The following is a 90,866-nucleotide window of genomic DNA, read 5'->3' as shown; positions in this document are numbered from 1 at the left end:
GGTGGGCACTTTCAGAGGTACGGCTGGTGGTGGTTGGCCTCTGGCTTGTGCGGCTCAAAGCTGCGTGGTGCGTACAGAGGCACGGTTAGAAGCCTGTGTTTATTGGCAGGCGCGCCATCAGGTTTGCGTGACCAGGGCGTGGCATGGGCAGGTACGGCAAGACTTGCCCGGGGGCGCCCTGCTCCCGCAAACCTGGCCTTCGGCGAGCGCGCGCGGTGACGACTCCCGCCCGTTGGGCGGACGTGAGTCGCTGTGTCTGGGTCTAGGGATCTAAAAGCCCGCGTGGCTGGGTTTACTGCGTGCGTGCTGGGTCGGGACTTGCTCCCTAACGCCGAGGGAGGCGCCGTAAGGCCTTCAGTCCGGCGGTCATGGTCTTGGTCCAGAGGGGCTGCGGGATGGCGCGTGGTGGGCGCAGTTTGAGGGGGCCGCGCTGGATGGCGATGGACTGGGACTCCGTGTACTTCAGGAGGCCTTCGGAGCCGTTGCGCCTGCCGACGCCGGATTCCTTCATGCCGCCCATGGGGAGCGCGACACTGCCGAAGGTGGCGGCGTAGCCCTCGTTGACGTTCACGGTGCCCGCCTTGAGGCGTGCGGCGACTTCCCAGCCCGCGCGGCCGTTGCGCGACCAGACACTGGCGTTGAGGCCGAACGAGGTGTCGTTGGCGCGGTCGATCGCGTCGGTGACGTCGGTGTAGCCGTAGATGGACACGACCGGGCCGAAGGTCTCCTCGGCGAAGAGGGCGACGTCTTCGGTGACGCCGGTGAGCACTGTGGGTTCGTAGAACAGCGGGCCGATGTCCGGCCGTGCGCGGCCACCGGTGAGGACGGTCGCGCCTTTCGCGCGGGCGTCTTCTACGTGCGCGGTGACGTTCGCGAGCTGGTCGGCCGAGGTCAGTGAGCCCATTTCGGCGGTGTAGTCGAGGGCGCCGCCGAGTTTCAACGCGGCGGCGCGGGTCACGAACGCCTTGGTGAACTCGTCCTTGATCGACTCGTGGACGTAGATCCGCTCGACCGACACACACAGCTGGCCCGCGGAGGAGAAGCAAGCCGTGACGGCTCCAGCGGCGGCCTTGGCCACATGGGCGTCCGGCAGGACGATCATCGGGTTCTTGCCGCCGAGTTCCAGCGAGTAGCTGGTGAGCCGCTGCGCGACCTGCGCGGCGAGCGCCTTGCCGGTCGGCGTCGAGCCGGTGAAGCAGAGGTAGTCGGACTCCTCGACCAGCGCGGCGCCGATCGCGGAGCCCCGGCCGAGCATGATCTGCCAGACTCCCGCCGGAAGACCGGCTTCCTCGGCGAGTTCGTGCAGCCACAACGCCGACAGCGCGGTCTGGTTGTCGGGCTTCTGTACGACGGCGTTGCCCGCGGCGAGGGCGGGCAGGACGTCCATCGCGGTCAGCGCGAGCGGGTAGTTCCACGGCGAGATGATCCCGACGACACCCTTGGGGTGGCGGAGTTCACCCGCGCGGGTGAGCAAGGGGAGCACGCCCGCGTGGCGTTTGGGTGCGAGGATCTTGGCGCTGTGCTTGCCGTAGTAGGCGGCGACGAGCGCGACGGAGCTGACCTCGTCGAAGGCGTCCATCCGCGACTTCCCGGCTTCGACCTGGACGAGGTCGAGCACTTCGGCCTGCCGTTCGAGCACGAGGTCGTGCAGCCGGATCAGGACCCGCTGCCGCTCCGCGACGGGCCGCGCGGCCCAGGCGTGCTGGGCGGCGCGGGCGTCGGCGAAGATCGCGCGGGCGTCGGTGTCGGTGGCCTGGGGAAGCGTGGTGATCTGCAGTCCGGTGAACGGCGCGTAGGTCTCGATCGGCGCGGTGTCATGGCCGCCGACGACCCGCTCGACCAGCTCCGCGGCCCGAGCGGACGAAGGCGCGCCCGCGACACCGCCGATCGTGCCCGGCTGGATGCTGTCGTGGTCCGTGCCGGTCGGCGTCGTGCTGGTCATTGCGTCTCCGCTTCCTAGCCGTCATTTGTTACCGACGAGTAGAGCATACCGGAGGTATGTCCAGCGAGACGTGAATGCGATTCACTTATTAAGCGGTGACCCCGGGATCTCGGCGACCTGGGGTGCCTGCGGTGCCTGCGGCTGGACCTGGCCCGGTTGCGGCATCGGGATGCCCATCGGCGGCGTGGCCATGTCCGCCTCGGAGTCCTCGGTCGTCGGCAACAAGGCGAGCACCGCGGCGCCGATGGCCAGCAAGGCGACGATCAGGAAGCCCCAGACCCCGGGGCCGCTTTCGTAGATGATCCCGGTCTCCTTGGCGGATTCCGCCTCGCCGAGGCCCACGAAAGCGACGGTCTCCGCCGCCACCATGGCGAACATGGCCAAGGTGGCTGTCGCGCCCGCCGTGATGGTCAGCCGCGCGATCCGGCGGCCCTTGGCCCCGGCGGCCCCGAGCAGGAGCCCCGCACTCACCAGCAGGACCACGGCCGCCAGGCTGTACGGGATGCCGTAAAGCGCAGTGCCGCCTTCGTTCGCCGAGATCGGTGGTGTCGGGGAAATAATCCGCTGCCACGACGTCGATTTCACGGTGAAACCCGAACCGTTGGGTCCGGTGTCGAGTGCTTCGTAGGGGAGCAGGGTGCTGACGACGGTCGCGACCGCCGCCAAGACGGCCAAGATCGCCGCGGTGACATCGCGAGCTTTCGAGGCGGCTCGCGGAGCCGGCGGACCGGCGGGTTCCCTCTCGGACGGATCACCGAGGGGGACGACCCCGGAATAGTTGCTCTCGGGGCCGGAGGTGAAGTTCGGCGGATTGGTGGTCAAGAGGAGCTCCCCCGGATGGTGTGGACCAATGCTCCTCGAAGTCTTCCGCTAAAGGACCGCGTTTACCACTCTTGGGGTGAATCATCCCTTTTGGTAGAACTCGACCGCGATCCGCTTCCACTCGTCCAGCAGGAGCTTTCGGCGCTGCGGATCGCCACCGAGTTCGGCGTCGAGGGCGAGTCCGCGGTTGAGGTTCACCGTGAGCCAGAACAACGTCTCCGCGCGGTCTCGCGGCAGGTCCCCGGCCACCGAGGTGATGTGCTCCATCGTCGAGCGGCCCAGCGCGCGGTCGACTGGCCGGATGGCGGCACGCAGGTCCGGGTCGGTCCGTGCGGCGACCCACAGTTCGGTCACCGCGGTGGACAGCGTGCCCGAGTAACCCTCCCAGAGCAGGTCGATCGCCGCCGGGATGCCGTCCGGGCCGCCGGGGAGCAGGGCCATCGACTCGGCGAGCTGGCTCTTCAGCTTGATGGTCAGATGCTCGACGGCGGCGGCCATGAGTTCGGCTTTCGCGGAGAAATGGTGCTGTACGGCGCCTTTCGACACGCCTGCCCGCGCGCAGATCTCCTGGACCGACGTGCGGGCGTAGCCGATTTCGACCAGGCAGTCGATGGTCGCGTCCAGCAGTGCCGTCTTGGTCTGCTCACGCCGCTCGGCCTGGGTCCGGTGTGCCCGGGCGCGGAGGCCACGTGTTGTCTCGGTCACAGCGGGACCTCCTCGGGTGGGCTTTACGTGCCGTCCTGCACGGATGTACATTCCGTGTAGAACTTACATTCCGCTCGTCATGTTTACCAGGTGTGCGACCAGGAGGCCCCGCCGTGCCACTGCAGATTCAGAAGAGCTCGTGGAGCAGCACCGACCTCGAGGATTTCCGGGACCTCGTCCGGAGCTTCTTCCAGAAGGAGCTCGTGCCGCACCAGGAACGCTGGGCGAAGGAAAAGCAGATCGACCGCGAGGTCTGGACGAAGGCCGGCGAGATCGGCCTGCTGGCCGTGTCCATCCCCGAGGAGTACGGCGGTGGCGGCGGGACGTTCGCGCACGAGACCGTGCTCTACGAAGAGCAGGCGCGGTCCGGCGACAGCGCGTGGGGCGTCTCCGTCCACAATGGAATCGTGGCGCACTACCTGCTCAACTACGCCGCCGAGGCGAAGAAGCGGGAATGGCTGCCGAAGTTCGCCAGCGGCGAGTTCGTCGGCGCGGTGGCGATGACCGAGCCCGGCACTGGGTCGGACCTTCAGGGCATCAAGACCCGCGTGGTCCGCGAGGGCGACGAGTACGTCATCAACGGCGCGAAAACCTTTATCACCAACGGCTTCCACGCCGATCTCGTGGTCGTCGCGGTCAAGACCGACCCGGACGCCGGCGCGCAGGGCATCTCGCTGATCGCCGTCGAGACGACCACACCGGGCTTCCGCCGCGGGCGCGTGCTGGACAAGATCGGCCTCAAGGGCCAGGACACCGCTGAGCTGTTCTTCGACAACGTGCGGGTGCCCGCGGAGAACCTGCTCGGCGAGCAGGAGGGCCTGGGCTTCATCCAGCTCATGCAGCAGCTGCCCCAGGAGCGGCTGCTCATCGCGATCACCGCGGTGGCGGGCATGGAGGCCGCGATCGACCTCACCATCGAGTACACCAAGGATCGGACCGCGTTCGGCCGCCCGATCTTCAACTTCCAGAACACCAAGTTCAAGCTCGCCGAGGCCGCGACCGAAGCCGCCGTGGCGCGCGCCTACCTCGACCAGTGCATCGAGCGGCACCTGAAGGGTGAGCTCGACGTCCAGGGCGCCGCGATGGCGAAACTCTGGACCACGGAACGGATGAACAAGGTCATCGACTCCTGCCTCCAGTTGTTCGGCGGCTACGGCTACATGACCGAGTACCCCATCGCGCGCGCCTGGGCCGACGCCCGGATCTCGCGGATCTTCGGTGGTACCAGCGAAATCATGAAGGAAATCATCTCCCGCACGCTCTGACTTGCTTATACAGAAGGGAAAACCCGATGAAGGCTGGGCCGCTCAGTGGGCTCAAGGTCGTGGAGCTGGCGGGGCTCGCGCCCGGTCCGTTCGCGTGCACGATCCTCGCCGATCTCGGCGCCGACGTGATCAGGGTCGACCGCGCGACGCCGGGGGCCGACGTGCTCGGCATCCCCGGCGACCCCCTCACGCGCGGGCGCCGGACGATCGGCGTCAACACGAAGACCCCCGAAGGTGTCGAGCTGGTCCTGAAGCTCGTCGAAACCGCGGACGTGCTGATCGAAGGCTTCCGTCCCGGGGTCGCCGAGCGGATGGGCCTCGGCCCGGAGCAGGTGCGCGCGCGCAACCCGCGGGTCGTCTACGGCCGGATGACCGGCTGGGGCCAGGACGGCCCGCTGGCGCCCGCGGCAGGGCACGACATCAACTACATCTCCATCGCCGGTGCGCTGGAGCCGATCGGGCGGGCCGGGGAACGTCCGGTGCCGCCGCTCAACCTGGTCGGCGACTTCGGCGGCGGTGGCCTGATGCTGGCGATGGGCGTGCTCGCGGCGTTGCACGAGCGCACGTCGTCTGGCAAGGGACAGGTCGTCGACGCGTCCATGGTGGACGGTGCCGCGCTGCTCACCGCGAGCCTGCACGGCATGCGGGCCGCCGGGGTCTGGGCGGGGGAGCGGGGCGACAACCTGCTCGACGGCGGCGCGCCGTTCTACGACACCTACGAGACCTCGGATGGCAAGTACATCGCCGTCGGCGCGATCGAGATGCGGTTCTGGGCCGATCTGGTCCAGGTCCTCGGGCTCAACCCGGACGAGCTGCCCGTGCACGTCGACAAGAGCGAATGGCCGCGGCTGCGCAAGATCATGGCCGAGGCGATCGGCAAGTACACGCGGGACGAGCTCGTCGCGCGTGCCGAGGGCACTGACGCCTGCCTGACGCCGGTGCTCACCCCGTGGGAGGCCGCGGAGCATCCGCACAACGCCGCGCGCGGCACGTTCGTCGAGATCGGTGGCGTGGTGCAGCCCGCCCCGGCGCCGAAGTTCGGCCGCACCCCGCCGGAAACCCCTGAGGCGCCGCACAAACCCGGCGCCGACACCGAAGAGGTCCTCACCGAATACGGCCTCACCCCGGCCGACATCACCACTCTCCGCACCTCCGGCGCCATCGCCTGACCCTCCCGCGCTTCCGAATATGTCGACAACTTCCGTTAGGCCTGCTAACGGAAGTTGTCGACATATTCGGGGGTTTCAGGGGGTGAAGGTGCCGTGGCGGCCCGAACCGGCGGCGAAGCGTCCGGCCCCGTTGACGGCTTCGTCGGCGAGGCCGCGGCCGGCCATCGCGATGGCGAACTCCGAGCGCATCGCGTCCGGTTCTTCCAGCCCCTGTTGGGAAAGCACCGACCGGCGGTCACCGCGGAGGCATTCCTGCGGGAACGTGGCGAGCTGCTTCGCGAGCTCCATCGCCGCCCTCCGCGCCTGCCCCGCGGGCACGACACGGTTCGCGAGCCCGATCGCCAGCGCTTCCTGGGCGTCGACGGCCCGGCCGGTCAGGATCAGGTCCATCGCCCGTGACTGCCCGATGAGCCGAGGCAGCCGCACCGTGCCGCCGTCGATCAGCGGGACGCCCCAGCGGCGGCAGAACACGCCGAACACGGCCGTTTCGTCGGCGACCCGCAGGTCACACCACAGGGCGAGCTCGAGGCCACCGGCGACGGCGTGCCCGTGCACGGCGGCGATCACCGGCTTCGACAGGACCATCCTGGTCGGTCCCATCGGCCCGTCGCCGTCGGTTTCGAGGCGGTTGGACCGTTCGGTGCCGATGCCCTTGAGGTCCGCGCCGGCGCAGAATCCCTCGCCCGCGCCGGTCAAGATGGCGACCGAGGCTTCGGGGTCGGCGTCGAAAGCCCGGAACGCGTCGGCCAGTGCGGCCGCTGTCGGCCCGTCGACGGCGTTGCGTACCGCCGGGCGGTTCAGCACCACCGTCGTGATCGGGCCGTCGCGCTCGACGAGGACGGTGTCTGTCATTTTCGGGCTCCTCGACAGGAGTGTTGGGTGGCTTCCCCCGTACGGGTCTCCTAGAGTAGAGACGTGCCCCTTGGACACAAGGAGTCACCGATGATCACGGTTGCGTGATGGTCTGTCCTCAACCTCGTGTTTTAGGGGAGGATGGACCGCGTAGCCCGTGCAGTGGGACCTATTCGGATGGAGCCATGTCAGCCAACGTCAAGAAGATCCTCACTGTCGGCGTGGTCGCGCTCGTGCTCTTCTTCTTGATCACTCAGCCCACTGAATCCGCCGCCGCGGTCCACAACGTTCTCGGCTGGCTGAAGAAGGGCGCCGAGGCCATCGTGACGTTCGTTAGAACCTTGTTCTCCTGATCCCAGGTTCGACGCAAGGCCGGCACCACGAACGTGATGCCGGCCCTAAACGCGCGCACGCTCTGTGAGAACTACCCAGAGTCACATTTCCCATATTTTGTCGCCCGCGCTCGACCATCCGGGTGGATTGAGCCCCATAACGCGCTGGTCGCCGAATTGTTGGCGGCCGAGGTCTGGCGTAGTACGGCTCACCGGCCCTACGGTGCTCACATTGCGTGATCAGCCGGTACCGGCCACGAGGGCTTTCGTGGATATCGGAACCAAGCGCAGGGATTCGCGGTTGTGATCATTGAGGCTCTTTAGTCATTTACTCAAGTCGTCGGGGCAATGAGGAGGCACGGATGACCGGAGATCCCGGAGTGGACGCGTTGATCCGGCAGTGGGCGGCCGAGCGCGAACAGACCGTCGAGGAACAGGAAGTCGACCGGATCGCATCCGCTTGGCTCGCCGACGTTCCACGTCCCGCACCCGGGATTCCCGGACAGCGTGAGCGCACCGGGTCGTCCCGGTGGGCGCCGGTGGACTCCACCGACCCCGGCTACCTCGACGCGATGCGTCGCAGGCTTCCGGACGTACCGCAGGAACTGCTCACCGCCGCCGCCGGCTGGTGGCAGATGGTCGGCGACGTGACCGAAGCCGAGCAGTGGTGGGACGCGGGCATCAGCCCGCTCGACCAGCGCGCGCTGGACTACCGCGCGGCAGGGCTTTCGGCTTCGGATCTGAGCCGGCGGCTCGGCCCGATGACCGTCCTGCAGCACCTCCGCCGGGGCAGCGCCCCCGCGTGGTGTGTCGCACGGCTGGCCAGGCAGCAGAAGTCCGCCTGATCCAGTAAGTGAACACAGCCGGGTGAGACCTGGCACGCCGACGTCGAGCGAACGGCCCGCGTAACGATAACCTGCGCGGGCTCGTTCATTGGTAAACAGCTTGACCGGCCGGAGGAACTTGTTCGTGGGCATGCCCGAAGTCGAGGACCAGACCGCTGGCACGCCCGAAAAGGCCGACCCGGTGCCCTCGCGTCTGGGCGCGGTGCTCGTCCGCCTGGTGGTCGTGGTCGCCGTACTGGCCGTGGCCGGGGGCGGTGTCTGGCTGGTCACCCGTGCGACGGCGCCCGTGGCGAGTCCCATGACCACGGAAATCCCCGCGTTGCAGGTTGTCGCGGTGCCGATCGCGGTGGGTTCGGCCGCGCCGGACAACGCCGCCGTCGCCGGTGGTGGCGCCCAGCAGACCGCACCCCAGCAGCAGAGCCAGCCTCAGAACCGGTCCAACGCGGACCTTCTCGGCAACTGGGCGAGCAAGATCGCGCCCGCGACCGGGGTTCCGGCCAGGGCACTGGTCGCCTACGGCAACGCCGAACTCGCCGTGCGCGCTTCGCAGCCCGGTTGCAAGATCTCCTGGGCCACGCTCGCCGGGATCGGCCGTATCGAGTCGAACCACGGCCAATACGGCGGCGCGATCCTCGGCGGCGACGGCCGTCCTTCCAAGCCCATCATCGGCGTCCCGCTCGACGGTTCGCCCGGCGTCAAGGCCATCGGGGACACCGACGGCGGCCGGTTCGACGGCGATCGGACCACCGACCGGGCCGTCGGCCCGATGCAGTTCATCCCCGGTACCTGGAACCGGTGGGCCTCGGACGGCAACGGTGACGGCCTCGGCGACCCGCAGCAGATCGACGACGCCGCGCTCGCCGCCGGCCGGTACCTCTGCGCCGGTGGCCGGGACATGGCCGCCGCGGGCGGCTGGTGGGCGGGAATCCTGTCGTACAACAACTCCACGGAATACGCGCAGAAGGTCTTCGGCCTCGCCGACGGTTACGCCAAGGCCGCGCGGGCCGTGAAAGTCACCGGCTGACCTGCACGCCACGTCGCGAGTGCTAGCGTCAAAACGTGTTAGTAAGCCCGCGTACGTCGCGCCGACTCGCGATCGCCGCCCTTTGCCTGGCGAGCTTGATCGTGTGCTGCGGCCTCGCGTGGTGGCAGTGGGAGCGGTTCGCCTCGGCCAGCGGCACCTTCCAGAACCTCGGTTACGTGCTGCAGTGGCCCCTGTTCGGGCTCTTCCCGGCCTTCATGTTCTGGCGGATCCGCCAGCTCCGGCACAAGGCGGACGAGGACGGAACGGCCGAAGCGGAGACGCCGGAAGAAGTGAAACCGGCGCCCCCGCGGCGGATCGAGCGGGCTGTCGCGCCGCCGGTCGAGGACGACGACGAACTCGCCGCGTACAACCGCTACCTCGCCGAACTCAACACCCGTGACCAGCAGAGCAGCTAAGAAAGGTCCCCGAACCACCATGAGTACGCGAACTGATGACGTGACGCCCGCCGGTCCCGCCACGACGCTGACCGGGCCATTGGCGCGGTTCCGCACCGCCGCGTACGTGACGGGTGTCGGCCTGCTCGGGCTCTGTTTCGTGATGGTGCTGAGGTACGGCTTCGACAACGCCGAGCCGTCGGCGATCTACTCGCCGATCCACGGCGTGATCTACATGATCTACCTCGTCCTGACGATCGATCTGGCGATCAAGGCCCGCTGGTCCATCAAGGGCACCGTGCTCGTCCTGCTCGCCGGCTGCGTCCCGTTCGTCTCCTTCGTGGTCGAGCGCCGGGTCACGAAGCGCATCAAGGCCGGTCAGAAGCTCTGACTTTCCGGAACGTCAGCGCCACCGCGAAGGTCAGCGCGGCGATGATCGTCGAGGTGACGAAGGCGGCAGTCATCCCGTCGACCATCACCGCGTCCGGTGAAGTGCCGGTCGTGTTCCGCACGGTGGTGCCGAACACGGTGACCAGAATGGCCAGCCCCAGCGTCGCGCCGACCTGCTGAAGCGTCTGCAGCACGCCGCCGGCCGCGCCCGCTTCCTCGGCCGGCACCGTCGACATGATGATGATGTTGAGCGGGGAGAACGCCAGCCCGCCACCGAGGCCCATCAGCACCATCGGCACTAGCAAACTGCTCAGGTACGTGCTGTCCGGCGCGAGCTGGGTGAGCCACCCCAGGCCGAGGACCATCGACGTCGTGCCGGTGACCGCGATCGGCTTCGTCCCGAACCGGCCGAGCAGCTTCGGGACGACCCGGCTCATCGAGAACAGCGCGACGGCCATCGGCAGGAACGCGAGCCCGGTCTCCAGCGCCGCGAAGTGGCGGATCTCCTGGAGGAACTGGGTGAGGAAGAAGAACATCGACATCATCGCCATCGGCCCGAAGAAGAAGTTCACGTAGGCCGCCGCGCGATCACGGTCGGCGAACAGCCGCAGCGGCACCAGCGGCTGCCGGGCGCGCTGTTCGATGGTGACGAAGGCGGCGAGGAACAACAGCCCGCCAGCGAGCGTGACCAGCGTGATCGTGTCGCTCCAGCCACTGCCCGCCGCGCGGATGAACGTGTAGACCAGCGCGGCGACCCCGGCTGTCCCGGTGAAGGCGCCCGGCAGGTCGAGCTGGGCCCGTTTGCGCGGCGGGTCCGGGATGAATCTCGGGGCCAGCGCGACGATCGCGGCACCGAACGGCACGTTGATGAACAGGACCGCGCGCCAGGAGAGCCACTCGGTGAGCAGTCCGCCGAGGATGAGCCCGATGGCGAAACCGCCGCTGCTCATCGCGGAGAACAGCGCCAGCGCGCGGACCCGGGCGCGGGGTTCGGTGAAGGTGGTGGCGATCAGGGCCAGCGTGCTCGGCCCGGCCATCGCGGCGCCGACGCCCTGCGCGACGCGGGCGACGACGAGCAGCGTGGACGAATCGGCGAAGCCGCCGGCCAGCGAGGCGATGGTGAACACGGCCGTGCCGAGGACGAACATCCGGCGTCGGCCGAAGAGGTCCCCGGCGCGGCCGCCGAGCAGGAGGAGGCCGCCGAACGCGAGGCTGTAGGCGTTCATCACCCAGGCCAGTCCGGTGGAGGAGAAGCCCAGGTCGGCTTCGATCTTGGGGAGCGCGACGTTCATCACGGTCGCGTCGAGGATGAGCATGAGCTGGCAGGTCAGGACAAGCGCCAGGATCACGCGGGGCCGCAGCCGCGCCGGTGACGCCGCGACCGGCACGGGTGGTGCTGGCAAGGTCCGCTCGGTCAAGGGATACTCCAGTTACGACGAAAGTTAAGTGGAGACAATCTCCGGTTGGGTTCGTCGGCGATAATATGGAGACTGTCTCCGGTTGCGCAAGCGGTATTCGGAGATTCTCTCCGGTTATTTTCAGGAGGTGCCCAGTGGTGCTCGCCGATCCGGTCCGCCCCATGCGCGCGGACGCGAGGCGGAACTACGACGCCATCGTGGCCGTCGCGAGGACGGCCTTCAGTGAGCACGGCCCCGGGGCGTCACTGGACGACATCGCCAAACGTGCCGGCGTCGGCGCCGGAACGCTCTACCGCCACTTCCCGACGCGGGAAGCGCTGATCGAGGCCGTCTACCGCGGCGAGATCGGCGAACTGAGCGAGCGCGCGCACAAGCTGCTCGCCGAGCTGCCGCCCGAAGAGGCGCTGCCGGCGTGGATCAAGGAGCAGGTCCACTGGATCGTCCGCAACCGCGGGCTCGCGATGACGCTCAAGGCGTCCATCGAAGCGGGATCCGACACCTTCGCCTGGTGCCAGACGAACCTGCGCGGCGCGGCGGGCGCGCTCCTCGCCGCGGCCCAGGACGCGGGTGCGGTCCGCCGGGACGTCACGGCCATCGACGTCCTCCGGATCGGCCACGGCGTCGGTCTCGCCTCGGAACACGCCTCCGTGGAGGAAAGCCGGCGCCTGCTCTCGATCATGCTCAAAGGACTCGAGGCCTAACCCGCGTCGCCGGCCCTCCTCGGGGAAAGTGTCGACATATTCCCCGGGCTTAGCTCGCGTGCCGGATCGAGTGTGGTGGGATCGTGGAGCCCGCGAGTGCGGCGTCGTCTATTGAGGACGGTGTGTACTTCGCCTGCCGAAGCTGCTGGCGGACAACGGAAATCGGGTCGTCCAAGCGAGAAGGGTGCCCGGTCAGGAACGCCCACTCGTGCTCGTCGGATCCGAAGTAGACGACCGTGCCGAACGCCTGGTTGAACCGGCGCCACGACGACAGCAGGGTTTCGTTGCGCCACATCGTCGGGCAGCCCGCTTGGCAGGTGACGACACCGCTTTCGGTCAGCACCTTGCCGCAGGCGACCAGGAATTCGGTGCCGTACAAGCGATTGTGCTGCGCTTCCGGATCGGTGTTCTCATCCGGCAGGTCGATGACGACTACGTCGTAGCGATCGCCGCGCCGCGTCGCCTCGGCCAGGAACGTGAAACCGTCCTGGTAGTGCACGCGCACCGGGCCTTCGCCGTGTTCCGCCGCGGCCAGCGATTCCGGCGTGTAGCCGTAGGGGAGATGCTCGGCGCACGCGCGGACGGCGACCTCGTCGATGTCCACGTGGTCCACGAGTTCGGCGCCTTCGTCGACGGCGAGCCGGCCGGCGACGCCTTCGCTGGAGCCGATCACGAGCACCCGGCGCACCTGCCGCGCCAGCAGCATCGCGGGCACCATCAACGCCTCGTGGTAGACGAGCTGGGTCGCTTCGGTGCTCTGGCGTTCGTTGTCACAGAAGAGGGAAACGCCCTGAGCGGTCCGCCCGATGAGCAGTTCCTGGTACTTGGTGCGGGTTTCGAACAGTACCTCGTCGACGTCCCACAGCCGGGACAGTCCCTGGCCCATCGGCTCGACGATCTGGCGGACGGCCGGCATCAGCGTTCTCCTGGCAGTGTGGGCCGGCCGCGCCGGACGGTGGACAGCTGGACCGAGTCGGTGCCGAGCGCCTTCGCGAGCAGCCGCACGGCGTGCTCCGGGTCGGCCTGGTCGCCGCAGGTGAACACGTCGACGAACACCGCGCCGATCTCCGGGTAGGTGTGCACCGAGGCGTGGGACTCCGCCAGCATCGCGAGCACGGTGACGCCTTGCGGGGCGAACCGGTGCGACATCACCTCGCACACCGTCGCGCCCGCCTCCGTCACCGCCGAAGTGAGGGCTTCGCGCAGGAACACCGGGTCGTCGAGCAGCGCCGCGTCGATGCCGTCGAGTTCCGCGAGCACGTGCCGCCCGGCGAACCGGCCGACGACGGGGGTTTCATCCGGCATCGGCCGCCCTCCCCAAGCAGTACGTCCGCAACGGCTCGATGCCGTTGAAGTCCACCGACGAGTAGCTGGCCGTGTACGCACCGGTACCGGGGATGTCGAACCGGTCGCCCGCGCGGAGGGAAAGCGCCATTTCGTACGGCGTCCGTTGGTAGAGCACATCATCACCATCGCAGGTCGGACCCGCGACGATCACCGGACCCCCTGGTCCGCCGCGGTCTTCCACCGGCTCGAACCGGTAGGCGATGGCTTCGTTCTCGGTCTCCGCGAGGCCGTTGTAGCGGCCGATGTCGAGATAGACCCAGCGGCGTTCCTCGGTCGCGGACTTCCGCGAGACGAGTACGACCTCGGTCCGGATGACCCCGGCGTCCGCGACGATCGCGCGCCCGGGTTCGAGCGTCAGTTCCGGGAGCCGCCCGGGAAAGTGCTTCCGCAGCGATGCCTCGATCCCGGCCGCGTACTCCGCGAGCGAGGGCGCGGATTCGCGGTACGCGGTGGCGAAACCACCGCCGATGTTGAGCCGCTCCGGCACCACGCCGTGCGCTTCGGCTTGGGCGAACACCTTGGCCGCGGCCGCGATGCCGATGTCCCACGCGGAGACGTCGAGCTGCTGTGAGCCGACATGGAAGCTGACGCCGGGCCGCAGTCCGAGCTCCGCCGCGCGCAACAGGAGTTCGAGCGCCATCGCGGGTTCACAGCCGAACTTCCGGCCGAACGGCGTCACCGAAGCGGGGGTGTCGAGCAGCAGGCGCAGGTACACCGCCGACCCCGGCGCGTACCGGGCGAGGTTCTCGACGTCACTTTCGGCGTCCGAAGTGAACTCACGAACTCCGCGCGCGTAGGCGAACTCGATGTCCGCGGGTTTCTTGATCGTGTTGCCGTACGCCAGTTTCGCCGGATCCGCGCCCCTCGCGAGGCAGAGCTCGATCTCCGCCCGGCCCGCGACGTCGAATCCCGCGCCCGCGGCGAGCACCTCGTCCAGCACCTCCGGCGCCGGGTTCGCCTTCACCGCGTACCGCACGCGCCCACCCGGGAACATGTCGACGAATTCCCGGGCGCGGGCGGCCACGAGCGCCGGGTCGACGACCAGGCAAGGGGTCGGTGGATGCTGTTCGCCGAGGAACGTGCGGATACGGCCGAGATCGCTCACCAGCCCAGACTGTCAGGAACCGATGCCGGTGAGCGAACGGACCTCCATCTCGGCCTGGAGTTCGGGGTCGGCCTTGGACCGGCTGAACATCGTGCCGAGGAACCCGCAGAGGAACGAGAACGGGATCGACGCCAGTCCCGGGTTCTTCAGCGGGAACCAGTGGAAGTCGACGTTTTTGATGATGGAGTCGGGGAAGCCCGACACGACCGGCGAGAAGAACACGAGCACCAGGCACGCGATCAGCCCGCCGTAGATGGCCCACAGCGTCCCGGTGGTGTTGAACCGTTTCCAGAACAGCGTGTACAGCAACGTCGACAGGTTCGCCGACGCCGCGACGGCGAACGCCAGCGCCACCAGGAACGCGACGTTCTGGCCGTTGGCGAGGATGCCGCCGGCGATGGCGAGCACCCCGACGGCCACCGCCGTCAGCCGCGCGACCCGGACCTCTCTGGAGGGATCCGCCTTGCCCCGCTTGAAGATGTTCGCGTAGACGTCGTGCGCGAAGGACGCCGAAGCGGTGATCGTCAGCCCGGCGACCACGGCCAGGATCGTCGCGAACGCGACCGCGGAGACGATGCCGAGCAGCAGTGTCCCTCCGATGTGGAGCGCCAGCAGCGGGGCCGCGGAGTTCTCGCCGCCGGGGGCGCCCTTGATCTCGTCCGGCCCGACCAGCGCGGCCGCGCCGAAGCCGATCACCAGCGTGCACAGGTAGAACACGAACATGCACGCGGTCGCCCAGACGACCGAGCGGCGGGCCTCACGCGAGTTCGGCACGGTGTAGAACCGCATCAGCACGTGCGGCAGCGCGGCCGCGCCGAGGACCAGCGCGACGGCCAGGGAAACGAAGTCCAGCTTGCTGGTGCCGGTGGCGCCGTACTGGCCGCCGGGTTCCAGCAGCCGCTCGCCCATCGGGCTCTTCTCGGCGGCCGCCGAGAGCAGGTTCGAGAAGCTGAAGCCGAACTTCCCGAGCAGGAACACCGTCATCAGCGCGGCGCTCAGGATGAGGATCGCGGCCTTGATGATCTGCACCCACGTGGTGCCCTTCATCCCGCCGACCAGGACGTACAGCACCATGATCAGGCCGACCACGCCGATCACGAGCGCCTGCATGAAACCGCCGCGGATGTCCAGCAGCAGCGCGACAAGGCCACCCGCGCCCGCCATCTGCGCGAGCATGTAAAAGAACGAAATGACCAAAGTGGACGTCGCCGCCGCGGCGCGGACCGGGCGCTGCTTCATCCGGAAGCTCAGCACGTCGCCCATGGTGAAACGGCCGGTGTTGCGCAGCAGTTCGGCGATCAGCAGGAGGTCGACGAGCCAGGCGACGAGGAACCCGATCGAGTACAGGAAGCCGTCGTAGCCGTGGATCGCGATCGCGCCGGCGATCCCCAGGAACGACGCCGCGGACAGGAAGTCGCCCGAGAGCGCGATGCCGTTCTGCCTGCCGGTGAACACGCTGCCGGCCGCGTAGTAGTCCGATGTGGACGAGTTGCGGGAGCTCGCGCGGTAGACCACGAACAGGGTGATCGCGACGAAAAGGGCGAAGACCCCGGTGTTGACGAGCGGGTCGCTTCCCGAGACGCCCGCGGCGACGATGGTGGTCACTGGTCCTCCACTCCAGCCAGCCGCCGCACGTAGGCGACCTGCGGGTCGATCCGGCGTCGCGCGAAGCGGAGATAGACCGTCGTGATGATGATCGTGGTCACGAACTGCAGGAGGCCGAACACGATGGCGACGTTGATCTGGCCGACGACCTTGCGGCTCATGAAATCGTGCGCATAGGCCGCCAGCAGCACATAGGTCATGTACCAGGCGAAGAAGAGCAGGCTCACCGGGAAGACGAACCGCCGCAACCGCCGTCTGAGCACCAGGAACTCGGGACTGTGCTGGATGCGGTCGTAGTCGGGACCCGACGGGGCCCGGAGCACCGGATGCTCACCGGGGCGCGCGAACAGGACCGGTATCCGGCCGGTCTCCTCGAGCGCGTTCCTGGCCGCGTGCGAGCGCTCGGCATACTGCATGGGGTGCCTCCGGCGTGGTGCGGCGTCCGTGGCGGCGGCGTGGGCGCACCGGGGTTACTGGTGCGGGACGCGGTGGCCGTGGCGGGACTGACGAGCGAACATCGTAGCCACGGGTACCGAGGCCTGCGGAAAGGGCCGGGCCGTTTGTTGGTGACCACTTGACGCACTGCTCCGGTATCAGTTTTCTCCAGCGCGTTCCCGGGTGAACGGACCGGTCGTGGTGATCACGGGCAGATCACTCGGAATAGTGAGGGTCAATGTCACTTACCGTTGTCGGGGTTGCTGCAAATGTGTCGCGGGCAGATCTGTAAACTGTTGTCACTCTTAAGGAAATCACTGTTCGTAGTCGATTTCGGGGTGGACGCAGTGTCGTTCCGCCGCCGTGGGCGAGTGGTGAGGTGACCCTTGGTTGTGAATAAACTTCATGAAGTAGCGTCCACCTGGAAAGAAACCGCCATGTGGGGCCTGTCGAGACGTAATGCCACAACATCGTGCACACATTTGGGGTTGACCACCCGCTCGGGTGCACGCTCAGTAGGCCTTCCGGGGGCTCCGACTACTCTGCGTAGGCTATTCGGGTGACATGAGCGTCAGTAAAATCCGGCAGGCCGGTCACCGGAATTCGCATCCGTGGCCGGGACCGGTGAAATTCGTGCGGCCGACCCGGTAAAGAATGATATTTCCGCTGGTCAGCCCCCGTGCACTGAAGGAAATTGAGTAGGGCTGGATTGGTGTACGATTCTTTCGCCAAGCCGATCGCCGGGATCGATAGGGCGCCGAACCTCGTCCTCGAACAGCATCGCGTAAAGCGATCTGCTCGATGCTGCACTTCGCATGTTGCGAGGTCCGGGGTCACGCCGGGGTCGATCAGTGGTGGTTGGTCGGCGAGGCCCATGACACAGGTACGCCAAGACAGCAGCTAGTGACCAGACGTAGGACGCGGATCGGCAGGGATGCATCAGATGCGGGGCGAGGCTGAGTACCACGGGCCGACGCGCGTGATGGCAGATGTCCGAGGCGCCGCGAGCCGCCGACCGGGACCGACTACGCCGGACAGGGAGTCACGTTCGTGACCGTTGCACGAGAAGGCCAAGTGCCTGTGGGAAAGCTGCTCGGCCAGCCACCACGAAAACGACGAGGGCCGGACCTCGGGGCCGTCGTCCGCTGGCGGGACTGGAGCCTGCCCGTCAAGCTGTCGGCGGTCACGCTCGTCCCCATAGTCATCGCGCTCGTGCTCGGTGTCACCACGATCGGCAGCCAGGTCGGCCGGTCCGACGGCTACCAGCGCATCGACAGGCTGGTCGCGCTCAGCGCCGCGACGCGCACCCTCACCGACGGCGTGCAGCGTGAACGCACCGAAGCCGCGGCCGTGCTCACCGCCGGCACCGTCGGCGGTTCCCCGAAGCTCACCGGGATCCGTACCGAGGTCGACGCCGCGGTCCGGCCGTTCACCGAGGCCGCCGCCCGTGCGGCCGAGCGTGACGGCACGGTGGCCGCGTCCGACGACGACGCGCTGGCCCAGGTCGCCAAGCTCGGTGCCCTGCGGGGGCGGGCCACCGGTGGCGGGCTCGACGCCGCGGCGGCCATCACCGAGTACTCCGTCATCACCTCGGCGCTGCTGAAGCTCGACACGACCCTCGCGGCCGGCATCACCGACGACACCATCGGCGGCGCCCCGGGCGCCCTGCACGATCTCCAGGTGGGCAAGGAAGAGCTGTCGCTCAGCCAGGCGCTGGTCTCCTACGGCATCGCGCGGGGCAATCTCTCGCCCGGCGAGCTGAACCTCGTCCGCACCGCGCGGGTGCGGCTGTCGGACCGGATCGACGACTTCCGCGCCGGTGCCACCGCCGCTCAGCGCCAGGACTTCGACGTGGCCGTGCCCGGACCGGCCTTCGACACCCGCGAGTCCCTGTTGAAGCCGTTGCTGGGGGAGCAGGGCGCCCCGGGGCCGCAGGCGTTCCGCCAGCTTTCCGCACAGCAGTGGGACGAAAGCTCCACCACGGTCATCACCCGCTTGAACGAGGTCTCGAAGCGCCTTGGCGACCAGATCGGCGCGGCGTCGGACAAACTGGTCGAGGATTCGAGCAGCGGTGCCGGGCTCCTCGCGGTACTCCTGTTCGGCGCACTGGTGCTGGCGGCCGCGGTCGTCTTCCTCATCACGCGCCAGCTGCTTCGCTCGCTGCAGGTCCTTCGCGCCAGCGCGCTCGACGTCGCGGAGGCACAGCTCCCCGCGGCGGTGCGCAACATCCAGGAAGGCCGCGCACAGGGCAGTGACATCCAGCCCGTCCCGGTCAACTCCAACGACGAGATCGGCGAGGTCGCGCGGGCGTTCGACGCGGTGCATCACCAGGCGCTGCGGCTCGCCACCGAGCAGGCCGCGATGCGCACCGGCTACGGCAGCGTGTTCGTCAACCTTTCCCGCCGCAGCCAGAGCCTGGTGCAGCGCCAGCTGCAGCTGATCGAGCGGCTCGAGCGTGACGAAGAGGACGCCGACCAGCTGGCCACCCTGTTCCAGCTCGACCACCTCGCCACCCGGATGCGCCGGAACAACGAGAACCTGATGGTGCTCTCGGGTTCCGAGCCCACACGGCGGTCGGGCCAGCCGGTCACCACCACCGACGTGCTGCGCGCGGCGGTGTCGGAAATCGAGCAGTACCAGCGGGTCGTGGTGCAGCCGCCGCCGTCGGCGCGGATCGTCGGGCACGCGGCCAGCGACCTCATGCGCCTGGTCGCCGAGTTGCTGGACAACGCCACCGCGTTCTCCGCGCCGGAGACCAGGGTGACGGTCGCGACCAGGATCGCGGACGACCGGTCTCTGCAGATCGACATCCTCGACAAGGGCATCGGCATGAACGAGGCCGAGGTCGGCGAGGCGAACACGCGGCTGACCGAAGCCGCGTCGGTCGACCTGGCCACCTCGCGCCGGATGGGCCTGTTCGTCGTCGGGCGCCTCGCCAGCAGGCACCGCATCGGCGTGACCCTCCACGGCGGCAAGGACATCGTCGGGGTGCGCGCCACCGTCACGGTGCCCGCCGAACTGGTGATGGCGCCGACGGCGCAGGACAACACCGGGCCGTTCCCGGCGCACCGCTCGCAGAGTTCCGGCACCGGCGGCCCGCTTCCGCGCCGTCAGCGGCCGGTCAACGGCGCGAGCCGGCCCAGTATCTCGGTGCCGGCCCAGGGCGAGCAGACCGGCCGGTGGCCGTCCCCGGCGGACACCTCGTCGCTGAACGGCCACACCGTCGGCCAGGCACCCCGGCCGCCGTCGGATCTCGAAGTGTCCGGGACGGCGTTGTTCAGCCCGATCACCAAGGACGACGACTCCTCGGCGCCTCCGGCCCAGCAGCCCGCCCAAACGCTGCTGCCGCCGCTTCCCCCGTTGCCGCCGCTGCCGCCGCTCCCGGCGCCGCCCGTCCCGGCGGCCAGCGCCCCGGAACCGGAAGAAGAGGACCTCTCCGACGTCCGCGCCGGCACGCTGCCGAGCGGCAAGGACCTCTTCGCCGCCAACGGGACCCCGCTGAGCGACTGGTGGAACCAGACGGCCAGCAAGGAGCCCGAGGAAGCCAAGTCCAAGCCGGTTCCCGAGCCCACGGCCGCGGAAACCACGTCCGAGACCACGCCGATCTTCGACGAGATGCTGTCGGTGTGGTTCCGCAGCAGCACCACCCCGGCCAAGCCCGCGCCCGGCGAGCGCCCGGCCGAGGAGAAGCCGGCCGCGGACAAAGTCGTCGGCGAAAAGGCCGTCGCGGCCGAAAAGACCACTACTGAAGAGCCCGCCGCAGGTAAGCCCAAGCCTGAAAAGTCCACCGCCGGGAAGCCCGCGGCCGAGAAGGTCACCGCGGGCAAGGCCACGGACGAGAAGGCCGAAGACAAGCCCGCCGAAACGAAGTCCGCTGAAACGGAGCCCGCCGAAAAGGCCTCCGAAGAGCAGGCCGAGGAGCCGGGTTCGGCCGTCAGCTGGGACTTCGCCAGCGACGAGAACTGGCGGACCGTCCAGGCCGTGTCCCAGACACCGCCGTCGACGTTCACCACCGCCGGCCTGCCGATGCGGCGCCGGGGCGAGCAGCTCATGCCGGGCAGCGCGGCTCAGGCCGCCCCGCCCGTCCGCGGCCCGGTCTCCCGGCCGGACGTGCCGGTCCGCGACCCCGCCGAGGTGCGCGGCCGGCTGAACAGCTTCCAGCAGGGTGTCAGCCGGGGCCGCAAGGAAACGGCCGCGCCCGAGGCGGACACCACCCAGCCCGCTCCCGCCGAGCCCGTGGCCACCGCGCCCAAAGCCGCGCCGGAAGTCACCGCCGAGGAAGCCACGGTGACCCAGCCCGCGGTGACCCAGCTCCCGGAGGCACGTCCCGTGAACCCGCCGCTGCCCCAGCCCAGGGCGACGACCAGGCCCACGCCGACGCCGCGGAAGTCTTCGCTGCCCCAGCGCACGGCCAAGGCCGTCCCCGCGGCTCCAGCCCCGGCCGCGGAGACCACGGGCGAGACCCCGGATCTCGGTGCGACTTCGGAGTGGGTCTTCGGCTCCGACGACAACTGGCGCACCGTGCAGTCAGTGGCCACTACGGCACCGTCTACCTTCACTCCCGCGGGATTGCCGAGGCGTCGTGCCGGGGAGCAGTTGCTCCCGGGCAGCGCCGGAGCGCCCGCTGCGTCGGCCGGCCCCAGAGCGGACCGGGACCCGGACGACGTGAAAGGCCGGTTGAGTAGTTTCCAGCAAGGCATTCGGCGCGGACGGCACCGGACAGCTCAATCGACCGAAGCTAACCAAGAAACCCTGGAGGGTGAATGACCTCGCCGAATGCGGCACAGCCCCAGCAGAATCAGTTCGGATGGCTGGTCAACGATTTCGCCGAGCGTGTGCCGGGGGTGGCGCACGCGGTGGTCGTGTCGGCTGACGGGCTGCTCCTGACCTCGTCGAACCGTCTCCCGCTGGACAGGGCCGATCAGCTCGCGGCCGTCGCTTCCGGCATCGTCAGCCTCACCCAGGGCGCCGCACGGTGCTTCGAGGCCGGCGCGGTCAACGAGACCGTGGTCGAGATGGAACTCGGCATCATGGTCCTGATGTCGATCAGCGACGGTTCGTGCCTCGCGATCCTCGCCGCGCCGAACTGCGACATCGGCCAGGTGGCCTACGAGATGACGATGCTCGTCGACCGGGTCGGCCAGATCCTCACGCCGGAATTGCGTGCGCAACTTCAGGGCGCGGGCGGGTCGCTGATCGGCGAACCGGTGGGATGATATCGCGATGAGCACGGGACCCGGGTTTTCCGGTGAAGCGCCGGGAGCAGGTGAGCCACCTCCCGAGACCGAGGACGGCGCCGCTGCCGGTCGTGGAGACGACGGCACCTTCGCCGACGTCCTCAACGGCTTCTCCCTGGACTCAGGTCGTCGGCGGAAGCGCAAGAAGAGCAAGGAGTTCCAGGATGACCCCGCCGCGGGCACCGCGGACGGGTACTCGACACCGACCGACCAAGGAGACCGCGTGACCTCAGTAGTCTCTCCGCCGGCCAGTACCGAAAGCCTCGTCCCCGCTGGCGGGCTCTTCGACCCGGGCCCTCCGGTGCCCGAAGATCTACCCGATTATTCACCCGGCTACACGCCGGACTACTCCCCTGATTACCCGGATTTCGACGGGTACACCGTGCCCGGGGATCGCCATCCCGGGGACGATATTCATCCGGGTGAAGAGACCGCCATCGTGCGGCCCTACGCTCTTACGGGTGGCCGGACGAAGTCCAACTACGCATTGGAGCTGGAGACCCTCGTCTCCACGAAGGAAAGCGTCGCCATCGGAGCCATCTCCGATGCGGCGGTGGGACAGATCGAGAGCCTCTCGATCATGGAAGAGTGTCGGAGTCCTCGTTCGGTCGCCGAAATCGCGGCGTTCTTGCGTGTGCCGCTCGGTGTGGCGCGTGTCTTGATCAGCGACGCAGCGGACGCGGGGCTGGTGACCGTTCACAAGACGATCTCCGACAATGACGGCGCCGAAGCACATTTGGTGTTGATGGAAAGGGTTTTGAGTGGACTCCGTCGGCTTTAAGGCACCGCGGGAAACCGCGCCCCCGACCATGACATCTGCGAAGATCGTCGTGGCCGGTGGTTTCGGTGCGGGTAAGACGACCTTTGTGGGTGCAGTGTCCGAAATCGTGCCGCTGACCACCGAGGCGATGATGACGGACGCGAGTACCGGCATCGACAACATCGACAACACGCCGAACAAGACCACCACCACGGTGGCCATGGACTTCGGCCGTGTTTCGCTGGACGCCGACCTGATCCTGTACCTGTTCGGCACGCCCGGGCAGCAGCGGTTCTGGTTCATGTGGGACGACCTCGTCCGGGGCGCCATCGGGGCGGTGGTGCTCGCCGACACACGTCGTCTGGCGGACTCGTTCGCGCCGGTCGACTTCTTCGAGGATCGTGGCCTGCCCTACATCGTGGGCGTGAACACCTTCGACGGCATCCTCCAGCACGACATCAACGACGTGCGGGAAGCGCTGTCGATCGACCCGAGCATCCCGATCATCCAGTGTGATGCCCGGGACCGCGAGTCGACGAAGCAGACCCTGATCACGCTGGTCGAGTACGCCATGCGGCAGTGGATCGCGTTGCGGGCGGCCAAGGCGACGTAGCGGCGCTGAGACACCTATCACGTACTCCCACCGGTTGGAAATAGTAGGAAGTCCTAGTATTTTGGACCCATGAGCGCTGACCTGTACCGGCCTGTGAACCCTGTCCGGTTCGTTACCGCGTCCAGCCTGTTCGACGGGCATGACGCGTCGATCAACATCATGCGGCGGATCCTGCAGTCGCAGGGTGCCGAGGTGGTGCACCTCGGGCACAACCGGTCGGTCGACGAGGTCGCCACGGCGGCGATCGCCGAGGACGTGCAGGGCGTGGCGATCAGCGCCTACCAGGGTGGCCACGTCGAGTACTTCAGCTACCTGGTCGAGCTGCTGGCCGAACGCGGGGCCGGGCACATCAAGGTTTACGGCGGTGGCGGCGGCGTCATCGTGCGCGAAGAGATCGAGCTGCTGCACTCGCGGGGGGTCGCGAGGATCTTCTCGCCCGAGGACGGCTACGAGCTCGGCCTGCCCGGCATGATCAACTTGATGATCAAGGAATGCGACGTCGACCTGGCGGCCACGTCGCCGGGCTCGGTGGACAAGCTCCTCGCCGGTGACGTCCCGTCGCTCGCCAGGGTCATCACCCGGCTGCAGCGCGAATCGCTGCCCGCCGACTGGCTGACGGCGATCACCGAGGCCGCCGCCGCGCGCGCGGTGCCGGTCCTCGGCATCACCGGCACCGGCGGTTCCGGCAAGTCCTCGCTCACCGACGAACTGATCCGCCGCTTCCGGCTGGACCAGGAAGACAAGCTCCGCATCGCCGTGCTCGCCGTCGACCCGTCGCGCCGCAAGGGCGGTGGCGCGCTGCTCGGCGACCGGATCCGGATGAACTGCCTCGACGGCAGCCCGGTCTTCTTCCGTTCGCTCGCCACCCGTACCACCACCGGCGAGATCCCGGTCGGCTTGAGCGAATCGGTGCTGGCGTGCAAGGCCGCCGGGTTCGACCTGGTCATCGTCGAAACCCCCGGTATCGGCCAGGGTGACGCCGGCATCGTCGACTACGTGGACCAGTCGCTCTACGTCATGACCCCGGAGTTCGGCGCCGCGTCGCAGCTCGAGAAGATCGACATGCTCGACTTCGCCGACACCGTCGCGATCAACAAGTTCGAGCGCCGCGGCGCGGAAGACGCCCGCCGCGATGTCGCGAGGCAGCTCGTCCGCAACCGCGAGGCGTTCGGGTCGCCGCCCGACGAGATGCCGGTCTACGGCACCAGCGCGGCCAAGTTCAACGACGACGGCGTCACGGCGCTGTACCAGCATCTGCGGGATTCGCTGGCCGGGCGCGGGCTTTCGGTGTCCAGCGGAATGCTGCCGCACGTCGAGGGCAAGGTGTCGACCGACGCCAGCACGGTCATCCCGGCCGCGCGTTCGCGGTACCTGTCGGACATCGCGCAGACCGTGCGTGGCTATCACGAAGACACCAAGACCCAGGCCGCCGCGGTCCGCCGCCGTGAGGCGCTGACCGTCGCCCAGGAGGCGCTGACGGCGGCCGGTGCCGACACCGAGGCGATCGCGCAGCTGGTGGCCGCCGCCGAGGCCGATGTCGACGGCGAAGTGTCGAAGCTGCTGGAGCGGTACGCCGAAATCGCGGAGTCCTACCGCGAGGACGAGCTCGTCGTGAAGATCCGCGACAAGGAACTCCGCACGCAGCTGTGGCGGAAGACGTTGTCCGGCAACCGGATCCCGCGCGTGGCGCTGCCGCGCTACACCGACCCCGGCGAGCTGCTGTCGTTCCTGCGCCGCGAGCACCTGCCCGGATACTTCCCTTACACCGCGGGTGTTTTCCCGTTCAAGCGGGAAGGGGAGGATCCGGCGCGCATGTTCGCCGGCGAGGGCGACCCGTTCCGGACCAACCGCCGGTTCAAGCTGCTGTCGGCGGATTCGGACGCCAAGCGCCTGTCGACGGCGTTCGACTCGGTGACCCTCTACGGCCACGACCCGGACACCCGGCCCGACATCTACGGCAAGGTCGGTACCTCCGGGGTGTCCATCGCGACGCTCGAGGACATGAAGGCGCTCTACGACGGCTTCGAGCTGACGTCGCCGAGCACCTCGGTGTCGATGACGATCAACGGCCCGGCGCCGACGATCCTCGCGTTCTTCCTCAACACCGCGATCGACCAGCAGGTCACCGCGTTCGAGGAGAAGAACGGCCGCCCCCCGACTGGCGACGAAGCCGCCGAGCTGAAGGCGTGGGCGCTGGCCAACGTGCGCGGCACCGTGCAGGCGGACATCCTCAAGGAGGACCAGGGTCAGAACACCTGTATCTTCTCCACCGAGTTCTCCCTGCGCATGATGGCCGATATCCAGGAGTGGTTCATCGCCCACGCGGTGCGCAACTTCTACTCGGTGTCGATCTCCGGCTACCACATCGCCGAAGCCGGGGCGAACCCGATTTCGCAGCTCGCGTTCACGTTGTCGAACGGCTTCACCTACGTCGAGTCCTACCTGGCGCGCGGCATGGACATCAACGACTTCGCGCCGAACCTGTCGTTCTTCTTCTCCAACGGGATGGACGCCGAGTACTCGGTGCTCGGCCGCGTCGCCCGCCGGATCTGGGCCGTCGCCATGCGCGAGCGCTACGGCGCCGACGACCGGTCGCAGAAGATGAAGTACCACGTGCAGACCTCCGGCCGGTCGCTGCACGCGCAGGAGATGAACTTCAACGACATCCGGACCACGCTGCAGGCGCTGTGCGCGCTGTACGACAACGCGAACTCGTTGCACACCAACGCCTTCGACGAGGCGATCACCACGCCGAGCGAGAGTTCGGTCCGGCGCGCGATGGCCATCCAGATGATCATCAACAAGGAATGGGGCCTGTCGAAGAACGAGAACCCGCTGCAGGGCGCGTTCATCATCGACGAGCTGACCGATCTGGTCGAAGAGGCGGTGCTCGTCGAGTTCGACCGGATCTCGGAGCGCGGCGGCGTGCTCGGCGCGATGGAAACCGGCTACCAGCGTGGCAAGATCCAGGACGAGTCGATCCTGTACGAACGTCTCAAGCACGACGGCACCCTGCCGATCGTCGGCGTCAACACCTTCCGCAACGAGCACCCCGACGCACACGAGATGGACGTCGAGCTCGCGAGGGCGACTGAGAGCGAAAAAGAGTCGCAGCTGGCGCGGCTCGCGGACTTCCAGCAGCGGCACCACACCGACGCGCAGCAGGCGCTCAAGGCGCTGCGCGAGGCCGCGACCGTGGGCGGCAACCTGTTCGGCGAGCTGATGGAAGCGGCGCGGGTCTGCTCACTGGGTCAGATCACCGAGGCGTTCTTCGAGGTGGGCGGGCAGTACCGCCGCAACGTGTAGCTCAGGGAACATCACGCCGGATTCCGTGGTTCGATGAAGTATGAAGTTCGGCATCGCAACATTCGTGACCGATGAAGGCATCCGTCCCGACGCGCTGGGTGAGGCGCTGGAAGAGCGAGGTTTCGACTCGCTCTTCCTCGCCGAGCATTCGCATATCCCGGTGTCGAGGCAGAGCCCGTATCCCGGCGGCGGCGAGCTGCCTCAGGTCTACTACCGCACGCTCGACCCGTTCGTGGCGTTGACGGCGGCGGCCTCGGCGACCACCAACCTGCTGCTCGGCACGGGGATCGCGCTGCTCGTCCAGCGTGACCTGATCCACACCGCGAAAGAGGTCGCCAGCCTCGACCTGCTCTCGAACGGGCGGGTGGCGTTCGGCGTCGGTGTCGGCTGGAACCGCGAGGAGATGGCCAACCACGGCACCGATCCCAAGACCCGGGGCGCGCTGATCGACGAGCAGCTGGCCGCGTTGAAGGAGATCTGGACGAAGGACGAGGCCGAGTTCCACGGCAAGTACGTCGACTTCGACCCGATCTTCGCCTGGCCCAAGCCCGTCCAGAAGCCCCATCCGCCGATCTACATCGGTGGTGAGAGCCCCGCCGCGCTGGAACGCTTGGCGAAATTTGGCGACGCGTGGCTGCCGCGTGGGTACGCATCGCCGGAAGAGATCGTCAAGACACGTCAGTGGCTGGCCGAGCGTGGCCGTGGCGACATGCCGTTCACCGTCTTCGGCGCGCCCGCGGACCGTGCCGTGCTGGACGGTTACGTGCAGGCGGAGGTCGATCGGGTCACCTTCATGCTGGGTACCAAACCGAAGGCCGAAACCCTGCAGAAGCTCGACGAACTCGCGGTGCTCACCGAGGGTTACCGCTGACGTCGGGCAATCCTGATCTTGAACCGCTACCGTGAAGGCACACCCGAATGAGGATGGGACAAAGTACGTGACTGACGTTCAAATCGGCATGGCCGCGGCGCTGGAGCAGTTCTCGCCGCGTGAGTCGATCCGGCTGGCGGCATTGGCCGAGCAGCACGGGTTCTCCGGGCAGATGGCCGCGGACCACTTCCAGCCCTGGGTACCCCAGCAGGGCGAGGCGTCCTTCGTCTGGAGCGTGCTCGCCTCGCTCGCGGAGAACACCACCGGTGACCTCGGTCCCGGCGTGACCTGCCCGTCGTTCCGGCTCCACCCGGCGATGGTGGCGCAGGCCGCCGCGACGCTGGAGGCGACCTACCCTGGCCGTACCTGGCTGGGCATCGGGTCCGGTGAGGCGCTCAACGAGCACATCATCGGCGGGTACTGGCCGGAGGCGCCGGAGCGGGTGCGGCGGATGTTCGAGGCACTCGAGGTCATCCGGAAGTTGTTCACCGGCAAGGATGTCAAGCACAACGGCGAGTTCTTCAAGCTGCACACGACTCGCTTGTGGACGCTGCCCGACGGCCCGCCGCCGCCGGTCTACATCGCGTCGGCAGGCCCGTACACCTCGCGCAAGACCGGTGAGCTCGCCGACGGCCTGATCACGCCGGGCGCGTCGATCGACAAGCTCGCGGGCATCATCGACAACTTCAACCAGGGCGCGCGCAAGGCCGGCAAGGACCCCGACGAGATGCCGAAGCTGCTCCAGGTGCACCTGTCGTGGGCCGAGACCGACGAAGAGGCCTGGGCCAACGCGATGGACCAGTGGCCCAACGGCGGGATGAAGTTCCCGAAGGCCGACATCCGCTCGCCGTTCGACTTCGCGCAGATGGCGAAGCTGGTGCGCAAGGAGGACTTCGACGGTCGCATGGTCGTCTCGTCCGACCCGGACGTGCACCGCGCGGCGCTGCAGAAGTACGTCGACGCCGGGTTCAACCGCATCTACGTGCATAACGTCGGCCGCAACCAAGACGAGTGGATCAAGACCTTCGGCAGCGACGTGCTGCCGAAACTCACCGCCTGAGCGGTGGATTCACGACTCCAGCAGGGTGCTGCCCAGTGGTGTCAGCGAGTGCAGCACGGTGTTCCGGTCGCGGTAGGTGTTGATCAGCCCGGCCTGCCGCAACACGGAGGTGTGCCGGCTGATGGCGGACGGGGTGACCCCGAGCAGCGTGGCTAGCTCCGACGTGCTGCATCCGCTGGACATCGTCCGCAGTGCGGCGGCCCTGGTCGGCCCCAGGAGGTCGGCCAGGGCTTTTCGCTGCCCGCTCGGGGCGGTGCCGAGAACGGGCTGGGCCTGGCCGGAGTCACGGCCGGCCGGGTAGACCAGTCGCGTGGGCTGCGACGCCGGTCCGGTGACGACGGCCGGGGACAGCGCGAAGAACGCGGGCAGCAGCACCAGCCTGGCGTTGTGGAGCAGGACGTCGTTGTCCTCGCCCGAATCGCCGGTCAGGGGCGGGCAGCACCAGGTCATCGCCGGGCGCAGGCTGTTGAGCAACGCGTAGACGCCGCCGTTCAGCAGGATCTGGGTGCGCCTGTCACGGTCTGCCTCGACCTGAGCACGGATGAGTCGCCAGTGCGGGCCGAGTGCGGATTCGAAGTAGTCCCGTAACGCTTCGACGATGGCCGACGTCTCGCCGTCGGCCAGTTTCGCGGCCCAACCGGGAAGTTCGCGGCCGTTCGCGGCGAGAAGCACCCCGGTCCGGAGCTCTTCGACGCCGGTTTCGCGCACCGCGGCCACAGCGGCGTCGAGATCCTGCCGTCCGGGGAATGGGAGCAGGAACGCCGGTACGGCCGTTCCCGGTCGGCACAGCCACGCGAGCATCCGCGTCGATTCGGGCAGCCGGTGTCGCACCCAGCGTTTCCACCAGTTGAAGTCGGAAGCGCTTTCACGGCTCTGCAGCAGCTGCAGGCTCGAAGTCAGCTCGAACAAGGGATCCGCTCCCGACAACCCGACGCGTGCCAGGTCGTGCACGGTCAGTCTCAGGCGCACCGTCGAACCCCCAATTCGGTAATGGCATACCTTTTTCGTCCGTCTCGTCCTTGTCGTTACATGGCTGACCTGTGTTGTTGAGCGGTGACGCAATCTTGTCGACGCGTACCCGGCGCCGCGTGGATGATCCTGCAAGAGGGCTGCTGGTGCGGCCCTCTTCGAGGGGAAGACCTGTGCGGTTCGCCGCATGTCATCGCGAGGCCGGGGTTCGGTGTCCGGCTGTCCGCGATCCCTCGACTGGGACACCGGAAAAAGGGGAACAATGACGAAGTTGAAGCGAATCATGGTGACCGTCGCCGTCGCCGCGGGCGTACTCGCGTTGGCCACGGCGCCGCAGGCCGCGGCCGCGCCGAAGGAGGGGCCCGGCACCGCCGTGACGTCCATCAAGGGTGTGAAGCTGATCCCCGCGCAGCCGCGCGGGGCCGCCAAGAGGACCAACGGGGTCAACGCGCAGGCCGACGCGTACCTGATCCAGTCCGTGCTCAGCGGCCGGTGCCTCGACGCCGACCTGAACACGATCAACACCAACGGCACCAGAGTGCAGTTGTGGGACTGCGACGTTTACGCGGCGCAGCAGGCGTTCTACATCACGGCCATCCCTGAGGGCTACCTGCGCTTCCAGAACGTGGCGAGCGGCCGTTACCTGGACGCCGACCTGGCCTCGATCAACACCAACAACACCAGGATCCAGCTGTGGGACTTCGTCGGGGGTGCCACGAACCAGTGGTGGCTCGACACGGTCATCCCCGAGGGTTACCTCCGCCTCCAGAGCCCGGCGAGCGGCCGCTACCTGACCACCGAGGGTTCCGTCGGCGGCAACGGCACCAGGGTCCAGCTGTGGGACTACCTGCCCGGTGCGCATAGCCAGTGGTGGAACTGATCGCCTGAGTGAATGATTCCGGGCCCCATCCGGTTCGTCCGGGTGGGGCCCGTTCTACTTTTCCAGCAGCAGGCGGACGGACAGTTCCAGCCGGTTCGCGACGTCGGCCGCCGATGCCCGCCTGGTCACCCAGGCGACCAGGTTCGCCATCCAGACGTCGGCGACGACGTGGAAGACGTCCCGATCGGACTCGGTGGGCTCGTCGATGCCCATCGCCTGGGCGAACATGTTCTCCATCAGCCGTCCCACTTGCTCGACCTCGGCGGCGGCGGTGGTGTCGGCGAACATGAAGGCCCGGACCATGGCTTCGGTCAGGTGCGGGTCGCGCTGCATCAGCCGGGTGTTGCGGCCGAGCACGAACATCAGCCGCTCGGCGGGCGTTTCGCCGGGGATCGCGACGCGCTCGAGTTTCTCCTGCGCGCGCTCGAATTCGCGGGCGAGGCCCGAAACGAGCAGATGGATCTTGGACGGGAAGTAGCGGTACAAGGTGCCGAGTGCGACGTCGGCCTTCTCGGCCACGGACCGCATCTGGACGGCGTCGTACCCGCCCTTCGCGGCGAGCGCGAGAGTGGCGTCGATGATGCGGCGGCGGCGGTCCCGCTGCGCGGCCGAGCCGAGCTCGTCGCCGTTGGCCGCACCGAGCGCGCCGTTGCGGCTCTTCGTCGGCGCGGACGTCTTGGGCTTGCCAGCCATCGCCTCTCCCGGAACTTGTTCCACTTCGAAACCGTAGCGTACCTAACATCTGGAACTGTTCAAGCTCGGGTGGGCTCGCCGAAAAACTGAAACACGTTCTACACTGTTTCGACCGTGTTACGGGCGGCCCGCGGACCGAGGAGGAACCTTGCCGATCGCGATCACCGACGAGCAGCGAGCACTGGCCGAATCCATCCGGGCATGGGCCGCGGCCCGGTCTCCGCTGGACGTCGTCCGCGCGCTCGAAACCGCGGACGAGCCCGCCGCGGTGCTCCCCGGGTTGGCCGAAATCGGGCTGTTCGCGATCGCCGTGCCCGAGGAGCTCGGGGGAGCGGGCGGCACTGTGGTGGACGCGGCCGCCGGACTGGAAGCCGCCGCCACCGCGTTGCTGCCGGGGCCGGTACTCAGCACGGTACTCGGCGGGCTGCTGCTGTCCCGGATTCCGGAATCGGTGGTGGCCAAGGAATTGCTGCCACTGCTCGCCGACGGATCCGCGCGGCTGGCCGTCGCCCTCGACGCGGGGGAGCTCCGCGCTCGACGTTCACCCGATGGTGGGTTCTCGGTGGACGGCCGGGTCGACGCGGTGCTCGACGCCGACGAGACCGCTCACCTGCTGCTCGAAGCAGACGGAAGCCGGTTCTTGCTGGCGCCCGGGACCGAGGGACTGCGGGTCGAACGGGCGCGGTCGTTCGACTTTTCGAGGTCGACGGGGCACGTCGTTTTGGCCGGCGTGAAGGTGCCGCCGTCCGCCGTGCTTTCACTGGACTCCGTCGCCGCGGCCGCCGCGACCCTCGCCGCCGCCGAAGCCGCGGGTGTCGCGGCCTGGTGTGTCCGCACCGCGAGTGAGTACGCCAAGGTGCGGGAGCAGTTCGGCCGCCCGATCGGGTCCTTCCAGGCGATCAAGCATCTGTGCGCGGAGATGTTGTGCCGCACGGAAGTCGCCGCCGCGCTGGCCTGGGACGCGGCGCGGGCGGCCGACGAAGACCCGGAGCAGCACGCGCTGGCCGCTGCTTCGGCTGCCGCGGCGGCACTCGACGCGGCCGTCGAGAACGCGAAGGACTGCATCCAGGTGCTCGGCGGGATCGGGTTCACCTGGGAGCACGACGCGCATCTGTACCTCCGCCGGGCGCTCGCGTTGCGGCAGTGGCTCGGTGGTTCCGGCGTCTGGCGCCGGCGCGCGGCCGAGCTGGCGCTGGCGGGGTCACGACGTGCGCTCGTTCTCGACCACCACGACGACTTCACCGACGAGGCCCGCGCCATCGCGGCCGGGATCGCGGCGCTTCCGTTGGGGGAGCGGCGATCCCGGCTGGCCGAGACGGGTTTCCTCACGCCTCACTGGCCCAAGCCGCACGGGCTCGACGCGTCCGTCGGCCGGCAGCTGGCGATCGACGCAGCGCTCGCCCAAGCTGGAGTTCACCGGCCCGACCTGGTCATCGGCGCGTGGGCGATTCCCACGATCCTGGAGCACGGATCGGGTGAGCAACGGGAACGGTTCGCCGGCCCGACCCTGCGCGGCGAGCTCACCTGGTGCCAGCTGTTCAGCGAGCCGGGGGCCGGCTCCGATCTGGCTTCCTTGCGTACCAAGGCAGCCAGGGCCGACGGTGGCTGGCGGCTGACCGGGCAAAAGGTGTGGACGTCGCTCGCGGCGCAGTCCGACTGGGCGATCTGCCTGGCCCGCACGAACCAGGAAGCGCCGAAGCACAAGGGAATCACGTATTTCTTAGTGGACATGAGCGCGGCAGGGATCGAAATCCGGCCGCTGCGTGAGATCACCGGGGAAGCCGTGTTCAACGAGGTGTTCCTCGACGACGTCTTCGTCCCGGACGACTGTGTGGTCGGCGAGGTCGACGGCGGCTGGCGGCTGGCGCGGACGACGCTGGCCAACGAGCGGGTCGCGATCGGCGGCGGACCCGCCGTCGGTGAAGGGGTCGAACGCCTGCTCGCGGGGCTGGCCGGTGCCGTTTCGGAGTCCATGGCGGAGCGGCTGGGCGAGTTGATCGCCCAGGGTTCCGCGGGGTCGCTGCTCGACCTGCGGGCCACGCTGCGCAGGCTGGCGGGCCAAGGGCCGGGCGCGGAGTCGAGTGTGCGGAAACTGCTCGGGGTCCGGCATCGCCAGGACGTCGCCGAGACCGCGCTGGAGCTGCTCGGCCCGCGCGCGCTGGTCGTGGACGAGTCGACGTCGTCCGCGCAGCACGAGTTCCTGCTGACGCGGTGCCTGAGCATCGCGGGCGGCACCACACAGGTGCTCTTGAACCTCGCCGCCGAGCGGCTACTGGGCCTCCCGCGGGGCTGAAGAACCCCGCGACCGGTCCGTTCGCGGCGCACTTCCCAGTAAAACGGCCATGTCGCCGAAAGCCCTGATCAAAGTGTCGGAGAGGTCGCCTATCGTCTCTTCCCGTGCGGTACGGCGAACAAACCCAGGCCACCTACGTCCCAGCGGATCCACCCCGGGACGGGGTTCTCGCGTTGTGGGGACACGAAGGCGGGGACACCCCGCTCGAATTCGTCCTGCCGGTGGGCAAGACCTACCAGCGCACGAAGGTCGACGCGTCACTGATCCCGCTCGAGAAGGCGATTCCCGGGTTGCTGGACGCGGAGGGGGACGAGAGTCCGTCGATCATCGCGTGGGCGGCGGCACTGGAAGCGGGGGTGAACCTGATCGCGCGGGGCCGGGTGCAACAGGCGTCGAGCCCGAGCGGGCACGACGCCTGGCGAGTCGGTCCGCTGGATCTCGACGACGAGCGCCTGCTGCGGGATCTGGCCGCCAAGCTGCCGCCCGAGGCGCACGCTTTGCCGCTGTCCGGGGTGAAACGGATCCGGCTGCACTCACCGGAGTCGCTGATCCGCGCGCTGTGGGACGCCGCGGCGGACGTGCTGGTGCCGAGCCGCTCGGCCCCGGCCGAGCCGGGGAACAGCGGCGTGGATCTCCTGCTGCGTATCGAGATCCGGCGTTCGGAGCCCACCGAGACCGACGAAGGGGGCTTCAAGTACTTCGGGGTGCTCGCCTTGCGCAGCCGGGCCGACCCGAGCCTGGTGGTCGATTTCGCGGCGCTGCGGGAGGTCCCCGCCCTGGTACGCGCCCGGCTGGGCGAAGAGGTGGATACGCAGGTGCTGCTGGGCCTGCGGCGCGGATCGCGGGCCTGGTCACCGTTCGAACTGATGCAGTACGCGGACTCACCGGGCGAGATGCCGCTGACCGATGAGCAGGTCGTCGAGCTGTTCGGTCACGGTGCCCGTGCGCTGGCGGGCGCGGGGGTCGAAGTGTTGTGGCCCAGCGGTTTCTTCGAAGGTGCGGTCAAGGCGAAGGCGTCGGTCGCCAAGGCACCCGCCAGCGTGACCGGGCCGGTGCTCACGATGAGCAGGCTCCTCGAATTCCAGTGGAAGCTGAGCATCGGTGACGAAGAGCTGACCGAAGAAGAGGTGACGGCACTCGCGGAGGCCAAACGGCCGATGGTCCGGCTCCGCGGAAAGTGGGTGCGCGCCGATCCGGCGTTGGCCCACCGGCTCCGCAAGCGCAGGAAGGTTACCCAGGCGGAGGCGATCGCCGCCGCGTTGACGGGCACCCTCGAAGTCGACGGCGAGCGCATCGAGTTCGTCCCGCCGGACGCCCTGGCCGGTCTCGCCGAGCGGCTCAAGGCGGGCACGCCGGAGAAGGTGGAACCGTCGCCGGATCTGCACGCCACGCTGCGCCCGTACCAGCGGGTGGGCCTCGCCTGGCTGGCGAACATGACCGAGCTGGGGCTGGGCGGCTGTCTCGCCGACGACATGGGCCTCGGCAAGACCATCCAGCTCATCGCGCTCCACCTGCACCGGCGGACGCTCGGGGCCGGGCCGACGCTGGTGCTGTGCCCGACCTCGTTGCTGGGCAACTGGCAACGCGAGATCGCCCGGTTCGCGCCGTCCGTCCCGGTACGGCGGTTCCACGGGGGTGCCCGGCACCTGGAGGGCGTGGCGCCCGACGAGGTGGTGCTCGCGACGTACGGCGTCCTGCGGCGGGACAGGGAGGCACTCGCCGAGGTCGGGTGGGGCCTGGTCGCGGCCGATGAAGCCCAGCACGTGAAGAACCCGCTGTCGGCGACGGCTAAGCAGCTGCGGCTCATCCCCGCCGCGGCGAGGGTGGCGCTGACGGGCACCCCGGTGGAGAACCGGCTCACCGAGCTCTGGTCCATTTTGGACTGGACGACCCCAGGCCTGCTCGGCACGCTCGATCACTTCCGGCGCCGGGTGGCCCGGCCGGTGGAACGTGACCACAACGCCGAGATCACCGAGCGGCTCGCCATGACGGTCCGCCCGTTCCTGTTGCGGCGGAAGAAAACCGACCCGGACATCGCACCCGAGCTGCCCCGCAAGACGGAGACGGACAGGTTCGTGCCGCTCACCTCCGAGCAGGCGACGCTGTACGAAGCGGTGGTGCGGGAGAACCTGGCGGAGATCCGGAAGTCCGACGGTATCCAGCGGGCCGGGCAGGTGCTCAAACTGCTCACCGAGCTCAAGCAGATCTGCAACCATCCCGCGCAGTACCTGAAGGAGCAAGGGCCGCTGAGCGGGCGTTCGGGGAAGCTGGCCGCGTTCGAGGAACTGCTCGACGTCGTCCTCGACGAGGGCGACAGCGTGCTGGTGTTCAGCCAGTACGTCCAGCTGTGCAAGCTGCTGGAAGCCCGGCTCGCCGAGCGCAAGGTGGCCACGATGCTGCTCTCGGGGTCGAGCACGGCGAGCCAGCGCGACGACATGGTGAACCGCTTCCAGGCCGGCGAGGTGCCGGTGTTCTTGCTGTCGCTCAAGGCTGGTGGAGTCGGGCTGAACCTGACGAAGGCGACGCAGGTGATCCACTACGACCGCTGGTGGAACCCGGCCGTGGAGGATCAGGCGACGGACCGCGCGTACCGGATCGGGCAGGACAGGCCGGTGCAGGTCCACCGCCTGATCGCCGAAGGCACCCTCGAAGAGCGCATCGCCGCTGTGCTGGAGACCAAGCGCGGGCTGGCGGACGCCGTCGTCGGCTCGGGCGAGGACTGGATCACCGAACTGTCCGACGACGAGCTGGCCGCACTCGTGAAGCTGGGTGATCGATGACAGCCCATCGATAGAGGACGGCTCACGTGACGGGCGACTTGCGGTAGGTCCACTCCAGGAAGCGCTCGACCCCGCGGACGACGTGGGCGCTGCGGATGGACGGGAAGATGTCGAAGGCGTGCTGGGCGCCGGGGATCTCGGCGTAGGCCACGGGGTTCTTCGAGATCTCGCGCAGGCGCTGGACGAACCCGCGGGCTTCGCGCACCGGGACCAGCGAGTCGCGCTCGCCGTGGATCACGAAGAACGGAGGTGCCTCGTCGGTGATGCGGTCGAGCGGTGACGCGGCGATGTAGTCGTCGAGGAAGTTGGCCGGGTCCTTGTCCTTGGCGAAGACGTACTTCGCGATCAGGCTCTCCAGCCGGGCCGCGCTGGAGCGCGAGCCGCTGGTCGCGGCGAAGTCGTAGACGCCGTAGTGCGGGGAGCAGGCTTGGATGCTGGTGTCGACGTCCTCGAAGCCCGGCTGCAGCTTGGGGTCGTTCTGGGTGAGCGCGAGCAGCGCGGCCAGGTGACCGCCCGCGGAGCCGCCCGTCACGGCGAGGAACGACGCGTCGCCGCCGTAGGTGTGGATGTTCTCGCGGATCCAGCCGACAGCGCGCTTCGCGGCGACGATGTGATCGGGCCAGTGCGCCTTCGGGGAAAGGGGGTAGTTGATCGCCACGCAGATCCAGCCGCGTTCGGCCATGTGCTGCATGAGCGGCACGCCCTGCTGCTCCTTCTCGCCGATCACCCAGGCGCCGCCGTGGACCTGGAGCAGGACCGGGGCACCGGTGACGGGCTCGCGTGGCTGGTAGACGTCGAGCATGAAGCGCTTGCCGCCGGCTGCGTAGGCGACGTTGTGGTGCCGCCGCACCTCGGGGTTGCGCATGCGGAACGGCATCACCAGCTGGCCCCACGGGGTCGCCAGGTCGGTCGCGCTCGGCGGGTGCTCCAGGTGTTCGAGGTAGTCGGTCCCGATGCCCTCGGTGAGCGCGTCCTCGATCACGCCCTTGGCACGCTGCGAGGTCGCGATGAGGCTCGCCAGGCCGGCCGCCGACAGACCGGCCAGCGCCAGTCCGATGTGGTCGGCCTTGCTCCGCGAGCCGCGGCGCAGGTAGTGCTGCGCGGTGTCCGCGGCGGTCAGCGCGAGCAGGTGCGGGGCGAGTTCCCCGGTCAGCCACCCGGCGAAGAACGTGGGAAAGGCCGTACGTTCGCCGCGGACCGGGCGGATCGCGTTGGCGACGAGGCCGAGCTGAACCGCCCGGCGGGTGACGAAGTTCGGCTGCATGACTCCGATGCTACCCGCCGGTAGTCGAGTAGAAGGCAGAGTCGAGGGCGCCTATTCTCGGACGTATGCAGCGACTCACCGGCCTCGACGCGAGTTTCCTCTACCTGGAAACCTCCTCGCAGCTGCTGCACGTCTGCGGCCTGATGACCCTGGATGGCTCGACCGTGCCGGGGGGCTACAACTTCGCCAAGTTCAAGCGGCGCCTGGACATCAGGGTGGCGCTGATCCCGGCATTCCGCCGCAAACTGCACAATCCACTCTGGAATCTGAGTCACCCGGTCTGGGTGGAGGACGAGGATTTCGACCTCGACCACCACCTTCACCGCATCGGGGTACCCGCGCCGGGAGATCGCCGCGAACTCGCCGAACTGTGCGCGCACATCGCCGGTCAGCCGCTCGACCGGAGTCGTCCGCTGTGGGAGATGTACGTCATCGAAGGGCTCGCCGACGGTGAGGTCGCGGTGCTGCTCAAGATGCACCACGCCAGTGTCGACGGGGTCAGCGGCGCGAGCCTGATCACCTACCTTGCCGGTCTGGCCCCGGACTCCGACCCGCCCGAACCCGGGCAGAACGGCAAGGAGAACCAGCCCGCTCCAGGTCAGTTCTCCTTGTTGCGCAACAGTGTCACCTCGGTCGCGAAGCTGCCGTTCGAAGTCGCGAGGCTGCTGCCGGACCTGGTCGGCATGGTGCCCCAGTGGGTGGGCAAAGCCTTGCACGGCAAGGGAATGCCCGTGCCGTTCACTGCTCCGCGAACCTCGTTGAACGGCACCATCACCGGTCATCGCAGCGTCGCGTACACGTCGGTCTCGCTCGACGACGTCAAGAAGGTGAAGAACGCTTTCGGGGTGACGGTCAACGACGTGGTGCTCGCCATGTGCGCGGGCGCGCTGCGGAAGTTCCTCGAAGACCGCGGCGAACTGCCGGACGATCCGCTCGTCGCGACCGTGCCCGTCTCGGTGCACGAACGCACCGAACGCGATCACGGCGCCAACAAGGTTTCGGCGTTCTTCGCCTCGCTGCCGACCCATCTCGCCGACCCGGCCGCCCGGGTCTTCACGCTCGCCGAGAACAACCGGCTGGCCAAGGACCACCACCAGACCATCGACGCCGACATGCTGCAGGACTGGGCCCAGTTCTCCGGTGCGACCATGTTCGGCCTCGCCGTCCGCGCCTACTCGGCGCTGCGGCTGGCCGAGAAGCACCGGGTGGTGCAGAACCTGGTGATCTCGAACGTGCCCGGCCCGCCGATGCCGCTGTACCTGCTCGGCGCCCGCATCACCGGCCTCTACCCGCTCGGCCCCGTCTTCCACGGCGCCGGCCTGAACATGACCGTCCTGTCGAACGCCGGCAAGATCGACATCGGCCTGCTCGGCGCCTGGGAACTCGTCCCCGACCTGTGGCCGCTCGCCGCCGCCATGCCCGCCGCCCTCGAAGACCTCCTCGCCGCCACCCCCTGACCCGAGTGCGGTCTGCGCACGCTCGTGGGCGGTCTGTGTACGCGTGATCGCCGTTGGTGTACGGCTTCACCCGGCCGGTCCGTAACTCGTTCTATCCCGCCAAAGGCTTGCCGTCTCCGGATGTTCTTGTTAGAACTAGAACAGGTTTCAGTATTGGTCCGGTCGGCAGGCGAGGAGCCAGTGTGGACTTCACCCTCGACGACGTGCAGCGCGAGATCGCCGATCTCGCCTCCGTCGTGCTCCGCAAGGAGCTCGACCCGGACCGCGCCTGGCGAGCGCTGGCCGACTCCGGCCTGCTCGCGCTGGCGCTGCCGGCCGAACTGGGCGGCGATGGGCTCGGTGTCGCCGAGGTCACCATGGTGCTGACGGAAGTCGGCCGGGCCGCCACCCCGGTGCCCGCGTTCACCGCGCTCGCGCTGGGAGTGCTGCCGATCAGCCGGCTCGGGAGCCCGCGGCAGCGAGCCGAGCTGCTGCCTGGCATCGCCTCGGGAGACTCGCTGGTGACAGCTGCCCTGCACGAGCCGTCGGCACCACTGGTCCGGCGGCCCGCCACCACCGCGGTCGCCGTCGACGGCTCGTGGTCGCTGTCGGGGACCAAGATCGGCGTGCCCTACGCGGCGACGGCCGCCAAGATCCTGGTGCCGGCCTCGGTCCTCGGGGGCACCGGCGTCTTCCTGGTCGACCCACATGCCGTCGGCGTCACCCTCACCGCGACCCGCAACTCCAGCGGCAGCCCGGAATGCACGGTCGGACTCGCCGGGGTGCGCGTCGAGGAAACAGACCTGCTCGAAGACCGTCAGTCCGGTGAGGCGATCGCGACGCTGCACCGGTTCGCGCTCGCGGGCGCCGCCGCGCTGGCCGACGGAACGCTGGCGGGCGCGCTGGAACTGACCACCGCGCATGTCGGCTCGCGTGAGCAATTCGGCAAGCCGCTCGCCAGATTCCAGGCGGTGGCCCAGGAAATCGCCGACGTCTACGTCGCGTCCCGCACCCTGCACCTGGCCGCGATGTCGGCAGTCTGGCGGCTTTCCGCCGGACTCGACGCGGACGCCGACCTGGACATCGCGGCCTACTGGCTGGCCGAGGAAGCACCCAAGGCGTTGGCGCTCTGCCACCACCTCCACGGTGGGCTCGGCGTGGACGTGACCTATCCGCTGCACCGCTACTACTCGGCGGTCAAGGATCTCGGCCGGTTCGTCGGCGGCACCGCGAGCAGGCTGGACAAGCTCGGCGAGCTGGTGGGGTGAGCATGCGACTGGAACTGACCGCGCAGCAACAGGAACTGCGGGCGGAGCTCCGCGGATACTTCGCCGGTCTGGTGTCACCCGAGGAACGCCAGGCGATGTTCCGCGAGCGCCACGGGCCCATCTACCGCGACATCGTGCGCCGGATGGGCCGCGACGGCAGGCTCGGTGTCGGCTGGCCGGTCGAGCACGGCGGGCGTGGGTTCGGCGAGATCGAGCAGCACATCTTCGTCGACGAAGCCGCCAGGGCCGACGTCCAGCTGCCGTCGGTCACCCTCCAAACCGTCGGCCCGACGCTGCAGGATTTCGGGACCGCCGAACAGAAATCCCTGTTCCTGCCCAAGATCCTCGCCGGTGAGATCCATTTCGCGATCGGCTACACCGAGCCCGGCGCCGGCACGGACCTCGCCTCGCTACGGACTTCCGCGGTCCGGGACGGCGACGAGTACGTCGTCAACGGCCAGAAGATCTTCACCACCGGTGGTCACGACGCCGACTTCGTCTGGCTCGCCGTCCGCACCGACCCGGCCGCGCCCAAGCACCGCGGGATCTCGATCCTCATCGTGGACACCAGGGATCCCGGCTACTCCTGGACCCCGATCATCACCTGCGACGGTGCCCACCACGTGAACTCCACCTACTACCAGGACGTCCGCGTCCCGGCGAACATGCTGGTGGGCAAGGAAAACGAAGGCTGGAAGCTGATCACCACCCAGCTCAACCACGAACGCGTCATGCTCGGGCCTGCCGGCCGGATCGCCGGTCTCTACGACCGCGTGCGCAACTGGGCGTCCGCGCGCAAGACACCGGACGGCACACCGCTGCTGAACCTGCCCGACGTCCGCGGCGTGCTCGCCGAAACCCTGGCCACCATGCGGATCAACGAGCTGCTGAACTGGCAGGTCGCCTCGGCGGCGCAGCTCGACATCGCGGACGCGTCGGCGACGAAGATCTTCGGCTCGGAGCGGATCCAGCGCATCAGCCGGCTACTGGAGGAGATCGTGGCGCGACACGGTGACCCGGCCGAACCGGACACGGCCGCGCTGGCCGCCTGGCTGGACGTGCTGGCGAAACGGAACCTGGTGCTCACCTTCGGCGGCGGGGTCAACGAGATCCAGCGCGAACTGATCGCGACCGCCGGGCTCGGATTGCCGCGGGTGCCACGATGAAGATCGAGGAAGCCGCCGAAAAGATCGCCGCCCAAGGGGAATCCGCGCCGCGATTGGCCCGTGACCCGGTCAACCAGGCCATGGTGAACAACTGGGTCGAAGCCATCGGGGACACCAACCCGGTCTACACCGACGCCGGGTTCGCCCGCGGCTCGGTCCATGGCGGCCTCGTCGCGCCGCCCGCGATGGCCCAGGTGTGGACGATGAACGGCCTGCACGGCACCAGGGCCGACGACGATCCGCTCGCCGCGATGATGGCCCACCTGGACGCCGAGGGCTTCACCTCGGTCGTGGCCACCAACTCCGAGCAGACCTACCACCGCTATCTCCGCCCCGGTGACCACGTTTCCGCCACGACCAAACTCGAAGGCGTTGCGGGCCCGAAGAAAACGGCACTGGGCGAAGGGTGGTTCGTGACCACCCGCACCACCTGGTACGTCGGCGAGGAACCCGTGTCCGACATGGTGTTCCGGGTCCTCAAGTTCCGCCCGCCCGCCGCCGAACCGCCGTCACTCCAAGTACTCCGGCCCGTGATCAGCAAGGACACCGAGTTCTTCTGGGCCGGCACGCGCGCGGGTGAGCTGCGAATCCAGCGCTGGGGCGAAACCCTGCGCCACCCGCCGGGCCCGATGCCCCCCGACGGCGATCTCGACCTGGTGCCCGGCTACGTCGTCGCGTCCGGTCGAGGTCGGGTCTACAGCTACGTCGTGCACCATCACCCGCCTGTGCCCGGCAAGGAACTGCCGTTCGTGGTGGCGCTGGTGGAATTGGAGGAAGGTGTTCGCGTGCTCGGGGAACTGCTGGGAGCCGATCCCGAAACAGTCCGGATAGGACAGTCCGTCGAAGTGGCTTTCCTGCGCATAGACGAAGAACTGACCCTCCCGGCCTGGCGGGCCGTGTCATGAGCACCCCCGTGGACGTCGGCACCGAGCTGCCGCCGCTGACGATCGAAGCGACCCCGACCTTCGTGGTGAGCACCGCGCTCGCGACCCGCGACTTCCAGGACGTCCACCACGACCGGGATTCCGCGGTGGCCAGGGGGTCGAAGGACATCTTCGTCAACATCCTGACCGACACCGGTCTCGTGCAGCGGTTCGTCACCGGCTGGGCCGGGCCCGAGGCGCTGGTGCGATCGATCAAGATCCGGCTCGGGGTCCCGTTGTACGCCTACGACACGCTGACGTTGTCCGGTCGCGTGATCGAGAAAACCGGGGCGGACGTCGTCGTCGAGGTGACCGGGACGGACGGCCTCGGCGCGCACGTCACCGGCACCGTCGAACTCACCTTGCCGGGAGGGATTTCGTGACGCTGTCCGGGAAAGCCGCGATCGCCGGGATCGGCGCGACCGAGTTCTCCAAGGACTCGGGACGGTCCGAACTGCGCCTGGCCTCGGAATCGGTGCGGGCGGCACTGGACGACGCCGGTCTCAAACCGTCCGATGTGGACGGACTGGTCTCGTTCACCATGGACGCCAACAGCGAAATCTCCGTCGCGCGTGAACTCGGCATGGGCGACCTGAGCTTCTTCAGCCGGATCCACTACGGCGGGGGAGCGGCGGCGGCCACCGTGCAGCAGGCGGCGATGGCCGTGGCCACCGGTGTCGCCGAAGTCGTCGTCGCCTACCGCGCGTTCAACGAACGCTCCGGCCACCGGTTCGGCCAGGTGTCCGAAGCCGCCGCCCAGCAGGTGAACTCTTCGGGCGTCGACAACAGTTTCCACTACCCGATGGGCATCGCCACCCCCGCCGCCACCGTCGCCATGCTGGCCAGGCGGTACATGCACGAATACGGTGCGACCAGCGAGGACTTCGGCCGGATCGCCGTGCTGGACCGGAAACACGCCGCGACCAACCCGAAGGCCTGGTTCCACGGCAAGCCGATCACCTTGGCGCAGCACCAGTCATCCCGCTGGGTCGCGGAACCGCTGCACCTGCTCGACTGCTGCCAGGAGAGCGACGGCGGGGTGGCGCTGGTGATCACGAGTGCCGAGCGGGCGCGCGATCTCGCGCAGCGGCCCGCGTTCATCGCCGCCGCGGCACAGGGCAGTGGACCGGACCAGTACGTGATGACCAGCTACTACCGCGACGAATTGGCCGCCCTGCCCGAGATGGGCGTGGTGGGCAGGCAGTTGTGGGCGCAGTCCGGCCTGACACCGCAGGACGTGGATGTCGCCGTGCTGTACGACCACTTCACGCCGTACGTTCTTATGCAACTGGAAGAACTCGGCTTCTGTGGCCGGGGGGAGGCGAAGGATTACATCCAGGGTGACACTTTGCAACTGACGGGGAAACTGCCGTTGAACCCGCACGGCGGTCAGCTCGGCGAGGCCTATATCCATGGTATGAACGGCATCGCCGAAGCGGTGCGCCAAATCCGCGGGACCTCCGTGAACCAGGTGCCGGACGTTGGAAACGTAGTGGTCACAGCCGGAACCGGGGTGCCGACGAGCGGTCTCGTCCTGCGCGGAAGTTGATCTTCTGTTCTGCCGCAACGGTCGCCGGGGCGTGCGGATTGCCCGAACCCCGCTGCATCAATGCGCCGGTCGCGGTATCCTGTCGGCGATTAACGGTGTGCTGATCAAGTGTGCAGACTTTGTCCCATGTTTCCGCGGGAAGGAATCGCCCCATCATGGCTGAGGGTGTCGACCTTTACGGTCTCTACAACAAGGTCACCGACTGGAATGCCGTGCGCGCGGCCGGGATCGAGTTCGCGTGGATCAAGCTGAGTGACGGCAACACCAATCGCGACGACTACGGTTATGTCGCCGCGGGCCGCAGCGTCGGCATCGTGATGGGCGGGTACCACTACGCCCAGCCCGGCGACCCGATCGCCCAGGCCAACCGCCTCATCGACCGCTGCTCGGCTTACGGAGCGCTGGACCTCGCGCCCGCGCTCGACCTCGAAGATCCTTTCGTGCCCGGTGCCGCCGCGATCGACTTCTCCATCCGGTTCCTCAACCATGTCGCGGCCCGTGGTCATGTGCCGTGCCTGTACGCCAACAACTCCATGCTGAACGGGGTCCTCGGGCCCGTCCGCGCGGCGGTGCCGGGGCTGAAGGTGTGGGGGGCGCGCTACGGCGCGAACCTCACCGTCCCGCACGACGTGCACCAGTACACGAGCACGGGCCGGGTCTCGGGCATCACCGGCGATGTCGACCGCAACCGCGGCTCACTGCTGCTCAACCGACCGATCGACACAGACGAGGATGACTACATGATCGTGAAGGCCGCCCCCGACGACTACGTGTCGATCCCCTGCAACGGAAAGACTTTGCTGTTCGTTTCGACCGCTTTCGGGCGCAGGGTGAAAATCCTCAATGTCGCCGCCGTCAGGGACAACGCGGGAACCGGTGAGGGCGCGTACACCAGTGTCGGGCCGCTGGAGGAGGTCAATCCGGACCAGCCGGGGCCGATCGCGATCGGCCCCGGGTGCCGGGTGGTCCAGCTCAGGTACTCGGCCGATCACGACTTCACGGTGTGGTGCGCCTGAACCGGGCCGCCGGTTGTCGTGTTTGAGTGACGGGTCCGTCGTCCTTGTGGGTCAACGAGATCACCTCATTGATGGCTGGTGCGGGGGCCCCCGCACCTGTCACGGTGGTGGGGACATCCCGCAACTCAGAGTGAGGCAGATATGGCAGCTCGTGAGCCGCTCGAACACATCATCACCTTTTGCGGCCAATGCAACTGCGGCTGCCCGGAACTCTTCATCGACAACGCCGCCGACGAGGAGCGCAGGGTCGTCATCACCGATGACTTCCGTGCCCGTATTCAGATGAGCCTGGAGCAGCTGCACGTGCTTGTCTCGGACGTCAAGGAAGGCGCTCTCGACAAGCTGTTCACCGCCGAAGCCGTCTCGTAGCGGCAGGCCTGGCGCGTGCACGGTTTCGTGGTGGTGTCGTGGGTCATGACGGGTGTGTTCCTGATTCTCACCCTGCCGTGCGTGCTGAGACTGGTGCGCCTCGACTACGTCCGATTGGGACAGGCCACCCGGACCGGTGACGTCGCCGAGCTGCTGCTTGTCCTGGCCATGGTGGCGATGCTGTCCCCGATCGGGGGGCCGATCCCGGCCGCTGGCTGGGAAGCGGTGTTCCTCGTGGCGGGTTCGTGGTTCCTGTTCTCGTGGTGGCGTGGCCGGCATGTCTCCGGCCACACTTCGCCTCATGGTCAGTGCGCTCATCACGCGCTGTCGGCGATCGCGATGCTCTACATGATCTTCGCGATGCCCCACAGTGGAACGACCCACGGGCCCTGGCTCACCATGTCCACAATGGACACAGCGGGCAATCTTGCCTGGCCGGTCGTCGCCGTCGTGGCGGCCGGGTACTTCGCTGTCGACGCCGCTCGCTCGGGAGTACTCGCCGTCAAGACCCGTGCCGAGGCGGGCGTCGCGTCCAGGGAGCTCTGCCGGAGCGTCATGGGCGCCGGGATGGGCTTCATGTTGATCACGGCACTCTGATTTTTCGAAGCGGCGGTCAGGAGCGCACGGTGAGGATGGCGTCGGAGAGGACGGGGGCGTTGTCGCGGTTCGGGGCGGTGGTGGTGACGAGCAGGCGCTCGCCGTCGCGCCAGACTTGGGTGCGGAGGGGCTCGCCGGGGAAGACGACGCCGGCGAACTTCGTGGCGAAACCGGCGACTCGTGAGGCGTCGCCGTCGAGGAACGCGTCCGTGACGGCTTTCGCGACGATTCCGTAGGTGCACAGTCCGTGCAGGATCGGCAGGCCGAATCCCGCGCTCCGGGCGAACTCCGGATCGATGTGCAGCGGGTTGAGGTCTCCGCACAGGCGGTACAAAGCCGCCTGCTGCGGCAGGGTCGGCGTGTCGAGCACGGCGTCCGGTTCGCCGGTGGGTGGCTCGACGCGGTCCGACGGGCCGCGTTCACCGCCGAAGCCGCCTTCGCCGCGGGCGAAGATGGTCGAGCGGGAAGTCCACAAAGGACTGCCGTCCGAGCCGGTGACGACGGTTTCCTGGACGATCACCGCGGCCTTGCCCTTGTCGAACACGTCCGCGATCCGCGACCGCGCGACACCCTTGCCCGCGACCGGGATCGGCCGGTGCGCGATGATCTCCTGCTTCCCGTGCAGCACCTTCGCCAGGTCGATCTCGACCCCCGGGAACGAGACCGCAGGCGGCTCGAAGGTGCGGAGGTTCGCCGCGACCGTCGCGAACGTCGGCAGCACACGCAGGTCGCGTTCGTAGGTGTAGCGCAGTTCCCGCGCGGACGTCGGGTCCGCTCCGGCGCCCAGCGCCAGGTGGTACAGCAGGACGTCTGAAGCCGTCCAGGAAAACGCGACTTCACCGAGTTCGGCGCCGATGGCGACCGTGGGATCAATAGGCATTAACCGACCCTAGTGGTCACGACCGGAAGGTCGCCAGGTGTCTCGACGGCCCAGCTTCCCGCTGGACGCACGGCCGGAAGACCCGAGTACAACACCGGTACGAGGGTCTTCCGGCAGCACACCCAGCGAAAACCTGGATCCGCCGAATACCCTCAGCGACCTTCCGGTCGCAACCACTCACTCATAGCTTACGGAGACGTCGTCGGTGAGCGGAAGCGACTGGCACGCCAGCACGATTCCGTCCGCTATGTCGTCGGAATCCAGTATCTCGTTGTTGAGCATTTTCACCTCACCGGAGACGATCCGGCAGGCGCACGCGCTGCATTGGCCGGCGCGGCACGAGTAGGGCGCGTTCAAGCCCTTGTCCAGTAACAGGTCCAGCAGTTTCGTCTGCCGGGGCCACGCGAAACTGTGCTGGGTGCCGTCGAGGTCGACGGTCAGACCCGCTGGGGCGCTGACGTCTTCGACGGCCGGGCCGGCGGCTTCGAACGGGTTTCCGGCCAGGGAAACGAAACGTTCGACGTGGATGCGCTGGCGCGGCACATCCAGGTCCTTCAAGGCCTGCCGCGCGGCGTCCATGAACGGGCCCGGGCCGCAGATGAAGGCCTCGCGGCCGGCGTGTGGAGTGGCCAGTGCGCGCAGGTGCCGCGGGCTCGGCATGCCCTGCACGGTTTCGAGCCAGTGGATGACGACCAGCCTGTCGTCGTGCCGGTGCGCGAGCGCGGCCAATTCGTCGGCGAAGATCACCGACTGCTCGTCCCGGTTCGCGTAGACGAGCACGATCCGGCCGGTTCCCTTCTCCAGCACGGATTTCAGGATGGACATCACCGGGGTGATCCCGCTTCCGGCGGCCAGGAACAGGAAATCCGCGTCGAGCGACTTCGGTGTGAAGACCCCGGCGGGTGCCAGGACGTCGAGTTCCGCGCCCTCACGAAGGTTGTCGCAGATCCAGTTCGACCCGTAGCCGTCGACGGTCCGCTTGATGGTCACCTTGAGCGTGCCTTCATGCGGGGCGCTGGAAAGGGAATAACACCGGGCGACCGAGCCGGTGCGGTCGCTCGGGACGCGCACGGTGAGGAATTGCCCTGGCAGGTAACGGAAGGCTTCCGCGAGTTCGGGTGGCGTCTTGAGCACGACCGAATGCGCGTCGCGGGTTTCGGTGATCACCCGGGACACGGTCAGCGTGTGGAACGCCGGATCATTCATCGGCGACCTTCAAATGACCCTCCCGGACGGCGCTTTCGATGCTGGCACCGAGTTGTTCGCAGGTGTCGAGCAGGGCCGTGTTCGCGCCGGCGGAGGCCTCCGCGGCGAACACGGGACAGCTGCTCGCCGCGTTCGAGGTCCATTGGATGCTGGTGTGCTGGGTGCTGTTCTTCTTGACCAGCACCCGGGTTCCGCACGCCCGGCAGCCCACCGGCCGCAGGCCGCCGGTGAGGAATTCGGTCAGTTCGGCGGTCACACGCCCGCCTCTCGCCGGGCCAGGTTGTCCGCGACCTCCTTCGTCCACGCCTCGTTGGCGCGCGTGGTGTCCACTTCGAACTCGAAGCGCCGGGTCATGTCCTCACCGATGTCCTCGACGTCCACATAGAACTGGTCGTACCACCGCCGCAGCTGGTACACCGGGCCGTCTTCCTCACACAGCAAGGGGTTGTCGATCCGCGACTTGTTCTTCCAGATCTCCACGTCCTGTAGGAAACCGACGCCGATCCCTTTGGCGAACTTCCGCGCGAGCTTGTCCGCCTGGTCGTCGGAGACCCCGGGAAGTTTCTTGATGCTCATGCCCCACTGCAGCATGAACGAGTTCTCGGTGACCGGGTAGTGGCAGTTGATCAGCACGTTTTCGATCTCGAACCCGTTGTAGGTGTTGAGGAGTTTGTTGATCATGTACGACGGCCCGAAGTACGACGCCTCGGAACGCAGCAGGTTTTCCTCACCGCCGTAGTTCGACGCCATCCCGGCGTCGGGCCGGCCCTTGGTGTTGAGGTACTGCGTCGCGATGTGGCCTTCGAAAATGTTCTTGAAATAGGTCGGGAACGCGTAGTGGATGTAGAAGAAATGCGCCATGTCGACCATGTTGTCGATGATCTCGCGGCAGTGGGAGCCCTCGATCAGCACCGAGTCCCACGACCAGTTGCTCCACTCGCCGGTGAACACCCCGTCGATGCGCGGGATGACGACGTCGGCGGGCGGCGGGTTGCCCTGCGGGTCGTTCCAGACGAAGAGCTGCTTGTTCTCCTCCAAGGTGAGCCACGACTTCGTCCGTGCCCGGAGCGGAACCCTTTTGGCGTAAGGGATCGACACGCATTTGCCGTTGCCGTTCCAGCGCCAGTCGTGGAACGGGCAGGCGATCTCGTCGCCCTTCACCGTGCCCTGGGTGAGGTCACCGCCCATGTGACGGCAATACCCGTCGAGCACGTTCAGCTCGCCGGCGGAGTTCTGGAAGACCACCAGCTTGGTGCCGAACGCGGTGATGGCGTGCGGTTTGCCGTCCCTGAACGAGTCGGCGAGGCCGAGACAGTGCCAGCCGCGTGCGAACCGGGTCGGGGGCGCGCCCGCGTCGATCTGCCTGACGGAATCGTGCGTCATTGTTTACCTCCCGGTCAGTCTTGATTCTTGGCGGCGAGGTGCTCCGCCGCAAGGTAGCCGAAAACCATCGCCGGCCCGATCGTCGCGCCGGGTCCGGCGTAGGTGCGGCCCATCACCGCGCCGCTCGCGTTTCCGGCGGCGTACAGGCCGTTGATGACCGTGCCGTCCTCGCGCAGCACCCTGGCCTGGGCGTCCGTGCGGAGCCCGCCCTTGGTGCCGAGGTCGCCGGGGACGATCTTGATGGCGTAGTACGGCGCGACCTCGAGCGGCCCGAGGCTCGGGTTGGGCCGGTTGCGCGGGTCGCCGTAGTAGTGGTCGTAGGCACTTTCGCCGCGGCGGAAATCCTCATCGACACCCGTTCGGGCGAAGCCGTTGAAGCGCTCCACGGTGGCCGCCAGTGCTTCGGCGGGGATGTCGATGCGCTCGGCCAGCGATTCCAGCGTGCTCGCCTTCGCCGCGACACCGGCTTTGAACCAGCGTCCCGGCAACGGCTGGCGCGGCCCGATCCCGGTGAACATGTACCGATTGCGGTAGCGCTGGTCGAACACCAGCCAGGTCGGGATGTGCTCGCCGGGGCCGTCGCCCTTGCCGTACATCGCGTGCACGGCTTCGACGTACGGCGCCGACTCGTTGACGAACCGCTCGCCCCGCGCGTCGACGAGCAGGCAGCCGGGCCGAGAGCGTTCCGCGAGCGCGAACCACGGCCCGCCGGTCAGCGGGATCGACGGACCCCACCACGCGTCGTCCATCAGGTCGACCGCCGCGCCGAGCTTCATCCCGGCGGTGATGCCGTCGCCCGTGTTGGCCTCGGCGCCGACGGTCCACTCGGTGCCGATCGGCGCGCGCTGGTACTTGGCGCGCATCTCCTCGTTCCGCTCGAACCCGCCGCACGCGAGGATCACGCCGAGCCGGGCCGTCAGCGTGGTCTCCTCGCCATTCCGGCGGACGACGACCCCGGTGACGGCGTCGCCTTCGACCCGCAGGTCCAGCAACGGCGTGTCGAGCCAGACCGGGACGTTCTCGCGCTGCAACCCGGCCCGAAGCCCGGCCGCAAGCGCTTGCCCCATGGAAAGCAGGTGTTTGCGCCGGACCCGGCCAACCAGCCACCGAAGCCCGAGCGACGTCAGTTTGACGATCCCGCGCGGATGGCGGGCCAGGAGACTGAGCCAGCGGTAGTCGGCCTGGGTGATCGGCACCCCCAGCGGCGCGGCGCTGTACGGCGGCTCAAGATTCGCGAGCTCGGCGCCCAGGACGTGCCCGTCGAGCGCCGAGGGTTCGCACGAGCGGCCTCCGGCGCGGCCGCCCGGCGCCTCCGGGTGGTAGTCGGAGTAGCCGGGGACCCATTGCAGCCGGAGCGGGGTGTGCCGCTGGACGAACTCGACGACTTCGGGACCCCGGTCGAGGAAGGTGTCACGGCGGTCCGCCGGGACGATGTCCCCGACGATCGCTTCGAGGTACTCGCGGGCGAGTTCGGGGGTGTCCTCGACCCCGGCCGCCTTGAGCGCCGGGTTGTTCGGGATCCACACGCCTCCGCCGGAGCGGGCCGTGGAGCCGCCGAACCGGGGGGCCTTTTCGATGACGACGACGCTCATGCCCAGCTTGGCGGCGGCCAGTGCGGCGGTCATGCCGGCAGCCCCACTGCCTGCCACGACGACGTCGAACTCCTCCGACATGCCACCTCCGGTAGCGCCGAATATGGAACGCGTTATAGAAAGCTGGCAGCCAGGTGGCCGCCCTTATGGTCACCATAGACGAGAACGTGTTCCAGTTCTAGGGTGACCTACATGGCTGATCTCTCTGCTGACGTGGTGATCGTGGGGTTCGGGGTGGCCGGCGCGTGTGCGGCGATAGAGGCCGCCGACGCCGGCGCCAAGGTGCTGGTCGTCGACCGTTTTCAAGGCGGCGGGGCCAGCGCGGTGAGTGGCGGTGTGGTCTACGCCGGCGGTGGCACGGCCCAGCAGTCGGCCGCGGGTGTCGACGATTCCGTGGACGCGATGTACGACTACCTGCGCCTCGAAACGGGGGACGTCGTGTCCGAGGAGACCCTCCGCCGGTTCTGCGAGGGCAGCACCGAGATGATCACCTGGCTCGAGGGCAACGGCGTGCCGTTCGAGGGCAGTCTCTGTCCCTATAAGACGTCCTATCCGAACGACGACTACTACCTCTACTACTCGGGCAGCGAGTCCGCGGGCGGCTTCCGTGACGCGGCCAAGCCCGCCGCGCGCGGACATCGGGTGAAGGGCCCCGGCACCTCGGGCAAGCTCCTCTTCGCGCGGCTCGCGTCGGCTGTGCGCAAGCGCGGTGTCCAGGTGCTGCCGCAGGCGAACGCGGTGTCGTTGGTGACGGAAGCGGGTGTGGTCGTCGGCTTGAAGGTCGCCACACTGCGTGACGCGCCCGCGTGGGTGAGGACCGCGCACCGGTTGTTCGGGCGCTATTCGGCCAAGCCGGGGCTGTACGTTCCCGCGCTGCGCAAGGCGTTGCATCGACGCGCGGTCTCGCTGGAACGCCGCTACGCACGGGAAATCGAGATCACCGCGCGGCGTGGAGTCGTGCTCTCCGCGGGTGGGTTCATCACGAACCGCGAGCTCGTTCGCGAGCACGCGCCCGAGTATCGGGGCGGCCTCGCGCTCGGCACCTCCGCCGACGACGGTTCCGGCATCCGGCTGGGCACCGAAGCCGGCGGGGCGACCGCGGAGATGGCCCGGATCACCGCGTGGCGGTTCATCACCCCGCCCAGCGCTTTCCTCGGCGGGATCCTGGTCGACGCCGCCGGGCACCGGATCATCGACGAGACGCGTTACGGGGCCGCCGTGGGCGAAGCGATGATCCAGCGGCACGACGGCAAGGGCTGGCTGCTGATCGACGACGCGATCGTCCGGGAGGCACGGAAAACCGCACGACAGCAGAGTCAGTGGTTCCAGTGGCTGCAAGCGGTGTATCTGCTGGGGCGCGGGAGAATCACCGCGGACTCGCTCGCCGGGATCGCACACCGGGCGGGCATCGACGCCGACGGCCTGACGGCCACGGTCGAGGCCTATCACACCGGTGGACCGGATCCGATGGGCAAACCACCGGAGTTCGTGCGCGCCTTGGACACGCCGCCGTATTCGCTCGTGGACGTCTCCATCAAGCCCAATCTCGGGTTCCCGTGCCCGATGCTCACCCTCGGCGGGCTCGCGGTCGACGAAAGCACCGGCCGGGTCCGCGGGGAAGACGGGAAGCCGATCGGTGGGCTGTACGCCGCCGGAAGATCGGCAGTGGGAATCTGTTCTAGGTCCTACGTCAGCGGGTTGTCCCTGGCGGACTGCGTGTTTTCCGGCCGCAGGGCAGGGGTGAACAGCGCGCTGGCGCACGGCGTTCTCGACAAAAACGAGAACGTGTTCTAGTCTTCTTCCATGAGTACAGGCAAGGGTGTCTCCGAGGTGATTTCCGGGGTCCAGGATCTGCTGCCGATCCTTCGGGAGCGGGCGCAGGACACCGAGGACGCCCGGCGCATCCCGGATGAGTCGATCAAGTCCTTGCAGGAAACCGGATTCTTCAAACTGCTCCAGCCAAAACCCTATGGTGGCTACGAATCCGACCCGGTGAGCTTCTACACCGCGGTCAAACTCATCGCCAGCGCCTGCGGTTCCACCGGCTGGGTCGCTTCGATCCTCGGGGTACACCCATGGCATCTGGCGCTTTTCGACGCCCAGGCCCAGGAAGACGTGTGGAGCGAGGACATCGACGTCCGCATCTCCTCGTCCTACGCCCCCATGGGCAAGGCGCAGGTCGTCGAGGGCGGCTACCGGCTGACCGGGAAGTGGAGCTTCTCGTCCGGCTGCGACCATTCGACGTGGGTCCTGCTCGGCGCCCCCGCCGTCAAAGACGGCAAGCCCGTGGACTTCTGCACCTACCTGCTGCCGATCAGCGACTACACCATCGACGACGTGTGGGACACCGTCGGCCTGCGGGGTACCGGCAGCAACGACATCGTGGTGAACGACGTCTTCATCCCGCAGCACCGCGCGCTGAGCTTCATGGCCACGTCGAAGTGCAAGACGCCGGGGCAGCTGGTGAATCCCGGCCCGCTGTACAAACTTCCTTACGGCTCGGTGCATCCGAGCACGATCACCGCGCCGATCATCGGCATGGCACAGGGCGCGTACGACGCCCATGTCGAGCATCAGCGGCAGCGTGTCCGTGCGGCTTACGCGGGCGAGCAGTCCAAAGAGGACCCGTTCGCCAAGGTGCGGATCGCCGAGGCGGCCAGCGAGATCGACGCCGCCTGGTTGCAGCTGACCCACAACATCGACGAGCTCTACCAGTTGGCGTGCGCGGGGGAGAAGCTCCCGTTCTCCACCCGGCTGCGCGTCCGGCGAGACCAGGTCCGCGGCACCGAGCGGGCGATCTTCGCCATCGACAGGCTTTTCGAGAACTCCGGCGGCCGGGCGCTGAAACGCGGCACGCCGATCCAGCGGTTCTGGCGGGACGCCCACTCCGGCCGGGTGCACGCGGCCAACGACGCCGAGCGCGCCTACGCGATGTTCGGCACGGGCGAATTCGGCCTCCCGGTTGAGAATGCGATGGTGTGAGCCGTGGCCGAAGGTAAGTACGTCCAGGTCCGCGAAGACCTCCGGCTGCACTACCACGAAGCCGGGGCCGAGCACAGCGAGACGTTGATCCTGCTGCACGGTGGCGGGCCCGGCGCGTCGGCATGGAGCAACTTCGGCCGGAACCTGCCGGTGTTCGCCAAGTCCTACCGCACTTTGGCCATCGACCAGCCCGGGTTCGGGCTGTCGGACAAGCCCACCGAGCATCAGCAGTACTTCAAGCACAGCGCGGACGCCGTCGTCGGGCTGATGGATTCACTCGGGATCGAGCGGGCCCATTTCGTCGGCAACTCGCTCGGCGGTGGTGCGGCCGTCCGGCTCGCGCTGAACCATCCGTCGCGTGCGGGGCGGCTCGTGCTGATGGGCCCGGGCGGGTTGAGCGTCAACGTCTTCGCGCCCGACCCGACCGAAGGAATCAAGAACCTCGGCCGGTTCGGGGCGCCTCCGGGGCCCAGCAAGGAGAAGCTCGAAGCCTTCCTGCGGATCATGGTGTACGACCAGTCCTTGATCACCCCGGAACTGATCGACGAGCGGTTCGAAGCGGCGAGCAAACCCGAGTCGCTCGCCGCCATGCGCGCGATGGGGATGTCGTTCGCCCAGCCCGAAACCTACGAGCAGGGCATGTTGTGGCGCGAGGCGCATCGCCTGCGTCAGCGCGTCCTGCTGATCTGGGGCCGCGAGGACAGGGTCAACCCGCTCGACGGCGCTCTGCTGGCACTGAAGAACATCCCGCGCGCGCAGCTGCACGTGTTCGGCCATTGTGGACACTGGGCCCAGCTGGAGAAGTTCGACGAGTTCAACCGGCTGGCCCTCGACTTTCTGGGAGCTTCCTGATGGGTATCCGGTCTCTGGGCTACCTGCGCATCGAAGCCACGGACATGGCGAAGTGGCGCGAGTACGGTCTCAAGGTGCTCGGCATGATCGAGGGCAAGGGCACCGACCCCGACGCGCTTTACCTGCGCATGGACGACTTCCCGGCCCGGCTGGTCATCGTGCCGGGTGAACACGACAGGCTCGCGCAGGCCGGCTGGGAGGTCGCCACGGAAGCCGAGCTCGACGAAATCCGGCGGAGCCTCGAAGCGCACGACGTCCCCTACAAGGAGGGCACGGCCGAGCAGTTGGCGGATCGCCGCGTCGACGGGCTCGTGGTGTTCGACGATCCCTCGGGTAACACCCTCGAGGTTTTCCACGGCGTGGCACTGGAACACCGCCGCGTGGTGAGCCCCTACGGCCACCGGTTCGTCACCGAGGAACAGGGTCTCGGGCACGTCGTACTGTCCACAAGCGACGATGAAGCGTCTCTCCGGTTCTACCGGGACGTGCTCGGCTTCCGGCTGCGCGACTCGATGCGGCTGCCGCCTCAGTTCGTCGGGCGGCCCGCCGACGGCCCGCCCGCGTGGCTGCGCTTCTTCGGCTGCAACCCGCGCCACCACAGCCTCGCGTTCCTGCCGATGCCCACTCCGAGCGGGATCGTGCACCTGATGGTCGAAGTCGAGAACACCGACGACGTCGGGCTCTGCCTCGATCGCGCGCTCCGGCGCAAGGTACCGATGTCGGCGACACTGGGCAGGCACGTCAACGACCTGATGCTGTCCTTCTACATGAAGACGCCCGGCGGGTTCGACGTCGAATTCGGCTGCGAGGGCAGGCAGGTCGACGACGAGAGCTGGATCGCCCGCGAGAGCACCGCGGTTTCCCTGTGGGGACACGACTTCTCCGTGGGGGCGAAGCCGCAATGACCTCCGTCGCCGTCGAACCCTCGTTGTTCCGCGCGGTGCTCGGGCAGTTCTGCACCGGGGTCACGGTGGTGACCTCGCAGGGCGACGGCACGGCACCGGCGGGATTCGCGTGCCAGTCGTTCGCCGCGCTGTCACTCGAGCCGCCGCTGGTGTTGTTCTGTCCCGGCAAGAGTTCCCGGACCTGGCCGATGATCGAAGCCACCGGGACGTTCGCCGTCAACGTGCTCGCCGAAAGCCAGCGAGAGATCAGCGCCGTGTTCGGCGCGCCCGGCGTGGACAAGTTCGCCGGGCTCGACTGGTCACCGTCACCATCCGGCGCGCCACTCCTGTCCGGCGCGCTGACGTGGATCGACTGTGCTCTTGAGACGGTCCACGACGCCGGGGACCACTACGTCGTGATCGGCCGCGTGACCGCGCTCGGCGAAGTCCGCGATGGAGCGCCACTGCTGTACCACCGCGGCCGGTACCTCGTCACCGAGCCCGTCCCCGACTACCTGAGCTGGCCAGGCCCCGACGGCTGGCTCTGAGGAGCAACACCGAGTGCCTGCCACCAGCCGTCGACTGTCGGCGGGTTGTCGACGTCGATTCGCTCGCCGGGCCGGGGGACGGCCAGCTTGACGTCGTGGGCCTTCGCCTCGTCCCACACTCTGTCGGCGGGCTCGGTCCACGGGTGCATCGCGAGGTTGAACGTGCCCCAATGCACCGGGACGAGCAGCTCCGCCCGGAGGTCGAGATGGGTGGCGACGCCTTCTTCCGGCGTCATGTGGATGTCCGGCCAGGCCGGGTCGTACGCGCCGATCTGGATCAGCGCCGCGTCGAACGGGCCGTGCTCTTCGCCGATCTTGGCGTAACCGTCGAAATAGCCCGAGTCACCGCTGTAATAGACGCGGTGGGCGGGCCCGGCGACGACCCACGACGTCCACAGGGTGTCGTTGCGGGTCAGGGTGCGGCCCGAAAAATGCTGCGCGGGCGTGGCCGTCAGCCGCAGCCCGGCGACCTCGGCGTGCTCGTCCCAGTCGAGTTCGATGATCCGGTCCGCGGGGACCTTCCAGCGTTCGAGATGCGCGCCGATTCCCAGTGGTACCAGAAAGGGCGCGGCCTGCGTGCGGGCGAGGGTCTGCACGGTCGCCATGTCGAGATGGTCGTAGTGGTCGTGGGAGATCAGGATCGCGTCGAGCTTCGGCAGCGATTCCAGTGCCACGGGCGGTTCGTGGAGCCGGTGGGGACCGGCGAACTGCAACGGCGAGACACGCTCGCTCCACACGGGATCGAACAGCACGCGGGCGCCGTCGATCTCGACGAGCACGGACGCGTGGCCGTACCAGGTGAGGTGCAGTCCGGTGGTGGCCGGTTCCGCCGGCGACCGGGTGACCATCGGGATGGGCCCGGTCGGGTAGCGCTGGTTCTTCTTGTCCCCGAACAACATCTCGCGGATGACTTCGCGGTAGCTCGCCCCGGTGCGTTCGACCGGGGGAGCCACGTTGCGGAAAGCGCCGTCGCGGAACTGCGGCGAGTTGCGCATCCGCTCCGCGCGGACTCCCTTGGCCCGCGCGCCGTACTCCGCGCGGACCTCGCGGAGCGCCAGGACCGACCCGTTGATCACGGTCAGGCCCAGCGCCGCCGCAAGTGCCCTCGTACGCATTTCACTCCAGTGTCCACTTCGTCAGGTGACAACGAGTCTAGAGGGAGTGTCGGGCGCGTCTGGAGACGCGCGGTCAGGCGGCGTCGCGGATGGGCGCGCCGACGCGGTGCAGGTGCTTCAACGCCTGCGCCCAGGACTCGATGAGACCGGTGCTGAGGTAGGACACGTCCAGTTTGGCGCAGTACGCCTCGACGATCGGCTGGGCGCGGCGGAGGTGGGTGGACGGCATGCTCGGGAAGAGGTGGTGCTCGATCTGGTAGTTGAGGCCGCCCATCGCGTTGTCGATGAACCAGTTGCCGCGGACGTTCCGTGAGGTCAGCACCTGGCGGCGGAGGAAGTCGGGCCGGTCGTTGCCGGTCAGGGTCGGCATGCCCTTGTGATTGGGCGCGAAGATGGAGCCCATGTAGACGCCCCACAAGCACTGGTGCACCAGGATGAAGGCGATGGCCTTACCCGGCGAGAGCACGAGGAACACCGCGGTCAGGTAAGCCGCGGCATGGAAGATCAACGTCGAGGCTTCGATCCACTTGTTCTTCAGCGTCGAGGTGAACAGGGACCGGAAACCGGCCACGTGGAGGTTGAAGCCTTCCAGTGTCAGCAGCGGGAAGAACAGGAAGCCCTGCCAGCGGCCGATGAACTTGGCGACACCGCGGGCCTTGCCCGCCTGGTCGGTCGACCAGACGAGGACGTCGGGGTTGACATCCGGGTCGAGGTCTTCGTGGTTGGGGTTGGCGTGGTGCCGGGTGTGCTTGTCCATCCACCACCCGTAGCCCATGCCGATGCCGACGTTGCCCGCGATCCAGCCGGCGATCTGGCTGGGCCGGCGGGTGCGGAAGACCTGCCGGTGGGCGAGGTCGTGGGAGACGAGCGCGATCTGCGCGAACATGACGGCGAGGAAGGCAGCGACGGCGAGCTGCCACCACGAATCGCCGATCAGGAAGAACGCGGCCCAGGCACCGAGGAAGAGGATGCCGACGATGCTCATCCTCGCCACGTAGTAGCCCGGCCGCCGCTTCATCAGTCCGGCGCTGGTTATCTCTTGGGATAGCCGGGCGAAGTCACTTCCGGACGCCGTAGGAGGCGCCGGCTGGACAAGGTTGTCTGTGGTCACACGGTAGAGTGTGGAAGATCGCTCGAACGGGCACAATCCGGGGCACCACAGTTTCTTTACGGGGGCTACCTCCACCATGCTCCGTTGGCTCTACTGGGCCGGGTGGTCTGGACCACGCGCGCGCGTGGTGTCGTTGCAGGCGTTCAACGGTCTCGTTGTTTCAAGTATTCGGTGAGCGAACCTCGGTCGCCAGGATCCGTTTGGCCAGGCCAGTGGTTCGCGGTCGTCGTCAGAGCCGCCGAGGAAACCCTTTACCCCTGTCACGCTGGACGGTTGGAATTGGCGTCGGCGTCCCCGTTTTCCCCATCGCTCTTTTTGCGCAAGGGGTCGGCAGGCAAAAAGTGTGTCAATTCTGGAAAGCTGAGAGCCGGATCCTGTATTTCCGCCGCTGTACATCCACACTGGACAGGCCGGACACCCCGCAGTCACGGCGAAACCACACAACCGCTTTACGGGCTATTCGCGACGGGACGATAGTGGTATTAATCACATCGTGGCGGTCATGCGCCGAAGATGCTCGTGGGGCTGGCCGAAGAGCTGCGTGGTCCCGTGGGCACGTTTGAAGTACCGGTGGGCTTCGTGTTCCCAGGTGATCGCGATTCCGCCGTGCAGTTGGATCATTTCCGCGGCCACCGTGTGGAACGCTTCCGAACAGTAGGCCTTGGCCACCGCGGCCAGGCGAGGCGACTCGGTGCCCGCGTAGGCCGCCGAGCGAGCCGTCTCCACCAGCACGTGGAGTTCGGCGAGCCGATGTTTCACCGCTTGGAACCCGCCGATCGGCCTGCCGAACTGGTGGCGCTGTTTGCCGTATTCCACGGTGATTTCCAGTGCCCGCGCCGCCGCGCCGGCTTGTTCCGCGGCCAGTACGGCACAGGCCGTGTCGCGAATCCGGGAGACCGCGGGCCGGAAATCGCCGACGCCGATCCTGCGGGCCCGGGCGCCGGTCAGGTCGATGGTCGCCAGCCGGCGCGTTTCGTCCATCGTCGGCACTCGACGACGTTGAACGCCGTTCTGGTCGGTGTCCACTTCGAAAAGTCCGTCGTCGGCGACGACGAGCAATACGGACGCAGTGTCACCGTCCAAAACGTACAGTGCGCGTCCGTCCAGCCGTGTTTCGCCGGAAACCCGGAATTCGGTGTCATGCCAGGCAAGGGCGCCGACGGCTCCCTCGGCCAGCAGCGGCAGCAGGCGGGCGCAGGCCTCGTCGTCCTCGGATTCGAGCAGCGCTCGCGTGGCGAGCACGGCGGAGCCCAGGAACGGCACGTCAGCGAGTACACGGCCGAGTTCCTCCGAGACGAGCTGGATCTCGGTCAGCCCGGCGCCGAGACCGCCGTACTTCTCCGGAATCCCGAGGGCGGCGACGCCGATCTGCTCGCACAGCGCGCCCCACGGATCGGCGTCGCGCCGCAGCAGTGTGCGCACGGTCGCCCGGAGCGCTTCCTGTTCCTCGGTGAAGGTCATAACGAAGCCAGGATCCGGTTTCGGTGGAACGCGGGCGTACCCCAAGCGGCGACCAGCGCGCGGACCTTCGTCAGCCGCAGGCCCAGTGGATGCTCGGCGGTGTAGCCGATCGCGCCGTGCACCTGGAGGCCGGTGCGTGCCGCGAGGTGCGCCGCGTCCCCGGTCGCCACCTTCGCCGCCGACACGTCCCGCGCTGTCATCGTGACGGCCGCCGCGTGCAGCAACGGCCTGGCGAACTCCAGTTTGGTCACGACGTCGGCGAGCAGATGTTTGATCGCCTGGTATTGCCCGATCTCCTTTCCGTACTGCTTGCGTTGCTTCGCGTAGGCGACCGAGGTGTCCAGCAGCCATTGCCCGGCGCCGAGCAGCTGCGCGGCCGTGGCCAGCGTGCCGAGGTCGAACGCCTTGGCGGGGTCGGTCACGGTGCCCAGTTGGTCTCCGGGCTCTACTTCGAACAGGCGGCGTGTCTGGTCCACTGAGGACAGTTGCCGTGCCGGTTTGAAGGCACACAAGGTGTCGCCGTCGACGAGGAGCCGAGTTCGGGCGACGTCGGCGTCGAGTGCGTAGGGCACGTGCGGTGGGAACACGATCGAAGCCAGTGTGTCGCCCGCGGCGACCCCGGCGAGTATTTCGTCGTCGAGAAGCGCGGGCAGTACCGCGGCCGTGTCGACCCAAGGGCCTGGAACCGCGTGATAGCCGAGCTTCTCGAAGGCGACCACGAGGTCGATCGGCGCGGCCGCGATACCGTCGAAACGTTCCGGGACACCGAGCGCGGTGACGCCGATTTCCGCGAGCGCCCGCCAGAGTTTGAGACCTGGTTCCGGCTCGCCCGCGGCCCACGAACGCGCCGCCGACTCGGTGTCCACATCGGACAGCAGGGCGTCGATACTGCTCGCGAAACTTGTTTGCTCGACCGACAGCGCGAACCTCATCGGTCACCCCGCGGCAGTCCGAGCAGCCGTTCGGCCACGGTGTTGCGCTGGATCTGGTCGGTGCCGCCGTAGATCGGCCCGGCGAGGGAGAAGAGCCAGCCGTCGGTCCACGCACTGTCCACTTCGGATTCCGGGCCCAGCAGGTCCAACGCCGTCTCGTGCAGGGCGACGTCGAGATGTGACCAGTGCAGCTTGTTGACGCTCGATTCCGGGCCGAGCCGACCGCCCTCGGCGAGTCTCGTCACCGTGCCCAGGGTGTAGAGCTGGTAGGCCCGGACGCCGATCCACGCGTCGGCGACACGGTGCGCGAACGCCGGATCGCGGTCGCGGGACCACTCCGCCACGAGTCTGCCGGCGGCGGCCAGGAAGCGGCCGGGACTGCGCAGGGACAGGCCACGCTCGTTGTTGGCCGTGGTCATCGCCACCCGCCAGCCCTGATGCACCTCCCCGATGACGCCGGAGTCCGGCACGAACACGTTGTCCAGGAAGATCTCCGCGAAACCGGGTTCTCCGTCGAGCTGGGCGATCGGGCGTACTTGGACGCCGTCCGCGCGCAGGTCGAGCATGAAGTACGTGAGTCCTTTGTGGCGCTTGCTGTCGGGATCACTGCGGAACAGGCCGAACGCGCTGTCGGCGAACGCGGCCCGTGAGCTCCAGGTCTTCTGCCCGGAAAGGAGCCAGCCGCCTTCGGTGCGCGTCGCGGTGCTGCGCAGAGCGGCGATGTCGCTGCCCGCCTCCGGTTCCGACCACGCCTGCGCCCAGACCTGTTCGGAGCGGGCCATTTTCGGCAGGATCCGCCGCTGCTGTTCCGTCGTGCCGTGGGAGAACAGGGTCGGCGCCAGCATGAAGATGCCGTTCTGGTTGACCCGTCCCGGCGCACCTGCCGCGTAGTATTCCTCTTCGAAAAGCACCCATTCCAGCAGACTCGCGTCCCGTCCGCCGAATTCCTCCGGCCACGACACCACCGACCAACCGGCGTCGGCGAGTTTCGCCTCCCACTCGCGATGCTGCGCGAAACCCGTTGCGGTGTCGAAAGACGCCAATGGCCTGGCCGGGACGTTCCCGGCCAGCCAAGCCCGGACTTCGTCCCTGAACGAAAGGGATCGCTCGTCGAGATCGAGGTCCATCAGGTGGCCTTGTTCGCGTCGCGCATCGACCTCGCGTCCTGCCCGCCGAGCGAATCCCCGCCCGAAACCTCGGCGTTGTGCGCGTGGGCGAAGTGGTGCAGCCCGAAGACCGAGTCCATCCCGGCCCGCAGGCCCATCAGGTCTTCGGCCTGGTTGACGGCTTTCTTCGTCAGCGCGAGCCCGAACCGTGGCATCTCGGCGATCTTCTCGGCGAGCGCGAATGTCTCGGCTTCCAGGTTCTCCCGGGGCACGATCCGGTTGAGCATGCCCCATTCCTTGGCCTGCTGGGCACTGAACCGCTCGCCGGTGAACAAGACCTCCTTGGCCGCGCGCGGGCCGAGGACCCAGGGATGCGCGAAGTACTCGACGCCCGGGATTCCCATCCGTACCACGGGATCGGCGAAGAACGCGTCCTCGGAGGCGACGATCAGGTCGCACACCCAGGCGAGCATCAGCGCGCCCGCGATGCACGCGCCCTGCACGCTGGCGATGGTCGGCTTCGGGATCTCCCGCCACCGGCGGCACATTCCCAAGTAGACCTCCGACTCGCGGGCGAAGCGCTGATCACCGCCCTCGGTGCCCACATGGTCCCACCACAGCACGGCCTTGCGGTCGAACGACTTGTCGACATCTCGCTCCGGCGTCCCGATGTCGTGCCCGGCGGAGAAGTGCTTTCCCTCGCCCGCCAGGACAATGACCTTGACCTCGTCGTCCTCCACCGCGCGCACGAAAGCGGCGTCCAGCGCGTACGTCATCGCCGAGTTCTGCGCGTTGCGGTACTCGGGCCGGTTCATCGTGACCAGGGCGACCGGCCCGCGCCGCTCGTACCGGACTGGTTCGGTCATGGGCTTTCCTCCCGCAGTACACGTTTGAGAACCTTGCCGGACGGGTTTCGTGGGAGCGTCGCACAGATTTCCACGTGCCGCGGGACCTTGTAGTTGGCCAGGTTCGCCTTGCAGTACGCCACGATGTCCTCTTCGGACAGTTCGCCGCGGAGAACGACGTAGGCCTTGCCGACCTCGCCGAGGCGCGCGTCCGGGATGCCGATCACCGCCGATTCGGCGACGCCGCCGAGCCGCGCGAGTGCCTGTTCCACCTCAGCCGGGTACACGTTGAACCCGCCGCAGATGTACATATCCTTGATCCGGTCGGTGATCCGGAGATTCCCGCGCTCGTCGAGCGCGCCGACGTCGCCGGTGTGCAGCCACCCGCCGGAGTCGATCGCCTCGGCGGTGGCTTCGGGGTCGTCGAGGTAGCCGAGCATGACGTTGGGGCCTCGCAACAGGATCTCGTTCCCTTCGCCGAGCCGGACCTCGAAACCGGCGGTCGCCCGGCCGGTGGTGTGCGCGACCGTCTTCGCGTCGTCGTCAGGGCGGCACATCGTCGCCACCACGGCTTCGGTGAGGCCGTATGCCGTGAGCACGGTGTCGAAGCTGAGTTCGTCCTGCATCCGTTCGACGAGCGCGACGGGCACGGTCGCGGCGCCGGTGACCGCGAGCCGGAGGCTGGACAGATCGTGCGCGGCGCGCGCGGGGGCGTCGAGCAGCATCTGATGGATCGTGGGCGCGCCGGGCAATACGGTGATGCGCTCGGTTTCGATCAGCCGTAGCGTCTCGTCGACGTCGAACTTGAGCTGGGGCACGAGGGTCGCGCCCCGCAGGATCGCGGCGAGAATCCCCGCCTTGTAACCGAAAGTGTGGAAGAACGGGTTGATGACGAGATAGCGGTCCTGCTCGGTGAGGCCACCGCAGTCCGCCCACGCCTCGGCGACACCGAGCGCTTGGCGGTGGCTGCTCATCGCGCCTTTGCTGCGGCCGGTGGTGCCGGAGGTGAACATGATGTCGCTGACGTCGTCGGGCTTGGTGAGGTTGTCGACGTCGGCGGTACGGCCTTTGTGGTCAGCCCATTCCGTCACCCCGGCTTCGGGCTCGCTCAGGCCTTCGACCGGGATCCGCAGCACGACGCCGGGCCGTTCGCCGAGTCGCGCGAGCCTGTCGACGCCCAGGAATTCGCCGGTCACGACCAGCGCGGCCGCGTGCGTGCGATCGAGGATGTCGCGGATCTCCGGGGCGGTGAACCGGGTGCTGATCGGGACGAGGGTCGCGCCCGCGTAGAAGGCGCCCAGTGCGGCTACCACCCAGTGCCAGGTGTTGGGGGAACAGATGGCGACGCGGTCGCCCGGCCGGATTCCTTCGCTGACGAAGAAGCGCGCGCAGTCCTGGACTTGCTCGTGGAGTTCCGCGTACGTGATGCGGACAGAGCCGTCGACAAGCGCCTCTCGTGCACCGAACTTCTCGCCCGCGTTGGCGAGTACCGCTGGGATGGTCATCAAGTCTCCCTAGCAAGTGCTTGGTAGGGTAGCCTACGCACGAGCCCTCGATTTGACCAGAGGAGTGCCCGTGCCCGAACCCGGATTCCGCGCGCAGATACGTGGCTGGCTCACGGAAAACCTCAGCGGCGAGTTCGCCTCGGTGCGCGGGCTCGGCGGTCCTGGGCGTGAGCACGAAGCCTTCGAGGAACGGGTCTCCTGGGAACGCCATCTCGCCGGCGCGGGCTGGAACTGCGTCGGCTGGCCCGCCGAGCACGGCGGTCGTGGCGCCACCCTTGAAGAACAGGTCATCTTCCACGAGGAGTATGCCCGCGCCGGTGCGCCCGCCCGCGTGAGCCATCTCGGACAGGAACTACTCGGCCCGACACTCATCGCCTTCGGCACGCCCGAACAGCAACGCCGGTTCCTGCCGGCGATCGTGGCGGTGGAAGAACTGTGGTGCCAGGGCTATTCCGAGCCCGGCGCGGGCTCCGACCTCGCCGCGGTGTCCACCACCGCGACCCTGGAAGGCGACGAGTGGGTGCTGCACGGCCAAAAGGTGTGGACGTCGCTGGCTCAGGTCGCGGACTGGTGTTTCGTCCTGGCCCGCACCGAGCCCGGCTCGAAGCGGCACAAGGGGTTGTCGTACCTGCTGGTGCCGATGCGGCAGCCCGGCATCGACGTCCGGCCGATCCGGCAGCTCACCGGCACCTCGGAGTTCAACGAGGTGTTCTTCGACGGCGCCCGCACCGCGCGTGACCTCGTCGTCGGCGAACCGGGCGACGGCTGGCGGGTCGCCATGGGCACGCTCGCGTTCGAACGCGGAGTCGCCACGCTCGGCCAGCAGGTCGGGTTCCGGCGGGAGCTGCAGGCGCTGACCGATCTGGCCGAGGCCAACGGTTCCGCACGCGATCCGGTCATCGCGGAGCGGCTGGCCAGGGCATGGATGGGGCTCGAGGTCATGCGCTCGCACGCTCGGCGGACGCTCGGCGACTCAGCGCCCGGCGTCGCCGAGGTGTCGAAACTGGTGTGGGCCAAGTGGCATCGAGGTCTCGGGGAACTGGCGATGCAGGTGCGCGGCGCGGCGTCGATGGTCGCCGAGGACGGTTTCGACGAGTGGCAGCGGCTGTATCTCTTCAGCCGGGCGGACACCATCTACGGCGGGTCCGACGAAATCCAGCGGAACATCATCGCCGAGCGCGTGCTCGGACTCCCCAGGGAGGTACGGCCGTGATCCCGGTCCCGAAGTATCCCGAGGGCGCGAACCTGTTGCGGGACAAGGTGGTCGTGGTGACGGCCGCAGCCGGGACCGGCATCGGTTCCGCGGTGGCCAGACGCTGTCAGGAGGAAGGCGCCCAGGTCGTCATCAGCGACTGGCACGAGCGGCGGCTGACGGCCAAGGCGGCCGAGTTGGGTGACGTCCACGCCATCGTCTGCGATGTCACCAAGGAAGACCAGGTGCAGGCCCTCATCGACGGTGCCGCCGAGCGGTACGGGCGCATCGACGTGCTGATCAACAACGCCGGTCTCGGCGGCTCCAAGTCCATTGTGGACATGACCGACGAGGAATGGACCCGGGTCCTCGACGTCACGCTGAACGGGACTTTCCGGGCCACCAGGGCCGCCATCCGCCGGTTCATCGCGCAGGGCGGCGGCGGAGTGATCGTCAACAACGCCTCGGTGATCGGCTGGCGGGCGCAGGCCGAGCAAGCGCATTACGCCGCCGCGAAGGCCGGGGTCATGGCGCTGACGAGGTCCGCCGCGGTCGACGTCGCCGAGTACGGGATCCGGATCAACGCCGTCGCGCCGAGCCTCGCGATGCACCCGTTCCTGGCCAAGGTGACCACCGAGGAGTTGCTCGCCGAACTGACCGCGCGCGAGGTCTCGGGGAGGGCGGCCGAACCGTGGGAGGTGGCGAATGTGATGGTGTTCCTCGCCAGCGAGTACTCGTCGTACTTGACCGGCGAAGTCGTGTCCGTGAGTTCCCAGCATGCGTGAGGTACCAGTGAAGACGTCCAGGCGTGCCGAACTTCTGACGCTGTCCGCGAACCTGTTCGCCGAGCGCGGCTATGTTTCGACGACCGTGCGGGACATCGCCGACGCCGCCGGCATCCTGTCCGGCAGTCTCTACCACCACTTCGACTCCAAGGAGTCGATGGCCGACGAGATCATCACCGGCTTCCTCGACGAGCTTTTCGGGACATACGAAGAGATCGTGGCGGCCGATCACGGCCCGCGCGAGACGCTGGAAGCCGTGGTGGCGGCGTCGTTCGACTCCATCCACCGCCGCCCGGCCGAGGTCGCGATCTACCAGAACGAAGCCAAGCACCTGATGCAACTGCCGCGGTTCGACTACCTCAACCAGCGCAACGCCGAGTTCCGCAAGCTGTGGAACACCATCCTCACCGACGGCGTGCGCGACGGCGTCTTCCGCGCGGACCTCGACGTCGAACTGGTCTACCGCTTCATCCGCGACACGGTATGGGTCGCCGTGCGCTGGTACAACCCGGAGGGCACGCTCTCGGCGAGCGACGTCGCCAAGCAGTACCTCGGAATCCTGCTGGACGGTATCGCGAAGAGGTGAGCTATGCCTGAGGCCTACATCATCGACGCACTGCGGACTCCGGTCGGCAGGCGCGGCGGGGCGTTGAGCGCGGTGCATTCCGCGGATCTCGGCGCACACGTGATCAAGGCGCTCGTCGAGCGTAGCGGCGTCGATCCGGCTTTGGTCGACGACGTCATCCTCGGCTGTACCGACACTTTGGGTTCGCAGTCGGGCAACCTCGCGCGCACCGCGTGGCTCGCCGCCGGGCTGCCGCACCACGTGCCCGGGGTGACGATCGACCGGCAATGCGGGTCGAGCCAGCAGGCCGTTCATTTCGCCGCGCAGGCGGTGCTGTCCGGGACGATGGATCTGGTGCTGGCGGGCGGGGTGCAGAACATGAGCGCCATCCCGATCAGCGCGGCGATGCTCGCCGGGCGTGAGTACGGCTTCGACGATCCGTTCAGTGGTTCCAAGGGCTGGCAGGAAAGATACGGCAGCGCCGAGGTGTCGCAGTTCCGGAGCGCGGACATGATCGCCGAGCACTGGGACATCACCCGGGAAGCGATGGAGGAGTTCGCCTTCCGGAGCCACCGGCGGGCGATCGCCGCGATCGACGAAGGCCGGTTCGACGCGGAAACAGTGTCCTTTGAGGACTTCCGATACGACGAGGGGCCACGCCGGGACACGACGCTCGAACGGATGGCCGGGCTGAAACCGCTGAGCGAAGGTTCGCGGCTGACCGCCGCGGTGGCGAGCCGGATCTCCGACGGCGCGAGCGCGACCCTGGTGGCGTCGGAGGCTTTCGTCGCCGAGCACGGACTCACTCCCCGCGCGCGCATCCACCATCTTTCGGTGCGGGCGGCCGATCCCGTGTGGATGCTGACCGGCCCGATCCCCGCGACGGCGCACGCGTTGCGCAAGACCGGGTTGTCCATCGACGACATCGACCTGTTCGAGGTCAACGAGGCCTTCGCGTCCGTTGTGCTTGCGTGGCTCGAGGAAACCGGCGCCGACCCCGAGCGCGTGAACGTCAACGGCGGCGGTATCGCGCTCGGGCATCCCATCGGCGCGACCGGCACGAAGCTTTTCGCGACTTTGCTGCACGAGTTGGAGCGGCGCGGTGGGCGCTACGGGTTGCAGACGATGTGCGAAGGCGGCGGCACCGCGAACGTGACCATCATCGAACGGCTGTAGATCCGCCACCTGTCGACAGATGGCGATCCTTCAGGAACCAAGAGATCGCCATCTGTCGACAGATGGCGGGTGTTTCAGGGGGGCGGGACCGCGGACGTGACCATCATCGAACGGCTGTGATCTCCTCGGTGGGATAGGGCGTGAGTCGGCTTTCCCGTTGCAGCTCGCCGAAGAACTCGTTCATGACCACGGCTAGCGGCGCGTTGCGGGTGATGATCGCGGCGGCCGACTTCGGGATTCCGGTGAGTTCCTTGCCCTCGGCGCATTCGCGGACGAACGCGTCACGCTCTGGCTTGTCGTAGCCGTACAGCGCGGTGACGAGCCAGAGGACCAGTTGAGTGGCTGTGTAGCAGCGGTCGTAGCTGAGATGTTCTTGGTAGAAGGCGGATTCGGCGGGTGAATAGTCGAATCGGTCGGACATCGCGAGGCCGAAGTCCGCGAAGTAGAGGCGCTCGCCGTCGGTCAGGATATTCTGGAAGTGGGCGTCGAAATGCAGCAGGCCATGGGAGTTCATGAAGGCGACGCCGTCTTCGAGGGCTCGTTCCACGAAAGCGCAGGCCGATTCGCTGCCCTTGGCCAGTTCGGCGGTCAGCCAGTCGTGCAGTGTTTGGGGTACGTACTCGAGGAACAACACCACGCTCGACTTCGCCTGTTCGAGAGCCTCGATCCGTGCGCGGACCGCCGATGACCCTTCCCAGTACTCGACGGCTTTGTCGATGTCCCGCAGTTCCGCCGGCAGCGGCTGTGCGGACTGAGGAAGGATTCTGTGGTGGTACATCAGCGGGAAGCTCTCGTTTTGCCCGTCGAGCACCCAGCCGGTCGTCATGGTGTGCACGGCGAGCTCGCGCCAGACGCCGAAGCCCGGGCCGCCGATGCCGTACTGGCAGAAGGTGGGCAGGCCGAAGAGGTTCGCGGTGGAGTGGGCGTCGAGCTTCTCGGCGTCCGTGAGCGGGACGCGTTTCACGAAGACGGGCGTGCCCTCGATGTCGAGCAGCACCGACGTGCCACCGATGCCGGAACCGAGCGGTTTGGCATTGTCGACGAGTTCGCCGAGCTGTCGATCACTGAGCAGCGCCAACGCCGTTGAGACAGCGCTATAGGTGCTGGTGCGCGTGGCCATCAGGAGGCGGCGAACAGGGAGCGGAGGGCTTCGGCGAGCTGGGCCGGGTTGCGTTGTGGCGCCAGGTGCGTGCCGGGGACCTCGGAGAACGGCAGGCCGAGTTCCAGCGCGAGCACCTTCGCGGGCTGGTAATGGTAGTGCCCGCGGCTGCCGGCGCCCGCTATCGGTGTGATGTCGACGGGCGACTTCCGCAGCACGGCCAGGTCGGGCAGGTACTCGAAGAACGCCATGAGCTCGCGTTCGAACAGGGTCGCCCACTCGTTCTTGTTCGACAGCCGGACCGTGCGCAGGCCGGGCAGTCCGGCTCCGGCGATCGCGCCGGTGAACCGGGTGAACGCGCCCATCAGGTCGCCGTTCTCGGCCAGCTTGACCTGCTCGGCGGCCGCGTCGAGCCAGCGGTCGGCGTCCGGGAGGAGCCGGACGGCGGGCGGTTCGTGGGCGACGAGGTCGAGCACGGCGTCCGGGTGCCGGACCACGAGTTCCAGGCCGATCAGCGCGCCCGCGCTGGTGCCGAACACGGTCGCCTGCCCGGCGTCGACGTGGTCGAGCACGGCGTTGGCGTCCTCGGCGTGCCGGGCCACGGAGATCCGGCCCTCGGCGCGGTCGGTGCTCTTGAAGTGCCCGCGCCGGTCGTAGGTCACCACGGTGTACTCGTCACTGAACAGCTTGACCAGCGCCCGGTAGTCGTCGGCCGCGCCGATACCGCCCGAGATCAGCAGCAGCGGCGGCCCGTCCCCGGTCGCGCGGACGTACAGCTCACCGTCTTCGACCGGGCAGTGAGTTTCCGAGACGCGGGGACTCTCCGAGATCATGAAAGCAGTCAAGCACAAGGCTTTCCGCACTCAGAGGCTGCCCAGTCGTCCGATGGCGGCCTCGGCGTCGGTGACGATCCGCTCGACGAGTTCGGCCACCGACGGCAGGTCGGCGAGCAGCCCGACCACCTGCCCGGACGCGAGCACCCCCGCGCCGGTGTCGCCCTCGACCAGGCCCGCACGCAGCAACATCGGCGTGTTGGCCGCCATCAGGACCTGTGACCAGGTGCGATCGTTGCCCCGCTTCATCGCGACGCCTTCACGCACCAGCGCGCGCCACGAGCCGCCGGTGAGCCGCCGGAACCGGACGGCGTTGCGCGCGGCGCGGGCAAGCCCCATCGCGGGACCGGACCGTTCGAGCGCGTCGACCAGGTCCGTGCGGAGCACCCGGTGCGGCATACCGTCAACCTTTCGAGTGACAACCGTGTCGGTGAGTCCACGTTCGAGGTATGCGCGCTTGACGGCGTCCGGTACCGTGCTCTCCCTGGTCAGGAGGAAGCGGGTGCCCATCGCGACCCCCGCGGCGCCGTACGCGAGCGCGGCGGCGAGCCCCCGGCCGTCGAAGAACCCGCCGGCCGCGACCACCGGGATGTCGACGGCGTCGAGCACCGACGGCAGCAGCAACGTCGTCGCGACCCCGCCGGTGTGGCCGCCGCCCTCGCCACCCTGGACGATGACCGCGTCGGCGCCCCAGCCGGCCACTTTGACGGCGTGCCGGGCGGCGCCGATGGACGGGATGACGACGACGCCGTTGTCCTTGAGCCGCGCGATCATCTCCTGGCGCGGCGCCAGCGCGAAGGACGCGACCCGTACGTTCTCCCGGATCAGCAGCTCGACCCGTTTCGGCGCGTCCTCGGCGTCGGCCCGCAGATTGACGCCGAAGGGCCGCGAGGTGCGGTTCTTGGTCTCCTTGACGGCCGCTTCGAGCTCGTCATAGCTCATCGTCGCGGACGCGAGAATGCCCAGCCCGCCGGCTTCGGCCGTCGCGGAGACCAGACGTGGACCGGCGACCCAGCCCATCCCGGTCTGCACGATCGGATGCCGGATGCCGACGAGCTCGGTCAGCGCTGTCTTCACGACGGGACTTCCTTGTCCCGCAGGGACTTCGGATCGATCACCTCGCGCAGCAGGCGAAGCTCCTCGTCGGTCGGCAGGCGGGATTCGGTGGTGACGCTGGTGTCCAGCTCGAACGTAGTGGCCGCCACGACTTCCTTCACCGTGACGCCCGGATGCACCGACAGCAGGCGCGGGGCGTGGTCGGTGCCGCCGAAGTCGAGTACGCCCAGGTTGGTCACCACGCGGTAGACGTCGTGGAACCGTTGTCCCGCTTCACGAGCACGCGCGAAACCGACACCGGAGACGACGTCGACCTCGTCCACGAACACGCGTTTGCTGTGCCGCGGCACCCAGTAGCTGGTGCGGTGGTTGACCGTGTTGCCGGGCCCGCCGCGCACCCCGAGCAGCTGCTTCTTCGGCCGTCGGTGATCGCCGATCGCGGAGATGTTCTGGTTGCCGTGCCGATCGACCTGGTTGGCGCCCATGACGACATGCCGTTTTCCGTGCGGTACCACGGTATCGAGGACTTTGCGGAACGGCTGCCAGCCTTCGACGACCGGTTTCTCGCCGGCGTCACCGGCGAGCAGGAACGCCTCGCCGTCGGACATCAGGAGGTCGGGTTCGAAGGTCAGGCGTGCCAGCCGGGCGCCCAGTGACGGCAGGAAACCCATCGGGCTGATGACGATCTCACCGTCACCACGGAACAACTCCGCACAGGCGACGGCCGCGACTTCCGCGCGGGTACTCATGCGGCCTCCGTGAACTTGAGGACCTCGGCTTGGTAGCGGGCTTCGCCGCCGGAAAGGAACCTGTCGACGAAGCCCGGCCAGGCATCGAGGTCCTTCGCGGATTCGGCGTAGTGCCGTTGGAACCGTTCGTCGCGGCCGTAGTCCGGGGCGGCGGTGGTGAAATGGGCGCCGCGCGGGGTTTCGATCACGCCGTCGACGCTCGCGCGGTTGAGCAGCAGGCTTTGGACCGGGCCTTCCGCGAGCAGCTCCGAGGTGTCGACGACTTTTTCCACCGACACATAGCTTTTCGTGGCCGCGAGCGCGTAGAGGTCGTCGAAGTACGGGTCCGGGCCGAGGTACTGCGCGTTGCCACGGGCGTCGGCCCGGTTGAGGTGGATCAGCGCGGCGTCGAGGTTCAGCGCGGGAACGGCGAGCAGTTCTTCGCCGTCTTCGTAGGGGGAACGGACGGTGCGCAGTCCGGGGTTGAACACCGTGACGTCCGAGCCGAGCCCGGCGCGGGTCGGCAGGAACGGAAGCCGTTGCGCGGCGGCGGAAAGCCCGGTGCCGAGAATGCCTTCGTCGTACTCGGTCACCTCGATCTCGCCCGCTTCGCGCACCCGGTTGAACCACGGGTCGAACGGGATCGAGTCGAGCGTGACGAATCCGAAAACCAGCCGGCGGATCTTGCCCGCGGACGCCAGCAGGCCGACGTCCGGGCCGCCGTAGGAAACGATCGTCAGGTCTTTGAGAGGCGATCGGAGGAGCGCGCGGACCAGGGCCATGGGTTTGCGGCGTGAGCCCCAGCCGCCGATGCCGATCGTCATCCCGTCGGCGAGTTCGGCGACGACCTCGTCCGGTGTCATGCGCCTGTCCATCAGGCTCCCTTGCTGTCGAGGAAGTCTTGCCTTGCCGCGTCAGAGACGCCGGCGAGGTTGAGTTCGAAGGTGAAGCCCTGCTCGTACCGGTAGCTGCGGTGCACCGGCTGGACGTCGATGCCGTTCAGCGCCTGTTTCGCGGCGCGGATGACCCGGGTGTCCTTCGCGGCGATCTGCCGGGCGACACCGAGCGCGGTCTCGTCGAGGTCCTCGCGCGGGACGACGGCGAACACGGAACCGTGGTGGTGCAACTGTTTCGCGTCGATCGTGCCGGCCGTGTAGTACAGCGCGCGCATGAGGTGCTGGGGGACCAGCCGGGACAGGTGTGTCGCCGCGCCGAGCGCGCCGCGATCGACTTCGGGCAGCCCGAAGGTCGCGTCCTCACTGGCGACGACGATGTCCGCGTTGCCGACGAGCCCGACACCGCCGCCGAGGCAAAACCCTTGTACCGACGCGATGACCGGCACCGCGCAGTCGTAGACGGCGGAGAACGCGGCGGCGCAACCCTGGTTCGCGCCGATGAGCGCGGAGTAGCCCTTGTCGCGCTGGATCTCCTTGATGTCGACGCCGGCGTTGAACCCGCGGCCCTCCGCGCGGAGCACGACGACGTGGGTCTCCGGATCGGCTCCGGCCGAGGTGACGGCGGCCGCGAGATCGAACCAGCCTTGAACGGACAGGGCGTTGACCGGGGGAGCGTCGACCGTGACGACGGTGATCCCGGGCTCTGGTTGGTGCGTGGTGATGGGCATCGGCGCCCTTTCGGGTTACAAACCTAGCACTTGCTTGGTACGTTAGCAGGGTGCGCGATCCGGGTACAGCGGTGAACCTTGGCCTTGACGACGCCGTCGTGCTCGTCACCGGCGGCACGCGTGGCGTGGGCGCGGGAATTTCGCGTGCTTTCCGGCGTGCGGGCGCCCAGGTCGTGACGTGTGGGCGCACGCCGCCCGAAGACACGGCGGACTTCTTCGGGTGTGACGTCCGCGAGCCCGAGCAGATCGACGCGCTGATCGCGTCGATCGTCGAGCGGTACGGACGGCTCGACGTCGTGGTCAACAACGCGGGTGGCGCGCCACCGGCGCAAGCGGCGACGGCGTCGCCGCGGTTCCATTCGAAGATCGTCGAGCTGAACCTGCTCGCTCCGCTGCTCGTGGCGCAGCGGGCGAACGCCGTTATGCAGCAGCAGGATTCGGGTGGGGCCATCGTCAACGTGAGCAGCGTGAGCGGGACCCGGCCATCTCCGGGCACCGCGGCTTATGGCGCCGCCAAGGCCGGTCTCGACAATCTGACGGCGAGTTTGGCCGTCGAGTGGGCGCCGAGGGTCCGGGTCAACGCGCTCGACGTCGGCCTGGTCCGTACTGAGCTTTCCCACCTGCACTACCACGCCGATGTGGTGGCGAAGACCGTCCCGTTAGGACGGTTGGCAGAGCCGGACGAAGTCGGCAACTGCGCGGTGTTCTTGGCTTCACCACTGGCTTCTTACGTCAGCGGCGCGACCCTGGCCGTGCACGGTGGCGGCGAAGTCCCCGCTTTTCTCCGGGAGGAATCGTGACGGGAATCTTGGACGGCCGCGTCGCCGTCGTCACCGGCGCCGGTCGCGGAATCGGCCGCGCGCACGCGCTGGCGTTCGCGCGCGAGGGCGCGGCGGTGGTGGTCAACGACCTCGGGCCGGCGCGGGACGTCGTCGCGGAAATCGAGGCGGCGGGCGGGAAAGCTGTCGCGAGCAACGAGGACATCGCCGACTGGGACGCCGCCGGACGGTTGATCGAGACCGCGCTGGAGTCGTTCGGGCGGCTCGACGTACTAGTCAACAACGCGGGCTTTCTCCGCGACAGGATGCTCGTCAACCTCAGCGAAGACGAGTGGGACGCGGTCGTCCGGGTGCACCTGAAGGGGCATTTCGCGCCGATGCGGCACGCGGCGGCGTACTGGCGAGCCGAGTCGAAAGCCGGGCGGAAACCCGACGCGCGGGTGATCAACACGAGTTCGGGCGCGGGGCTGTTCGGCAGTGTGGGGCAGGGGAACTACTCGGCGGCCAAGGCCGGGATCGCGGGTCTGACGCTGGTCGCCGCGGCGGAGTTCGCGCGCTACGGCGTGACGGTGAACGCGATCGCGCCGGCGGCTCGTACCCGGATGACCGAGGTGGCTTTCGCGGCGGACATGGCGGCGCCCGAAGAGGGTTTCGACGCGATGGCCCCGGAAAACGTGTCCCCGCTGGTCGTCTGGCTGGCCAGTGCGGAGGCCGCGGGGGTGACCGGGCGGATGTTCGAGGTCGGCGGCGGGCGGGTTTCGCTGACGCTGGGCTGGCGGCACGGCCGGGTCGAGGACAAGGGTGCGCGCTGGGAGCCTTCGGAGCTCGGGCCGATCGTCGCGCGGCTGATCGACGAGGGGCCGGATCCCGAGCCGGTTTACGGCGCCTGACCAAGCGTTTGAGGGAAAGTGTCGGTGGGCGGTGCGACACTGCGGGGATGACGTCTTGGCAGCAGTTCGAAATCGAAGCGCCTGATCTCGCCGCGAAGGTGCGCGCGAAGTTTCTCGCGGAGAAGGAGCATGTACTGGCTACCTTGCGCCGCGACGGTTCGCCCAGGGTGAGTGGCAGCGAGGTCGACTTCAAGGGGCCGGATCTCCTGATCGGCTCGATGCTCAACGCCGTGAAGGCGCGGGATCTCCAGCGCGACGGCCGGTTCGCCATCCACGCCTCGCCGAAGGTCGAGGACGGCGGCGACGCGAAGGTCTCCGGAGTGGCCCACGAGGTCACCGACCCCGCGGAAGTGAAGGCGCTGCAGGGAAACGACGAACCCGCGCACGTGTTCCGCCTCGACCTGACGGAGGCCGTGTTGACCTGGGTCGACACCGACACGCTCTACATCGATACCTGGCAGGCGGGCAAACCGCTGGTCCGATTCGCCCGGCCCGGCAACGGCCCCGCCATCCGCACCGAGCTCTAGCCCTTCTCGCCATCTGTCGACAGATGGCGATCTCTTGGGGACTGAGAGATCACGAGATGTCGACATCTCGTGGCTTGGGGAAAGCCCCGGGCGCGGGGTTAGAGGCGTTCGATGATGGTGGCGGTGGCCATGGCGCCACCGGCGCACATGGTGATGAGCGCGGTGTTGCCGTCACGGCGTTCGAGTTCGTGGAGGGCGGTGGTGATCAGCCGTGCCCCGGTGCTGCCGACGGGATGTCCCAGTGCGATCGCGCCGCCGTTCACGTTGACCTTGTCCTCGTCGGGCTGGTGCACGCGCTGCCACGAAAGCACCACGGACGCGAACGCTTCGTTGACTTCGTAGAGGTCGAGGTCGCCGATCGTCATGCCGCTGCGCGCGAGAACCCGCTCGGTGGCCGAAACGGGCCCGTCGAGGTGGTAGTAGGGCTCCGCGCCGACGAGCGCTTGGGCGACGATGCGGGCGCGGGGACGCAGGCCGAGGGAGCGCGCGCGGCCGGCGTCCATCAGCAGGACGGCCGAGGCGCCGTCGGAGATTTGCGACGACGAGCCCGCGGTATGGACGCCGCCTTCCATCACGGGCTTGAGCTTCGCCAGCCCTTCGACACTGGTTTCGCGCAGGCCTTGGTCACGGCCGACCAGTTCCGAATCGGCCTTCACCGGCACGACCTCGCGGTCGAAGTACCCGAACGCCCACGCCACCGCGGCTTTCGCCTGCGAGGCGGCACCGAACCGGTCGACGTCTTCGCGGGTGAGCTGGCGGCGGGCGGCGATCCGCTCGGCGGCGCCGTACTGGTTCGGCATGTCGATCGACCACGAGTCGGGCCGGGGCGAACCGACGTCGGCACCGCGGTTGGCGCCCAGCGGTACCCGGCTCATCGCCTCGACCCCGCAGGCCACGCCGACGTCGAGAGCGCCCACGGCGATCAGGCCCGCGATCAGGTGGGCGGCCTGCTGCGCGGAGCCGCACTGCGCGTCGATGGTGGTGGCGCCGGTCGTCTGGGGGAGGCCGGCGTGGAGCCAGGCCGTCCGCGTGACGTTGCCCGCCTGTTCGCCCGCCTGCGTGACGTTGCCGCCGATGACCTGCTCGACCAGTTCCGGGTCGAGCCCGGCGCGGTCGAGCAGCCCTCGTTGCGCGGCGCCGAGGAGTTCGGCGGCGTGCAGGCCGGACAGCCAGCCATTGCGCTTGCCGATAGGGGTGCGCACGGCCTCGACGATGACGGGTTCGCCCACCTGCGTCTCCTTTGTCCAGCGGCTTCGATGCCCACTAAAACTAGAACACGTTCCGGTTTTGCGCAAGACATCACAAGGTCAACCGCCATTTGGCTCCCGCGTGCAAGGACTCGTCCTACCAGGAGTTATGTCGTCTCGATCGGTGAAGTAAACGGCTTTAACCGAAACCCTTTCCATAGTTAACGCCGTATGCTCTAATCGGGTTTAGAACGTGTTCCAGGCATTCGGGCACAGGAGGTACTAGTGGCGACGCCGCTGATCCCCACCGGTTTCGATTTCACCGATCCGGACATCTACGCGACCCGGCTGCCGCTGGCGGAGTTCGCCGAACTCCGCCGGACCGCGCCGGTCTGGTGGAACCCGCAGCCCCGCAATCTCGCGGGCTTCCAGGACGACGGTTATTGGGTCGTCACGCGCCATGAAGACGTCAAGGAGATCTCGCGCGACAGCGAGCTCTTCTCGTCGAGCGAGAAGACCGCGATCATCCGCTTCGACGAGAACATGACCGAAGAGCGGATGAACGCCAATCGGCTGATCATGCTCAACATGGACCCGCCGCAGCACACGAAACTCCGGCGCATCGTGTCGAAGGGCTTCACGCCGAAGTCGATCGCGAAGCTGGAAGACGCCTTGCGCGACCGGGCCGAACGTATCGTCGAGGGCGCCAAAGCCAAGGGCTCCGGCGACTTCGTCACCGACGTCGCCTGCGAACTTCCCTTGCAGGCCATCGCGGAACTGCTCGGCGTGCCGCAGGAAGACCGGCTCAAGATCTTCGAGTGGTCCAACCAGATGGTCGCCTACGACGACCCGGAGTACGACCTCGAACCGCTCGAGGCGTCGGCCGAGCTCGTCGGCTACGCCTGGAATATGGCCGAAGCGCGCCGCAAATGCCCGATGGACGACATCGTCACGAAACTCGTCCAAGCCGACATCGACGGCGAAGCACTGGCGTCCGAGGAATTCGGGCTGTTCGTGATCCTGCTTGCCGTGGCGGGCAACGAAACCACGCGCAACGCGATCACACACGGGATGAAGGCGTTCATCGACCACCCCGAACAGTGGCAGCTCTACAAGGAACAACGCCCCCGGACCGCGCCGGACGAGATCGTCCGCTGGGCGACGCCCGTGGTCGCCTTCCAGCGCACCGCGACCAGGGACACCGAACTCGGCGGACAGAAGATCAGCAAGGGCGAACGGGTCGGAATGTTCTACAGCTCGGCGAACTTCGACCCCGAGATCTTCGACGAGCCGGAGAAGTTCGACATCCTGCGCGACCCGAACCCGCACGTCGGTTTCGGCGGCACCGGCTCGCACTACTGCATCGGCGCGAACCTCGCCCGGCTGGAGATCGACCTCATCTTCAACGCCATCGCGCAGGCGATGCCGGACATCAGCGAGGTCTCCGCCCCCGACCGGCTGCGGTCCGGCTGGCTCAACGGCATCAAGCATTATCAGGTCAAGTACACCTGATCGGCGCCTCAGCGGTCACGATGGGACCATGGCGCCATGACCCGCGCCCTGATCGACGTCGAGATGTCCTTTCGAGTCACCAAGCCGGGCCGCGCCGCGCTCTCGGTCGCCGTCGCCGAGGGCGGCACGGTGGACAGGTCAGCCCTCGAATTCCTCGGGCAGCCGGTGCCTTACACAACGGCAGATTTCGATCACGGCACCTTGGTGCACGTGCTCGACCTGCCGCTCGGTGACGTCAAACTGCACTACACCGCCGAGCGCACGCTCAGGATCGTCGAGCCGGCGGCGATCACCGACGCGGAACTCGTGCTCTACACGCGGCCGAGCCGCTACTGCCCGTCCGACCGGATGGGCGGGATCGCGATGGCCCGGTTCGGCACGCTGCCGACAGTGCGCGAGCAGGTCGACGCCATCGTCCGGTACGTCAACGAGCAGCTGGCCTACGTCGTCGGCGTCGGCGGCCCGAACGACGACGCGATCGACAGCATGCTTGCCGGGCAAGGGGTTTGCCGCGACTTCGCGCATCTGTGCGTCGCGTTGTGCCGGGTGATCGACATCCCCGCGCGGTTCGTCGCGGTCTACGCGCCCGGACTGTCCCCGATGGACTTCCACGCCGTGTTCGAGGCCGCGATCGACGGCCACTGGTACGTGTTCGACGCGACACACCTGGCGCCGCGCAAGAGCATGACCCGCATCGCGACCGGCCGCGACGCCGCCGACACGGCGTTCCTCTCCACCCTGGGCAGCGAGATCGAGTTCGAGTCCAGCACCGTGCTCACCACCGTCGAGCCCGACCTCCCCGACGAAAACTGGTCCGAACTCGTCACCCTCGCCTGACCCGAACTTCCGAATATGTCGACAACTTCCGTTAGCGAGCCTAACGGAAGTTGTCGACATATTCCGGAGTTTTGGGACGGCTCGCCGAGGAAAACGCCACTTTCCGGCCGCTGAACCCCCGAATATGTCGACATATTCGGAAGCGTGAGCGTGGGGAAAGTGTCGACATATTCCCCGCGTCAGGGTTTGGCGGAGCCGACGACCCACATGGAGAAGTACTGGGAACCGCCGCCGTACGCGTGGCCGAGCGCGACACGGGCGCCGTCGACCTGGTAGTCGCCCGCGCGGCCCATGACCTGCTTGGCGGCCTCGGAAAACCGGAGCATGCCGGAAGCGCCGATCGGGTTCGAGGACAGGACGCCGCCGGACGGGTTCACCGGCAGACGTCCGCCGAGCGCGGTCTCGCCCGCTTCGGTGACCTTCCAGCCCTCGCCCTCCGCGGCGAAACCCAGGTTCTCCAGCCACATCGGCTCGAACCACGAGAACGGCACGTAGATCTCCGCGGTGTCCACTTCGGACAGTGGATCGGTGATCCCGGCTTCCTTCCACAGCGCGGCCGCGGCGTCGCGACCGGCCTGCGGGTTGACCTGGTCGCGCCCGGCGAAGGTGGTCGGCTCGGTGCGCATCGCCGTCGCGTGGATCCACGCCGCCCCACCGGGAACGGCGTCGCCGGCGGCCTCGTCGCCGAGCACCATCGCGCAGGCGCCGTCCGACGAGGGGCACGTCTCGTCGTAACGGATCGGGTCCCACAGCATCTGCGACGCCTGCACCGACTCGACCGTGATGTCCCCCTGCCGCAGATGCGCGTACGGGTTCAGCGAACCGTTACGACGGTCCTTAGCGGCCACGATCGCCCCGATGTGCTCGGGCGCGCCGGACCGCCGGATATACGACCGGACATGCGGCGCGAAGTAGCCGCCCGCGCCCGCGCCGACGGGCATCTGGAACGGCGGCAGGATCGACAGCCCCCACATCGCGTTGGACTCGGACTGCTTTTCGTACGCCACCGTCAGCACCCGCCGGTGCACGCCGGCCTGGACGAGCGAAGCCGCGACCAGCGCCGTCGACCCGCCGACCGAACCCGCGGTATGCACCCGGATCAACGGTTTCCCCGTGGCACCAAGGGAATCGGCCAGGAACAGCTCCGGCATCATGACGCCTTCGAACAGGTCCGGCGCCTTGCCGAGCACGACGGCGTCGATCTCGTCCCAGCCGACCTGTGCGTCCAGCATCGCCCGGTCGATCGCCTCCCGGATCAGCCCGGGCATCGAAACGTCGAGCCGCTTGGCCTTGTGATGTGTCTGCCCGGTCCCGAGCACCGCCGCGAGTTGCTTGCCCATCAGTCCCGAGCCTCCATCACGCACACCAGGTTCTGTTGCAGCGCCGGGCCGCTCGTCGCGTGCGCGAGCGTCTTGCGAGCGTCACCCGACAGGATTCGACCGGCCGCTTCACCGATACGAGCCAGTCCGGCGGCGAACATCGGGTTGCCGACGAGCACGCCGCCCGACGGGTTGATCCGCACCTGGTCGCCCAGGCCCAGCGCCTCGCGCAGGATCAGCTCCTGGTGCGTGAACGGCGCGTGCAGTTCGGCGACTTCCACCCCGTCGACACCGATCGCGCGCCCGGCCGCTTCGGTCGACGGCGAGCGTGTCAAGTCCCGCGCTCCCAGCACGGCCGAATCGACCCGATGCTCGATCCCGGTGATGATCGCCGGATGCTCGACAAGCTCCCGAGCCCGCTCGGCCGACGCCAGGACGACCACCGCGGCACCGTCGGTGATCGGCGCGATGTCGTGCGCCCGCAACGGATCGGCCACGAACGGCGAATCCAGGAGTTCGGAGACGTCGACGTCACCGGAGAACTGCGCGTGCGGGTTGCCCACGGCGTCCGCGCGGCTGCGCGCGGCCACCTCGGCGAGGTCCTTTTCGGACCAGAGCCCGGCGTCGAGCCCGAGCCGCGCCTGGATTCCGGCGATGCTCACGGAATCCGGCCACAGCGGCGCGACCACGTACGGATCCAGTTGCAGCGCGAGGACCCGGCGCAGGTTCCCGGCCGACGACTTGCCGAAGCCGTAGACGAGCGCGGTGTCGACTTCGTCCATCCGGATCTTCAGCCACGCCTCGTACAACGCCCACGCGGCGTCCATCTCGACATGCGACTCGTGGATCGGCGGGAAGGCCCCGATCGCGTCGACCGCCGCGATGAACGAAAACGCCCGCCCGGCGAGGTAGTCCGAAGATCCCGAACACCAGAACCCGATGTCCTTCTTGGACAGCCCGGTCCGCGCGAAGACCTCGGAGAAGATCGGGACGAGCATCTCGACGCCGTTGGTGGTGCCTTCGGTCGCCCGAACGTTGGGCGCCTGGGCGAAGCCCACAATCGCCACGTCAGCCATGTCGAACTCCTAGAGGTGGTGGGCGAACGACTCGTACGGCGCGTCCGGTTCCCCGGTCGGCTCGAAATGGTCGATGTTCTCCAGCGTCGTCCGCCACTCGTCGCGGGGTTTCCACGCCGCGCGCACGCGCAGTCCCATCCGGACCTCGGCCGCGTCGCAGCCGAGCACGAGATGCAGGAAGGCGATGTCGGCGCCGTCGAGGAGGATGTACGCGGCGACGTACGGCGGTTTGAGGCGCTGGCCGAGGAACGGCACGTTGACGATGCAGAACGTGGTCACGATGCCGGTGTCGGGCAGTTCGACGGCGTCGGTGGTCGGCACGCCGTCGGTCGGGCAGGCGCCGCGCGGCGGGATGTAGACCTTTTCGCACGCCGCGCAGCGCTGGCCGATCAGCTTGCCTTCGGCGAGCGCACGCAGATAACGGCTTTCCTCCGGTGACACGGAATGCAGGTAGCTCAGGTGGACCGGCGTGATCACCGTGCTGACCGGCGCGCCCTCCTCCCGCTTGGCGACCGGCGGCGGGGCGGGCGTCGGCGTCGCGTCCTCTGGTGCGTCAGCGGCGACGAAGTACGCGATGTCCCGGATGTGCCCGACGGTTTCGTCGGCCCACTTGACCCGCACCCGCATACCCGTGTGGACGGTTTCGGCGTCGACGGCGTGCAGCATTGACGTATCAGCGCCGTCCAGCTTGATCAACGCCCAGGCGAACGGCCGCTGAAGGGGTTGTCCCTCAAGGGGTTCGGACATCCACGACCACGAGACCACGACGCCTTCGGTGCCCACGGGCACGAACTCGCTCAGCGGCGCGGCGGTCACCGGGTCGTATTCGACCGGCGGCACGTGCACGCGGCCGTCGCTGCCGCGGATGCCCTCGATCCGGCGTTCGCGCAGGCCGTTCACGAACCGGCCGAGCACGGGCCCGGTCGAGCGGGTGTAGTCGAAGCCGACATTCAGCGGTGCGGACAGCGGTGCGACAGTCACCTTCGAAGTGAAACACGTTCTCGAAATCTCGGCAAGACGTGTACCCAAACCCTTGTCGATGAGTGGAACGCGTTCTAGATTCGAGCTATGTCCACTTCTATCGCCACCCTCGGATTGTGGAAGATCGCCGACGAGCAGCCGGACCGCGTCGCCGTGGTGGACCCGGCCGGGCGGGAGATCACCTACGCCGGGCTCGCCGCCAAAGCCAACGCGTACGCCCTCGGCCTGAGAAGCCTCGGCCTCGAGACCGGCGACGCGATCGTGGTGCTGCAACCCAACGGTGAGGAGCTGCTGGCGGCGTACTTCGCGGCCATCCAGACCGGCCTCTACATCGTGGTCGTCAACTGGCACCTGGTCGGTCCCGAGGTCGCGTACATCCTTTCCGACAGCGGCGCGAAGGCGTTCCTCGCCCATGAGCAGTTCGCCGCGGTGGCCAAGACCGCGGCGGACGAAGCCGGCATCCCGTCGCAAGGACGTTTCGCGGTCGGCGACGTCGAGGGCTTCCGGCGGATCGAGGAGCTCGGCGCGGGGGAGGGCGAAGGGCGCCCGGACGACCGGACCTCGGGGTCGCCGATGTTGTACACCTCGGGCACGACCGGGCGGCCGAAAGGCGTCCGGCGTCCGCTCACCGGAGCCGACCCGGACCAGGTGCCCGCCGCGTCCACCTGGTTCTTCGGCATCTTCGAGCTCGCGCCGTTCGACGATCACGTGCACCTCTGCGGCTCGCCGCTCTATCACACCGCCGTGCTCAACTTCGTGGCGATTTCGATCCAGCTCGGGCATACCGCGGTGCTGATGGACCGCTGGGAACCCGAGGAGATGCTGCGGCTCATCGAGCGGCACAAGGTGACGCACAGCCATATGGTCCCGACCCAGTTCCGCCGGCTGCTCGCGCTGCCCGACGACGTCCGCGCGAAGTACGACCTGTCGTCACTGCGGAACATGATCCACGGCGCCGCGCCCTGCCCGATGGAGGTCAAGCGGCAGATGCTCGAGTGGTGGGGCCCGGTCGTCACCGAGTACTACGCCGCGACCGAGGGCGGCGGCACGACGATCTTCGGCACGGACTGGCTGCGCAAGCCCGGTTCCGTCGGCCTGCCGTGGCCGAACTCGGTCGTCCGCGTGCTCGACGACGCCGGTGAGGACGTCCCGGCGGGCGAAATCGGGACCGTGTACCTGAAGATGGGCTCGGCGACCTTCGAGTACCACAAGGACAAGGAAAAGACGGAGAAAGCCCGCGTCGGCGACCTGTTCACGCTCGGCGACGTCGGACATCTCGACGAGGACGGCTATCTGTACCTGCACGACCGCAAGGCCGATCTGATCATCTCCGGCGGGGTGAACATCTATCCCGCGGAGATCGAGGGCGAGCTGATCATGCACCCGAAGATCGCCGACATCGCCGTGTTCGGGGTACCGCACGAGGACTGGGGTGAGGAGATCAAGGCCGTCGTCCAGCCCGCCGAGGGCGTCGAACCGAGTGACGCGCTGACGGCGGAGATCCTCGACTACGCGCGCACCCGGCTCGCGAAGTTCAAGCTGCCCAAGACGATCACGTATCTCACCGAGCTGCCGCGGGATCCCAACGGGAAGTTGTACAAGCGCAAACTGAAGTGATCGGGGGGGCACTTTGGCGAGAAAGTGCGGTCAGTGGCCCTTGAAGTGCGGAGTGCGCTTTTCGGCGAAGGCGCGGGGGCCTTCCTTCGCGTCTTCGCTCTGGAACACCTTGATGCCGTACTGCGCTTCGAGTTTGAACGCCTCCTCTTCGTGCAGGCCCTCGGTGTCGCGGATCGTGCGCAAGATCGCTTGCACGGCAAGGGGTCCGTTGGCGGCGATCTTGTCGGCGATCTCCAGCGCCCGCTCGAGCGCGGTGCCGTCCGGCACGACATGACCGATCAAGCCGTACTCCTTCGCCTCGGCGGCGGTGATATGCCGCGCGGTCAGCAAAAGATCGGCGGCGACGGTGTACGGGATCTGGCGCGGCAGCCGGACCGCGGACCCGCCCATCGGGAACAGACCCCAGCGCGCCTCGGCGACGCCGAATTTGGCGCTCTCGCCGGCGACCCGGATGTCGGTGCCCTGCAGGATCTCCGTGCCGCCCGCGATCGCCGCGCCTTCCACGGCCGCGATCAACGGCTTGGTCAGCCGCCGCCCCTTGAGCAGTCCCTCGATGCGCGCGGGGTCGAACGAGCCGCGCTCATAGGCGTCTCCGGGGGAGTTCTTCGCCATCGACTTGAGGTCGGCGCCCGCGCAGAACGCGCCGCCGGCGCCGGTGAGCACGCACACGCGGATGTCCGGGTCCTGGTCGACCCGGTTCCACGCGTCGACCATGATCGCCATCATCTCGCCGGAGATCGCGTTGCGTACCGCCGGCCGGTTCATGGTGACGATCAGGGTGTGGCCGCGTTTCTCCACCAAAGCGTGCGGTTCGGTCATGCCGCTCCTTTTCAGCGTAACGCCCATTGCCCAGAACGATAACATGTTCTACTTTGACTGAGTGGCACTCAACCTCGCGGATCTCATCGAGCACGCCGTCGACGCCGTGCCGGATCGCACCGCGGTCATCTGCGGCGACCGGCAGGTCACCTTCGCCGAACTGGAGGTGCGGGCCAACCGGCTGGCGCACCATCTGTCGGCACACGGAGTGGAACCCGGCTCGCATATCGGTGTCTACTCAAGAAATTCCATCGAGACGCTGGAAACGATGTTCGCGGCGTACAAGCTGCGCGCGATCGCGGTCAACGTCAACTACCGTTACGTACAAGGGGAACTGCGGTACCTGTTCGGCAACGCCGACCTCGTCGCACTCGTGCACGAGCGGCAGTATTCGGACAAGGTCGCGGACGTCCTGCCGGATACGCCGAAATTGAAACACGTTGTCGTCGTGGAAGACGGCAGCGACACGGACTACGCGCGCTACCACGGTGTCAGCTACGAAACGGCATTGGCGGAAAGCTCACCCGAGCGTGACTTCGGCGAGCGCAGCGCGGACGACCTCTACATCCTCTACACCGGCGGCACCACGGGTTACCCCAAGGGCGTGCTGTGGCGGCACGAGGACATCTGGCGCGCGCTCGGTGGCGGGATCAACTTCGTCACCGGCGAGTACGTCCCGGACGAATGGACCCAGGCGGAGCAGGGAAAAGCGGGCGCGCTGGTCCGGCTCCCGGCCGCGCCGCTCATCCACGGCGCCGCGCAGTGGGCCGCGTTCGGCGCGCTGTTCACCGGCAGCCCGGTGGTGTTCGTGCCCCATTTCGACGCCCACGACGTGTGGAAAGCCGTGCAGGAGCACAAGGTCCAGGTGCTCACGATCGTCGGTGACGCCATGGCCCGCCCGCTGATCGAGGCCTATGCGAGCGGCGGCTACGACGCGTCCTCGCTCGTCGCGCTTTCCAGCCACGCCGCGCTCTTTTCCCAGAGCGTCAAACAGGAATTCCTGAAGCAGCTGCCGAATCTCGTGATCACCGACGCGATCGGTGCCTCGGAAAGCGGCTTCACCGGGATGGGCATGGTGAGCAAGGACGTCGACTATTCGGCGGGCCCGCGGGTGAACTTCGACAACCAGGCCGTACTGCTCGACGACGACGGCAAACTGGTGGAGAAAGCGCCCGGCGCGGTCGGCAAGATCGCCCGCAAGGGGCATGTCCCGCTCGGGTACTACAAGGACCCGGAGAAGAGCGAGAAGCTTTTCGTGGAGCTCGACGGCGTTCGTTATGTCGTGCCCGGCGATTACGCGCGCTATGAGGAGGACGGGACCGTCACTCTGCTCGGGCGCGGCTCGCAGTGCGTCAACACCGGCGGGGAAAAGGTGTTCCCCGAAGAGGTGGAAGGCGCGCTCAAGGCGCATCCTGACGTGTTCGACGCGCTCGTCATCGGCGTCCCGGACGACCGGCTCGGCCAGCGCGTCGCCGCGGTGATCCAGACGCGACCGGGTCAGACTCCCGATTTCGCGGGGATCGAGGCCCATGTGCGCACCGAGATCGCCGGGTACAAGGTGCCGAGAACCCTTTGGCTGGCCGAGGAAATCGGGCGGTTGCCGAGTGGAAAGCCGAACTATCCCTGGGCTCAGCAGTACGCCAAGGACAATGATCCCGCCTTCGGTTAAGGCGTGGCTAGGAAAGGACGGCTGTGCGGACCTCCCTGTGTGACACGCTCGGCATCGACCTCCCGATAGTCGGGTTCACCCCGTCCGAGCATGTCGCGGCGGCCATCAGCAAGGCGGGCGGCCTCGGCGTGCTCGGCTGCGTCCGGTTCAACGACGCCGCGGAGCTCGAGAAGGTCCTCTGCTGGATGGACGAGAACACCGGCGGCAAGCCGTACGGTGTCGACATCGTGATGCCGGCGAAGATCCCGGCCGAGGGTACTTCGATGGACCTGTCGAAGCTGATCCCGGACGAGCATCGGTCCTTTGTGGAGCGAACGCTTCAGCAACTCGGTGTCCCGGAACTGCCGGAGGACGTCGACGAGCGCGCCGGGGTACTGGGCTGGCTGCATTCCGTGGCGCGATCGCATGTCGAGGTCGCGCTGAAGCATCCGATCAAGCTGATCGCGAACGCGCTCGGCTCACCGCCGTTCGACGTCATCGAGCAGGTGCACGCGAAGGGCGTTCCGGTCGCCGCGCTGGCGGGCAAGGCCGAGCACGCGGTGCGGCATGTCGAGAACGGCGTCGACATCGTTGTGGCACAAGGATATGAAGCCGGTGGACACACCGGCGAGATCGCTTCGATGGTGCTGATCCCGGAGATCGTCGACGCCGTCGGCGACCGGGTTCCGGTGCTGGCCGCCGGGGGAATCGGCTCCGGGCGGCAGGTCGCGGCCGCGCTGGCACTGGGTGCATCGGGGGTGTGGATGGGCTCGTTCTGGCTGGCCACCGAGGAATACCTGCAGACCATGGGTGACTCGGCCGCGATGCAGGAAGCCTTGGTGAAGGCCGGTTCTTCCGACACCGTCCGCACCCGGATCTACACCGGGAAACCCGCGCGGCTGCTCAAAACCCGGTGGACCGAGGCCTGGTCCGCGCCGGACGCCCCGTCGCCGCTGCCGATGCCGTTGCAGAACCTGCTGGTTTCCCACGCGCACAACCGGATCCATCTCTCGAAAGATCCGACGGTGGTGTCGATGCCGGTGGGCCAGATCGTCGGCCGGATGGACCGGGTCCGCCTGGTGGCCGACGTCGTCGCCGAATTGGTGCGGGGTTACGAGGAAGCGGTGACCTACCTCCGAAACGCAAGTGCGGCTGGGTAGGTGGCTCGTGAGTGGCTACGAGTGTTCTAACACCCGTAGCCACTCACGAGCCCGGAGCTTGCGGAGGGCTTACAGCGTGGCCGCGGCGGCCGCGATCTTGGCGGCGAAGGTACTCACCTCGGTGTAGACACCGGGCTTGCCGGCCCTGGCGCAGCCTTCGCCCCAGCTGACGATGCCGACCTGGATCCAGGCATTGCTGGCGTCGCGGCGGAACATCGGGCCGCCGGAGTCACCCTGGCAGGTGTCGATGCCACCGGTCGCCATTACCCCGGCGCAGATCTCCGCACTCGAGATGAGGCCGGCGTAGCTCCCGCCGGCCGCCTTGCACGTGGCGTCACTAACGAACGGCACCTTCGCCTTGAGCAGGTAACGCTGCTGTGCGCCGCCTTCGGTCGCGGAGCCCCAGCCCGCGATGTCGAACGTGCCGCTGTTGTACGCCGTCGTGGTGGCGATCGGCAGCTTCGCGATCGTGGTCACCGGTGAGGCGAGCTTGATCAGCGCCCAGTCGCCACCGGTGCTCGTCGGGTAGGTCGGCGAGCGGTAGACGTAGGTGGACTTCACCTTGGTCGTGCTGGTGCTCTGCAGGTCGACGTTGCCGAGGGTGGCGGTGATCGTCGTGTTCGCACCCGTGCCCGATACGCAGTGCGCGGCGGTCAGCACGATCTGGCTGGTGTACAGGGCCCCACCGCAACCCATGGACAAGCGGACCATCCAGGGGAACTCGCCCTGCGCGGCCCTGGTTCCGCCGACGACGTTGGTCGACGGCGGGACGGCGGATTCCGTGGCGGAGGCGGCGGGGGTGACCACGGCCAGCACGGCCGCGGCGCAGATCCCCACGATGGCGGTGTTTTTGAGCAGGGTGAACCATTGCTTAGTGCTCAACGGATTAGTCCTTCCGGTGTCCACAGTGGAAACTGGGCGCTTACGGTGGTCAGATGACTACAGCAGAGAGACGCCCATCGCGGATACCGACTTTCTGCGCATCTTTGGGGCATTGACCCCTATTGCGACGTGTGCGTGATCATCCAACCGCGATCCGGCCCCCGAATGGACCAGAACGGCCGATTACTGACTGGTCCGCCGCACGCGGAATCCTCGGGGGAGCAGCTGGTTGGACAGGTCGAGCAACACCGTGCGGCACTCGAGCAGCGAGTCGCGGCCCTTCTTCGTCGCGCGGTACACGCGCCGGGAGTGCCCGTCGACGACGACCTGCCGGGAGATCAGCAGGCCCGCGGTCTGCATGCGGTGCAAGAGCGGGTACAGCGTGCCGGGGGAGATCTTGTACCCGTGCCGTGCCAGTTCTTCGCTCATCCAGGCGCCGTGCACCTCGCCGTCGGCCGCATGATGCAGCACATGCAGCCGGACAGCGCCCTGCTGGAACTCGCGAACCACGTCCATATCGATAGCCGATATCGTTCGCCGTGACCGGCGGCGTGTCAACCTTTGCCGGGTGACAGCTTTCCTGGTCTCGGCGAGCACGGTGTTGTTACTGATCACGACGTTGCTCGGGGTGGTGGTGCTGGGCCTGGCGCGGGGGCGCGGCGGAACGTCAAGCCTTTCGTGCAACCCCGGACGGGGTCCGGTCCGTCTTGGTCCACATGAGGTGCATAGCGAAATTCGTGGGTGCGGGTGCCGTCCTGTTCGCGGTGACGGCCTGCGCCGGCCAAGGAACGCCGGCGGCGGACCCGGCGGCGAAGCCGGAGCTGTCGACGAGTGCCAGTGTGGCGCCACCGTCGCCCAGTGACATAGCCACGCCCACGCCGGGACGGCCGAAGCAGGTCGTGCCGGAAGGCACCACCGAGGTACCCGCGAAGCAGATCGACTCGTCGGCGTTGCCGGCGGACTACCCGCGGGACGTGACCACCAGCAACGGCGGCACCGTGCTCTCCATCAGGGCACAGGAAGGCGGCTGCGGCCGGGTGAGTGCCGCGGTGGCCGAGCAGACCGCGCAGCGAGTGGTGGTCAACCTCAAGGAGACGAAGGCCCAGACCAACCAGATGTGCACGATGGACATCCGGACCCCGGTGATCTCGGCGACGCTCGACGCGCCGCTGGCCGCGCGGACCCTGGTGTTGACCGTCGAGCCACGTTAGGAGGCACGGACCATGAGGAACACAGCGAAGATCGTCAGTGTGGGAGCCGTTCTGTTCGCGATCACCGCGTGCGGCAGCCCGCAGGCCGCCACCACTCCGGGAAGCGGCGGCGGCGGGCTGGAAACCGGTGCCCCGCAGGCGGAACCGGGTGCGGGGCAGACAGCGGTACCGGGACGCCCGCCGCAGATGCCGCCGGAAGGCAGCGCCGCGCTCCCCGCCGCACAGCTCGACGCCAAGGGCTTGCCTTCGGGTTTCCCGCAGGAGGTCTACCGCGGCCGCAACGAAGACGTCGTCTACATCAAGGCGGAAGAGGGCGGCTGCGGCCGGGCCGTCGCGACGCCGGTCGAGCAGAGCGCCGAACGCGTGATCATCACCCTCACGGAGGACCCCGGCGCGCCGGGCCAGATGTGCACCATGGACATCCGCTACCCGGTGGTGGCGGTGAAACTGGACGCGCCGCTCGGTGAGCGGACCGTCGTGCTGAACAAGGAACCGCGCAACCGGTAACCGCTCAGCGGGTAGGGGCGGAGCGGGCACCTTACGCTGGTGTCATGGCAAAACGTCAGGTATCGGGCACCGCCACGGTGGCCGCTCCGCCGGAGAAGATCTTCGAGCTGTTGACCGACCCCTCGAAGCACCCGCTGATCGACGGTTCGGGCACCGTGAAGGCCTCCCGCGAGGGAAGCCCGCAACGGCTCGAACTCGGCGCGAAGTTCAGCATGGACATGAAGATCGGCGCGCCCTACAAGATCGAGAACACCGTGGTGGAGTTCGAAGAGGACCGGCTCATCGCCTGGCGCCACTTCAACGGCCACCGCTGGCGCTGGGCGCTCAAGCCCGTCGAGGGCGGGAAGACCGAGATCACCGAGACCTTCGACTGGTCCACGGCGAAGATGTCGCTCCTGATCGGCCTGAGCCCGTTCCCGCGCAAGAACAAGCAGGGCATCGACCGGACCCTCGCCCGCCTGACCGAAATGTTCCCCGGCTGAGACTCCCGCCATCTGTCGACAGATGGCGGGAGTCACATCAGCCCCAGCAGTCCCAGAATGCAATGAACGGACCGTTCCTCTCAGTTTTTGAGAGGAACGGTCCGTTCATTGCACGTCCGGGATTCGCGAGATGTCGACATGTTGTGATCTCTTACGAACTAAGAGATCGCCATCTGTCGACAGATGGCGAGCGGGTCAGCTGCGGAAGCTGATTTGCAGCACGGGTTCCGAGGTGGCGGCGAAGAAGTCGTTGCCCTTGTCATCGATGACGATGAAGGCGGGGAAGTCCTCGACCTCGATCTTCCACACGGCTTCCATGCCGAGCTCGGCGTACTCGAGCACGTCGACCTTGGTGATGCAGTCCTTGGCGAGGCGGGCCGCCGGGCCACCGATGGATCCGAGGTAGAAGCCGCCGTGCTTGGCGCACGCGTCGGTGACCTGTTGCGACCGGTTGCCCTTGGCCAGCATCACGTGGCTCCCGCCGCCCGCTTGGAGCTGCTCGACGTAGGAATCCATGCGGCCTGCGGTCGTCGGTCCGAACGAGCCCGACGCGTACCCTGCCGGCGTCTT

General features: G+C 68.0%; 86 protein-coding genes. 47 read left to right on the top strand and 39 right to left on the bottom strand.

Annotated features, from left to right (window positions below):
- Nucleotides 1–325: 325 nt before the first annotated feature.
- The 3 genes from VGP60_RS24370 to VGP60_RS24360 form a co-directional block, all read right to left on the bottom strand.
- Complete coding sequence (locus VGP60_RS24370; protein WP_327550393.1) at nucleotides 326–1,942, bottom strand: succinic semialdehyde dehydrogenase; 1,617 nt, start codon at nucleotides 1,940–1,942, stop codon at nucleotides 326–328.
- Between the two features lie 81 nt (nucleotides 1,943–2,023).
- On the bottom strand, nucleotides 2,024–2,764 hold the full coding sequence (locus VGP60_RS24365; RefSeq protein WP_327550392.1) for a phage holin family protein: 741 nt from the start codon (nucleotides 2,762–2,764) through the stop codon (nucleotides 2,024–2,026).
- An 81-nt stretch (nucleotides 2,765–2,845) separates the two neighbouring features.
- Nucleotides 2,846–3,469, bottom strand: coding sequence for a TetR/AcrR family transcriptional regulator (locus VGP60_RS24360; RefSeq protein WP_327550391.1), 624 nt, complete (start codon nucleotides 3,467–3,469; stop codon nucleotides 2,846–2,848).
- A gap of 113 nt (nucleotides 3,470–3,582) precedes the next feature.
- Here VGP60_RS24360 and VGP60_RS24355 point away from each other — a divergent pair, with 113 nt between their 5' ends.
- Nucleotides 3,583–4,734, top strand: coding sequence for an acyl-CoA dehydrogenase family protein (locus VGP60_RS24355; RefSeq protein WP_327550390.1), 1,152 nt, complete (start codon nucleotides 3,583–3,585; stop codon nucleotides 4,732–4,734).
- A 26-nt stretch (nucleotides 4,735–4,760) separates the two neighbouring features.
- Nucleotides 4,761–5,903, top strand: coding sequence for a CaiB/BaiF CoA-transferase family protein (locus VGP60_RS24350; RefSeq protein WP_327550389.1), 1,143 nt, complete (start codon nucleotides 4,761–4,763; stop codon nucleotides 5,901–5,903).
- A gap of 75 nt (nucleotides 5,904–5,978) precedes the next feature.
- Here the strand turns inward: VGP60_RS24350 and VGP60_RS24345 are convergent, their stop codons facing one another.
- On the bottom strand, nucleotides 5,979–6,755 hold the full coding sequence (locus VGP60_RS24345) for a crotonase/enoyl-CoA hydratase family protein (protein WP_327550388.1): 777 nt from the start codon (nucleotides 6,753–6,755) through the stop codon (nucleotides 5,979–5,981).
- 185 nt (nucleotides 6,756–6,940) lie between these two features.
- Here VGP60_RS24345 and VGP60_RS24340 point away from each other — a divergent pair, with 185 nt between their 5' ends.
- From VGP60_RS24340 to VGP60_RS24320, 5 genes are all read left to right on the top strand, one after another.
- Nucleotides 6,941–7,108, top strand: a complete 168-nt coding sequence (locus VGP60_RS24340) for a hypothetical protein (protein WP_327550387.1) — start codon at nucleotides 6,941–6,943, stop codon at nucleotides 7,106–7,108.
- A 341-nt stretch (nucleotides 7,109–7,449) separates the two neighbouring features.
- Nucleotides 7,450–7,932 carry a helix-turn-helix transcriptional regulator gene (locus VGP60_RS24335; protein WP_327550386.1) on the top strand — a complete coding sequence of 161 codons (483 nt, stop codon included), beginning with the start codon at nucleotides 7,450–7,452 and terminating at the stop codon, nucleotides 7,930–7,932.
- A 130-nt stretch (nucleotides 7,933–8,062) separates the two neighbouring features.
- Nucleotides 8,063–8,956, top strand: coding sequence for a murein transglycosylase (locus VGP60_RS24330; RefSeq protein WP_327550396.1), 894 nt, complete (start codon nucleotides 8,063–8,065; stop codon nucleotides 8,954–8,956).
- Between the two features lie 35 nt (nucleotides 8,957–8,991).
- A complete protein-coding gene (locus VGP60_RS24325; RefSeq protein WP_327550385.1) occupies nucleotides 8,992–9,372 on the top strand; it encodes a hypothetical protein in 381 nt (126 codons plus the stop codon).
- Nucleotides 9,373–9,391: 19 nt separating this feature from the next.
- The gene (locus VGP60_RS24320) at nucleotides 9,392–9,742 is read left to right on the top strand and encodes a DUF3817 domain-containing protein (protein WP_327550384.1); all 351 of its coding nucleotides are present in this window, start codon (nucleotides 9,392–9,394) and stop codon (nucleotides 9,740–9,742) included.
- Here the strand turns inward: VGP60_RS24320 and VGP60_RS24315 are convergent.
- Nucleotides 9,720–11,159: an MFS transporter gene (locus tag VGP60_RS24315; RefSeq protein ID WP_327550383.1), complete on the bottom strand. Its 1,440-nt coding sequence runs from the start codon at nucleotides 11,157–11,159 to the stop codon at nucleotides 9,720–9,722. The two genes, VGP60_RS24320 and VGP60_RS24315, sit on opposite strands and share 23 nt — an antisense overlap.
- 137 nt (nucleotides 11,160–11,296) lie before the next feature.
- Here VGP60_RS24315 and VGP60_RS24310 point away from each other — a divergent pair, with 137 nt between their 5' ends.
- Nucleotides 11,297–11,860 carry a TetR/AcrR family transcriptional regulator gene (locus VGP60_RS24310; protein WP_414640399.1) on the top strand — a complete coding sequence of 188 codons (564 nt, stop codon included), beginning with the start codon at nucleotides 11,297–11,299 and terminating at the stop codon, nucleotides 11,858–11,860.
- 49 nt (nucleotides 11,861–11,909) lie between these two features.
- Here the strand turns inward: VGP60_RS24310 and VGP60_RS24305 are convergent, their stop codons facing one another.
- From VGP60_RS24305 to VGP60_RS24285, 5 genes are read right to left on the bottom strand one after another with little or no spacing between them, the layout of a single operon-like run.
- The gene (locus VGP60_RS24305; RefSeq protein ID WP_327550381.1) at nucleotides 11,910–12,776 is read right to left on the bottom strand and encodes a spermidine synthase; all 867 of its coding nucleotides are present in this window, start codon (nucleotides 12,774–12,776) and stop codon (nucleotides 11,910–11,912) included.
- On the bottom strand, nucleotides 12,776–13,165 hold the full coding sequence (gene speD / locus VGP60_RS24300) for an adenosylmethionine decarboxylase (protein ID WP_327550380.1): 390 nt from the start codon (nucleotides 13,163–13,165) through the stop codon (nucleotides 12,776–12,778). The genes VGP60_RS24305 and speD overlap by 1 nt, the downstream gene beginning before the upstream one ends.
- The gene (locus VGP60_RS24295) at nucleotides 13,155–14,315 is read right to left on the bottom strand and encodes a type III PLP-dependent enzyme (protein ID WP_327550395.1); all 1,161 of its coding nucleotides are present in this window, start codon (nucleotides 14,313–14,315) and stop codon (nucleotides 13,155–13,157) included. Before VGP60_RS24295 ends, speD begins: the two co-directional genes overlap by 11 nt.
- A 9-nt stretch (nucleotides 14,316–14,324) precedes the next feature.
- Nucleotides 14,325–15,917: a cation acetate symporter gene (locus VGP60_RS24290; protein WP_327550379.1), complete on the bottom strand. Its 1,593-nt coding sequence runs from the start codon at nucleotides 15,915–15,917 to the stop codon at nucleotides 14,325–14,327.
- The gene (locus VGP60_RS24285) at nucleotides 15,914–16,333 is read right to left on the bottom strand and encodes a DUF485 domain-containing protein (protein WP_327550378.1); all 420 of its coding nucleotides are present in this window, start codon (nucleotides 16,331–16,333) and stop codon (nucleotides 15,914–15,916) included. Before VGP60_RS24285 ends, VGP60_RS24290 begins: the two co-directional genes overlap by 4 nt.
- A gap of 1,093 nt (nucleotides 16,334–17,426) precedes the next feature.
- Between VGP60_RS24285 and VGP60_RS24280 the strand changes: the two genes are divergently transcribed.
- The 7 genes from VGP60_RS24280 to VGP60_RS24250 all read left to right on the top strand — a co-directional run bounded on the left by VGP60_RS24280 (nucleotide 17,427) and on the right by VGP60_RS24250 (nucleotide 28,199).
- Nucleotides 17,427–21,119: a nitrate- and nitrite sensing domain-containing protein gene (locus tag VGP60_RS24280; protein ID WP_327550377.1), complete on the top strand. Its 3,693-nt coding sequence runs from the start codon at nucleotides 17,427–17,429 to the stop codon at nucleotides 21,117–21,119.
- Nucleotides 21,116–21,568, top strand: a complete 453-nt coding sequence (locus tag VGP60_RS24275; protein ID WP_327550376.1) for a roadblock/LC7 domain-containing protein — start codon at nucleotides 21,116–21,118, stop codon at nucleotides 21,566–21,568. The genes VGP60_RS24280 and VGP60_RS24275 overlap by 4 nt, the downstream gene beginning before the upstream one ends.
- A gap of 7 nt (nucleotides 21,569–21,575) precedes the next feature.
- Nucleotides 21,576–22,370 carry a DUF742 domain-containing protein gene (locus tag VGP60_RS24270; protein WP_327550375.1) on the top strand — a complete coding sequence of 265 codons (795 nt, stop codon included), beginning with the start codon at nucleotides 21,576–21,578 and terminating at the stop codon, nucleotides 22,368–22,370.
- Nucleotides 22,351–22,962, top strand: coding sequence for a GTP-binding protein (locus VGP60_RS24265; RefSeq protein WP_327550374.1), 612 nt, complete (start codon nucleotides 22,351–22,353; stop codon nucleotides 22,960–22,962). The genes VGP60_RS24270 and VGP60_RS24265 overlap by 20 nt, the downstream gene beginning before the upstream one ends.
- Before the next feature lie 69 nt (nucleotides 22,963–23,031).
- Nucleotides 23,032–26,268 (top strand): fused isobutyryl-CoA mutase/GTPase IcmF, encoded by a 3,237-nt coding sequence (gene icmF / locus VGP60_RS24260; protein WP_327550373.1) that lies wholly within the window; start codon nucleotides 23,032–23,034, stop codon nucleotides 26,266–26,268.
- Between the two features lie 40 nt (nucleotides 26,269–26,308).
- Nucleotides 26,309–27,139: an LLM class F420-dependent oxidoreductase gene (locus VGP60_RS24255; protein WP_327550372.1), complete on the top strand. Its 831-nt coding sequence runs from the start codon at nucleotides 26,309–26,311 to the stop codon at nucleotides 27,137–27,139.
- Between the two features lie 67 nt (nucleotides 27,140–27,206).
- On the top strand, nucleotides 27,207–28,199 hold the full coding sequence (locus VGP60_RS24250; RefSeq protein WP_327550371.1) for a TIGR03557 family F420-dependent LLM class oxidoreductase: 993 nt from the start codon (nucleotides 27,207–27,209) through the stop codon (nucleotides 28,197–28,199).
- Nucleotides 28,200–28,208: 9 nt separating this feature from the next.
- Here the strand turns inward: VGP60_RS24250 and VGP60_RS24245 are convergent, their stop codons facing one another.
- The gene (locus VGP60_RS24245; protein ID WP_327550370.1) at nucleotides 28,209–29,168 is read right to left on the bottom strand and encodes an ArsR/SmtB family transcription factor; all 960 of its coding nucleotides are present in this window, start codon (nucleotides 29,166–29,168) and stop codon (nucleotides 28,209–28,211) included.
- Nucleotides 29,169–29,430: 262 nt separating this feature from the next.
- Between VGP60_RS24245 and VGP60_RS24240 the strand changes: the two genes are divergently transcribed.
- Nucleotides 29,431–30,048, top strand: coding sequence for an RICIN domain-containing protein (locus VGP60_RS24240; protein WP_327550369.1), 618 nt, complete (start codon nucleotides 29,431–29,433; stop codon nucleotides 30,046–30,048).
- A gap of 54 nt (nucleotides 30,049–30,102) precedes the next feature.
- On the opposite strand, the gene kstR is transcribed toward VGP60_RS24240, so the two are convergent.
- Nucleotides 30,103–30,741 carry a cholesterol catabolism transcriptional regulator KstR gene (gene kstR / locus VGP60_RS24235; protein ID WP_327550368.1) on the bottom strand — a complete coding sequence of 213 codons (639 nt, stop codon included), beginning with the start codon at nucleotides 30,739–30,741 and terminating at the stop codon, nucleotides 30,103–30,105.
- 148 nt (nucleotides 30,742–30,889) lie between these two features.
- Between kstR and VGP60_RS24230 the strand changes: the two genes are divergently transcribed.
- Nucleotides 30,890–33,034 carry an acyl-CoA dehydrogenase gene (locus VGP60_RS24230; RefSeq protein ID WP_327550367.1) on the top strand — a complete coding sequence of 715 codons (2,145 nt, stop codon included), beginning with the start codon at nucleotides 30,890–30,892 and terminating at the stop codon, nucleotides 33,032–33,034.
- 104 nt (nucleotides 33,035–33,138) lie between these two features.
- Complete coding sequence (locus VGP60_RS24225) at nucleotides 33,139–35,814, top strand: DEAD/DEAH box helicase (protein WP_327550366.1); 2,676 nt, start codon at nucleotides 33,139–33,141, stop codon at nucleotides 35,812–35,814.
- A gap of 22 nt (nucleotides 35,815–35,836) precedes the next feature.
- Here the strand turns inward: VGP60_RS24225 and VGP60_RS24220 are convergent, their stop codons facing one another.
- Nucleotides 35,837–37,078, bottom strand: a complete 1,242-nt coding sequence (locus VGP60_RS24220; protein WP_327550365.1) for an alpha/beta hydrolase — start codon at nucleotides 37,076–37,078, stop codon at nucleotides 35,837–35,839.
- A 65-nt stretch (nucleotides 37,079–37,143) separates the two neighbouring features.
- On the opposite strand from VGP60_RS24220, the gene VGP60_RS24215 reads away from it, so the two are divergent.
- The 9 genes from VGP60_RS24215 (at nucleotide 37,144) to VGP60_RS24175 (ending at nucleotide 45,402) form a co-directional block, all read left to right on the top strand.
- Nucleotides 37,144–38,535: a wax ester/triacylglycerol synthase family O-acyltransferase gene (locus tag VGP60_RS24215; RefSeq protein ID WP_327550364.1), complete on the top strand. Its 1,392-nt coding sequence runs from the start codon at nucleotides 37,144–37,146 to the stop codon at nucleotides 38,533–38,535.
- Nucleotides 38,536–38,717: 182 nt separating this feature from the next.
- Entirely contained in the window at nucleotides 38,718–39,782 is a 1,065-nt protein-coding gene (locus VGP60_RS24210; RefSeq protein WP_327550363.1) for an acyl-CoA dehydrogenase family protein, read from the top strand.
- A gap of 2 nt (nucleotides 39,783–39,784) precedes the next feature.
- Nucleotides 39,785–40,948: an acyl-CoA dehydrogenase family protein gene (locus VGP60_RS24205; RefSeq protein ID WP_327550362.1), complete on the top strand. Its 1,164-nt coding sequence runs from the start codon at nucleotides 39,785–39,787 to the stop codon at nucleotides 40,946–40,948.
- On the top strand, nucleotides 40,945–41,853 hold the full coding sequence (locus tag VGP60_RS24200) for a bifunctional MaoC family dehydratase N-terminal/OB-fold nucleic acid binding domain-containing protein (protein ID WP_327550361.1): 909 nt from the start codon (nucleotides 40,945–40,947) through the stop codon (nucleotides 41,851–41,853). The genes VGP60_RS24205 and VGP60_RS24200 overlap by 4 nt, the downstream gene beginning before the upstream one ends.
- Nucleotides 41,850–42,254 (top strand): MaoC family dehydratase, encoded by a 405-nt coding sequence (locus VGP60_RS24195; protein ID WP_327550360.1) that lies wholly within the window; start codon nucleotides 41,850–41,852, stop codon nucleotides 42,252–42,254. Before VGP60_RS24200 ends, VGP60_RS24195 begins: the two co-directional genes overlap by 4 nt.
- Entirely contained in the window at nucleotides 42,251–43,420 is a 1,170-nt protein-coding gene (locus VGP60_RS24190) for a lipid-transfer protein (RefSeq protein WP_327550359.1), read from the top strand. The genes VGP60_RS24195 and VGP60_RS24190 overlap by 4 nt, the downstream gene beginning before the upstream one ends.
- Before the next feature lie 155 nt (nucleotides 43,421–43,575).
- Nucleotides 43,576–44,436 carry a glycoside hydrolase family 25 protein gene (locus tag VGP60_RS24185; protein ID WP_327550358.1) on the top strand — a complete coding sequence of 287 codons (861 nt, stop codon included), beginning with the start codon at nucleotides 43,576–43,578 and terminating at the stop codon, nucleotides 44,434–44,436.
- Nucleotides 44,437–44,577: 141 nt separating this feature from the next.
- The gene (locus VGP60_RS24180) at nucleotides 44,578–44,805 is read left to right on the top strand and encodes a hypothetical protein (RefSeq protein ID WP_327550357.1); all 228 of its coding nucleotides are present in this window, start codon (nucleotides 44,578–44,580) and stop codon (nucleotides 44,803–44,805) included.
- A gap of 45 nt (nucleotides 44,806–44,850) precedes the next feature.
- A complete protein-coding gene (locus tag VGP60_RS24175) occupies nucleotides 44,851–45,402 on the top strand; it encodes a DUF5134 domain-containing protein (protein ID WP_327550356.1) in 552 nt (183 codons plus the stop codon).
- 16 nt (nucleotides 45,403–45,418) lie between these two features.
- Here VGP60_RS24175 and VGP60_RS24170 read toward each other — a convergent pair whose 3' ends face one another.
- From VGP60_RS24170 to kstD, 5 genes are all read right to left on the bottom strand, one after another.
- Nucleotides 45,419–46,282 (bottom strand): MaoC/PaaZ C-terminal domain-containing protein, encoded by an 864-nt coding sequence (locus tag VGP60_RS24170; RefSeq protein WP_327550355.1) that lies wholly within the window; start codon nucleotides 46,280–46,282, stop codon nucleotides 45,419–45,421.
- 177 nt (nucleotides 46,283–46,459) lie between these two features.
- Entirely contained in the window at nucleotides 46,460–47,488 is a 1,029-nt protein-coding gene (locus VGP60_RS24165; RefSeq protein ID WP_327550354.1) for a ferredoxin--NADP reductase, read from the bottom strand.
- Nucleotides 47,481–47,744 (bottom strand): hypothetical protein, encoded by a 264-nt coding sequence (locus VGP60_RS24160; protein WP_327550353.1) that lies wholly within the window; start codon nucleotides 47,742–47,744, stop codon nucleotides 47,481–47,483. Before VGP60_RS24160 ends, VGP60_RS24165 begins: the two co-directional genes overlap by 8 nt.
- Nucleotides 47,741–48,871, bottom strand: coding sequence for a Rieske 2Fe-2S domain-containing protein (locus VGP60_RS24155; RefSeq protein ID WP_327550352.1), 1,131 nt, complete (start codon nucleotides 48,869–48,871; stop codon nucleotides 47,741–47,743). Before VGP60_RS24155 ends, VGP60_RS24160 begins: the two co-directional genes overlap by 4 nt.
- A 14-nt stretch (nucleotides 48,872–48,885) precedes the next feature.
- A complete protein-coding gene (kstD, locus tag VGP60_RS24150; RefSeq protein WP_327550351.1) occupies nucleotides 48,886–50,544 on the bottom strand; it encodes a 3-oxosteroid 1-dehydrogenase in 1,659 nt (552 codons plus the stop codon).
- Nucleotides 50,545–50,655: 111 nt separating this feature from the next.
- Here kstD and VGP60_RS24145 point away from each other — a divergent pair, with 111 nt between their 5' ends.
- Genes VGP60_RS24145 through hsaB form a run of 5 tightly spaced genes read left to right on the top strand, consistent with a single transcriptional unit; the run spans nucleotide 50,656 to nucleotide 55,729 of the window.
- Complete coding sequence (locus VGP60_RS24145) at nucleotides 50,656–52,257, top strand: FAD-binding protein (RefSeq protein WP_327550350.1); 1,602 nt, start codon at nucleotides 50,656–50,658, stop codon at nucleotides 52,255–52,257.
- 9 nt (nucleotides 52,258–52,266) lie between these two features.
- Nucleotides 52,267–53,445, top strand: a complete 1,179-nt coding sequence (hsaA, locus tag VGP60_RS24140) for a 3-hydroxy-9,10-secoandrosta-1,3,5(10)-triene-9,17-dione monooxygenase oxygenase subunit (RefSeq protein WP_327550349.1) — start codon at nucleotides 52,267–52,269, stop codon at nucleotides 53,443–53,445.
- Between the two features lie 3 nt (nucleotides 53,446–53,448).
- Nucleotides 53,449–54,297 (top strand): 4,5:9,10-diseco-3-hydroxy-5,9,17-trioxoandrosta-1(10),2-diene-4-oate hydrolase, encoded by an 849-nt coding sequence (gene hsaD / locus VGP60_RS24135; RefSeq protein WP_327550348.1) that lies wholly within the window; start codon nucleotides 53,449–53,451, stop codon nucleotides 54,295–54,297.
- A complete protein-coding gene (hsaC, locus tag VGP60_RS24130; RefSeq protein WP_327550347.1) occupies nucleotides 54,297–55,202 on the top strand; it encodes an iron-dependent extradiol dioxygenase HsaC in 906 nt (301 codons plus the stop codon). The genes hsaD and hsaC overlap by 1 nt, the downstream gene beginning before the upstream one ends.
- Complete coding sequence (gene hsaB, locus VGP60_RS24125) at nucleotides 55,199–55,729, top strand: 3-hydroxy-9,10-secoandrosta-1,3,5(10)-triene-9,17-dione monooxygenase reductase subunit (RefSeq protein ID WP_327550346.1); 531 nt, start codon at nucleotides 55,199–55,201, stop codon at nucleotides 55,727–55,729. The genes hsaC and hsaB overlap by 4 nt, the downstream gene beginning before the upstream one ends.
- Here the strand turns inward: hsaB and VGP60_RS24120 are convergent.
- The 7 genes from VGP60_RS24120 to VGP60_RS24090 form a co-directional block, all read right to left on the bottom strand.
- Nucleotides 55,693–56,844, bottom strand: coding sequence for an MBL fold metallo-hydrolase (locus VGP60_RS24120; RefSeq protein WP_327550345.1), 1,152 nt, complete (start codon nucleotides 56,842–56,844; stop codon nucleotides 55,693–55,695). The two genes, hsaB and VGP60_RS24120, sit on opposite strands and share 37 nt — an antisense overlap.
- 73 nt (nucleotides 56,845–56,917) lie before the next feature.
- Nucleotides 56,918–57,862, bottom strand: coding sequence for an acyl-CoA desaturase (locus VGP60_RS24115; RefSeq protein ID WP_327550344.1), 945 nt, complete (start codon nucleotides 57,860–57,862; stop codon nucleotides 56,918–56,920).
- A gap of 579 nt (nucleotides 57,863–58,441) precedes the next feature.
- Nucleotides 58,442–59,416: an acyl-CoA dehydrogenase family protein gene (locus VGP60_RS24110; protein ID WP_327550343.1), complete on the bottom strand. Its 975-nt coding sequence runs from the start codon at nucleotides 59,414–59,416 to the stop codon at nucleotides 58,442–58,444.
- A complete protein-coding gene (locus tag VGP60_RS24105) occupies nucleotides 59,413–60,348 on the bottom strand; it encodes an acyl-CoA dehydrogenase family protein (protein ID WP_327550342.1) in 936 nt (311 codons plus the stop codon). Before VGP60_RS24105 ends, VGP60_RS24110 begins: the two co-directional genes overlap by 4 nt.
- Nucleotides 60,345–61,475, bottom strand: a complete 1,131-nt coding sequence (locus VGP60_RS24100; RefSeq protein ID WP_327550341.1) for an acyl-CoA dehydrogenase family protein — start codon at nucleotides 61,473–61,475, stop codon at nucleotides 60,345–60,347. The genes VGP60_RS24105 and VGP60_RS24100 overlap by 4 nt, the downstream gene beginning before the upstream one ends.
- Nucleotides 61,475–62,320, bottom strand: coding sequence for an enoyl-CoA hydratase (locus VGP60_RS24095; RefSeq protein ID WP_327550340.1), 846 nt, complete (start codon nucleotides 62,318–62,320; stop codon nucleotides 61,475–61,477). Before VGP60_RS24095 ends, VGP60_RS24100 begins: the two co-directional genes overlap by 1 nt.
- Nucleotides 62,317–63,804 (bottom strand): FadD3 family acyl-CoA ligase, encoded by a 1,488-nt coding sequence (locus tag VGP60_RS24090; RefSeq protein ID WP_327550339.1) that lies wholly within the window; start codon nucleotides 63,802–63,804, stop codon nucleotides 62,317–62,319. The genes VGP60_RS24095 and VGP60_RS24090 overlap by 4 nt, the downstream gene beginning before the upstream one ends.
- Before the next feature lie 70 nt (nucleotides 63,805–63,874).
- On the opposite strand from VGP60_RS24090, the gene VGP60_RS24085 reads away from it, so the two are divergent.
- The 4 genes from VGP60_RS24085 to VGP60_RS24070 are packed head-to-tail and all read left to right on the top strand — an operon-like array spanning nucleotide 63,875 to nucleotide 67,522.
- Complete coding sequence (locus VGP60_RS24085) at nucleotides 63,875–65,017, top strand: acyl-CoA dehydrogenase family protein (RefSeq protein ID WP_327550338.1); 1,143 nt, start codon at nucleotides 63,875–63,877, stop codon at nucleotides 65,015–65,017.
- Complete coding sequence (locus VGP60_RS24080) at nucleotides 65,014–65,781, top strand: SDR family oxidoreductase (protein WP_327550337.1); 768 nt, start codon at nucleotides 65,014–65,016, stop codon at nucleotides 65,779–65,781. Before VGP60_RS24085 ends, VGP60_RS24080 begins: the two co-directional genes overlap by 4 nt.
- Nucleotides 65,774–66,367 (top strand): TetR/AcrR family transcriptional regulator, encoded by a 594-nt coding sequence (locus tag VGP60_RS24075; RefSeq protein WP_327550336.1) that lies wholly within the window; start codon nucleotides 65,774–65,776, stop codon nucleotides 66,365–66,367. Before VGP60_RS24080 ends, VGP60_RS24075 begins: the two co-directional genes overlap by 8 nt.
- A 3-nt stretch (nucleotides 66,368–66,370) precedes the next feature.
- Entirely contained in the window at nucleotides 66,371–67,522 is a 1,152-nt protein-coding gene (locus VGP60_RS24070; RefSeq protein WP_327550335.1) for an acetyl-CoA C-acetyltransferase, read from the top strand.
- Between the two features lie 103 nt (nucleotides 67,523–67,625).
- Here VGP60_RS24070 and VGP60_RS24065 read toward each other — a convergent pair whose 3' ends face one another.
- From VGP60_RS24065 to VGP60_RS24040, 6 genes are read right to left on the bottom strand one after another with little or no spacing between them, the layout of a single operon-like run.
- The gene (locus VGP60_RS24065; RefSeq protein ID WP_327550334.1) at nucleotides 67,626–68,642 is read right to left on the bottom strand and encodes a protein kinase domain-containing protein; all 1,017 of its coding nucleotides are present in this window, start codon (nucleotides 68,640–68,642) and stop codon (nucleotides 67,626–67,628) included.
- Nucleotides 68,642–69,454 carry an alpha/beta hydrolase gene (locus VGP60_RS24060; protein WP_327550333.1) on the bottom strand — a complete coding sequence of 271 codons (813 nt, stop codon included), beginning with the start codon at nucleotides 69,452–69,454 and terminating at the stop codon, nucleotides 68,642–68,644. Before VGP60_RS24060 ends, VGP60_RS24065 begins: the two co-directional genes overlap by 1 nt.
- A 30-nt stretch (nucleotides 69,455–69,484) precedes the next feature.
- A complete protein-coding gene (locus VGP60_RS24055) occupies nucleotides 69,485–70,531 on the bottom strand; it encodes an NAD(P)H-dependent flavin oxidoreductase (protein ID WP_327550332.1) in 1,047 nt (348 codons plus the stop codon).
- Nucleotides 70,528–71,259: a CoA-transferase gene (locus VGP60_RS24050; protein ID WP_327550331.1), complete on the bottom strand. Its 732-nt coding sequence runs from the start codon at nucleotides 71,257–71,259 to the stop codon at nucleotides 70,528–70,530. Before VGP60_RS24050 ends, VGP60_RS24055 begins: the two co-directional genes overlap by 4 nt.
- The gene (locus VGP60_RS24045; RefSeq protein ID WP_327550394.1) at nucleotides 71,256–72,116 is read right to left on the bottom strand and encodes a CoA transferase subunit A; all 861 of its coding nucleotides are present in this window, start codon (nucleotides 72,114–72,116) and stop codon (nucleotides 71,256–71,258) included. Before VGP60_RS24045 ends, VGP60_RS24050 begins: the two co-directional genes overlap by 4 nt.
- The gene (locus tag VGP60_RS24040) at nucleotides 72,113–72,862 is read right to left on the bottom strand and encodes an enoyl-CoA hydratase family protein (RefSeq protein WP_327550330.1); all 750 of its coding nucleotides are present in this window, start codon (nucleotides 72,860–72,862) and stop codon (nucleotides 72,113–72,115) included. Before VGP60_RS24040 ends, VGP60_RS24045 begins: the two co-directional genes overlap by 4 nt.
- 50 nt (nucleotides 72,863–72,912) lie before the next feature.
- On the opposite strand from VGP60_RS24040, the gene VGP60_RS24035 reads away from it, so the two are divergent.
- Genes VGP60_RS24035 through VGP60_RS24025 form a run of 3 tightly spaced genes read left to right on the top strand, consistent with a single transcriptional unit; the run spans nucleotide 72,913 to nucleotide 75,058 of the window.
- Nucleotides 72,913–73,662 (top strand): SDR family oxidoreductase, encoded by a 750-nt coding sequence (locus tag VGP60_RS24035; protein ID WP_327550329.1) that lies wholly within the window; start codon nucleotides 72,913–72,915, stop codon nucleotides 73,660–73,662.
- On the top strand, nucleotides 73,659–74,531 hold the full coding sequence (locus tag VGP60_RS24030) for an SDR family oxidoreductase (RefSeq protein WP_327550328.1): 873 nt from the start codon (nucleotides 73,659–73,661) through the stop codon (nucleotides 74,529–74,531). The genes VGP60_RS24035 and VGP60_RS24030 overlap by 4 nt, the downstream gene beginning before the upstream one ends.
- 47 nt (nucleotides 74,532–74,578) lie before the next feature.
- Nucleotides 74,579–75,058, top strand: coding sequence for a pyridoxamine 5'-phosphate oxidase family protein (locus tag VGP60_RS24025; protein WP_327550327.1), 480 nt, complete (start codon nucleotides 74,579–74,581; stop codon nucleotides 75,056–75,058).
- Between the two features lie 98 nt (nucleotides 75,059–75,156).
- Here the strand turns inward: VGP60_RS24025 and VGP60_RS24020 are convergent, their stop codons facing one another.
- Nucleotides 75,157–76,287 (bottom strand): steroid 3-ketoacyl-CoA thiolase, encoded by a 1,131-nt coding sequence (locus tag VGP60_RS24020; protein WP_327550326.1) that lies wholly within the window; start codon nucleotides 76,285–76,287, stop codon nucleotides 75,157–75,159.
- Nucleotides 76,288–76,530: 243 nt separating this feature from the next.
- Between VGP60_RS24020 and VGP60_RS24015 the strand changes: the two genes are divergently transcribed.
- Together VGP60_RS24015 and VGP60_RS24010 are read left to right on the top strand one after the other, a co-directional pair.
- On the top strand, nucleotides 76,531–77,757 hold the full coding sequence (locus tag VGP60_RS24015) for a cytochrome P450 (protein WP_327550325.1): 1,227 nt from the start codon (nucleotides 76,531–76,533) through the stop codon (nucleotides 77,755–77,757).
- A gap of 36 nt (nucleotides 77,758–77,793) precedes the next feature.
- A complete protein-coding gene (locus tag VGP60_RS24010; protein ID WP_327550324.1) occupies nucleotides 77,794–78,594 on the top strand; it encodes a transglutaminase family protein in 801 nt (266 codons plus the stop codon).
- A gap of 179 nt (nucleotides 78,595–78,773) precedes the next feature.
- Here VGP60_RS24010 and VGP60_RS24005 read toward each other — a convergent pair whose 3' ends face one another.
- From VGP60_RS24005 to VGP60_RS23995, 3 genes are read right to left on the bottom strand one after another with little or no spacing between them, the layout of a single operon-like run.
- Nucleotides 78,774–79,934 (bottom strand): thiolase domain-containing protein, encoded by a 1,161-nt coding sequence (locus VGP60_RS24005; protein ID WP_327550323.1) that lies wholly within the window; start codon nucleotides 79,932–79,934, stop codon nucleotides 78,774–78,776.
- A complete protein-coding gene (locus tag VGP60_RS24000) occupies nucleotides 79,934–80,989 on the bottom strand; it encodes a thiolase domain-containing protein (RefSeq protein ID WP_327550322.1) in 1,056 nt (351 codons plus the stop codon). The genes VGP60_RS24005 and VGP60_RS24000 overlap by 1 nt, the downstream gene beginning before the upstream one ends.
- A 9-nt stretch (nucleotides 80,990–80,998) precedes the next feature.
- Entirely contained in the window at nucleotides 80,999–81,970 is a 972-nt protein-coding gene (locus tag VGP60_RS23995; protein WP_327550321.1) for a Zn-ribbon domain-containing OB-fold protein, read from the bottom strand.
- An 87-nt stretch (nucleotides 81,971–82,057) separates the two neighbouring features.
- Between VGP60_RS23995 and VGP60_RS23990 the strand changes: the two genes are divergently transcribed.
- The gene (locus VGP60_RS23990) at nucleotides 82,058–83,587 is read left to right on the top strand and encodes an acyl-CoA synthetase (RefSeq protein WP_327550320.1); all 1,530 of its coding nucleotides are present in this window, start codon (nucleotides 82,058–82,060) and stop codon (nucleotides 83,585–83,587) included.
- Nucleotides 83,588–83,617: 30 nt separating this feature from the next.
- Here the strand turns inward: VGP60_RS23990 and VGP60_RS23985 are convergent, their stop codons facing one another.
- Nucleotides 83,618–84,406, bottom strand: coding sequence for a crotonase/enoyl-CoA hydratase family protein (locus VGP60_RS23985; RefSeq protein ID WP_327550319.1), 789 nt, complete (start codon nucleotides 84,404–84,406; stop codon nucleotides 83,618–83,620).
- A gap of 61 nt (nucleotides 84,407–84,467) precedes the next feature.
- Between VGP60_RS23985 and VGP60_RS23980 the strand changes: the two genes are divergently transcribed.
- Together VGP60_RS23980 and VGP60_RS23975 are read left to right on the top strand one after the other, a co-directional pair.
- Nucleotides 84,468–86,075: an acyl-CoA synthetase gene (locus VGP60_RS23980; RefSeq protein WP_327550318.1), complete on the top strand. Its 1,608-nt coding sequence runs from the start codon at nucleotides 84,468–84,470 to the stop codon at nucleotides 86,073–86,075.
- 23 nt (nucleotides 86,076–86,098) lie between these two features.
- Nucleotides 86,099–87,214 carry a nitronate monooxygenase family protein gene (locus tag VGP60_RS23975; protein ID WP_327550317.1) on the top strand — a complete coding sequence of 372 codons (1,116 nt, stop codon included), beginning with the start codon at nucleotides 86,099–86,101 and terminating at the stop codon, nucleotides 87,212–87,214.
- Between the two features lie 69 nt (nucleotides 87,215–87,283).
- On the opposite strand, the gene VGP60_RS23970 is transcribed toward VGP60_RS23975, so the two are convergent.
- Nucleotides 87,284–88,045: a S1 family peptidase gene (locus VGP60_RS23970; RefSeq protein ID WP_414640400.1), complete on the bottom strand. Its 762-nt coding sequence runs from the start codon at nucleotides 88,043–88,045 to the stop codon at nucleotides 87,284–87,286.
- Nucleotides 88,046–88,279: 234 nt separating this feature from the next.
- Nucleotides 88,280–88,612, bottom strand: a complete 333-nt coding sequence (locus VGP60_RS23965) for a PadR family transcriptional regulator (protein ID WP_327550315.1) — start codon at nucleotides 88,610–88,612, stop codon at nucleotides 88,280–88,282.
- Between the two features lie 221 nt (nucleotides 88,613–88,833).
- Between VGP60_RS23965 and VGP60_RS23960 the strand changes: the two genes are divergently transcribed.
- From VGP60_RS23960 to VGP60_RS23950, 3 genes are read left to right on the top strand one after another with little or no spacing between them, the layout of a single operon-like run.
- Entirely contained in the window at nucleotides 88,834–89,307 is a 474-nt protein-coding gene (locus tag VGP60_RS23960; RefSeq protein WP_414640398.1) for a hypothetical protein, read from the top strand.
- Between the two features lie 12 nt (nucleotides 89,308–89,319).
- Nucleotides 89,320–89,814, top strand: coding sequence for a hypothetical protein (locus VGP60_RS23955; RefSeq protein WP_327550313.1), 495 nt, complete (start codon nucleotides 89,320–89,322; stop codon nucleotides 89,812–89,814).
- Nucleotides 89,815–89,858: 44 nt separating this feature from the next.
- Nucleotides 89,859–90,296: an SRPBCC family protein gene (locus VGP60_RS23950; RefSeq protein WP_327550312.1), complete on the top strand. Its 438-nt coding sequence runs from the start codon at nucleotides 89,859–89,861 to the stop codon at nucleotides 90,294–90,296.
- 195 nt (nucleotides 90,297–90,491) lie between these two features.
- On the opposite strand, the gene VGP60_RS23945 is transcribed toward VGP60_RS23950, so the two are convergent.
- Nucleotides 90,492–90,866, bottom strand: a 375-nt coding sequence (locus VGP60_RS23945) for a fumarate hydratase C-terminal domain-containing protein (protein WP_327550311.1), incomplete at its 5' end; no start/stop codon positions are given.

Origin of the sequence: Amycolatopsis sp., assembly GCF_036008905.1 — a bacterium.
Classification (GTDB): Bacteria; Actinomycetota; Actinomycetes; order Mycobacteriales; family Pseudonocardiaceae; genus Amycolatopsis.
The sequence above is the reverse complement of the archived record's forward strand: the minus strand, read 5'-3'. Positions and strand labels throughout refer to the sequence as shown.

What these genes read in the sequence shown, in the direction of transcription:
- VGP60_RS23985 (WP_327550319.1), bottom strand. Translation starts at nt 84,406, where the DNA reads ATGACCGAACCGCACGCTTTGGTGGAGAAACGCGGCCACACCCTGATC.
- VGP60_RS24215 (WP_327550364.1), top strand. Translation starts at nt 37,144, where the DNA reads ATGCAGCGACTCACCGGCCTCGACGCGAGTTTCCTCTACCTGGAAACC.
- VGP60_RS24320 (WP_327550384.1), top strand. Translation starts at nt 9,392, where the DNA reads ATGAGTACGCGAACTGATGACGTGACGCCCGCCGGTCCCGCCACGACG.
- hsaC (WP_327550347.1), top strand. Translation starts at nt 54,297, where the DNA reads ATGGGTATCCGGTCTCTGGGCTACCTGCGCATCGAAGCCACGGACATG.
- VGP60_RS24165 (WP_327550354.1), bottom strand. Translation starts at nt 47,488, where the DNA reads ATGAATGATCCGGCGTTCCACACGCTGACCGTGTCCCGGGTGATCACC.
- VGP60_RS24170 (WP_327550355.1), bottom strand. Translation starts at nt 46,282, where the DNA reads ATGCCTATTGATCCCACGGTCGCCATCGGCGCCGAACTCGGTGAAGTC.
- VGP60_RS24100 (WP_327550341.1), bottom strand. Translation starts at nt 61,475, where the DNA reads ATGGACCTCGATCTCGACGAGCGATCCCTTTCGTTCAGGGACGAAGTC.
- VGP60_RS24200 (WP_327550361.1), top strand. Translation starts at nt 40,945, where the DNA reads ATGAAGATCGAGGAAGCCGCCGAAAAGATCGCCGCCCAAGGGGAATCC.
- VGP60_RS24255 (WP_327550372.1), top strand. Translation starts at nt 26,309, where the DNA reads ATGAAGTTCGGCATCGCAACATTCGTGACCGATGAAGGCATCCGTCCC.
- icmF (WP_327550373.1), top strand. Translation starts at nt 23,032, where the DNA reads ATGAGCGCTGACCTGTACCGGCCTGTGAACCCTGTCCGGTTCGTTACC.
- VGP60_RS24340 (WP_327550387.1), top strand. Translation starts at nt 6,941, where the DNA reads ATGTCAGCCAACGTCAAGAAGATCCTCACTGTCGGCGTGGTCGCGCTC.
- VGP60_RS24145 (WP_327550350.1), top strand. Translation starts at nt 50,656, where the DNA reads ATGGCTGATCTCTCTGCTGACGTGGTGATCGTGGGGTTCGGGGTGGCC.
- VGP60_RS24195 (WP_327550360.1), top strand. Translation starts at nt 41,850, where the DNA reads ATGAGCACCCCCGTGGACGTCGGCACCGAGCTGCCGCCGCTGACGATC.
- VGP60_RS24275 (WP_327550376.1), top strand. Translation starts at nt 21,116, where the DNA reads ATGACCTCGCCGAATGCGGCACAGCCCCAGCAGAATCAGTTCGGATGG.
- VGP60_RS24065 (WP_327550334.1), bottom strand. Translation starts at nt 68,642, where the DNA reads ATGGCCACGCGCACCAGCACCTATAGCGCTGTCTCAACGGCGTTGGCG.
- VGP60_RS24270 (WP_327550375.1), top strand. Translation starts at nt 21,576, where the DNA reads ATGAGCACGGGACCCGGGTTTTCCGGTGAAGCGCCGGGAGCAGGTGAG.
- kstR (WP_327550368.1), bottom strand. Translation starts at nt 30,741, where the DNA reads ATGGCTGGCAAGCCCAAGACGTCCGCGCCGACGAAGAGCCGCAACGGC.
- VGP60_RS24330 (WP_327550396.1), top strand. Translation starts at nt 8,063, where the DNA reads ATGCCCGAAGTCGAGGACCAGACCGCTGGCACGCCCGAAAAGGCCGAC.
- VGP60_RS24010 (WP_327550324.1), top strand. Translation starts at nt 77,794, where the DNA reads ATGACCCGCGCCCTGATCGACGTCGAGATGTCCTTTCGAGTCACCAAG.
- VGP60_RS24060 (WP_327550333.1), bottom strand. Translation starts at nt 69,454, where the DNA reads ATGATCTCGGAGAGTCCCCGCGTCTCGGAAACTCACTGCCCGGTCGAA.
- VGP60_RS24180 (WP_327550357.1), top strand. Translation starts at nt 44,578, where the DNA reads ATGGCAGCTCGTGAGCCGCTCGAACACATCATCACCTTTTGCGGCCAA.
- kstD (WP_327550351.1), bottom strand. Translation starts at nt 50,544, where the DNA reads ATGTCGGAGGAGTTCGACGTCGTCGTGGCAGGCAGTGGGGCTGCCGGC.
- VGP60_RS24240 (WP_327550369.1), top strand. Translation starts at nt 29,431, where the DNA reads ATGACGAAGTTGAAGCGAATCATGGTGACCGTCGCCGTCGCCGCGGGC.
- VGP60_RS23990 (WP_327550320.1), top strand. Translation starts at nt 82,058, where the DNA reads ATGTCCACTTCTATCGCCACCCTCGGATTGTGGAAGATCGCCGACGAG.
- VGP60_RS24185 (WP_327550358.1), top strand. Translation starts at nt 43,576, where the DNA reads ATGGCTGAGGGTGTCGACCTTTACGGTCTCTACAACAAGGTCACCGAC.
- VGP60_RS24000 (WP_327550322.1), bottom strand. Translation starts at nt 80,989, where the DNA reads ATGGCTGACGTGGCGATTGTGGGCTTCGCCCAGGCGCCCAACGTTCGG.
- VGP60_RS24095 (WP_327550340.1), bottom strand. Translation starts at nt 62,320, where the DNA reads ATGACCGAACCAGTCCGGTACGAGCGGCGCGGGCCGGTCGCCCTGGTC.
- VGP60_RS23955 (WP_327550313.1), top strand. Translation starts at nt 89,320, where the DNA reads ATGAGGAACACAGCGAAGATCGTCAGTGTGGGAGCCGTTCTGTTCGCG.
- hsaB (WP_327550346.1), top strand. Translation starts at nt 55,199, where the DNA reads ATGACCTCCGTCGCCGTCGAACCCTCGTTGTTCCGCGCGGTGCTCGGG.
- VGP60_RS24050 (WP_327550331.1), bottom strand. Translation starts at nt 71,259, where the DNA reads ATGAGTACCCGCGCGGAAGTCGCGGCCGTCGCCTGTGCGGAGTTGTTC.
- VGP60_RS24305 (WP_327550381.1), bottom strand. Translation starts at nt 12,776, where the DNA reads ATGCCGGCCGTCCGCCAGATCGTCGAGCCGATGGGCCAGGGACTGTCC.
- VGP60_RS24370 (WP_327550393.1), bottom strand. Translation starts at nt 1,942, where the DNA reads ATGACCAGCACGACGCCGACCGGCACGGACCACGACAGCATCCAGCCG.
- VGP60_RS24345 (WP_327550388.1), bottom strand. Translation starts at nt 6,755, where the DNA reads ATGACAGACACCGTCCTCGTCGAGCGCGACGGCCCGATCACGACGGTG.
- VGP60_RS24090 (WP_327550339.1), bottom strand. Translation starts at nt 63,804, where the DNA reads ATGACCATCCCAGCGGTACTCGCCAACGCGGGCGAGAAGTTCGGTGCA.
- VGP60_RS24070 (WP_327550335.1), top strand. Translation starts at nt 66,371, where the DNA reads ATGCCTGAGGCCTACATCATCGACGCACTGCGGACTCCGGTCGGCAGG.
- VGP60_RS24120 (WP_327550345.1), bottom strand. Translation starts at nt 56,844, where the DNA reads ATGCGTACGAGGGCACTTGCGGCGGCGCTGGGCCTGACCGTGATCAAC.
- VGP60_RS24335 (WP_327550386.1), top strand. Translation starts at nt 7,450, where the DNA reads ATGACCGGAGATCCCGGAGTGGACGCGTTGATCCGGCAGTGGGCGGCC.
- VGP60_RS24285 (WP_327550378.1), bottom strand. Translation starts at nt 16,333, where the DNA reads ATGCAGTATGCCGAGCGCTCGCACGCGGCCAGGAACGCGCTCGAGGAG.
- VGP60_RS24075 (WP_327550336.1), top strand. Translation starts at nt 65,774, where the DNA reads ATGCGTGAGGTACCAGTGAAGACGTCCAGGCGTGCCGAACTTCTGACG.
- VGP60_RS24350 (WP_327550389.1), top strand. Translation starts at nt 4,761, where the DNA reads ATGAAGGCTGGGCCGCTCAGTGGGCTCAAGGTCGTGGAGCTGGCGGGG.
- VGP60_RS24115 (WP_327550344.1), bottom strand. Translation starts at nt 57,862, where the DNA reads ATGAAGCGGCGGCCGGGCTACTACGTGGCGAGGATGAGCATCGTCGGC.
- VGP60_RS24205 (WP_327550362.1), top strand. Translation starts at nt 39,785, where the DNA reads ATGCGACTGGAACTGACCGCGCAGCAACAGGAACTGCGGGCGGAGCTC.
- VGP60_RS23950 (WP_327550312.1), top strand. Translation starts at nt 89,859, where the DNA reads ATGGCAAAACGTCAGGTATCGGGCACCGCCACGGTGGCCGCTCCGCCG.
- VGP60_RS24005 (WP_327550323.1), bottom strand. Translation starts at nt 79,934, where the DNA reads ATGGGCAAGCAACTCGCGGCGGTGCTCGGGACCGGGCAGACACATCAC.
- VGP60_RS24175 (WP_327550356.1), top strand. Translation starts at nt 44,851, where the DNA reads ATGACGGGTGTGTTCCTGATTCTCACCCTGCCGTGCGTGCTGAGACTG.
- VGP60_RS24155 (WP_327550352.1), bottom strand. Translation starts at nt 48,871, where the DNA reads ATGACGCACGATTCCGTCAGGCAGATCGACGCGGGCGCGCCCCCGACC.
- VGP60_RS24220 (WP_327550365.1), bottom strand. Translation starts at nt 37,078, where the DNA reads ATGCAGCCGAACTTCGTCACCCGCCGGGCGGTTCAGCTCGGCCTCGTC.
- hsaA (WP_327550349.1), top strand. Translation starts at nt 52,267, where the DNA reads ATGAGTACAGGCAAGGGTGTCTCCGAGGTGATTTCCGGGGTCCAGGAT.
- speD (WP_327550380.1), bottom strand. Translation starts at nt 13,165, where the DNA reads ATGCCGGATGAAACCCCCGTCGTCGGCCGGTTCGCCGGGCGGCACGTG.
- VGP60_RS24040 (WP_327550330.1), bottom strand. Translation starts at nt 72,862, where the DNA reads ATGCCCATCACCACGCACCAACCAGAGCCCGGGATCACCGTCGTCACG.
- VGP60_RS23965 (WP_327550315.1), bottom strand. Translation starts at nt 88,612, where the DNA reads ATGGACGTGGTTCGCGAGTTCCAGCAGGGCGCTGTCCGGCTGCATGTG.
- VGP60_RS24105 (WP_327550342.1), bottom strand. Translation starts at nt 60,348, where the DNA reads ATGAGGTTCGCGCTGTCGGTCGAGCAAACAAGTTTCGCGAGCAGTATC.
- VGP60_RS24025 (WP_327550327.1), top strand. Translation starts at nt 74,579, where the DNA reads ATGACGTCTTGGCAGCAGTTCGAAATCGAAGCGCCTGATCTCGCCGCG.
- VGP60_RS24110 (WP_327550343.1), bottom strand. Translation starts at nt 59,416, where the DNA reads ATGACCTTCACCGAGGAACAGGAAGCGCTCCGGGCGACCGTGCGCACA.